The following is a 115,343-nucleotide window of genomic DNA, read 5'->3' as shown; positions in this document are numbered from 1 at the left end:
GACTGTCCGGTGCCCACCACCAGGACCGACCCGTCGGGGAGCCGGTCGGGGTTGCGGTAGCGGGAGGAGTGGATCTGCTCGATCGGGCCGGGCAGCCGCTCGGCCATCCGTGGGACGGCGGGCGTGTGGTGGGGGCCGGTGGCGACGACCACCTGGTCGGCGGTGAACCCGCCCCGGGTGGTGGTGAGTTCGAAGACTCCTCGGGCGGTGCGGTGCAGTCCGGTGACGGAGACACCCTCGACGAGCGGCGGCGCGAAGAGGGCGACATACTCCTCCAGGTAGCGCACGATCTCGTCGCGGACCATGAATCCGTCCGGGTCGGATCCCCGGTAGGGGTGACCGGGCAGTTTGCACTGCCAGTTGGGGGTGACCAGGCAGAACGAGTCCCAGCGGCGCTCGCGCCACTCGTGGCCGACGCGGTGCGCCTCGACGACGACGTGTTCGATACCGCGCTCGCGCAGGCAGTAGCTGACCGACAGTCCCGCCTGGCCCCCACCGACGACGGTCACCGGATAGTGGGCCCCCGCGAGCCGGGGGCTCACCCTGTGCTCCTGAGTTCGGGCATGAAATCCTCCAGCGAGGCATAGAGGAGGCGTAGAGGTGGTGGCACCTCGGCGCTGCTTGTGAGGACCACTTCAGCCAGCATGGGTTGCCGGATCAATTCATCCGGAACAAAGGGGAGTTACCGAACCCTCACTCGTTGCCTGGTAGGCAATCAGCCGTCGGGCAGGGCGAAGACGAGGGCGGTTCACGGGATCAGGACGGGCGGCTCCGGACAGGGACGAGCGCCTCGGCGACGTGCTGGGCGGAGGTACCACGCGGGTAGGGCTCGACGAGCACGACGTCCGCGAGATCCTGCCCCGCGGTGGCACCCCCGGTGGCGCGCGGCACCGGGGCGAGGGTCGCGCCGATGGCGAGCACTACACCGGCCGGCTCCTCACGGACGACCCCGAAGCCGCCGGTCGCCGCGCGCGGCTCGGACGAGTGGCACATGTGGAGGTACACCCGGTCGCCGTGGGCCACGGCGTCCAGGACCGGCGGCCCCACCTCGTCGAGGCCGTGCCCTGGAGATCGGGCGGGGCGGCGACGGACGTACGGCGCGGCGGCCGAACTCGCGCTGATCGGGAGGGTGACGACGCTTCGCCCGACGACCGGCCGTCGGCGACCGCGTGAGCGGCGCCGGGGCCGCCGTGAGCCGGGCCCCCAGCCGGGCCCCCGGTCCCGGGCCCCCGGTCGCGGGCCCGGGAGGAGCCGCCTAGCGTGGAACACGTCCGGGGCGGGGGACGGCACGGCGGACGTGGGGGCCGTCCTGTTCTTCGGAGGTCCCCCCGTGGGTACCGTCTCGTTCCTCCTCGTCGTGGTCGTCCTGACGGCCCTGGCGTTCGACTTCACCAACGGGTTCCACGACACGGCCAACTCGATGGCGACGTCGATCGCCACCGGGGCCCTGAGACCGCGCGTGGCCGTCGCCGTCGCGGGAGCACTGAATCTGGCGGGCGCGTTCCTGTCCACGGAGGTTGCCAAGACCATCTCCGGCGGCATCGTGGACGATGCCAAGGTCTCCCTGGTGATGATCTTCGCCGGGCTGGTCGGCGCTCTCCTGTGGAACCTGCTGACCTGGCTCGCCGGGCTGCCGTCGAGTTCGTCGCACGCGCTGTTCGGCGGGCTGATCGGCGCGGTGTGGGTGGGCGCCGGCGCATCCGCGGTGCAGTTCGGAGCAATCGTCGAGAAGATCCTGATCCCCGCCGTCGTCTCGCCGCTCGTCGCCTGTGTCGTGGCCCTGCTGGCGACCTACTTCGCGTACGTCATCACCCGGCGGACGGCCCCCGACCAGGCGCGGCGGGGATTCCGCCGGGGGCAGGTCGGTTCGGCGTCGCTGGTGGCGCTGGCCCACGGCACCAACGACGCGCAGAAGACCATGGGGGTCATCACCCTGGCCCTCATCTCCACCGGGGCGCTCGCCCACGACTCCGCGCCGCCCTGGTGGGTGGTACTCCTCTCCGGAATGGCGATCGCGCTCGGCACGTACACGGGCGGGTGGCGCATCATCCGCACCATGGGCAAGGGGCTCACCGACATCGAGGCGCCGCAGGGCTTCGCGGCCGAGACCAGCGCGACGGCCGTGATTCTCGCTTCGTCCCACATGGGATTCCCGCTGTCGACCACGCAGGTGTGCACCGGCAGCATCCTGGGCGCGGGCCTGGGCCGCAGGCTGGCCCAGGTGCGGTGGGGCGTGGCCGGGCGCATCGCACTGTCCTGGCTGCTCACGCTGCCGGCGGCGGCGGCCGTCGGCGGCGCGGCGGCCTGGACCGCCGGTCACGGCACCGCGGGCGTGGCCCTGGTGGCCGCCGTCGCGGCCGCGGCGGCAGCCGGGTTCTGGGCCCTGTCGCGCCACCGGCCCGTGACTCCGGACAACGTCAACGAACTGCCCGCCCGGCCGGCCGAATGCGTGGAACAGCCTGCGGCGTGAGAGCCGACCGAACGTCCCATCCTGACCCACCCCGTCCCGTCCGGCAGCGAAAGGAGGCGCGGCGATGGACATCCACTGGGCCGCCCTCGGTGGCGTGGTCGGTGTGAGCCTCGGGATCACGCTGCTCACGGTCGTGTTGTTCTCCCTCGGTGTCGCCGCCCAGCCCCGTGCCGACGGCGCAGGCCACGGCGGAGAACGCTCCCGCGGCGCCTACCGGACGGCCACCGTGGCAGCGGCGCTGTGCTTCGGCGCGTGCCTGGCGGTCGCCGTCTACGGGCTCACCCTGATCATCAGCGGCTGACGTCCGTCGTACCCGAGGCACCATCCGTGCGGACCCGAACCGCACGAGTCACGCGAGTCCTCCGGAACGGTACGCGTCGAGCCGCTCGGAGCGTGTGGGGCGGAGTTCGTCAACGCGTTCCGCCGGCTGCTCGGGGAGACCTGCATGGTGTATTTCCCGAGGCTCACGGCCGACGCGCCTCCGACGAGGTGCGCGACGCGGCGGACGAGGTCCTGCGGCAGGTGGGGGGCGGCACCTTCCGCTACGCCGCCAAAGGCCCGTTCATCCGTGCCGTGGAAGAGGCACGGGAGCCGGCACGCTGGGGTGACGGGGACGCCCGGCGTATTGTGCGCGCCGCGCTGCCCGAGTGACGCCCGATCGGCCCCGAGCACCTCGCGCCGGTCGGCCTGCGCGCCGACCCGCTCCTCGGCCCCTTGATCACCCCGGAGCGGGGCCGGGAACTGCTGGCCACACCCCTCGTGAAGTCAGTGGATCCGGCCGAACCGCCCGGTCGTATCGGTGCCCCCCGACAACGCCGTGCTGAACGCGCCGACGACCTTGTGGGACTCGCGCACTCGTTTCCCCGGCAACCGCACCATGCCGTGGGAGGACGAGGCGCCGGCCACCGTCCCGGTGTCTTCCATCCGTCCGTCACGAAGAACGGCGAGGAGCGGTACGCGTTCCGCACGCGGCCAGGATGGAGGCGGTGGGCAAGGGCGACGGTGAGGGAGTCGCCGGTGCCCCGGATGGTGTCGAGGATGCGGGCGCGGTGGCCGGTGTCGACGACGGCCTTGCGGAGAAGGGGAGTTCGGCCCATGGAGGGGCTATTTCCGGCGTCCGCGCGGGGAGTCCCGGTGACCCGATTCTTGTCCTGCGCGGGCACACTTCCCCGGCACAGGCAACCCACAGGTCCCGATTCGCTTCCTTCGAGGCGCGAGGGGCCCCCGGTATCGGCGGGGCGCCCGCGCTCGAAGTGTGAGGAGGGGATCCTTGAACCGTACCCGGCGAATAGCGGTCACCGCCGTGGCCGTTCTCGCGGCCCTGGCGGGCACACCGGGACTGGCCCAGGCCCAACATCCCGCCAAGGCAGAGCCGTTGACGCAGAAGGCGGACAGCGCGCTGCCACCGGGCTGGCGCGTCACCGGAAAGGGCCTCGCGCGTGAGCTGGTCTGGCGGTCGGACAGGGCCGTACCCGTGGGCGACGCCCGTGTCGAGTTCCGCTCGGCCGGCCGACTGCTCGGCATACCGAAGGCGGCCAAGGACGGCCACACGTTCCGGCTCGCTCTCCGCGGAGCCACCCCGCTCAGGGACCTTCAAGTCCTGGCGGCCGGGCGCCGGTTGGACGCGCCTGCCGACAACACCGGCAAGAAACCGAAGAATTCCCTGAAGGCCGCGCAGCCCCCGGCCCCGCTCCCGGCGAACTCCGTGGACCCGGGCAGGCCGGGCGGGTACCGCACGGTCACCGGCGAGTACCGCCTCGACCCGGTGAAGCTCCCCGGCTTCGCCCAGCCGGTCGAGATGCAGGCCGTCGTCGTCGCACCCACCGGCGCCACCGGCAGGCGACCGCTCGCCCTCTTCCTCCACGGCCGCCACCCCACCTGCTTCAAGCCGGGCGGGTCCGAGGACGACGTGACCCTCGAGTGGCCCTGCTCGGCCGGCACCCGGCCGATCCCGAGCCACAAGGGCTACCTGAAGGACCAGAAGCTGCTGGCCTCCCAGGGCTATGTGACGGTGTCGATCTCGGCGAACGGCATCAACGGCCAGGACGGGGACGTCGAGGACGGCGGTGCGCAGGCGCGCTCCTCACTGGTGCGACAGCACCTCGCCAAGTGGGCCGACTGGGCCGCCCACCCGGGCACCGCCCCGGCGGCCGTGCCCGACGCGGCCGAGGCCGACCTGTCCCGGGTGCTGCTCGTCGGCCACTCGCGCGGCGGCGAGGGAGTCAACCGGGCCGCCATGGACAGCCTCTACCCGCCGCCCGCCGCGCAGGACGGCTACCGGGGCCCGGTGCGCTGGAAGATCCGCGGGACCGTCCTCATCGGACCGACGATCTTCGGCCAGAATCCGGTGGCCGACGTGCCGTCCACGACGATCCTCCCCGGCTGCGACGGTGACGTCTCCGACCTCCAGGGCGAGGTGTACGTCGATGGGACGCGCGGGGTCAGCCGGGGCACCGCCCTGCACAGCGCCGTCTACGTGGTCGGCGCCAACCACAACTTCTTCAACACCGAGTGGACGCCGGGCAAGTCCGAGGCACCCTCCTTCGACGACTTCTGGGACGACCCGGAACAGCGGCCCGACCCGGTGTGCTCCACGAGCGCCCGCACCCGGCTGACCGCCGACCAGCAGCACCAGGCCGGCGCCACCTACATCGCCGCCGCGGCGCGGCTGTTCGTCGCCGGCGACGACCGGGTGCGTCCGCTGCTCGACGGCTCGGGTCGGCGCGCCCCCTCGGCCGACCCGGCCCGCGTGCTGACCCACGCGGTCGGCGCCCGCCGCACGGGCGGCTTCCTGCCCGACGCCCCGGTGAAGGTGACCGGCGGCAGGCTGTGCTCGGCGCTCGACCCCGACCCGGCCGTGGCATGTCTCGACCCCGACGCCGCGGGGAGGTCGCCGCACTTCGCTCGGTGGTGGACGGAGAAGGAGGCCGGCCGCGGCGCGGTCGCGCTGAAGTGGTCGGCGCCGGGCGCGACGACAAAGGTCCGTCCCGCCGCTCCGGTGTCCCTCTCGGGCGCCAAGAGCCTTGCGCTTCGCGTGTTCGTGCCGCCGAACACGACCGGCACCCCACTGGACGTGGCCGTGACCGACTCCTCCGGCCACCGCGCCGAGCTCGGCCAGGTCAAGGTCGACGGGCTGCCCGGCACCGAGCGCACCTCCTCGTACTGGGCGCGCGAGCTGCGCGTCCCGCTGACCGCGGCCATCCGCGCCGGCCTCGACCTGAGGCACGTCAAGTCCCTTGAACTGACCCCGCGTTCGCCGTCCGGACAGGCCTGGCTGATGGATGCCTGGGGCTGGGCCCCCGGTACCCCGGCGGCCAGTGCCGCGTCGCTGCCGCGCGTCGACATCGGTCGACTCACCGTCAAGGAGGGCGACTCGGGCACCCTCACTTACCACATCCCGGTCCAGGTCTCCGGGCACGGCAGCGGCAAGGTCCGCTTCTCCGTCCTCGACCCGGACACCGGACAGGCCGAGGACAAGCTGGTCACGGTACGGCCGGGCAGCGCCCCCATCGACGTGCCCGTGAAGGTGAAGGGCGACACGCGCTTCGGCTACGACGAGCAGTACGACGTCGTCGCGAAGGCCGTGCGCGGCGCCGTCATCGGCTCGTACCGGGGCGGGGTCACCGCGGCGAACGACGACCCCGCGCCCGCGGTCACCCTGACGCCGGTCACGGACCGGGTGACCGAGGGAGGGACGCTGACGTGGCGGATCTCGCTCTCCGAGCCCGCCGAGGTGGACATCCTGCAGCCGATGCGGTTGCTTCCGGTCACCGAGGGCGCCGAGCTGTCCACCAAGGACGTGGACCCGCAATGGCTGACGGACCACGCCGGTGAGCTCCCCGACCCGGAGCGCGCCCTCTCCCTGGCGAACCTGTGGGTGGGGACGGACATCCCGGCCGGGACCACCACCGCCGACTTCACCGTGCCGACGGTGAAGGACCAACTGGCCGAGCCGGCCGAGTCGCTACGCCTCGCGCTGACCGACGACAACGCCGAACCGCTTCCCGACCATCCCGTGCTGACGGGCACGGTGGTGGACGCACCGCAGTAGACCGTCCTGCGTATGGGGGGCATGGACATGGTGGTCCATGCCCCCTACGTGTCGCCAGGGCAAAGGCCGGTCCAGGTCAGGCGGAGCGCATACGAGACTCTCTCCATCATCCACGTGGAGGAGATCGCCCGGGGGCGGGGGTCGCGGTCGGCACGCTCTACCGACACTTCGACAACGCCCGTTCCCAGACGGCCCAGGCACCTCTTCGGCGGCCTGCGCTACGGCGCCGAGGCCGCGGCATGAACAGGCCATGGCTGTTCGGCTACTTGAGCTCGGCGTCGGTGTAGTAGCCGCCCGCGACCAGAACGCTGTCGTAATTGGTCTTGTCGACGCTGATGGGCTGCAGCAGGTAGGCGGGCACGACCTTGGCGCCGTTGTCATAGGTCCTGGTGTCGTTGAGCTGCGGCTTCCTTTTGTTGAGCACGTCGTCGACCATGTTTGCGGCGACATCGGCGAGCAGTCGACTGTCCTTGTAGACGGTCTGCGCCTGCTGACCCGCAAGGATCGACTTGACCGAGGCCAGTTCGGCGTCCTGTCCCGTGATGACCGGGAGGGGCTTGCTGATTGAGCCGTAGTCGTCCGACCTCAGCGCCGCCAGGACGCCGATGGATATGCCGTCGTACGGCGACAGGACCGCGTCCACCGTCTTGGTCTTGTACGACGTGGCGAGGATGCTGTTCATGCGCTTCTGCGCGGTGGCACCGTCCCAGCGCAGGGTGGTGACCTGGTTGAGCGCGGTCTGGCCGGACTGGACGACCAGTTGCTTGCTGTCCAGGAACGGCTGCAAAAGGTGCAACGCGCCACTGAAGAAGTACTTGGTGTTGTTGTCGTCGCTGGAGCCGGCGAACAGCTCGATGTTGAACGGGCCCTTGCCCTGCTCAAGACCGAGCTTGTCGATGATGAAGCGGGCCTGGAGCCGACCGACCTGCTCGTTGTCGAAGGAGGCGTAGTAGGTGACGTTCTTGGTGCCGAGGATGAGCCGGTCGTAGGAGATCACCGGGATGTTCGCGTCGGCGGCCTGCTGGAGCACCTTGTTCAGCGACTTGTTGTCGATGGCCGCGATGATCAGCGCGCTGACGCCCTGCGTGATCAGGTTCTGGATCTGCGAGACCTGGGTCGCCGGTTCGTTCTCGCCGTAGACCAGCTTGGTCTTGTACCCATTGGCCTGCAGGTCCTTGACGACGCTCTTGCCGTCGGTGATCCAGCGCTCGGAAGCCTGGGTCGGCATGGCGATGCCGATCGTGCCGCCCTTGGAGCTGCCCGTGCTGTTCTCGCCGCCGCAGGCGGACATGGTGAGGGCGACGGAGGCAGTTCCGGCGATGGCGGCGAGGGCGGCTCTGCGATTGCGCATGGTGATCGTTCCTTGTTCTTCTCGTCGTTGAGAAAGATGACGGCGTATCAGATATCGGTGAGGAGGAGGCGGTTGAGCGAGCCGAGCGGCCGACGAGCCGGTCGAGCGCGAGTCGGTGCCGTGCCGCGCCCAGAGTGAGGTCCCCGCGTATGGGTGCCGTACGGGTGGATCCCGGGCGCCCTGAACAGCCCGAACGTGAGGTGAAGCGGTGCGCCGCGGCGGATCGGCTCGGCGACCTTGCAGATGCGCACGCGACCGCCGAGGTCGTCGGGGGTCTTTGGTGCGCATCTCCATGGGAGTGAGCCACCAGTATTCCCTGACGAGGTGACCGACGGTCAGGTTCTCCGCAACATTGTGGAGTGGGGATTCAGGAGCCTCGGCGCCTCGCGGATCGCCGATCGACGCGTCGTCGCCCAGGCATCCGGGTCTTGCTGACGGGGGTGACCCCTCTGCCGGTGTGCACCTGAACGCATATCGGGCTGCGCCGCGGGGTTACGTCCACACGTGTTCCAACTCCGGTGATGCACGGGCCAGTTGCCTTTCAACCGTTCGAAATGTCGTCACACGTTCGGAACGTAGGCGTGACCCTAGGAGGGCGGGCGCGGGGTGTCAACGGGGGAGAACCGGTGAGGATTCCGGAAAGGTGTGGGAGATTCGCTCCCTGAACGCTCGGACCTGGCCTACCGCACAGGGCTGCGCCCCTGGTGAGGCGGGCGAGGCCGCCCCTGCCACCGGGTGGCCCGTTCCCCTCCGGGGGCCGCGCCGACGTAGCCTGAATGCTCCGCACCGAACTCCCGCTAGGAGCACCGTGAGCATCGCAGAGCCGCACGCCGGACCGCCCGCCTGGCGGCTGCTCCTCGGGTACGTACGACCGCATCGATGGGCGCTGCTGGCGGGCGCGTTGCTGGCGCTGACGACCGGCGCCACCGGTCTGGTGCTGCCGCTGGTGGCGCGGGGGCTCATCGACGACCTGTCGCACGACCGGCCCATCGGGCGGGCGCTCATCGGTATGGCGGCGCTGGTGGTCACCAACGCCGCGGTGGGGGCGCTGGGTTCGTACGTACTGCGGCGCACCGCCGAGTCGGTGGTGCTCGGCGCGCGGCGCGCCCTGTCCTCGTATCTGCTGCGGCTGCGGATACCGGCCGTGGACCGCAGCGAACCGGGCGACCTGATGGCCCGCATCACCTCCGACACCACGCTGCTGCGCGAGGTCACCACCGATTCGCTGGTGGGCATCGGCACCGGCGGTCTCACCCTGGTGGCGACGGTGGTGATGATGGGCCTGGTCGACGTGGTCCTGCTCGGCGTCACCCTGGGGGTGATCCTGTGCGCGGGCACGGTGCTCGGCGTGATCGTGCCCCGCATCAACCGGGCCAGCAAGCAGGCGCAGGACGCCGTGGGCGTGATGGGCGCCTCGCTGGAGCGGATCCTGGGTGCGCTGCGCACGGTCAAGGCGTCGGGTGCCGAGCACCGGGAGGAGCAGACCATCCACGCGGCGGCCGAGGAGTCCTGGCGGCAGAGCGTACGGGCCGCCAAGTGGTCGGCGGCCGCGGGCAACACGGCCGGTCTCGCGATGCAGATCGCCTTCATCACGGTCCTCGCGGTGGGCGGCGCACGGGTCGCGACCGGCGCGATCGAAGTCGGCACACTGGTCGCCTTCCTCCTCTACGTCTTCTATCTGATGTCGCCGATCCAGCAGGTCGTGGGCGCGATCACCCAGTACCAGACCGGCGCCGCCGCGCTCGCCCGCATCCAGGAGGCGCTGCGGCTGCCCGCCGAACCGGACGCGCTGCCCGCTCCACTGCCGACCCCCGGCGCCGCGCCGGCCGCGCTCGCCTTCGACGACGTCCGCTTCCGGTACGACGACGACCTGCCGTACGTCCACCACGGCGTGACCTTCTCCGTCCCGGCCCGCGGCATGACCGCCTTCGTCGGCCCCTCCGGCGCCGGCAAGACCACCGTGTTCTCACTGATCGAGCGGTTCTACGACCCCGAGGCGGGCGTCATCACGGTCGACGGCCGTCCCCTGGAGCAGTGGGACCTGCCCCAGCTCCGGTCGGCCATCGGATACGTGGAGCAGGACGCCCCGGTCCTGTCCGGCTCCCTGCGCGACAACCTGCTGCTGGGCAACCCGGAGGCCGACGACGCCGATGTCACGCGGGTACTGAAGACGACCCGGCTCGACGGGCTGGTCGCCCGGCTGCCGCGCGGCCTGGACACGCTCGTCGGGCACCGCGGCACCAAGTTGTCCGGCGGCGAACGCCAGCGGGTCGCCATCGCCCGCGCGCTGCTGCGCCACCCCCGCCTGCTGCTCCTGGACGAGGCGACCTCGCAGCTCGACGCGGTGAACGAGGCCGCGCTGCGCGACACGGTCGCCGATGTGGCCCGTACGACCACGGTCCTGGTGGTCGCGCACCGGCTGTCCACCGTGACGATGGCCGACCGTATCGTCGTCATGGACGCGGGCCGCGTACGTGCCGTGGGCACCCACCGGGAACTGGTGGCCGGGGACCCGCTCTACGCGGAGCTGGCCGCGACCCAGTTCCTCGCGACGGCGGGCTGAGGAGAGCCGATCGCCGCGCGTTCTCGGTACGAAGTTTCCTTCACTCTGCCCACGACACCGGCGTCTGCCCCCGGCACGGGGTGCCGGGGGCAGACGCGGGCGGACAGGCCCAGACCCGACCCAAAGGACAGGCCCTAGGCCTGGAGGCCCGGGAGGAGTCCGGTGACGGGTGCGACCAGGTCGGTGACCTGGTGCAACTGGTTGAGGTCGTTCAGGCGGTTGAGTCCGCCCAGCTGCTCGGAAATGCGCGGGAAGTCGGCCTGGTGCTCCGCGGGGATGTCGCTGACGGCGAGCGCGTCGAGCTGGGTGATCGGGTTCAGCTTCCCCGCGTCCGAGGCCTCGGCCGCAGACGCCATCGGCGCGGCAAGCCCCGTGACACCGACGGCGAGACCAACGGCGGCGACCATACGTCGTGTTGAGATCATGCTTGCAGCAACGGTCCCGGACGGCGCCCGGTCACGGCCCTCCCCCGCTCCTCACCCGAGAGGCGCATCGCACCGGCTGGGCTTGCCGTGTGCCATGGGGCGGAGGACGCTCGGTAGAGAGGCCCTTCGCGGTCCCTTCCGTGGCGGACCGCGGCCTTCCAAGGAGGTCGACATGGGCACCATGGCAGGCCCCGCCTTCGACACCGAAGCGCTACGCCGGGGCATAGAAGGACACAGTGCGGCGGATCTCCTGTCGCTCTACGCGGACGACGCGGAAATGACCATCGTCGACCGCAACACCCAGCCAAGTCACCCGATGATCAAACACGGTCGCGGCGAGATCGCCGAGATGCTCAACGACGTCTACAGCCGCGACATGACCCACAAGTTGGAAGAGTGTGTCGTCCAGGGCGACCACGTCGCGTTCACCGAGTCCTGCCAGTACCCGGACGGCGTGCGGGTACTCGCCAGCTCGATGATCTCGCTGCGGGACGGCAAGATCGTCGAACACACACTGCTCCAGGCATGGGACGAGTAGGAAGGAACTGGCCGAAGGTCCAGATCAACTCTCGCCTGACCTGGACCTTCTCGGCGAAGGCCGAGATGGGTCGCTCGCGCTCGCAGCGGCCTCGGCTGCCACGACCAGTTTCCGCAGCAGGTCTGCGAGCGTCCGCTTCTCTGCTGGGGTCAGTACTGCGAGCAGCGCGTTCTCACCCCGGTCCTCCGACACCGCGTGCTGTTCGAAGGCGGCGTATCCGGCGTCGGTGATCCGCACCTCCACGCGACGCCGGTCGGCCGTGTGGTGGCTACGGGCGATCAGCCCGTCCTCTTCCAGCGGACCCAGTCGCGCCGACAGTGCGCCGCGGGTCAGCCCGAGCATGTCGGCGAGCTGCGAGGGGCTCGCCGCGTAGGGCGGGCCAAGTCTGCGCAGCATCAGCAGCACCTTGAACTGCCAGTGCTGCAGCCCGTCCGAGTCGAGCACGTCCCGGCGGGCCTGGGCCGCGTGCCGGGCCAGGATCGCGAGCCGGACGAAGATCTCCTCCTTGACCGGGTCCATCCAGTCGAGTTCCTTCGCCCAGACCGCGACGTGCCGGTCGACCGAGTCCGCCGCAGACACCTGCCCCCGCGCGGCCTCCGCCTTTTCCGCCTTCACATCTCCTGCCTTCACATCTTCCATGCGCCACTCCGTAGATAGTTTTCTTGTGGATAGTTTTTCTGATTACTACTTTTCCTGCCATGACGAACACCGCAAGTACCCTTCGTACGGCCGTACCGCTCGACGAACTCATCGCTGCTGCAAGGGAGTTGAGGATCGGCGGTCGCTGGGAACGCGCTACGCGCCTGCTCGACTCGGCCGAGGCCACCGATCCGCGGTCCCGTGCCCGTCTCGCACTGTCCGCCGCCGAAGTCGCCCTGGAGAGCGACTGGTTCGGCGGGACCTCCCTGGCCGGGCCACGGCTCGCCGCCGCCGAGGAATTCGTCGAGGTCCTCGTCGAGAGCCTCGACGGGAAACTCGCCGATGAGGCGCACTCCGACGTCGGCTGGGATCTGGACTTCCTCCGGCTGCGCCACGGATACCTCGGGCAGGTGCGCGTCGACGGTGCCTTCCGTACCGGGCCCGACGGCAAGGACCCGGACGCGCTCGACGCCCTCCGCACGCACGCCGAGCGGCTGCGCGGTGGGGCCCCGGACGATGTGCGCCGAGGCTGGGCCGAGATGTACCTGGGCCTCGTCGCCGACAATCTCTTCGCCGAGCGGGACCTCGCGCCCGGCCACTACGAAGCCGCGTTGCGCGCCGGTGAAGCGGGGGAGGCAGGTGCAATGGGTGAAGCAGGTGGAGCAGGCGGCTCACACGACTCCGGTGACGATCTGCTCGTCCGTGAAGCGCTGCGGCACCTCGGCGATCACCACCACGATCACGGTGACCACGCACGGGCACGGAAGCGCTGGAGCAGGGCGACCGAGCTCGGCGCCCGGGCCGGGACCGTCCCCGGCACCCTCTCGCAGCAACTGCTCCTGGCGGTGCTGGCACGCGACGCGGGCGACGAGGCCGGGGCCGTCGCGCTGGTCGGCGAGATCGCCCGCTGGGCCGGGGCCATCGGCGCCGTGACCATCGAGACACAGGCCAGGGGGTTCCTGGCCGGGGTCGACCCGACGGCGGCGCCCGCTGCCGCCGAGTCGGGCAGCTGATCGTACGAGCTACCCTGGTCGCGGGCCGTGACTGGCGCTGAGGTGGAGTACCACCGGGGAGCGGCCTGACGAACGGGTCTTTGCCGCGCGCCTGGGCGATTGTGTCAGCGACGCTCAGGAGTAGCTCATGTCCCAGGCCCAGCTCATGGACGGCGCGGGTCTCGCGCGCCGCATCGTCGAGGAGACCGCGAAGCGCGCGGCCGCACTCACCGGGCGCACGGGGATGGCGCCGTGTCTCGCGACGGTGCTGGTCGGCGAGGATCCCGCCTCGGTCACCTACGTCCGGATGAAGCAGAACCGCAGCCGCAAGGCCGGCATCGAGTCCCGGCATGTCGCCCTACCCGCCGACACCACCACGGCCGAGCTGGTCGACACGCTGAAGGCGCTGTCGGACGACCCGACCGTGCACGGCATCCTGCTCCAGCACCCCGTCGGACCGCACATCGACGAGCGGGCGGCGTTCGAGGCCATCGCGCCGGAGAAGGACGTCGACGGGGTGACGCTCAGCTCGTACTCGGCGATGAGCTTCGGGCTGCCGGGCTTCGTGTCCTGCACCCCCGGCGGCATCATGCGGCTCCTCGACGCGTACGACGTCGACCCGGCGGGCCGTCGCGCCGTCGTGGTGGGGCGCAGCGCGATCCTCGGCAAGCCGGTCGGGATGCTGCTGCTCGGCCGCGACGCGACGGTGACGTACTGCCACTCGCGGACGACCGGTCTCTCCTCGCTCGTCCGCGAGGCGGACATCGTGGTGGCCGCCGTGGGCCGGCCCCGGCTGATCCGCGGTGAGGACATCAAGCCGGGAGCCGTCGTGATCGACGCGGGCTACAACCCCGGGAACGTCGGCGACGTCGACTTCGACACCGCCCGCGAGCGGGCCCGGCTGATCACGCCGGTGCCGGGCGGTGTCGGCCCGATGACGATAGCGGTCCTGCTGGAGCAGACCGTGACCGGGGCCGAGCGCCAACTCGCCCTCCGGTAAAGCGTTGCGGGTTCGCTCACAGGGCTCGGGGTCCGCTCAACGCATCCACGCGCTGTACGACATCACGTCCCCGGCCTCGACGCCGTACTCGGGATCGTCCTTGGTGACGGTGTCCTCGATCCCGAGCACGGCGCCGCTCCTCGGGTCGAGGACCAGCATCCGGCGCGCGGAGTGCGCGGTGTCCTCGTACACGTACGCCTGTCCCTGCCTGCCCAGCCGGTCGGTGACCGCTCCGGCCGGGCGCAGGCCCTTCGCGTCGGCGAGGACGCGGACGAGCGCGGCGTCCTCCCGGGCGCCCAGCGTCCAGTTGTTCAGCAACTCTCCGACCGCGTCAAGAAGTTGGGGTGTGTCCATGGTCTCGGTGCGGTCAATCTCCTCGAGGTAGGCGCGCAGCCGCTCGGCGTCGTGCGGCGGCCGGGCCACCGGCGGGGCGTCGCTCCAGCTCGGCGGGTAGGTCTGCCGGCTGAGGACGTGCCCGTCCTCGACCGTGCGGGGGACGGGGTCGGCGTCGGTGAGGACCGGCCTGCCCGGGTGGCGGGGGTCGGTCGCCACGACGAGTTCCGTGTGACTGCCGTCGGCCTTCCAGCGGACCACGCGTTCCGCGGGAAGGGTGATCGGCGGCCGGGCCCCCGGCCCGGAGGTCAGGCCCATGCTCCAGGTCTGTACGTGGGTGCCCTGGACGAGCCGCTGCGAGCCCGCGGACGCGGCCGCTCGGTCGGCGAGCCGGTCCAGGGGTACGGGGGTGGAGCCCGCCTCGACGATCAGCGGGCGGGGTGCGGCCACGGCCGGGGTGGTGGTCGATCCCGACAGCGTGAGCGTCAGGACGACGACACCGACGGCGGCCGCGGTGCCGACGCTCCAGATCCAGCGGCGCAGCGGACGGGATCTCGGGCGGTGCCGTTCGCCGTGCAGCAGTTGGTTGAGGCGGCGCTGCGCGTGCGGGTCGAGGGGGCGGTCGTGGAAGCGGGGGTCGGTGGACGGCACCGGGTTGGCGCGGCGCAGGATGTCGAGTTCGTCAGCCATGGCCGTGCTCCTTCGGGGTGTCGCGGCGGGGCGACGCAGTGCCGCCGGCCACGGTGATGTCCATACGGTCGATCTCGGCTCTGAGCCGGCGGCGGGCGCGGTGCAGGCGCATGGCCGCGGCGCGGGTGCCACAGCCGAGGGCGACGGCGACCTCGTCGACGCCGAGTTCCTCCCAGGCGGTGAGGCGCAGTACCTCCTGGTCGGCCGGGGAGAGCCGGGCCAGCGCCTCGTGCACCCAGTCGCCCGGCGACGCGGAGTCGGGGCTGTCGACGACCTGTCTGCCGTGCGCGCTCTCGTCGTTGCCGATCCGGTCGAGGAGCCTGCGCCGGCGCCCGTAGCCGCGTACGGCGTTGGCCAGGCAGTGGCGTGCCACCCCGTACAGCCAGGGAAGCGGGGACGGCGGGAGGTCGGACCGGCGCCGCCAGGCGACGGTGAAGACCTCCGCCACCACCTCCTCGACATCACTGCTCCGGCCGTCCAGTCGCCTCGCCACATAGCGGCTGACCGCCCAGTAGTGCTCGCGATAGGCAGCGGCGAAGGTCTCGTCGTTGCTCATGATCCGTAGGTGTCCGGCAGGTGCGCGATCGTCACAGGTGCGGGTGTGACGCTCGTCGCTTCGTTCAAGTGTGACGGTGGGGACGGCGGCGGACACAGGCGGGGCATGGAAAGCACCACAGTGACGACGCCGCCCGCAGCCCTTCCCGCGCGTGCGCGGCGTCCTGGACTCGCCGCGGTGAAGTGGCTGACCACCACGGATCACAAGACGATCGGCACGCTGTATCTGGTCACGGCGTTCGGCTTCCTCTGCGTCGGCGGGGTGATGGCGCTGCTGATGCGCGCCGAACTCGCCCGGCCGGGGCTTCAGATCATGTCGAACGAGCAGTTCAACCAGGCGTTCACGATGCACGGCACGATCATGCTGCTGATGTTCGCGACGCCGTTGTTCGCCGGTTTCGCGAACTGGATCATGCCGCTGCAGATCGGCGCGCCCGACGTGGCGTTCCCGCGGCTGAACATGCTGGCGTACTGGTTCTATCTCCTCGGCTCGCTGATCGCCGTGGGCGGGTTCCTGACCCCTCAAGGAGCGGCCGACTTCGGCTGGTTCGCCTACGCGCCGCTGTCGGACGCGGTCCGCTCACCCGGTGTCGGCGCCGACATGTGGATCATGGGTCTGGCGCTCTCCGGCTTCGGCACGATCCTCGGCTCGGTCAACTTCATCACGACCATCATCTGCATGCGCGCTCCCGGCATGACGATGTTCCGCATGCCGATCTTCGTGTGGAACGTGCTGCTCACGGGTGTTCTGGTGCTGCTGGCCTTCCCCGTACTGGCCGCCGCCCTGTTCGCGCTGGAGGCGGACCGCAAGTTCGGTGCCCACGTCTTCGACGCGGCGAACGGCGGTGCCCTCCTCTGGCAGCACCTCTTCTGGTTCTTCGGCCATCCAGAGGTGTACATCATCGCCCTGCCGTTCTTCGGCATCATCTCCGAAGTCATCCCGGTGTTCTCCCGCAAGCCGATGTTCGGCTACATGGGCCTGATCGCCGCGACGATCTCCATCGCCGGTCTGTCCGTGACCGTGTGGGCGCACCACATGTACGTCACCGGTGGCGTACTGCTCCCGTTCTTCTCCTTCATGACGTTCCTCATCGCCGTCCCGACAGGCGTGAAGTTCTTCAACTGGATCGGAACGATGTGGAAGGGGTCGCTGAGTTTCGAGACCCCGATGCTGTGGGCGACCGGCTTTCTGATCACCTTCGTCTTCGGCGGTCTGACCGGTGTGATGCTCGCCTCGCCGCCGATGGACTTTCCGGTCTCGGACTCGTACTTCGTGGTGGCGCACTTCCACTACGTGATCTTCGGTACGGTCGTGTTCGCGATGTTCTCCGGATTCCACTTCTGGTGGCCGAAGTTCACCGGCAAGATGCTCGACGAGCGCCTCGGAAAGATCACCTTCTGGACGCTGTTCGTGGGCTTCCACGGCACGTTCCTGGTGCAGCACTGGCTGGGTGCGAACGGAATGCAGCGCCGTATCCCCGACTATCTGGCGGTGGAGGGCCTGACCACTCTCAACACCATCTCGACGATCTTCTCCTTCCTGCTCGGCAGTTCCCTCCTGCCGTTCTTCTACAACATCTGGAAGACCGCCAAGTACGGCGAGAAGGTCGAGGTCGACGACCCATGGGGCTACGGCCGCTCACTGGAGTGGGCGACCTCCTGTCCCCCGCCGCGCCACAACTTCCTCACCCTGCCGCGCATCCGCAGCGAGTCCCCCGCCTTCGACCTCCACCACCCGGAGATCACGGCCGCGGCCACACGTCCGGAGACGCCCCGGAAGGAACTGCAATGACGACCATGGACGATCGACCGCCGGCCCCGCGCTCACTCATCGACGAACTGGAGGGCCATCTGCTCATCTAGGTCGGCACGCAGAAGCATCCTGGACGATTCGTCCACCAGATTCCGCATCACCGACAAGTAAGACTCGTCGCCGCCCAGTTCGTCCAGAATGCGGTGCGCTTCGCCGCGGAACTCGTCGATGTCGTCCTCGTAGCGGCCAAGAACGGCCGGCGCCAGAAGGGTGTCGATGAGTTCCGCTCGGGCGTCACGGGAATTCCTCGCGTCGGCGTGCAGCCTCAGGATGCGCTCGGTGGAGCGGGACGCGGACGTATCGAGCGCACATGCCAGGAGATACGTCACCGTGCCGTTCAGAAGGTCCTCGTTGCGGCCGGACAGGACGTCTTCCTGGTCGTTGAACATCTGCCACAGGATGCCGAACACATCGCCGAAATCGCGCCAGAGCTCCACTCTCTCCTTCTCGACACCCGCCAATTCGGCGGCCATTGCGGTGACCATGCTGAAGGGGGCGCCCGACTTCCCTCGGTAGGCCGTGACCACCGAGTCACGCGTGGCCGTCGCCGCGCCTCCACGCAGGTCACTCAACTGGCCTTCGGCCGCGACGATCCAGCACTTCACGATCTCGGCCGACAGAGCGCCGCGCACCGATTCCGGGACGGCCTGCGACTGGACGACGAGCAGAGGGAGTGGCGTCCCGCTGACGAGCGCGGCGAGCAGCGCCTCGGCTGCGCCGAGGTCTCCGGCGAGTTGGGCGCTCTGCCCGTCGGCCAGGTCGTCGAGATGGCACGCCGAGATCCACCACAGCTCATGCACGACGGCCAGCGGCACGGCCGGTTCGGGCGCGCCCGTCTCCACGGCATGCACGATCAGCGGCAGCACCGAGAGCGGGTAGGTGAACTCGCGGTTCCGCACGAGTTCCGCGACCGCGGCCCGTACCGCGCCGGCCTGAGGGGAGAGTCTTTCCAGCGTGGCCTCCATCTCCGCGTCGATCTCCACCGAAAACCGACGATGAAGATCCAAGTAGGACATGGAACGCACGAGGAGACCCCTCACCACCGAAATTGAATCGAGTACCGATTCGATCACTCCGGCTGAAGGGCAACCAGAGCGGCTTTCAGCCACGGTGTTTGCGCTGGTCCTTCATCGATTCGGCGATGGTGTGGTCGCGGCCGGGGACCGGGATGTGACGGCGAGGATGTCGCGGACCGCTGCGCGCAGGCTCCCGAAGTGACGGTGCACCCCGTCCACCGCGGCGGGTGCGTTGACCCCCCACACCGTCATCCCGGCACGCAGTCCGGACTGCACGCCGGAGGGTGCGTCCTCGATGACCAGACAGTCCTGCGGCTGGGCACCGAGCCGCTCGGCGGCCAGGAGATAAGGGGCGGGCGAGGGCTTGCCTTCCTCGACGGAGGCGGCGTCCACGATGATCCTCGGGACCGGCAGGCCGGTGCGGGCGAAGCGGCCGCGCACCCGGTGCTCATAGTTCGACGTCACCAGCGCCCAGGCCTCCGGCGACAGAGCGTCCAGCAGCTCGGACGCACCGTCGAAGGCCGCGTACACGCCGGACCGGACGTCCTCGTCCTCGAGTTCATGCAGTGCGGCCAGGCACTCCTGCGGGTCACGGTCCGGAAGGACCTGCGCGAAGGTCTCCATCGGCCTTGTCCGCAAGGCCACTTGGTGGACCTCATCGGGGTCGAGTCCGTATCGCTCCGCCCACACCCCCCAAACCCGGCGCTGGTTGTCCACCGCATCGATCAACGTGCCATCGACGTCGAACAGGACATACTTCTTGGCTCCGGGCCGAGCAGGTTCACCGATCACGCCCTCATCATGCCATCGGACCCCCGAGCAGGCCCCGCCCCGGGCCGACGACCGTGCGGGGGTCCCGCCCCCGCAGTCCGTCCTACCTCCGGAGGACATGGCTGAGCTCATCTCCTGCATTCCGAGTAGCGCGATGTTCGGCGCGCGCACGACGACGCGGCGGGTCCCGGTCGGACAGGATGGGCGGTGCCCAGGGAGCGACCGTGTTCACCTCTCCGCCTCTGGGCCCTCGGGCCGCGCCAGCCCACGGCTTCCCCCGGTCGTGGGCTGCCGGCAGGGGCCTCCTCGCGCGGAGGCGGCCCCACTGCGCCGAACCCGTGGGGACGGGGAGCGGCGCGCGGGTCCCGAACCCGGTGGCGGATCCCCAGGGATCCACCACCGGGTTCGAGGACACCTCGACCGGCGGCCGGGCACGACAAGACACGACACGGCACTCACGGTGAGGTCGCGGCATCGACTTCCCCTACGGGTTCCACCCCACCGGTCGCAGGATCCCCAGCAGCTGACGGACCAGTTCCTCGACCACCTCGTCGAGCGTGGCCGCCACCCATCCTGCGCGCCAGTCGTGCAGGAGGCCGTTGACGCTGCCGATGAAGGCGGTGGCGGCGATCCGGTAGTCGCGGGGCACCGCCTCGCCGCGGTCGGCGGCCGCGGTCGCCTCGGCGCAGATGAAGTCGACCCAGCGTGCCCGGCGGGCGAGCCGCTGCTCCTCCAGGCGCGGACTGACGCCGATGATCTCGACGAAGGTGATGCGGGTGCGGCGCGGGTCCGCCGTCACGTTCGCGGCGTAGGCGCGGAAGATCGCGGTGGCGCGCTCGACGAGCGGCAGGTCCTGGGCGTCGGCGAGGGCGGCCAGAGCAGCCTGCTCGGCCCAGTCGTTGACCTGGAGGTGGAGGGCGGCCAGCACGTCCTCGAGGGTGCGGAACTCCTCGTAGAACTGACGCGTCGACAGTCCCGCCGCCTCGCTCAGCGCCGCGATGGTCGTGGATCTGAACCCCGGGCTGTCACCGAAGAGTTGGAGCGCGGCGGCCAGAAAGCGCGAGCGTCGCTCGGCCTGCCGTTCCGCGGCGGTCCTGCCTCCGTAACGGCCGGTCGGCTGTTTGATCCTGCCCGCCACGCGTTCCCCCCTCGCCGCAGGGACGAACCGTTCGTCCCTCCGATGATTTTGTCGTGCACGAACCCTTGTGGAGAGCGCCGCCCCTTCCTTACTTTCCAGTAAGTCCACTCTGAACTCAGTCGTGTTCAGACTTCTCGGTACCCGCACCCCCCGCCTAGACAAGGGACCCACCATGTCTGCCCTCAGACCCAGACACCTCTGTACGCTCGCCGCCGCCGTCGCCCTCACCTTCACCCTCGGCGGTACGGCGACCGCGGCCTCCGACAGGACCGCCGCGCAGACCGCCGCGGCCGACCTGCGCGAAGTGATGTTCGTGGGCAACAACTGGGACGGCACCGCGAACGTCATCAAGTCCACCGGTGACTTCGCGAAGGTCGGCCGGATCAACGTCGTCCCGGACAAGGACGCGCGGATGGCGGAGATCAACGCCGATCCGATCAAGTGGATCTACTTCCAGGCCATCCGCAACGGTGTCGGCGAGGGCCACGACCAGTTCGTCGACGACATGTACTCCACGCCCGACGGCAGGTCGGTGGTCGTCTCCCGTCCGAGCTTCGCCGATGTCGTCTCGATCGACCTGGCGACCGGGAACATCAACTGGCGTTTCCCCGTGGCCGGTTACCGGTCCGACCACATGGCCGTCTCCCCCGACGGCACCCGCGTCGCGGTCTCCGCGTCGACCGCGAACACCGTGCACGTGCTGGACATCGACACGGGCAAGCAGCTGGGCTCCTTCGCCACCGGCGACAAGCCGCACGAGAACATCTTCACGCGGGACGGCAAGTACATCTGGAACATGGCCATCGGCGATGTGAACACCACACTCGACGACCCTTGGCTGGACTGGACGAAGGGCGACCGGCACATCACCGTCGTCGACGCGACCACCTACAAGCAGGTCAAGGTGATCGACATGCGGCAGCGCCTGGACGCGATCGGTCTCACGAACTACTCCGACGCGGTCCGGCCCGCCGTGTTCAGCCCCGACGAGTCCAAGCTGTACTTCCAGGTGTCGTTCTTCAACGGCTTCCTGGAGTACGACGTGGCCTCCGACCGGATCACCCGGGTGAAGACCCTGCCGATGAACCCCGCGACCAGCACCGACCGCACCACCTGGGTCAACGACTCGCGCCACCACGGTATTTCGATGAACCCGTCCGGCACGAAACTCTGCGTCGCCGGAACGATGGACGACTATGCGACCGTCGTCGACCGGGCCACCCTCCAGGAGGGCCCGCTCGTCACCGCTTCGAAGCCGTACTGGGCGACCGTCAGCGGTGACGGCAAGGACTGCATCGTCTCCGAGAGCGGCGCCGACCAGGTCACCGCCATCGACTTCGCCACAGGGCAGAAGACGGTGTCGGTGCCGGTCGGCGACCACCCCCAGCGTGTTCGCCTCGGCCATGTGGAGGCGAACTGGACCGGCCCTTCGACTAGTTGACCGTCGACGCGGCCCATGAGCTCAGTTCGGAACGGGCCGCGCTCAGCAGATCGGCGGACGGGGCGCTCGCCCCGTTCGTGACCAGCGCGTAGTGCAGGGTCCCCGAGTCCGGTGCGGTGAGCAGCAGTCGGCGACTGCCGGTGCCGCCCGGTTCGGGGGCCACGGCGATCGGGGTGGTCGTGGTGTAGGCGGGCGGGGAGATCGTCGCCCCGAGGTCGGAGACCACCGTCGTGGACGCGGTCGGGAAGGACGCCGGGAGATGGAGTTCGGTGGGAGCGCTGCCGCCGCCCGAGCGCCACAGGAGCAGCCCGTACTGACCCGATCCCACCAGTTGGGAGACGTGCGGGAGGGACGACGGAACCGGGTTCCAGGTCAGGGTGGTGGAGCCGTCCCGGGAGCGGTCCTCGTAGGTGAAGGCGACCGTGCTGCCCGAGGTGGCGCTCGGATAGAGCCGGTCGAGCAGGCGGGCGTCCTGACGCAGGACGGCCGTACCGGAGTCGTCGAGGCGTACGGCCGAGAGGTCCTCGTCGTTCCAGGCGTCGCCGGAGGTGAGGACCTTGCTCGCGTTGCCGTTCATCAGCTCGTGATGGCGGCCGTTGTAGATGTCCCACTGCCACTGGTTGCCGGACAGGACCGGGCCGGAGGACGCCGGTTTGGTCCACCAAGTGGCGCCCGGCAGACGGGAGTCGAGGGCCTGGTACATCGCCTTGTCGACCGTGGGGGCCTTGCCGGAGACCGTTCCCGACAGCGGATGGCCGAACTCGCTGACGATCGCCGTCGTCCCCGCGCTCGATGCGCGGTCGCGGACCGTCCCGAAGTCGGTGGCGTACTGGCCGTCCGCGGCATTGCCCCACATGAGGATGCCCGAGATGGCCTTCTGGTCGTAGAAGTGGGTGTTGAAGACATAGCGCGGGCCGAGGGTGCCCGCGTCGAGTAGGCCGCCCTCCTGCTTCTGGGAGTCGATGTTGGAGTTCCAGAAGAGGTTGGCTTCGACGAAGGCGGGCTTGTCCTGCCAGCCGGCCGCGTCCATCCGGGCCCGGAACTTCACATAGAACGGCCAGAGCAGGTCCCGTTCCCAGGTGCGGCTGGTCTGCCCGGAGTCGTAGGTACCCGCGTACGGCTCGTTGAAGGGGTCGAAGCCGACGAGGCCCGCGAACTGGGCCGTGGTGAGGTGCTGTCTGACGTAGGCCATGGTGGCCTGGGCCGTGGCGAGGAAGGCGTCCTGAACGCCGTACGCGTTGTGCCAGAAGTCGTACTGTGCCTGCTTCACGGCCCCGTTCTGGGTGATGTTCTGACCCCAGAAGATGCAGATCCCGCAGGACTCGCTCGGGTAGTTCCCGGCGTCCACGGCCCACTTGGGGGCTCCGTCGCCGGTGTACCAGCTGCCCGAGTTGAAGAGGTAGCGGGAGTAGAGGTCCTGGTGGAAGTCGGGATACACGCGGATTCCGGCGTCGAGGAAGGCGCGTATCTGGTCGGTGACGGCGGCGAGGTAGGCGGAGTCGACCTGGCCGCGTACGGGTTCGGCGTGGGCCCAGGAGAGCAGGAAGCGCACGGAGTTGCCGCCGCCGAGGGCCCGCAGGGCCGTCGCGGACTTCTTGGCGTCGGCGACCGAGGCGAAGGGCAGACCGCTGTTCTCTTCGAGTTTCGTCTCGCCGGAGACGTTGTAGCCGCGCAGGACGACCTCGCGGCCGAGTCCGTCGAGGAAGCGGCCCTTGTCGACCGTGAGAGTGGCCGCCGCAGGCGCGTCGAACCACAGGGAGTCGGGGAGTCCGTCCGCGGCGGCGGGCTGGGCGCCCACCGCCGAGAGGAAGCCGGTGAGGAGCACGAGGACGCCGAGCAGACGCGCACGTAACTTCGACATGTCCACAACATTCGCGGGTGCGCAAGGGAGCGTCAATACTTCTGACTCCAGAGTAAGTTTCATGTTCTCAGGATCTTCTGGAGATCTTTTGGGGAGACGTGTCGCCGTGTGCGGGCTCAGGCGCCGACCCGCCGCGTCACGTTCAGCAGGTACTCCTTCCGGTCCAACGGGTTGAGGTCGGTGCGCGGGCGGTCGGGGACCGTGCCCCGCAGGACCGGTGCGTAGTGGTCGAAGGCGCATTCCAACTCGCCCTCGCCGCGGGTCAGCCCCGGGAGCTGCCGCTCCAGCCCATGGACCCGGGCGACCGGGATCCGGCCCTCCAGCACGCACGAAGCGCCCCGCAGCTCGGTGGCCCCCGCGACGGCTCCCTGTTTCGCGAGCACCGGCAGCACCGCGCCCAGCGTGTCCGCCGGGGCCTCCAGCGTGAAGCGGTGCATCGGCTCGTACACCTGGGTGCCCGCCGCCCGCAGCGCGTCCATGACCACCAGGGGGGTCAGACCCCGGAAGTCGGCGCCCGTGCTGGACATGCTCTTGTCGAAGCCCTGGTGGGCGTGGCTCTGCCGGGGCCAATAGCCGGAGTGGGTCATGGTGACCGTGCAGTCCGCAACCTGCCAGCCGTGGATTCCCTGCGCGAGCGTCTCCTTCACGGTGTCCTCGACCGCCTTGAAGAACGCGTACGGCATCGCTCCGAGCTCGACCTCCAGCCGGAACTCCACCCCGGAGCCGACCGGGGCCGGATCGACGCGCAGGCCGACGGTCGCGAGAAAGGGGTTGGGGCCCTTCTTGATGAACTCGACCGCCGCACCGCTGCCGAGGGGCCGCTCGATGCACAGGGGTGTCGTCTCGCGGAACAGGACGTCGATGCCGAACTCATCGGCCAGAGTCGCCTGGATGACCTCTTTCTGCACCTCTCCGTAGAGCGAGACGGAGATCTCCTTGCGCGTCTCGTCCTGGCGCAGATCGATCAGTGGGTCCTGCTCGGCCAATTGGGTGAGGGCACCGTGCAGTGCGCCCTTGTCGGCGGGACGGCAGGGTTCGACGACGGTTTCGAGAGTCGGGGGCGAGAAGTGGTGCTCGCCGGCCGACGACTTCCGCGGTACGCCGATGGTGTCGCCGATACGGACGTCCGCGAGGCCCCAGAGCTTGCCGATCCGCCCCGCCGCCACGGACTGCTCGCGCACCGCCGCACCCTGGTCGAAGACACTGATCGCGGTGACCCTGCCCTCCTCACCGTCACCCAGAGGCAGCCGGTCGCGCGTCCGCAGCGTCCCGGAGAACATCCGGGCGTACGCGATCTTCTCCCCGGCGGGCCCGCGTTCGACCTTGAAGACGCTGCCCGAGACCGGGCCGTCGACGTCGGCCTCGGCGCGCGGCAGCAACTCCCTGATCCCCGCGATCAGTTCGTCGACCCCCGCGCCCGTCACGGCCGAGCCGAAGAACACCGGATGCACCAGGGCCTGCCCGGTCTGCCGCACCAGAGCGGCGCGGATCAGGTCGTACGACACCCGGCCCTCGACATACGCGGCGAGCAGCGCGTCGTCGTGCTCGGAGAGCAGGTCGAGCAACGGCGCGCCGAGCCGGGCCTCGTCGAACAGGCCGAAGCGGGCGTCCCGCGTGCCCTGCTCCCGGGCCTCGCCCATGGGGACGATCGCCGGGGTGAGCCGCGCCGCGACGGCGTCGAGCACGCGCTCGCAGCATGCCCCGCCGCGGTCGATCTTGTTGACGAAGACGAGCGTGGGGATGCGCAGCCGCCGAAGCGTCCGCATGAGCACACGGGTCTGGGCCTGCACGCCCTCCACGGCGGAGATCACCAGCACGGCGCCGTCGAGCACGCTCAGCACGCGCTCCACCTCGGCGATGAAGTCCGGGTGTCCCGGGGTGTCGATCAGATTGACGGTCACGTCGTCGACCGCGAAGGAGACCACGGCGGACTTGATCGTGATGCCGCGCTGCCGCTCCAGCGCGAGGGAATCGGTCTGGGTGTTCCCGTCGTCGACGCTGCCGATCTCGTCGATGACTCCGACCGAGTGCAGCAGCCGCTCGGTCAGGCTTGTCTTACCGGCGTCTACGTGCGCCAGGATTCCCAGGTTGAGCATATGCACCGGGTGTCATGTCCTTTGGAGTGGGAGTGATTCCTTCCTGGGTGGACATGAACGGTGTGCGCATCGCTGCTCCCTGATCTTGGTGGACGCCTCCCTCTCAGTGCAGCAGGCGACCTCGCCCGGCAGCAACGGATTAACGCTCAACAAATCCCCGCCGCAGCACTCGCCGCCCTCCCCGCCCGGCCCTAGAGTGACGCACACCACGTAAAATGGTTGATACCCCTCACCTGGCTCTCCGGGAGGGCACATGACCCGCATTTCGGTAAAGGTGGACGGCACCACGTACGAGGACGAGGTCGAACCCCGCCTTCTCCTGGTCCACTATCTGCGCGACCACCTGGGTCTGACCGGCACCCCGATCGGCTGCGACACGTCGAACTGCGGGGCCTGCACGGTCGACCTGGACGGGGAGACCGTCAAGAGCTGCTCGGTCCTCGCCGTCCAGGCGGACGGAAGCGAAGTGACCACCATCCAGGGGCTGGCGCACGACGGTGAGTGGCATGCGCTCCAGAAGGCGTTCCACGAGCGGCACGCGCTCCAGTGCGGCTACTGCACCCCCGGGATGATCATGGCGGCCCGCGATCTGCTGCGCGAGAACCCGGCCCCGGGCCCGCAGGAGGTACGCGAGGCACTGGAGGGCAACCTCTGCCGCTGCACCGGCTACCAGAACATCGTGCGCGCGGTCCTCGCCGCCTCCGGACAGGAGGTGTCGTCGTGACGGACCAGGTCGTCGAACCGGAGGTCGGCCGTTCCCGGCCGCGCAAGGAGGACGCCCGTCTGGTCACCGGGCAGACCAACTGGACCGACAACATCAACGTCAACGGACTGCTCCACCTGGCCATCCTGCGCAGTCCCATGGCACACGCCCGGATCGACCGGATCGACGTCGCACCCGCCCGCGAGCGCCCCGGCGTGGTCGCCGCGTTCACCGGCCAGGACCTCGCCGAGGGCCTGGGCTCGCTCCCCTGCGCCTGGCCGGTCACGGAAGACATCGTGCTGCCCGACCACCCGCCGATCGCGGTCGACGAGGTCCGGTACGCGGGAGACCCGGTGGCCGTCGTCGTGGCCCGCGACCGGTACGCGGCCGCCGACGCCCTGGAGGCCGTCGAGGTCGACTACACACCCCTGCCCCCGGTGCTCGACCTGGAGGCCGCCCTCGCCGAGGACGCCCCGCTGGTCCACTCCGACCAGGGCACCAACCGCTGCTACGTCTGGCCGCTGGCCACCGGCGAGAGCTACGCGACCGTGCGGGAGCGCGCGGACGTCGTCCTGAAGCGCCGCTACCTCCAGCAGCGCCTGATCCCCAACGCGATGGAGCCGCGCGCCGTCGTGGTCACGCCGCTCGCCGCCTCCGGCGAGTACACCGTCTACTCGGCCACGCAGATCCCGCACATCCTGCGGATCATGCTCGCCGTCGTCACCGGCATCCCCGAGCAGAAGCTGCGCGTGATCGCCCCCGACGTCGGCGGCGGCTTCGGCTCCAAGCTCCAGGTCTACGGCGAGGAAGCCCTCGCCCTGACCGTCGCCCGGCGGCTCGGACGGCCCGTGAAGTGGACCGAGTCGCGCTCCGAGGGCTACCTCGCGACCCACCACGGCCGCGGCATGATCCAGGACATCGAGATCGCCGCCACCCGCGAGGGCAGACTGCTCGGCCTCAAGGTCGACCTCCTCGCCGACATGGGCGCCTACCTGATGCTCGTCACCCCGGGCATCCCGATCCTGGGCGCCTTCATGTACCCGGCGATCTACAAGATGGACGCGTACGACTTCACGTGCACCGGCGTCTTCACCACCAGGACGCCGACCGACGCCTACCGCGGCGCGGGACGCCCCGAGGCGACGTACGCCATCGAACGGATCATGGACGAGCTGGCCGTCGAACTCGACCTGGATCCCATCGAGTTGAGGCGACTCAACTGGATCAGGCACGAGGAGTTCCCGTACACGTCCATCGCGGGTCTGACCTACGACAGCGGCAACTACGAGGCCGCCACGGACAAGGCGCTCGCCCTCTTCGGATACGACAAGCTGCGCGCCGAGCAGGCGGACCGCAACCGGCGCGGCGACTCGGTACGCCTGGGCATCGGCGTGTCCACGTACACCGAGATGTGCGGGCTCGCGCCCAGCCGGGTGCTGCGTGACCTGCGGTACGCGGCCGGGGGCTGGGAGGCGGCGAGCATCCGCATGCTGCCCACCGGCAAGGTCGAGGTGGTCACCGGCACCAGCCCGCACGGGCAGGGTCATGTGACCTGCTGGAGCCAGATCGCTGCCGATGTGCTCGGGGTTCCCTTCGAGGACATCGAGGTGGTGCACGGCGACACCAGGGCGGCGCCCCAGGGCATGGACACCTACGGCTCGCGCTCGCTCGTCGTGGGCGGGGCCGCGGTGCACCACGCGGCGCGCAAGGTGGTGGAGAAGGCGCGGAAGGTGGCCGCGCACCTGCTGGAGGCGAGCGAGCACGACCTGGAGTTCACGCACGGCGTGTTCTCCGTGAAGGGCTCGCCCGAGGCGCGCAAGACCATCCAGGAGGTCGCGTTCGAGACGTTCTCCTCGCACGACCTGCCCGACGGCATGGAGCCCACCATCAACGCCGAGCACCTGGTCGACCCGGACAACTTCTCCTACCCGCACGGCACCCACCTGTGCGCGGTCGAGGTCGACACCGAGACCGGACGCACCACCATCCGCTCGTACGTGTGCGTCGACGACGTCGGCAGCGTCATCAACCCGGTGATCGTCGAGGGGCAGGTGCACGGCGGGGTCGCGCAGGGCATCGCCCAGGCGCTGTACGAGGAGGCCGTGTACGACGACGAGGGCAACCTCGTCTCCGGCACGATGGCCGACTACTTCGTGCCCTCGGCGGTCGACCTGCCCGAGTTCGTGACGGACCGGACGGAGACACCGGCGACCTCGAATCCCCTGGGTTCCAAGGGAGTCGGAGAGTCGGGGACCATCGCCTCCACGCCGGCCGTCGTCAACGCGATCGTGGACGCGCTGCGCCCGCTCGGAGTGACCGAGGTGAGGATGCCCTGCACGCCGCAGCGGGTCTGGGAAGCCCTTCGGTCCGCCCGCTCCAGCGAGGAGGCGTCGGCATGATTCCCCCCGCATTCGACTATGTACGGCCCGCGAGCGTCGACGAGGCCGTGCGCACCCTCGCGGACACGGGCGAGGACGCGAAGGTGCTGGCCGGCGGGCAGAGCCTGCTGCCCCTGCTCCGGCTGCGGCTCGCCTTCCCCGAACTGGTCGTCGACGTCGGCCGGATCCAGGAGCTGCGCGGGATCCGCGAGGACGCCGGCACGCTGGTCATCGGCGCGATGACCACGCACCACGACGTCATCCGCGATCCGCTGGTGCGCCGGCACGCCGGGCTCCTGGCGGCGGCCACCGCCACGGTCGCCGATCCCGCCGTACGCCATCGCGGCACCCTCGGTGGTTCGCTCGCACACGCCGATCCGGCCGGTGACCTGCCCGCCGTGGTCCTCGCGCTCGACGCGACCTTGATCGCGGTGGGACCGGACGGGCAGCGCGCGATCCCGGCCCGCGAGTTCTTCGTCGACTATCTGCAGACCGCGCTGCGCCCGGACGAACTGCTGGTGCGGGTGGAGATCCCGTCGACCGAGGGCTGGGGCTTCCACTACGAGAAGTTCCAGCGGGTCGCGCAGGCCTGGGCGGTGGTCGGGGTGGCGGCGCTCGTCCGGCGGGACGACGGACACCTCGCCGAGTCCCGGATCGGACTGACCAACATGGGCTCCACGCCTCTGCGGGCCACGTCCACCGAGGCGGCGCTCACCGGCGCCGACGCCGAACCGGGCGCAGTGGGACGGGCCGCCGAGGCGGCGGCGGAGGGCACGCACCCCTCGTCCGATCCCTCGGGCTCACCCGAGTACCGCGCGCACCTGGCCCGGGTGCTGACGCGACGCGCGGTGCTGGCCGCCCTGGAGTAGCGCCCATGCACGAGGTGAGCGGTCCGGCGGAGGTGCGGGCCCGCCTGGAGAAGACGGGGTATCTCGTCGACGACGGGCTGGCCGTGGCCTGCTTCCTGGCGCTGCGGCTGCACCGGCCGCTGTTCTGCGAGGGTGACGCGGGCGTGGGCAAGACCGCGCTCGCGTCCGCCCTGGCCGAGGCGATGGACGCCCCGCTGATCCGGCTCCAGTGCTACGAGGGCATCGACGCCTCCCAGGCCCTGTACGACTGGGACTTCCCGCGTCAGCTGCTGCACCTGCGGGCGGCCGAGGCGGCGGGCGTGACGGATGCCGACCGGCTCGAAGGGGAGCTGTACGACCGGCGGTTCCTCGTCACGCGTCCGCTGCTGCGGGCGCTGGAGACCCAGCCGTCGGTGCTGCTGGTCGACGAGATCGACCGCGCGGACGACGAGTTCGAGGCGTTCCTGCTGGAGTTGCTGTCCGAGTACACGATCACCATTCCGGAACTGGGCACCCTGCGGGCGCAGCTGCCGCCCGTCGTGGTGCTGACCTCGAACCGGACGCGTGAAGTGCACGACGCGCTGAAGCGGAGGTGTCTCTACCACTGGTTCGACCATCCCGGGTTCGCCCGTGAACTCGCCATCGTACGAAGGCGGTTGCCGCGGGTCACGGAGCGGCTGGCCGAGCAGGTGACCGCACTCGCGCAGGCCCTGCGCGCCGAGGACCTGGTCAAGCCGCCCGGGGTCGCGGAGACCATCGACTGGGCGGAGGCCCTGGACGCGCTGGGGGCGAGCGAGGTGGACGCGGAGCTGGCGGTGGCGACCCTGGGGTCGGTGCTGAAGTACCGGGAGGACGCCGAGCGGGCACGGGGGCTGGATCTGTCGGCGATCCTCGCGGCACGGGAGACGTGAGCAGCGTGAACGGCAAGGACGGCAGCCATGGCGGCGACGGCCGGGACGGCCGAAGCCGCGGGGAGGGCGGAGACGGCGGTGACCAGGTGGGACGACGGCGCGCCGTCGACGCGTCCGCCGTGGTCGTCGGGTTCGCCCGCGCGTTGCGCGCCGCGGGTGTCGACGCCTCGCCCGACCGCGTGCAGGCCTTCCTGGGCGCGCTCGACGTGCTCGATCCCGGTGCGCGCTCGGACGTGTACTGGGCGGGCCGTCTCACCCTGTGCGGGAGCCAGGACGACCTGGAGCGCTACGAGCGGGTCTTCGCGGCGTACTTCGGCGGCCGGCCCGGCGGCGTCCCTGCCCGGTCCGCTCCCCCGCCGCGGACCCGGACGGTCCTGCGCGGCGCCGGTACGGTGCCCCGCCCGGCGGCGCGGGCCGAGGACGCCGTACCCGTGGCCGTGCTGGCCGACTCCACCGACGTACTGCGCCACCGGGACTTCGCCGAGCTGACCGCCGACGAGCGCGACCAACTGCGGCGGCTGCGGGCCGCGTTCACCCTGCGCGGCGAGGCCCGGCGCACCGCGCGGCGGCATCCGGCCCGGCGGGGCGCCGTCGATCCGCGGCGCACGGTACGGGAGTTGCTGCGCGGCGGCGGGGAGCCGGCGCGGCTGCGGCACCGGGCGCGAGCGGACCGGCCGCGCCGGGTGGTGCTGCTCGTGGACGTGAGCGGCTCGATGGGGCCGTACGCGGACGCGCTGCTGCGTTTCGCGCACGCGGCCCTCCACGGCCCCCGCACCGGCGGGGCCGCACGGGGCACCCGCACGGAGGTCTTCACGATCGGTACCCGGCTGACCCGGGTGACCCGTGAATTGGCGCACCGGGATCCCGACACGGCCATGGCCGCGCTCGCGGCGGCGGTTCCGGACTGGCGTGGCGGCACCCGGTTGGGTGAGATGCTGCGCGGCTTCCTGGACCGGTGGGGGCGGCGGGGCATGGCGCGCGGCGCGGTGGTCGTCGTGCTGTCCGACGGGTGGGAGCGTGGCGATCCTGCCCTGCTCGCGGAGCAGATGCGCCGCCTGCACCGGCTCGCGCACCGGGTGATCTGGGCGAATCCGCGTAAGGCCCGACCCGGCTACGCGCCCCTGGCCGGCGGGATGGCCGCGGCGCTGCCGAGCGTGGACGCGTTCGTCGAGGGACACAGTCCGGCCGCGCTGGAGCGGCTGGCGGCGGTGGTGAGAGGAGCGGACTCTTGAGTGGAACACACCCTGTGGTGAGCGGAGCGAGCGATGCGTGAGATCCTCCCGGCGCTGGAGCGGTGGTACGCGGCGGGCTCCCCCTTCGGGCTCGCCACGGTGGTCACGGTCAGCCGCAGCGCGCCCCGGGACCCGGGGGCCGCCATGGCCGTGGGGCCGGGCGACGAGGTCGTGGGCAGTGTGTCCGGCGGCTGTGTCGAGGGGGCGGTCTTCGAGCTGGCCCAGGAGGTGGTGGCGTCCGGCGAGGCCCGCCTGGAGACCTTCGGGTACAGCGACGAGGACGCGTTCGCCGTGGGACTCACCTGCGGCGGCGAGATCACCCTGCTCATCCGCCGGGTGACGCCCGCCGAGGACCCCTCCTTCGCCGCGGTCGCCGACTCGGTGGCCGCAGGCCGGCCCGTGACGGTGGCGACGGTGATCGAGGGACCGGCGCCGCTCGGGGCCACGCTCGCGGTGTGGCAGGACGAGGTGGCGGGTTCGTTGGGCTCCACCGGTCTGGACGTGGCCGTCACCGCCGACGCCCGCGGTGAACTGGCCCAGGGCGCCACGATCCGGCGGCACTACGGGCCGCACGGCGAGCGCCGCGAGGACGCCGTGACCGTCTTCCTCCATTCCTTCGCGCCGCCCCCGCGCATGCTGGTCTTCGGCGCGATCGACTACGCGGCGGCGGTGGCCCGCATCGGGGACTTCCTCGGCTACCGGGTCACGGTGTGCGACGCCCGCCCGGTCTTCGCCACCGCCAAACGGTTCCCGGCGGGTGTGGAGGTCGTCGTGGACTGGCCGCACCGCTATCTGCGGGGTACGACGACCGACGCGCGCACGGTGATCTGCGTCCTGACCCACGACCCGAAGTTCGACGTGCCCCTGCTGGAGGAGGCACTGCGCCGCCCGGCCGCGTACATCGGGGCGATGGGCAGCCGTCGTACCCACGACGACCGCAGGAAGCGGCTCATCGACGCCGGTCTGTCGGAGAGCGAACTGTCCCGGCTGCGCTCGCCGGTCGGGCTCGACCTCGGAGCCCGTACGCCGCAGGAGGTGGCCGTGTCCGTCGCCGCGGAGATCGTCGCGCTGCGGTGGGGCGGCAGCGGGGCGCCGCTGACGGCGACGGGCGGGGCGATCCATCCCGGACCCGTCGACACGCCTGCCGGACCCGTCGCTACGCCTGGAGGAGAGCAGCATGGAACTGCATCATGAGTTCACCGTCCCCGTTCCCGTCGACGACGCCTGGCGGGCGCTCCTCGACGTCGAACGGATCGCCCCGTGCATGCCGGGCGCGACGGTGGACGACTACGACGGCAAGACCGTGACCGGTTCGGTGAAGGTCAAGGTGGGGCCCATCACGGTGACGTACCGGGGCACCGCCGTCTTCGAGGAACAGGACGAGTCCGCGCACCGGATGGTGCTGATCGCGAACGGCAAGGAGACCCGCGGCCAGGGCACGGCACGGGCCACGGTCACGGGCACGCTCGCCGAACGCGACGACGGCACGGCGGTGTCGGTGCGCACCGATCTGACGGTCACGGGGCGTCCGGCACAGTTCGGTCGCGGCGTCATGGCCGAGGTGGGCGACAAGCTGGTCGGGCAATTCGCGGAGTGTCTGGCGCGGCGCCTCGAGGAACCGACCGAACGGACCGAGCCCCCCGAGGCGGTCGAACCATTCCGATCGGCGCAACCAGTCCAACCGGTGCAGTCGGTCCAACCGGTCCAACCGGTCGAGCCGATCGACCTGTTGCGGGCCGCCGGGCCTCCGGTCGCCAAACGCGTGGGGGTCGCGGTGGCCACCGCCGTACTGGCCCTGGTCTTCGTGCGCATACGACGGCACCGGCACGCCTGAGTGCCTCAGCCGGGGTCGACGCGGTGCAGGGTCACCTCGGTCAGCCGTCCCTCGGTGACGGTCGCGGTCATGTACGTGTGGTGCGGCTGGCGGCGGCGGTCGGTCGGGGAGCCCGGGTTGAGCAGGCGCAGGCCCGTCCCGGTGGTGGTGTCCCAGGGAATGTGGCTGTGTCCGAAGACCAGGACGTCGAGGTCGGGGTAGCGCTCGGCGCAGCGCCGTTCGCGGCCCTGGGCGGCACCGGTCTCATGGACGACGCCGAGGCGCAGACCGTCCAGGTCGACGCGGGCGACCTCGGGGAGGCGGGCGCGCAGGGCCGGGCCGTCGTTGTTGCCGTACACCCCGACGAGCCTGCGTGCCCGCTCCTCCAGCAGATCGAGGGTGGCGGTGTCCACCCAGTCGCCCGCGTGGACGACGACGTCGGCGTGCGGGAGTTCGGCCATCAGCTGCGGCGGCAGTGCCTTGGCCCGCTTGGGCAGGTGGGTGTCGGACATCAGGAGCAGACGCACGGCACCCACCCTAGGAGTGCGGTCGTGTCACCGCGAGGAGTGCGGTCGTGTCAGCACGCGCCCTGCCGAGAACATGGACTTCCATGATCGGTTCCGCTTGAACGGCAGCTCGAACAGCTTGGCGAACAGCCACGCTCCCAGCACCGAGGCGGGCAGTGCCAGTGTCAGCGTGAACCAGAACGCGGGCAGACCCGGCGATACGAAATGTGGGGCCATCTTTCGGCAGACGATCATGACGATCGGCAGGTGAACCAGGTAGAGGCTGTAGGAGAAGTCGCCGAGGCCGCGCATGGGACGCGTGGCCAGGAGCCGCATGAGGACGGCGGGCCTTCCGGTGGCAACCGCCGCGATCATCATGGTCATGGCGGGTGCCACGGCGAGATCGATCCAGAAGTAGTGGTCCACCGTCCACGCCGACCCCTTTATGACGACGAGGGCCACAACCGGCAGGGCGGCCAGAGCGGCGAGCCAGTGCCAGGGCAGCCGCCGGATCCTCTCCGGCGCGACGACGATCCCCGCACCCACCAGCCCCGCGACGAACACGGGGGCGAGGTTCGGCGTCAGCCAGTTCACGCCTTCCACCGGGGACGCGTTCGGCGCCAGCAGGCCACGCGCGATCACCAGGAGCGTCACGCTCGCGACCAGGACGACCGCGCCCAGCCGCCGTCGGACGAGAAGGAGGAGCGGAAAGACGAGATAGAGCTCCGCCTCCACGCCGATCGACCAGAAGGCCCCGTTCGGCGTGGGAGCCGTGAAGATGTCCTGGACCACGAAGCCGTACACCAGAATCGATGTGCCGGTCGGCGGTCCGAAATGCGAGGCGGGCACCACGAACCAGGCCACCGCCAGGCTCAACGCGAGTGCCGCCCAGTAGGGAGGCAGGATGCGCCACGCGCGCCGCCGCAGGAACCGGGAGACGCCGCCCAGCTGCCAACCGTTGCGCGCCGGTGAGATGGCCAGGGAGAAACCCGACAGCACCAGGAAGAAGACTACGGCGAGACGCCCGTACATCAGCCAGCCCAGCCAGGCGGGACCCCTGTTCTCGGGAAAGCCCGGCATGGTCAGAAGCCAGCAGTGGAAGAGCAACACGTACAGCGCGGCGAGGCCGCGGAGCCCGTCAAGGCCCAGCACCTGGCCGCGTCCACGCGTTTCGGGCCGCTCCAGTGGTGGAGAGACGGTGAGTGGGGTTCCCATACTCTTTCTCACGTGCCGTTCCGGGCCGGTGTTCACCTACCGTCCGATCATCGGCGTGTACGCCTCGGGGTCGGTGAACTGGAACAGCGGACCGGGCCGGCCGCTCAGGTCAGCGTATCGGCGCGGGGCCCGGCCGGGTCCGCGAGCGTCCGCGCCAGCCGCCGTATCTCCGCCACCTCCAACGCCGGGTTCGCGGCTGCCGGATGAGCCAGTTCCTCGTCGTCGAGGAGTTCCGTCAGCCGGGGCCGGGGGAGGTTCGGGTGGCGGGCTGCCGCGGCCCGTACGGCGGGGTCCGGGTCCCTGGTGAGGCGTTCCACGACGGTCGGCGCGATCTCGGGGTCGCGCATGGCCAGGGCCCTGACCTCGGGGTCCTCGTGGTCGGCGAAGGCGGCCAGTCGGGTGGTCGGGAAGTTCGGCCGGGTGGCGAGGTGGGCGCGGTCGGAACCGGTGTACTCCAGGAAACTGCGCAGCAGCAGCGCCGCGGGGGCGTCGGGATGGTTCTGGGCGAGCGTGACGCGTACACCGAGGTCCTCGTCGTCGGCCAGGCGTGCCACGAGGTCCGGCGGGAGCGAGTGGACCCCGGCCGCCTTCCTGCGCAGCATCGGATGGGCGGAGAGGGCGTCCCGGCGGACGTCCTCGGGGGCGCGTGGCACCCATGCTGCGGGCCAGTGGGAGAAGCCGCGGTCCATGGGCACCTCGTAGTCGATCGCGGCCCGCTCCTCCTCGCTCAGCGCCGGGTGCAGGGACAGCGCGAGCCGCACCTTGGGGTCAGGGTCCACGGCGAGCGTACGGCGTTCGGCGGGTCCGAGGTCCGCGCGGTACGCGATGCCTTCCCGCACCTCCGGGTCCGGATCGGCGGCCAGCAGGACCACCACGTCGGCGGGGAGGCTGGGGTTGCCGGCGATCATCGCCCGCTCGTCGTCACTGGCCGGAGCGGTCAGGACAAGGTCCACGACGGCTCTGGTGAGGGGCCGGTTGCACAGCATGTCGGTGCGTCCGTGACAGGGCTTGGCGGGAAGCTCGCTCTCCAGCCAGGCCGCATCCTCGTTGCGCGTATGCAGCAGCGCCCTGTCCCGGACGCCCTCGTCGGGGTCCGCCAGCAGCGCGGCCCGCGCGTCGGCGGACAGCCACCCCCACGCGCCGACCCCCCAGCGGCGGACCTTCGCGTCCGGGTGTGTGTGCATCGTCCGCAGCAGCTCGATGGAGATCTGCTGGTAGAAGAAACCGGCGAGTTCGTCGTTCCCGTACGTCCTGATCATGTGGACGAGGGCCTCGTCGGGCAGTGGCTCGGGCCGGACCGGGAAAGGCATCCGGGGTCCATCGGCGAGGTGCGCGCGGACGAACCACTCCGGATCGTCGATCAGCCGTACCCGCTGGGCCGGAGCGACGTGGGGATTGCGGGCGAAGAAGCTGCGGGTGTACGTGTCGGGGTGCTCGATCACCGCGTCCACGACGGCGTCGGGCAGGACCCGGTCCCGGCACAGCACCATCCGTACCGCCGCCGGACCCTCGGCGAGCAGCCGTAGCAGGACGTCCTGCGGGGTGGAGGGGTTGAGTGCCAGCCCGGCCAGCCGCCGCGCGGCCAGGTCGGCTTCCTCCCATATCCGCTCAGGCGTCTTCCCCATGCGCAGTGCCCCCCGTGTGTATAGCGGCCCCCGCCCCCAGGAGCACCTGGTGCCCGACCCTATCCCCCTGCGTCCAGCGGGATTTCGCTCCACACCTGCTTGCCGCCGCTGACCGGCACGGTGCCCCAGGTCGTCGACATGGCCTCGACGAGGAGGATGCCACGGCCGCCGGTGGCCTCCCAGCCGATGCTGGTGGGCTTGACGGGCGTACGGGGTGAGGTGTCGGCGACGGAGATCCGCAGGCGGTGGTTGATGAGGGTGATGTCGAGTCTGACCTGCCCGTCGGTGTGTACGAGGGCGTTGGTGACGAGTTCGGAGACGACCAGGAGCGCGCCGTCCATGCTGTCGTCGGGCACGCCCCAGGCGCGCAGAGTGCGTCGGGTGAAGCGGCGGGCGTGCCGGACCGCCTCCGGGACGCGCCACACCGTCCAGCTCTCCCGCAGCGGGCGGGTCGCCAGACCGTCGTAGCGCATCAGGAGGAGGGCCACGTCGTCGCTGCGGTTGGCCCCCGTGAGCAGTCCGTCGGCCACCACTCCGAGGTGGGCGGGGTCGGACGCGGTCAGTTCGCCGGCCAGTCGGTTCAGTCCGTCCTCGATGTCGACCTCGGCGGACTCGACGAGACCGTCCGTGGTCAGGGCGAGGACCGTGCCGCGCTGGAGTCGCAGCGGGATCATCGGGAAGTCGGCCTGGGTGACGACGCCCAGTGGTGGTCCGCCCTCGGACACGGTGACCTCCGTTGTGCCGTCCGGGTGACGCAGCACGGGCGGGTGGTGTCCGGCGCGTACGCACCAGGCGGTGCCCTCCTCCAGGTCCACGTCGACGTAGCAGCAGGTGACGAAGAGGTCGGTCTCCAGGTCCATGAGGAGTCGGTTGGCGTGCTGCACGACGACGTCCGGGGGGTGGCCCTCGATGGCGTACGCGCGCAGAGCCGTGCGCATCTGGCCCATCAGGGTGGCCGCCTGGGCGTTGTGGCCCTGGACGTCGCCGATGACGAGGGCGACGTGGTTGTCGGGCAGCGGGATGACGTCGTACCAGTCGCCGCCGACCTCCAGGCCCGCCGTGGTGGGCAGATAGCGGGCGACGGCTACCGCGCCGGGGATCCGGGGCAGGCGGCGCGGCAGCAGGGAGCGCTGGAGCATGCCGACCAGCTCGTGTTCGGCGTCGAAGGCGCGGGCGCGTGTCAGGGCCTGGCCCGCGAGGCCCGCGGACGCGGTGAGCAGCGCGCGCTCGTCGGCGCCGAACTCGTGCGGGTCGTCCCAGCCGATCAGGCAGGCACCCGCCATCCGGCCGCCTGCGGGCAGCGGCAGGATGGCGAGACCGCCGGGGCCGACGTCGGCGAGCGCCGGTTCCAGGGGTGCTCCGGCGGGCCAGACGGCGGGACGCCCCTCGATGAGGGCCGCCTCCAGCGTGGGCATGGCGCGTACGGGCGCGTCGGGCCACTCCGAGCGCCACTCGGAGCGCCACACCTCGGGCCAGGCTTCGGGCTCGGGAGGGTCCAGGAGGGTGACGACGAGACGGTCGCCCTCCAGCTCGGCGAGGGCGATCCGGTCGGCCCGCAGGGGGCCCCTCAGCGCGGCCACCACGGCCCGGCCGACGTCACGGACGGTGCCCGCGATGGCGAGGGTCGAGGCGAGTCGCTGGACGCGGGCCACGTCGCTGACGCCGGAGCGCAGCTTGGAGGCGTCGGCGACGGTGCCTACGAGGTGCGCCGGGCGCCCCTCTCCGCCGGGCACGAGACGGCCGCGCAGCCGTAGCCACTTCGGCTCTCCGGAGGGCTGGAGGATGCGGAACTCCAGCTCGCGGTCGCCGATGGACATGTGGTCCGCCTCCACCACGGACATCAGCGCGGGCAGGTCCTCGGGGACGGTCATCGACAACAGGCTCTCGACCTTGCCGTCGAACTCGGCCGCGTCGAGGCCGAACAGCTCCAGCAACTCGCCGTCGACCTCGAGGTGTCCGGTGTCCATGGCGAGGTCGAAGGAGCTGGTGGGCCGGGCGGCGGTGGCGCGCGGTGAGCCGGGCACGGGGACCACGGCGGCCTCGGCGATGAGGCCGAGGCACTCCCGGTCCTCCTCGTCGAAGCCGCCCGGGCGCTCGCCGGCCGCCACGAGGCAGCCGCCGTCCGGTAGGGGCAGGACGGCCAGCCAGAAGTCCTGGGACGGCAGCCTGCGGGCGTCGGCGCAGCGGGCGATCTCCGCCGGGCCGAGCCACAGCGGTCGGCCCGAGCGGTACGCGTCCACCGCCGGGGAGCCGCCGGTGAGGACATAGCTGTCGCGCAGGCCGTAGAGCGTCCTGGGGACGCCTGCCGACTCGGACAGGTACAGCTCGTCGCCGCTCTCGGTGGGCGAGTACACCGCGACGACGCTCGCGCCCGCGAAGACGAGTGCCTGTTCGAGCACGCGGCGCTGTCGCTCGCGCGGGTCCAGGTCCGGGGTGGGCGTCTTGAGGGCAAGTTCGGCACGCAGCGCCCTCTTTCCGCGTTCCGCCGCGCCCTCACTGACCACGTCCGCAATTACAGCGCTTCCGGGACGCTCGCGCAGCCCCTGCGACCGTTCCGGGGCTGTCGGGCCTGCGGCGGAGCCCGCATGCGGCACCCTGTGCCGCGCGTGGCGTTCGCCGTGCGGGAAGGGCCGTCACGAGGGAGCCTTGATCCCTGAGTCCCGTCGCGCGGCCCTGCGAGGAGGTGGTCGGCGTGTCCGACTGGCAGGGGTCCGTGCAGGCGCCGGCGGGTCGGCGGACGCCGGTCGGGCTGCCGCTGCTGTCGCTGACGCTGGCCTCGATGATGGAGTCGGTCCACGCCCACTCCGGGGCGGTGTACCTGCTGACGCCGGATGAGGCCGTGCTGGAGATGGCGGTCATGGCGGGCATGCCCAGGTCGTTCGCGGCGCCGTGGGAGCGGGTGGGGCTCAACGCGCCGATCCCGGTCGCCTTGGCGGTGCGCGAGCGGCGGCTGGTCTGGGTCGGTGGCGAGGAGGAGATGGCCCGCCGCTTCCCGCGGATCGCCGTGGTCCTGCCGTATCCCTTCGCGCTGGCCGCCCTCCCGGTGGCGACCGCGGGCACCGTGTACGGCGCCGTCTTCGTGACCTGGCCCGGATCGCATCCGCCGGACCTCTCCGACCGGGAGCGCGACCATCTCACGGCGTCCTGCGCCCGGCTCGCGCTGCGTCTGGAGCGGGCGGCGGTGGAACGGCGTCCGTCCCATCCCGAGCCGGATCTGCTGGCCTCGTCCGCGGCTCCGGCCACCGACGTGCTCGGCACGCTGGAAGCGGCGCGGATGGTGGCGCGGTTGCCGTACGGGCTGTGCGCCCTGGACCTGAACGGCCGGGTCAGTTTCGCCAACGCCGCGACGGCGGACATGCTCGGTGTCCCGGTCAGCGGGCTGCTGGGCACCCAGCTGTGGGCGTCGGTGCCCTGGCTCAACGACCCCGTCTACGAGGACCGTTACCGGGCCGCGCTGATCAGCCAGCATGTGACGTCGTTCGTCGCGCTGCGGCCGCCGGGCGACTGGCTGTCGTTCCGGCTCTATCCGAGTACGACCGGCCTGAGCGTGCGTATCTCCCGGGCCCGGGCGGTGGCCGAGATGGGGCGCGTCGAGTCGCGGCACGGCGAGGACGACACCACCCCGCGCCTGGTGACCATCTCCCAGTTGCTGAGTCTGGCCGGCGCGCTCACCCAGGCGGCGAGCGTCGAGGACGTGGTGCAGCTGGTGGCGGACGAGATCGCGCCGGCCGTCGGCAGCAAGGCCCTGGCCGTCCTCGGCTCGCGATCCGGCCGCCTGCACGTGCTCGGCCACCGTGGGTACGCGGACGCGCACATCGTGGAGCGCTGGCACGGGGTGCCACTGAGCGCGCAGACCCCGGGCACCCAGGCCCTGAAAACCGGGGTGCCGGCGTTCTTCGACTCCCGTCAGCAGCTGGAGCGCCTCTACCCGGGCCGGTGTGCGACGCCCGACGGGATGGCGGCATGGGCGTACCTGCCGCTGATCGCGTCCGGACGGCCGGTGGGCACCTGCGTCCTCGGGTACGCGGAACCGCACACCTTCCCGGCGGACGAGCGTGCCGTGCTGACCAGTCTCTGCGGTCTGATCGCGCAGGCCCTGGAGCGGGCCCTGCTCTACGACGCCAAGCTGCAGCTGGCCCACGGTCTGCAGGCCGCGCTGTTGCCGCACTCGTTGCCCGCGCTGCCCTCGATCGAGGCGGCCGCGCGCTATCTCCCGGCCACTCAGGGGATGGAGATCGGCGGGGACTTCTACGACCTGATGCCCTCGCACGGTCTGGCCGCCGCGGTCATCGGTGACGTGCAGGGGCACAACGTGACGGCGGCGGGCCTGATGGGGCAGATCCGCACGGCCGTACGGGCGTACACGACCGTCGGTCAGCCGCCGGAGGAGGTCATGCGCAGCACCAACCGGCTGCTGATCGACCTGGGGGCCGAGCTGTTCGCGAGCTGTCTCTATCTGCGTCTCGACCCGGCGCGCGAGGTGGCCGTCATGTCACGCGCGGGTCACCCGCCCCCTCTGCTGCTCCGGCCGGACGGGCGGGTCCGGGTGCTCGACCTGGCCGGTGGGCCACTGCTGGGGATCGACGCGGCCGCCACGTATCCGACGACCGAGGTGCCGTTCGTCCCCGGTTCGGTCCTCGCCCTGTACACCGACGGTCTGATCGAGTCGCCCGGCGTGGACATCGAGGACGCCCTGGCCGACCTCGGTCGGAAACTCGCCGAGGGCGATGACCTGTCGCTGAACACGCTGGCCGACCGTCTCGTCGAGCAGACCGGGGCGGTGATGCAGGAGCGACTCGACGACGTGGCGCTGCTGCTGTTGCGGGCACGTCCGCACGACTGAGCGGTACCGGAACCCCGCGGGGTCCGGCCCTCTCGTGAGCGGCGGGGAAAAGCGGTGGGGTCCGGCCCTCCCGCCGGAGGGCCGGACCCTTCCACTGCCGACCGGGCCGTGGTGGCACGGTCGGGTCAGTGGCTCGTGGTCACCGGTGTCACGGGGTGCTGGTCACCAGGCCGGAGCCCGCGTCCATACCGGTGCTGTTCTCGTCGCTGCCGGTCCCGGACTCGTCGCCCGCAGCCGGGTCACTGGCCGCCGGGTCCGTGGCCGCGGGGTCGGTCGCCGCCGGGTCCGTGGCCGCCGGATCGGTGGCCGCGGGGTCGGTCGCGGCCGGGTCGGTGGCTGCCGGGTCGGTGGCCGCCGGGTCGGTCGCCGCGGCACTCGCGTCGCCGGCACCCGCGGCGTCACCCGCGCCGAGCGTCGCGCCGGTCGCCTGGAGGGCGGCGGTCACGGGCTGGAAGAAGGTCTCGCCGCCGACGGTGCAGTCACCGCTGCCGCCGGAGGTCAGGCCGATCGCGCTGCCGTCCTGGGTGAACAGCGAGCCGCCGCTGTCGCCCGCCTCGGCGCAGACGTCGGTCTGTATGAGACCGGTGACGGTGTCGACGCCGTTGGGGTCGGTCTCACTCTGGAAGTTGACCGTGGCGTCGAGACCGGTGACCGAGCCGTCGTGCAGACCGGTGGTGCTGCCCATGCGGAGGACCTGCTGACCGACCGTGGCGTCCGCCGCCTGGGTGATCTGGACGGTCTTCCCGTTGCCGACGTTCACCTCGCTCGCCGTCTGGGTGGCGGGGTCGTCGTACTTCACGAGGGAGAAGTCGCCGGCACCGGGGAAGGTGGCCTGGTCGACGGTCGCGATCGGCTGCCCGTTCTGCGAGTCCGACCACTGCTTGGCCGCGACACCGCAGTGCCCGGCGGTCAGGAAGGCGGGGGCGCCGTCGCTCGCTGTGACGTTGAAGCCGAGGGAACAGCGGACGCCGCCGGCGTCCGTCTGGGCGAAGATCGCGTCACCGCCCGACACGAACGTCTTGAACGTACCGGCGGACTTCTTGACCGTGGCCACGCCGGAACCGAGCGAGTCGACGGTCGACGTCAGCTTGGCCCACTTCGCACCTGTGACGGTGCTGTCGGCGGTGACCTGGACCTGGTTCGTCTTGGGGTCGATCGACCAGGCGGTGCCGGGGATGGTCGCGTCGGACTTCAGCGTCTTGGCAGCCGTCTTGAGCGTGGACAGGCTGTTGTTGACGCTGCGGGGAACAGCGCCGGCCTTCTCGACGGTGTTGACGACATTGCTGTTGTTGCCAACGATATTGACGATGACCTGCTGCTTCGAGGCGTCCCAGTACGCGCCGCCGAAGGCGTCACCGAGCTGGGAGGCGATGAGCGAGGCCAGGCTCGAGGCGTCCGCGGACTTCAGCGTCTTGGGAGTGGCGTCCTTCGCGTCGGTCTGCGAGGCGTTGGCGTGGGGCAGCAGCAGAGCCGCCGCTCCGAGCGCCGCGACGCTTCCGACAGCGATGGCGGCCTTGCGCTTGGGAATCCTTTTGTGACTCAACTCTTTGACCTCCTGGGGACGGGGTCGAGGCCACCGTCCGGCGGCTGACTAGGGGGCGCCTGGATGCCTGTTGATACGCGTGAGCCGCGCGGGCTGTTCAACTGTGTTTAGAAAGGAGCTGAGTTGGCTCGGCCAAACACATGAAATACCAGGCAATCGGGCCATTACACCGAGTGAGCAGCCGATATGACACGCTCCGCTACCGATCGGTGACGGTCCGTCTTCCGGCAGGAACGGAATCCCTACTTCAGGGAATCTGCACATCGAATACGCAGGCGCGTCACGGTGGACAGCGGATCTGCACACTCGCACGCCCCCCTCCGCGCCATTGCGGTGGGACTGTCCCTTTCGGGCGCGGGGCGACAAGCGCGGGGACGGAACAATGCCGTGCAGCATGTGAAGAACTGACTGCCGAGACGTGCGCACACCTGCACGGTTGGGCCCCGACCGCGCTCAAGTTCCCAGGTGAGAGCCCCGGTTGATTGGATGCGCGTGCCACGAGCGTGCTTTGATCCGTTGCACCGCGGAGGTCGCAGCCAGGCATCCGGGAACGGGCGCCGCACAGCGCCCGGAATCGGGTGCCGCACCCCCGCGGTGGCGGCCGTCATCTGTCCCCAGAGGGGGGCCGCTCTCCCCCTTATGAATATCCATACGAAGGGAAGTTCCCTCATGAACTCCACCCCCCAGGTTGCCACCGCCGAGATCTCGGACGCCGACCTCGACAACGTCTCCGGCGGCCTGTCGCTGAACGCCGTTGGCACCGTGGCCGGCCTGGTCGACGGTGTTGCCCCGGTCTCCGGCCTGGTCAACACGGTCGTCGGCACCGTCGAGGGTGTCACCGGCCTCAACACCGCCCCGGTCACGGGCCTGGTCGCCGGTCTCTGATCGCGTTTCAGTGCCGTTGAGTCCCGGAACCACTCCCCGGTTCCGGGACTTCTCGGATGCCGTAAACCTCTCGAACAGGTGAGGGAAGTCCCGTGCAGTTCCGCCAACAGGCCCTCGCCAAGCTGCAGTCGCCCGAAGAGCTCGACCTTCCGGTGCGCTTCGCCCGCCCCCAGGGCTGGCTCGCCCTGTCCGTGACGGTGGTCGTCATGGCGGCGGCGTCCGTCTGGGCCGTGACGGGCACGGTGGCGTCCACCGTGAGCGCGCCCGCCGTCCTCACCCACGGCGAGGGCAGTTACATCCTGCAGAGCCCCGTCGCGGGGCAGGTCACCGAGGTCGTCGCCCAGGAGGGCGAACGGCTGCCCGCGAACGCGCCGGTGCTCAAGGTCCGTACGGCCCAGGGCGGTACGACCGTCGTCCGCACGGTCGCCGCGGGACGCGTCACCGCGCTCGCCGCCACCATCGGCGCGATCATCTCGACCGGCGCGAACGTCGCCGCCGTGGAGAAGGTCGCCCACGCCGACGACCCGCTCTACGCGACGGTGTACGTCCCCGCCGAGAGCGCGGCCACCATCCCCGCGAACGCCGCGGTCGACCTCACCGTGCAGTCGGTGCCGACCCAGCAGTACGGGGTACTGCGCGGCCATGTGAAGGCGGTCGGCCGGAGCGTGCAGACCCCCCAGCAGATCTCCTCCTTCCTCGGTGACAGCCAACTCGGCGAACAGTTCACCAAGAAGGGCAGGCCGGTGGCCGTCCTGGTCCGCCTCGACCGCTCCACCGCGACGAAGAGCGGCCTGAAGTGGTCCTCGGCCGACGGGCCGCCGTTCGCACTCACCTCCATGACCCTGGCCACGGGTTCGATCCGCCTGGCCGATCAGCGCCCCGTCGATTGGCTCCTGCCGTGACCACCGCACCAGACACCCGGAGCAGACGCCGCACCGCCCCGCCCAAGCGCACGGTCCCCAAGGCGAAGGGGAAGACGGTCCGCACCCCCACCGTCCTCCAGATGGAGGCCGTGGAGTGCGGCGCCGCCTCCCTCGCCATGGTGCTCGGCCACTACGGCCGCCACATCCCCCTCGAAGAGCTGCGCATCGCGTGCGGTGTCTCCCGGGACGGCTCGCGCGCCAGCAACCTGCTCAAGGCGGCGCGCAGTTACGGCCTCACGGCCAAGGGCATGCAGATGGACACGGCCGCGCTCGCCGAGGTGAAGGCGCCCGCGATCCTGTTCTGGGAGTTCAACCACTACGTCGTCTACGACGGCATGGGCCGCCGCTTCGGACGGCGCGGCGTGCACATCAACGACCCCGGCAAGGGCCGCCGTTTCGTGCCCATGGAGGACTTCGACACCAGCTTCACGGGTGTGGTGCTGGTCATGGAGCCGGGGCCCGACTTCCACAAGGGCGGCCGCAAGCCGGGCGTCCTGGGTGCCATGCCGGCCCGGCTGCGCGGCACCTCGGGCACGATGCCCGCGGCCGTGCTGGCGAGCCTGCTGCTGGTCGCGGTCGGCGCGGCGGTCCCCGCGTTGAGCCGGACGTACATCGACACGTATCTGATCGGCGGCCGGACCTCGCTGCTGGGCGTGCTGTTCACGTCGATGGGCGCCTGTGTGGCGCTGACCGTCGTGCTGACCTGGCTCCAGCAGGCGAACCTGCTGCACGGCCGGATCATCTCCTCCACCCTCTCCAGCGCCCGCTTCCTGCGCCATCTGCTGCGGCTGCCCGTCACGTTCTTCTCCCAGCGCAGCCCGGCCGACCTGGTGCAGCGGCTCCAGTCGAACGACGCGGTGGCCGAGACCCTGGCCCGCGACCTCGCGGCGGCCGGCGTGGACGCGATCGTGGTCGTCCTGTACGCGGTGCTCCTCTACACCTACGACCCGCAGCTCACGGCCGTGGGCATCGGCGTCGCGCTGCTCAACGTGATCGCGATGCGCGTGGTGATCCGGCTGCGCGCGACCCGTACGGCGAAGCTGCGCGCCGACAACGCGCGCCTCACCAACACCGCGTACACCGGCCTCCAGTTGATCGAAACGATGAAGGCGACCGGCGGGGAGGACGGCTACTTCCGCAAGTGGGCGGGCCAGCACGCGACCACCCTGGAGGAGCAGCAGCGCCTCGGGGTGCCGAGCGCCTGGCTGGGTGTGGTCGCACCGACGCTCGCGACGCTCAACTCCGCGCTGATCCTGTGGATCGGCGGGCTGCGGGCGGTCGAGGGGCACATCTCCGTCGGCCTGCTCGTCGCCTTCCAGGCCCTGGTCACCCGCTTCACCGCGCCCCTCACCCGGCTCAACGGCGTCGCGGGCCGCATCCAGGACTTCGCCGCCGACGTGGCCCGGCTCAAGGACGTCGAGAACTTCCAGACCGACCCGCTCTACGCCCGCTCCGGCAGCGGCGAGTCCACCCGCAGGCTCCAGGGTCATGTCGAGCTGGAGAACATCACGTTCGGCTACAGCCCGCTCGACAAACCCCTGCTCACCGGCTTCTCCCTGACGGTCGGCCCGGGCCAGCAGGTGGCCCTGGTCGGCGGCTCGGGCAGCGGCAAGTCCACGGTCTCCAGGCTCATATCGGGCCTGTACTCCCCGTGGGAGGGCACGATCCGCATCGACGGACAGCGACTGGAGGACATCCCGCGCGGCGCGCTCGCCGCCTCGGTCTCCTTCGTCGACCAGGACGTGTTCCTCTTCGAGGGGACGGTCCGCGACAACGTGGCCCTGTGGGATCCGTCCATTCCCGACGAGGCCGTGGTCGCGGCGTTGGAGGACGCGGCGCTGTACGACGTGGTCACGCGCCGCCCCGGTGGCATCCACAGCCGGGTCGAGCAGGACGGCCGCAACTTCTCCGGTGGCCAGCGCCAACGCCTGGAGATCGCACGGGCGTTGGTGCGCCGGCCGAGCATCCTGGTGCTCGACGAGGTGACCAGCGCGCTGGACGCCGAGACCGAGCAGACGGTCATCGACAACCTGCGCAAGCGCGGCTGTGCCTGTGTGGTGATCGCGCACCGGCTCAGCACCGTGCGCGACAGCGACGAGATCGTCGTGCTGCAGCACGGCACGATCGTGGAACGCGGGCGGCACGACGCCCTGGTCGCGGCCGGCGGTCCGTACGCCGAGCTGGTCAAGGAGCGATGAGATGACCACGGTTCACGAGGGCGCACGCGAGGGAGACCTCGTCCTCGGCGCGCTCGGCGGCATGGGAACGCCGGTCGACTGCTCCGGCCTCGGCCGCCTCGATCTGGAAGGCCCGCAGGTCCTCTGGCTGGTGGCGGCGGGCGCCATGGACCTGTTCGCGGTCGACGCCGTCCAGCAGGGCCACTGGCACCACCTCGGCCGCCTCGAAGCGGGCTCCCTGCTGCTCGGCCCCGTCGCCGGCCCGCAACACACCCTCGTGGGGCGGCCGTTGCGGGACTGCGTGGTGCGCCGGATCGTGCTGCGCGAGCTGTACCAGCAGGTGGACACCCAGACCTGGTCCTACGACGACTACGGCAACCCCCAGTACGTACCGCCGACGTCGAGCCCGCTGGAGTACGCCCTCGCCCTCGGCGTCGGCCGCAGCCTGTCCATTCTCTTCCAGGCGCCGATGGCCACGGAGAACGCCGCCGCGCTGACCGATGACGACGTCTTCTGGATGCAGGTGCCGCCCGGGAGTGTCCAGTACGGCTCCCTGTACGGCGCCGAGGCGGCGGCCGATCTGCTGATGGACTCCGGTGTCTGGCAGGGCATGGTCGACCAGCAGTATCGACTGCTGTCCACGCTCGACCGCTGGATCGAGCAGTTGGAGGCCAGCCACGAGGACCGTACGGCGGCGGGCATCAAGGCGGGCGAGGCCGTCCGCGCCCAGGCCGACCGCACCCTGCTGGCGTCGATCGGCAAGTCGTCCAAGCGCCCGACGGCGGCCGACGCGGACGCCACGTACGCGGCCTGCAAGCTGGTCGCCCGCGCGTCCGGGATCACTCTCGCCGAGTCCGCGCAGAGCGGCACGGAGAGCGACCGGCTCGATCCGGTGGAACGGATCGCGCTCGCCTCGCGCGTCCGCACCCGTGCCGTACGCCTCGACGGGCGCTGGTGGCGCGACAACATCGGCCCGCTGGTGGGCCACCGTGCCGTGTCGGGCTCGCCGGTCGCGCTGTTGTGGCGGCGCGGCGGATACGTGGCCGTACAGCCGTCTTCGGGGCGGGAGACCCCCATCGAGAAGGCCAACGCGCCGGAGTTCGAGGCGCGGGCCGTGATGTTCTACCGTCCGCTGCCCGAGCGGAAGCTGAGCCCGCTGCGGCTGCTGCGTTTCTGCCTCCAGGGCACCGGCGGCGACCTGCGCAACCTCGCGATCAGCGGTCTCGTCACCGTCGCGATCGGCGCGCTGGTGCCGATCGCCACCGGCCAGGTGCTCGGCGAGTACGTGCCCAAGGCCCAGCACGGCCTGATCGTGCAGGTCTGTCTGGCCATCATGGTCACCAGCATCGTGTCGGCCGCGTTCATGCTGCTCCAGAACCTCACGATGCTGCGGATGGAGGGGCGGATCGAGGCGACGCTCCAACCGGCCGTGTGGGACCGGCTGCTGAGGCTGCCGACGAAGTTCTTCACGTCCCGCTCGACCGGTGAGCTGGCCAGCGCCGCCATGGGTATCAGCGCGATCCGCCGCCTCCTCGCGGGCGTCGGACCGACGCTCGCACAGGCGGGCACGGTCGGCGCGATGAACCTGGGGCTGCTCCTTTGGTACAGCGTGCCCATGGCGCTCGCCGCGATCGGCATGCTCGTCGTCATCGCGGCCGCGTTCCTCGGGCTCGGACTGTGGCAGGTGCGCTGGCAACGCCGCCTGGTCGTGCTCAGCAACAAGCTGAACAACCAGGCGTTCCAGACCCTGCGCGGCCTGCCCAAGCTGCGGGTCGCGGCGGCCGAGAACTACGCGTACGCCGCCTGGGCGGGCGAGTTCGCGCGCAGCCGTGAGCTCCAGCAGAAGGTCGGCCGCATCAAGAACCTCACGACGGTGATGGGCGCGGTGTACCTGCCGCTGTGCTCGCTGCTGATGTTCATGCTGCTCGCGGGTCCGGCGCGCGGCTCGCTGTCGGCCGCCGACTTCCTGACCTTCAGCACGTCGATGACGATGCTGCTGACCTCGGTCACCCAGGTGACGGGCGCGTTCGTGTCGGCGGCGGCCGCGCTGCCGATGTTCGAGGAGATCAAGCCGGTGCTCGACGCCACGCCGGAGGTGCGGGTGGCGAGCACCCGCCCCGGGGTGCTGTCCGGTGCCATCGAAGCCCGGCGGCTGTCCTTCCGGTACGCCGACGACGGCCCGCTGGTCCTGGACGACGTGTCGTTCGACATCAAGCCCGGCGAGTTCGTGGCGATCGTCGGCCCCAGCGGCTGCGGAAAGTCCACGCTGCTGCGGCTGCTGATCGGCTTCGACAAGCCGGTCTCGGGCAGTGTGCTCTACGACGGACAGGATCTGGGGGCGCTCGACCAGTCCGCCGTACGCCGTCAGTGCGGTGTGGTGCTCCAGCACGCCCAGCCGTTCACCGGCTCGATCCTGGACTGCATCTGCGGCACCGAGCCGTACACGCCCGAGGAGGCGATGGCGGCGGCCGAGATGGCCGGCCTGGCCGAGGACATCAGGCGGATGCCGATGGGGCTGCACACCATCGTCTCCGGCAGCGGGGCGATCTCCGGCGGCCAGCGGCAGCGCCTGATGATCGCCCAGGCGCTGATCCGCCGGCCGCGCATCCTCTTCTTCGACGAGGCGACCAGCGCGCTCGACAACGAGACCCAGCGCACGGTCATCGAGAGCACCCGGGCGCTCAACGCCACCCGGATCGTGATCGCGCACCGGCTGTCCACGGTGCTGGACGCGGACCGTGTCATCGTGATGGAGGACGGCCGGGTCGCCCAGCAGGGCCCACCCGCGCATCTGCTCGCGGACACGGGCGGGCGGCTGCACGAGCTGGTGCGACGACAGCTGGCCTGAGTCGGCGCCGTCAGTCCATGCCCGGTACCGGGGCGCCGGACGGGACCCCGGCCTCGACGTAACGGGCGTAGATCTCCTTCCAGGGCGCAGTGGCCCCGGCGTGCGGGCCCTCGAGGCGCTCGCCGCGGGCCTTCGCGTCCAAGGCGGCGAGGCACACCTCCCAGCCGGCGCCGTTGCGGGCGGCGGTGTTCTCGGCCGCGAGGACGTGGGTGAGGGTGAAGTGGGTGCGCTTCTCGTCCAGGGCGTCGAGGTCGAAGCGGAGCTCGTCGCCGCCCCAGTCGAAGGAGAGGTGCCGGGGCGGGTCGACGGCGAGGACCCGGCCTGTGGACTCGGGCATGTTCGGGTCGCCGCTGAACCTGATCGTGCCGCCGGGGCGCAGTTCGATCTCGGCCCGGGACGGGAACCACGCGGCCAGTTCGTCCGGGTCGGTCACGAACCGCCAGACGCGGTCGACGGGGTGGTCGTAGGTGCGGCTGAAGCGGACGGCGGGGCGGCCGTCGTCGAGGGTGAGGTAGGTGCCGGTGAGCGCGGTGGGTTCGGCGGACATGTGGCTCAGTCCTTAGGGGTGGGGTCTTCCGGGGGGTCCGACGGCTCCCCCGCCGTCCTGTCCAGGCGGCGGCCGAGGGCGTCCAGGCCCTCGTTCCACAGCGTCCGGTACGGGGTCAGCCAGGCGTCGAGTGCGGCGATCGGGGCCGGGTCGAGGGTGTAGACACGGCGTTGCGCGTCCTGTCGTACGCGCACCAGGCCCGCGTCCCGGAGCACCCGCAGATGCTTCGACGTGCTCGGCTGACTCAGACCGCACGCCTCCACGATCTCTCCGACCGGCCGCGGGCGCTCAAGGAGCAGCGCGACGATCGCACGACGGTGGGGGTCGGCGAGAGCGGTCCAGAGGGTGGCGTCGGACATGGCCTCAATATGCCTCGGCGGTTATATTCCCGTCAAGGCATACGCGTCCAGCGCCGACCGGGCTCCGGCCGCCACTGTGACGGCCACCTCACTCGCCACCCCCAGCGAAACGTTGCCGTTTCGCTGGGGGTGTTCTAGTGTCGAGGTGTACGAAACAGTTTCGTTTATGTTCCCGTAATCCCTGAGCGACTTCCCTGGAGTGGTTCTCCCATGTCCCAGACCCTGACCGAAGGTGCCCGCAAGGGCACCGTGGACGGTTCGTCCACTCCATCGTCGAAGCGATGGTGGATCCTCTCGATCATCGGCATCGCACAGCTGATGGTGGTCCTCGACGCCACCATCGTGAACATCGCCCTCCCCTCCGCCCAGGCCGACCTCGGCTTCTCCGACGGCAATCGGCAGTGGATCGTCACGGCCTACTCGCTGGCCTTCGCCTCCCTGCTGCTGCTCGGCGGACGCATCGCCGACCTCTTCGGACGCAAGCCCGCCTTCCTCATCGGTATCGCCGGATTCGCCGGAGCCTCGGTGCTCGGCGGCGCCTCCACCAGCTTCGGGATGCTGGTCACCGCGCGCGCCCTGCAGGGTGTCTTCGGCGCGCTGCTCGCGCCCGCCGCGCTCTCACTGCTGAACACGACGTTCACCGACGCCAAGGAACGCGCCAAGGCGTTCAGCGTCTACGGGGCGATCGCCGGTGCCGGTGGCGCGGTGGGCCTCCTGCTCGGCGGTGTGCTGACCGACGCGCTCGACTGGCGCTGGACGCTGTTCGTGAACCTCGTCTTCGCGGTCGTCGCCTTCGCCGGTGGCTGGGTGCTGCTGAGCAATCACCGTGACGCCGCCAACTCCAAGCTGGACCTGCCGGGCACGCTGCTGGTCTCCTCCGGCCTCTTCGCCCTCGTCTACGGCTTCTCCAACGCCGAGACGCACGACTGGAGTTCGCCCCAGACCTGGGGCTTCCTGGCCGCCGGTGGTGTCCTGCTGAGCGCGTTCGCCTGGTGGCAGACGCGCGCCGAGCACCCGCTGCTGCCGATGCGCGTGCTGCTCGACCGCAACCGTGCCGCGTCCTTCGTCACCGTTCTGATCACCGGTGCGGGCATGTTCGGCGTCTTCCTCTTCCTCACCTACTACCTGCAGCTGAACCTGGGCTTCAGCCCCACCAAGACAGGTGTGGCGTTCCTGCCGATGATGGCGGCCCTGATGGTCATGGCCCAGGTCTCCACCACCATCCTGGTGCCGCGGATCGGACCGAAGGTCGTCATCCCCGCGGGCTTCGCGATCGCGGTGGGCGGCATGGCCTGGCTGACCGGCATCGGAGTCGCCTCCGACTTCTCGACCGCCGTGCTGCCGCCGCTGCTGCTGATCGGCGCGGGCCTCGGCATCGTGATGCCGCCCGCCATGTCGCTGGCCACCAGCGGGATCGCGGCGGAGGACGCGGGTGTCGCCTCCGCGACGGTCAACACCATGCAGCAGGTGGGCGGTTCGATCGGTACGGCGCTGCTGAACACGCTGGCCGCGAGCGCCGCCACGAGCTACCTCGCCGGCAAGGACGCGACCAGCAAGCTGGTCCAGGCGCAGGCGACGATCGAGAGCTACACCACCGCCTTCTGGTGGTCGGCGGGCTTCTTCGCCGCGGGCGCGGTGATCGCCTTCCTGCTCTACCGCCGCGGAACCCTGGACGCGGACCCGGACGCCGTGCGGGCCGTCCACATGTAGGTCCCGTGTGATCACCCACAGGCCGAGGGGCCGCCGTCTGCAGGGAGACGGCGGCCCCTCTCACGTCCGCGGCGCCGGGGATGCCGGGCGGGTTCGTTCCGCTGTACGGAGGGCCGGTACACGACGAGCGTGCGTCGCGCCTTCTCCAGCCTCAACCCGGGCGGCGCGGGCGCGACTTCACCGTCGTACGCGAGTGTGTCCGTACCACCGAGCTCCGCCAGCTCGACCCACGGAACCACCTCCGCTCCATAGACCCGGGACCGGCCGAGCGTGCCGGCGAGCGCGGAGACGATCACCCGGGTGCGGGCGAGCCGGTGTGCGCCGTCGATCAGGCGCAGGTCGATCAGCCCGTCGTCCAGGCGGGGCCGGTAGCCGGGAGCGAAGCCCTGGGGTTCGTAGCGGCCGTTGCCCGCGAAGAGCAGCCACAGACGGCGGTGGTGTCCGTTGACGCTCAGTTCCACGGGCGTCGCGGTGCGCAGCACCCGGACGAGGGCGACGGCCGCCGCCGGCCACTTGCCCATGCGCCGCTCCAAGTGCTCCCGCATCCGGACGAGTTCGGGGTACAGCCCGATGCTGAAGGTGTTGAGGAATTGCACCTCTCCATCCGTCCCCGACCGCGCCACGCCGAGGTCCACGGCAACCGCCTCGCCCCGCCGGACCGCGACGGCGGTGTCCTCGACATCCTGTACGCCGACGTCCTGGGCGAAGTGGTTGAGGGTGCCGCCGGGGAACACCGCGAGTGCGAGCCCCCGCCCGACCGCCGCGCGGGCCGCCGCGTTGACACTGCCGTCGCCCCCGCACACACCGAGCACACCGCCCGCCGCCCCGGCCCGCTCGACCGCCCGGTCCACCGCCCGCTGAAGCAGCGCGGCGAAGTCGTCGTCCGGGCCGCGCTCGACCAGCTCGGCCCGCGGCAGCAGTTGGCGCAGCCGCTCGACGGGCGGCAACGGGGTGCCGGGCCCGCCCGTCCCGGCCGGTGTGTTGACGAAGACGACGAGTCCTTCGCCGCCGGGCAGCGTGGGCGCGGGCACCGAGGGCCGTTCGCGCGCCGGGAGCGCGGGGCGCGGCGGCCACCAGCGGCAGGTGAGCGCGGCGGCCGCGACGCCGATCGCCATCCCGGCCAGCACGTCTCCGGGGTAGTGCACCCCGACGTACACCCGCGAGAAGGCGACGGCGGCAGCGAAGGGCGCGACCAGGGCACCGTATCCGGCCGACTCCAGGGCGACTCCGGTGGCGAACGCCGCGGCCGAGGCGGAGTGGCCGGAGGGGAAGGAGGTGGTGTGCGGCTGACGCTTCAGGTGCCGGATCGACGGCACGTGCTCCAGCAGCGGACGGGGCCGCCGGGTGCTCCACTTCACGACGGTGTTGACGGTCAGCGAGGCGATCGCGAGCGAGCCCGCGCCCCGCAGGGCCGCCCGGCGGGGTACCCGGCCCCCGACGAGCGCGAGGCCGGCCGCCGTGCCGAGCCACAGCCGTCCGTGATCGGCGGAACGGCTGAGCCGTCGCAGCGCCGGATCCGCGCCGGGCACCCGTGCCGCGGCCACCCGCGTGAACAGCCGTCGGTCCCACTCGCCGAGAACGCTCATGCCCCACGGCTACGGCACCCGGCCCGCCTCGGCATCCCCAGTCAATACACCATCCCCAATATTCACCCGTTCGAGTGAATGGGGGAGTGTCCGTGGCGACCTGAGGATGTTTCCGGCCAGGCCGGGGTAGCTAGCGAGACCACATGACCCTCGCAGATTCCGGGCTTCCCTCGACCAACCCCTACGCCCACAGTTATCCGCGCGGTCCGTTCACCGTGGTCGAGGTGACGGGAGAGATCGACATCGCGACGGCGGAGGCGCTGGCCGTGCATCTGTCGGCGGCGACGGCCCGGGCCGAGCCGGACGTGCTGGTCGATCTGCGCCGGGTGGCCTTCTTCGACTGCTCGGGTTTGCGCGTACTGTGCCGCGCCGACACGAGGGCGCGGGAGCGCGGCGGGCGGCTCCGCGTCGTCTCCGACGGGCCCCGCGTCCACCGCCTCCTGCGCGCCGCGCGCCTGCTCAGCCGCTTTCCGCCGCTGGCCGACCTCCCGGAACCACCGGTATCGACGCACCCGCAGGGCCGCCGGGCAGTTCCTCCTCCGTCCCGTCCGGAAAGCGGATCAGAACCCCGCCCCCGGTCGTGACCCGGGCGCTCGCACCGGCGAGTTCGGGATCGCGGCCGAGGACCACCAGGGTGACGAGGAGATGGACCCCGCCGGGGTGAACGGGCAGCGCGAGATGGGGAGTGGCCGAATGGACCCCATAGGCGTTGGCGTCCCTCGCCCGCGCGACCAGGCCGTCCCCCGACGCGTCCCAGCCGAGCAGCCCGACGACCGCGCTCGTCAGCCCGTCCGGGCGTCGCGCCCGCGCCCATCGCGGCCCCGTGCCCTCCGCCGGCGGCCCGGCGTCGTCGGCCAGCGCCCACCCCCCTTCGCGTACGACCGCGCCGCGCGGCCCCGCCACCCGGTGCACCCGGACCTCCCACGGACCGTGCACCACGCTGGTCGTCTCGATGCGGTGCTCGGCGCCCGCCAGACGTGCCGTGTGCCAGGAGGCGGCGCGGCGCCCGGCCGCGCCCAGCGGATGGATCCGGCCGCGCCGGGACCGCGTGCCGTCCGCCGCGACCAGCGCGAGGTGGTTGTCGATCCCGGCGCCCCCGGTGCCGATCCCGATCCCCTCGGTGTCGGGCGCCGCCGCGCTGGCGTACGCGAACCTCGTGTAGTGCGGGCTGTCCTCGTCCGGTGCGGGCGGGGGCGGCAGGCGGTCGCTGCCGTGGTTCACCAGGCGTACGACGCCGTCGGCGGCTGTCGAGTGCAGGAGCCAGCCCGGGACCGGCAGCGCCACGCACGAGTCGGCCGTGTCCACCGGGCCGGGCTCCTCGGGGGCCGTCCACACGGGGTGGTCGGCGGGGAGCAGCAGGCCGAGGAACGCCTTGCTCGCCCAGTACGGGGAGGCGGGTCCCGAGTAGCGCTGGGTGACCGGGAGAAAGGGGCGGTACCAGCCGAGCGACAGCAGCCCCTGCTCGTCGGGCACACCGCGTTCGGCGAAGTGCCTCAGGGCTCCGGAGGCGAGGCGTCGGGTCACGCCCGGTGCCAGCGGGGTCGCGTCGGCGAGGACGCCCGCCCACAGGGGGGCGGTGGTCGCGAACCGGTAGGTGAGGGAGCGGCCCTGGTGCACGGGGGCGCCGTCCGCGCCGAAGAAGTACTGATGGACGCCGAGGAATTCGCGTAGTCGGGCGCGGTGCTCGGCCACCAGCTCCGGGTCGGCCCGCGATCCGGCGACGCGCGCCCACAGCACCGGGTACAGGTGCAGGGCCCAGGCGTTGTAGTAGTCGAACTTGCGGCCGTCGCCGTCCGTGTACCAGCCCTCCCCCCGATACCAGTCCCCCAGCCGCGCCAGCCCGGCGTCGATCTCGTCCCGGCTGTGCGGGGCGCCGACCGAGGCGAGGAACTCCTCCGTGATGACCTGGAAGAGCCGCCAGTTGGAGTCGTTGACCCGCGCGCCGATGAATCCGCTCAGCCAGTCGACGACACGGCCGCGTACGGAGTCGTCGAGGCGGTCCCAGATCCAGGGGCGCGTCTCGTGCAGGGCGATCGCGACGGACGCGGCCTCGACCATGGGCTGGCCCCGGTCGGTGATGGGCGGCCACCGGTCCGGGCCGTGCGGGTCCGTCCCGGCGGTGAGCCCGGCCGCGTAGCGCTCGATCAGCGCGGGCCCCACCCGGCCGCCGGAGCCCGCGATACGGAAGGCGGCGAGCAGGAAGGAACGTGCGTAGCCCTCCAGGCCGTCGGACCAGGGGCCGGAGTGACTGGCCCGGCCGGGGAGCCGGTACTGGGCCGAGGTGGGTGAGGCGTGCGGGAGCAGACCGTCCAGGAGGCGGTCGGCGGTCGCCTCCCAGTGGGCCCGGGTCCAGCCGGTGACCGGTGAGGTGGTGGGGTCGGGGGGCGGCAGGTGTGTCGGGGCGGTGAGCGGCACATGCGGGACGGTCATACGGGGGTGGATCCTCCGTCTTCGAGGGCCTAGGCCCCCGGCGGGGGCGGCTGGACGCTGTCGCGCACGACGATGTGGGTGCCGAGCAAGTGGTGGGCGCCCGCCGCGTGTTCGGGGTCGCGCAGGGCGATGCGGACGGCGGCGCGGCCGAGTTCCTCGGCGGGGGTGCGGACGGTGGTGAGCGGGGGGTTGAAGTCCTCGGCGAGCGGGATGTCGTTGTAGCCGACCACCGAGATGTCCTGGGGCACGCGCAGCCCGGCGTCGGCGATGGCCCGCAGGGCTCCGGCGGCGACCATGTCGTCCCCGGCGAAGACCGCGGTGAAGCGCGCGGGGCCGGCGTCCGGGGTGGCGGTACCCGGGGTGGCGGTGTCGAGGGTGTCGCCGTCCGGTGTGGCGGTGTCACCGGGGCCCAGGTCCCCGCCCTCCTTGAGCAGTTCCGTCATCGCGCGGTGGCCCGCCGCCCGGCCCAGGCCGCAGTCGACGACGTGGGCGGCCTCGGGGCCCAGGCCGTGTTCGGCGAGTGCGGCCCGGTATCCGGCGACGCGGGCGTCGAGGGCCGTGTTGCCGGGCAGGCCGCCGAGGAAGACGATCCTGCGGTGGCCGGCCGAGAGCAGATGGCCGGTGATCGCGCGTGCCCCGGCCTCGTTGTCGAACTCGACGACGAGCGCCGGGATGTCGGGATCCGGTGCGGGCCTCCCGCACAGGACGAGCCGCGCGCCGGACGAGGCGAGGGCCTGGGCGTAGTGCGCGACGCGCTCGCGGTAGGCGTCGTCCTCGACGACCCCGCCGACCAGGATCACCAGCCCCGCCCCCTCCTCGCGCATCAGCTGGACGAACTCCAGCTCGCGCGCCGGGTCACCGCCCGTGGTGCCGACCAGGCAGAGCCAGCCGCGGGCGGCGGCCTCCGCCTCCACGCCCTCGGCGACCTGGGCGTAGAAGGGGCTGGTGACCTGGCGCAGGACGACGGCGACCATCTTGCGGCCGCCGCCGACCAGGGCGCGGGCGTGCGCGTTGGCGACGTAGTCGAGGTCACGGGCGGCGCGCAGCACCCGGGCCCTGGTGGACGCGGGCACCGGGTGGTTGCCGCTGAGCACGCGCGAGACCGTGGCCATGGACACTCCGGCCCGCTCGGCCACCTCGCGGATCGTGACCCGCCCCTTCGACGTCATGTCGTTCCCCATCCCCATGCCCATCCCCCGCGCCTCTCCTTCGACCGGCTCCGCCGCCTCAGGTGTTGGCGGCGTAGTCCTTCGCGAACTCCTCGGCCATTCTGTCGCCGCCGCGATCGCGCCATTTCCTCGCGGCCGCGTCGAGCTCGGACAGCGGCAGGCGGCCCGCGATGACGCCGGTGACGGTGTCGTCCATCAGCGCCCTGAGCGTGGTGCCCTGGGCGGTGTACGTGCTGGACTGCAACCCGAAGGAGGCGTTGCGGATCGCCACCGGGACCACCTTCACCTGCCAGGCGTGCAGGGCGCGTACGGCCTCGGGCATGCCCGGCACGAACAGCACCTGGGGCCCCTCGGCGAGGTACTTCAGCGGCAGGTTGGTGTTGTTCTCGACGTCGCCGAGCTTGGTGGCCTCGGGCGAGCCGTCCGTGCCGCGGGTGAAGTGGGTGCCCTCGACGCCGTAGTGGACGAGTTCCCACTCCTTGCTGCCGAAGGGCGCTGCGAGGTAGTTCAGGACGCGCAGGAGAAGTTCGACGCGTTCCTTCTTCGCCTTCTTCAGGACGGTGTAGCCGAAGGAGCGGCGGCCGGCGACGATGCCGCCGGGTGTCCCGTCCACGCTGTACGGCAGCGCGGCGGCGGGGGTCAACAGGCCCTTGGAGTCGAGGTACTTGGGGAGGTACCCGCCGAATCCGTCCTGCATGGAGCCGACGGTGCCGTTGAGGAAGAGCGTGCTCAGGTCCGGCTGGGAGAGGGAGGTGGCGTCGGGGTGGTAGGAGCCGTTCTTGCGGAGCTGTGCCTGATAGGCGACCGCCGCCTTGTAGCGTTCGTCGCCGTAGTTCGCGTGGAAGGTGCCGTCCTTGTCCACGGCCCAGCCCTGTGGCGCATTGTGCGCGGCGGAGTGCACCGCGTTGCCGAACAGCGAGCCGGTCGCGGCCCCGAGCGCGTACTTCTTTCCGCTGGTTCCCTTCTTGGCGACGGCGGCGAAGTCCTGGGAGGTCCAGCCCTCCTTCATCCCCGCGTCGGTGAAGAAGGCCTGGTTGAGCCAGAGGGTGGAGCCCGGCAGCGGGCGTTCCAGGGGGATGCCGTAGATCCGGCCGCCGACGCGGCCCATGTCGCGCCAGGCGTGGGTGGGGATGTTGGCGAGGTTGGGATAGTCCGCGATCGCCTCGCCGGACAGGTACGGGGTGAGGTCCTCCGCCCTGCGCTGCACGAACTGGGCCTCGCGGGGCAGCACGAAGCCGGAGAAGACGTTGATGATGTCGGGCAGTTCGCCCGGGTCACCGGCCATCACCGTGGCCATCTTCTTCTGGTAGTCGGTCTGAGAGATGATCGTGTATTCGATCTTCACGCCGAGCGCCTTCTCGACCGCCGCCCAGAACTGGTTCGCGGAGGCCGGCTTGGGCGGCGTACCGAAGGTCACGGACATGACCTTGACGGTGGAGCCGTCGCCCGGTGTGCCCGAGACGGCCGTGACCAGGTCGCCGGGGTAGGCCGTGTATCCCGCCTGGACCCCGGCGTCGGTGGGCGCGAGGTCGGGCTTCGGGCCGGCGAACGCCTTGTACGCGGGCCAAGGGGCCAGCTTTTTGCCCGCGTTGGAGACGTCGCCGTCTCCCGAGCCGGTCGAGCAGGCGGCCAGTGCGCCGGGCGCGGCGAGCGCGGCGCCGCCGACGGCCATCGAGCGCAGCAGGGTGCGCCGGGACAGGGAGGGCATGGGAAACCGACCTTTCCTGGTGGACGGAGTCAGCTCTTGACGGCGCCGGTGAGCACGCCCTTGGTGAAGTACTTCTGGAGGAAGGGATAGACGAGCAGGATCGGTACGGTGGCGATCACCAGGACCGCCATCTGCACGGTCTGCGGCGCGTTGACCGTGCCCTCGCCGACCGTCGTGTCGGTGAGCCCGGAACCGGCCACCACGTAGGTGCGCAGCACCTGTTGGAGCGGCCAGTGGTCGCTCTCCAGATACAGGGAGGCGTAGAACCAGGAGTTCCAGTACGCCACCGCGTAGAACAGTCCGACGACGGCGAGGGCCGCCTTCGACAGGGGCAGTACGACCGACCACAGCACCCGCCAGTCCCCCGCCCCGTCCAGCCGCGCGGCCTCGTACAGCTCCTCCGGGATCGCCTGGAAGAAGCCGCGCAGGACGACGAGGTTGAACACGTTCACGAGCACGGGCAGGATCAGCGAGCTGTACGAGTCGAGCATGCCCAGCTCCTTGACCAGCAGGAAGCCGGGGATCATGCCCGGGGGGAAGAGGAAGGTGAACAGGATCAGGAGCAGAACCGGTCTGCCGCCGAAGACGCCGGGGCGCGACAGCGCGTAGGCGAGGGTGACGGTGCAGACGAGGCTGAGCAGGGTGCCGACGAGGGTGACGCCCGCGCTGATGCCGAGGGCATGGGTGACGATGCCGCCGTCGAGGACGTCGCGGTAGGCCTTGAGGGTGGGGTGCTGGGGCCAGAGCACCCAGCCGCCGTTCGCGACGACCTCCCGCTGGGAGGCGAGCGAGGTGGAGAGGATGACGAGGAACGGCACGCACACCAGCAGGACGACGGCGGCGAGGGCGACGGCCTTGGCGGCCTGGGTCGCGGGCTTCGGCTTCTCCATCCAGCCGGGCCGGGCATGGGTGCTCACCGGTAGACCCCCTGTTCGCCGAGGCGGTGGGCGACCTTGTTGGCCGCGTAGACGAGCAGGGCGCCGACGACACCCTTGAACAGGCCTGCGGCGGCGGCGAATCCGTAGTCGCCGCCGACGATGCCCTGGTAGTAGACGAAGGTGTCGATGATCTCGGCGGCCTGCGGGCCGACGGCATCCCGCTGGAGCAGCATCTGCTCGAAGCCGACCGAGAGGATGTCGCCGAGCCGCATGATGAGCAGCAGCACGATCACCGCGCGGATGGCGGGCAGGGTGACGTGCCAGAAGCGGCGCCAGGGGCCCGCGCCGTCGATGGCCGCGGCCTCGTACTGCTGCTCGTCGACCTGGGAGAGCGCGGCGAGGAAGATGATCGTGCCCCAGCCTGCGTCCTTCCAGATGACCTGGGCGACGACGAGCGGTTTGAAGGCGTCGGGATTGCCGATGATGTCCACGGTGTGCAGGCCGGCGTCGCCGAGATAGCTGTTCACCATGCCCGTGTCGCCCAGGACCTGCTGGAACAGGGCGACGACGATCACCCACGAGATGAAGTGCGGCAGGTAGGCCACCGACTGCACGAAGCGGCGGATGCTGCTGCGGGTGAGGCTGTGCAGCAGCAGGGCGAGGGCGAGCGGGACGGGGAAGTAGAAGACGATCTGCAGGACCGCGATCCAGAGGGTGTTGAGGACCGCGTCCCAGAACTCGCCGTCCTCGAACATGCGCCGGAAGTTGTCGAGGCCCACCCAACGGCTGCCCCAGACGCCGTCGAACGGCACGTAGTCCTTGAACGCGATGACGTTGCCGAGCAGGGCGCCGTAGTGGAACACCAGGAAGTAGGCGAGCCCGGGGAGCATCAGCAGGAACAGCGCCCTGCTGCCACGTTTCTGAAAGCGTTTCAAGCCGCGACGGGCCTCGATCGGAGGGCGGGGAGAAGGGTCCACCGCCTCCGTACCTGCGCGATCCCGCAACACTGCGGCCACGGAGCCTCCTCACCTGGGACTGTCGGGTGAGGGGAAATTAAAACGTTTCCAATGCGGGGTCAACACTTCTGACACAACTACGAGTTGAGGGCCCCGAGCCGGGGCAGACAGATGTCGGGGGCCGGCCGGCGGCCCCACTCCGCCTGACCGACCCCCGATGCGAGATCGCGTCGTACTCCGTGCTTCGGGGCGCGCACTCCCCACCTACTGACCCCGCTCGACGCTCACGAAGGCCGCGCGATCCCGGTCTCTCAGAACGTGAAGAAGCTCGTCCCGTAGGAGTTCTTCACGCACTCGTTGGCGAAGGTCCGTTCGTACGAGACGCGCTTGCCGCGCCAGACGCCCTCGACGGTGACGACCACCGGATCGAACTGCCGCGTACACAGTGCGCCGTCTCTGAGGGTCAGGGCGTCCAAGTCGCCGTTCACCGCCCGGAGTTCGCCGCAGGCGTCGTAGGCGGCGGGGTGGGTGCCGGAGGGGGTCGGGGCGCAGTTCAGCGTGACTGCGCGCTCCGGGGTGACGGTGGCGGCGGTCTCTCCGTGGCCCATGGTGAGCACCAGGGCCGAGGGGGCGTAGAGCCCTGAGGGGGCGAGGGCCGGCGTGGCGTGGGCCTGACTCGTGACCGTCTGGGTCGCGTGGGCCGGGGTGGCGAGGGCGGACCCCCCGAAGGGGCCGCAGACGGCAGCGGCCGTGAGGGTGAGAGTCGCTGCCCAGCGCGCGGTGTTCGGCATTGTGTGCATCCTTCCGCTCGATTGAATGCAGTACCGGCTCGGTTGGGTGCCGGTGCGGCGAGCGCGAGTCTGCCGAGTCCGGACCGGAAACACACATCGACCCCATGCGTTTCGGTAACCTTGAGTATTTAATCAGTGGCGTGAAGTTACGAAATTCGAACGTTCAAGCCCCGGAACTGAGCGGTTGTTGATCGCCAAGGGCACCCTCCTGGCCGGATTCCCCCGGCTCTGCAATAGGCCTGAAACATTCCGGTTCAGCCTCCGGCGGACCCCCTTGCTTCTTCTCTGCAACGGAGTAATCGTCATTACATGATTACTTCAGAGCAGCACGAGAAGCTGCGCGGCTGGTTCGCCGGCCGCCTGCCCGACGATCTCTTCGAGAGCCTGGCGGAGGTGACGGTCGACCGGGAGGAGATCACCGTCGTCGGCCGTATCCCCGAGCCCGGGCTCGCCGAAGGTGCCTCGGACGCCGAGAAGGAGACGGCCGCCCAGGCCCGTATCCAGGAATTCCGCGAGCGCACCCGCGACGACCGGGTCGCGGTGGCACGGGAAGCCGAGCACCGGTTCGGCAAGAAGGTCTCCTGGGGCGTGGAGTGCGGGGGCGAGCGCGCCCTGTTCACCCATATCGCCGCGCCCGTCATGACCCGGCTGCGCCAGCCCGAGCGCCAGGTCCTCGACACCCTCATCGCCGCCGGGGTCGCGCGCAGCCGCAGCGACGCCCTCGCCTGGTGTGTCCGCCTCGTCCAGCGTCACGCCGACGACTGGCTGACGGAACTGCGCGACTCGCTGGAACATGTGCAGCGGGTCCGGGCCCAGGGTCCGGACGCCACGCCGCGGGACGCCACACCTGACGAGGAGTGACCTCCCACGTCACACTGGCAGCAACAGCCGACAAGACGAGGTGGTCGCGGATGAAGTTCGGAGTGTCGACGTTCATCACCGATGAGGGCATCGGCCCCAGGGCCCTGGGTCCCGCTCTGGAAGAGCGCGGGTTCGACACGCTGCTGCTGGCCGAGCACTCGCACATCCCGGTGAACCGGGAGACGCCGTATCCGGGCGGCGGCGAACTGCCCCGCGTCTACTACCGCACGCTCGATCCGTTCGTGGCGCTCGCCGCCGCTGCCTCCGTGACCCGGGACCTGCTCCTGGGCACGGGGATCGCTCTGGTGGTCCAGCGTGATCCGATCACCACCGCGAAGGAGATCGCCTCCCTCGACCTGATCTCCGGCGGCCGTGCCGTGTTCGGTGTCGGCGCCGGCTGGAACCGGGAGGAGATGCGCAACCACGGCACGGATCCTGCCTCCCGCGGCCGGCTGATGGACGAGCGCATTCGCGCCATGATCGAACTGTGGACGAAGGACGAGGCCGAGTTCCACGGCGACTTCGTCGACTTCGCACCGGTCTACGCCTGGCCCAAGCCGGTCCAGCGGCCGCACCCGCCCATCTGGGTCGGGGGCAACAGTGAGCGCACCTTCGCCCGCGTCGCCGAGTACGGGTCGGCGTGGCTGCCCAGCGCCGTACCGCCCAAGGAACTGGGCGCGCGCATCGAACAGATGCGCAAGACGGCCGGTGACCGGCCGGCCGTCGTGGTCTACGCGGGCGAAAGCGACCGGGAGTCACTCGACACCTACGCGGAACTCGGCGTCGACCGCGTGCTGCTGTATCTGCCGACCCAGCCGGAGGACGAGACACTGCGCACGCTCGACGAGCTGGCCGAGGCCGTGTCCGCCCACCGCTGACGCTTCCGGCCGCCGGGAATCGCGAGCCCATCGCGTTCCCGCCACCGGGGAATCGGAGCTCACCGTGCCGGACATGGACGAGGAGGAGGCGCGCCGCCGGTTCGTGGCGGCACGGGTGGCGCGCCTGGCGACGGTGGACGCCGAGGGGCGCCCGCACCTCGTGCCCCTCGTCTTCGCGGCGCGCGGCGGCGAGATCGTCACCGCGGTCGACCACAAACCGAAGAGGTCGCGGCGGCTGCGGCGGCTGCGCAACATCGCCGCCCACCCCGCCGTGTGCCTGCTCGTCGATGCCTACGACGAGGACTGGGAGCAGCTGTGGTGGGTACGGGCGGACGGCGACGCCCGGGTCCTGCCGCCCGGCACACAGGACGAGTACACGGCAGCGATCGACCTGCTGCGCGAGAAGTACGCGCAGTACCGGCAGCGGCCGCCGGACGGCCCGGTGATCGCCGTCACCGTCCACCGCTGGCACGGCTGGCGCGCCACAGCGGAGCCCGGCCCGGAGCGCTGAGCCACGGCGGGCACCTCCCGCGGCGGACCAACGCCGGACTGGACGAATGCTCCACCCCGGGCACGGAAGATGGATGTTTTACCTTCTGGCGCAGGTCTCCGGGCCGGCCTTAGCGTCGGCAGACCTGCCAAGGACGTTCACCCGCCGCCGCACACCCCCGCGGCGACCACGGGGCCGCCCTCCCCTCGCGCCACCACGCGCTCCACCGCCCGCTTCCGGGCACAGGCACTTCGCTGGAGCACCCTTGTCCGAGAACTCCCCCGCCGCGCCGTCGCCGTCTCTCACCGAGGTGGAGACCTACGGCGTCGAGCGCATCCCCGACGCGGACCGCACCGCGTCGCCGCTCGATCTGTTCAGAGTCGCCTTCGGCGGTGCGAACACCTTCTCCACCTGCGTCCTCGGGGCCTTCCCCATCCTCTTCGGCCTCTCCTTCTGGCAGGGGCTCGCGGCCACCCTCCTCGGAGTCGTCGTCGGGGCGCTGATCCTGTGCCCGATGGCGATGTTCGGCCCGGTCAACGGAACCAACAACGCGGTCGCCTCCTCCGCGCACCTCGGGGTGCACGGCCGGGTCGTCGGCTCGTTCCTGTCGCTGCTCACGGCCGTGGCGTTCTTCTCGATCTCGGTGTGGAGCTCCGGCGACGCCCTGGTCGGCGGCGCGCACCGGCTGTTCGGCCTGGAGCGCAGCAACCTGTCGTACGTGGTCGCGTACGCGCTCTTCGGCTGCCTGGTGCTCGCGGTGTGCGTGTACGGGTTCCGGTTCATGCTGTTCGTCAACAAGATCGCGGTGACCTCGGCGACCGTGCTGTTCCTGCTCGGCGCGATCGCCTTCGCCGGTGACTTCGATCCCTCATACGCCGGAGTCTTCACGGCCTCGGCCGACTCCGCGACGCAGGCGCTGTTCTGGCCCTCCTTCATCGGCTCGGCGCTGATCGTGCTGTCGAACCCGGTGTCCTTCGGCGCGTTCCTCGGCGACTGGTCGCGTTACATCCCGGCGAACGCGCCGCGCCGCAAGGTCGTCGGTGCCGCGTTCCTGTCCCAGATCGCCACCCTGCTGCCGTTCGTGTTCGGGCTCGCGACCGCGAGCATCATCGCGACCAAGGCGCCGAAGTACGTCGACCCGGCGGCCCCCGACTTCGTCGGCGGCCTGTTGGCCATCTCGCCGAGCTGGTTCTTCCTGCCGGTGTGTCTGCTCGCCCTGATCGGCGGCATGTCGACCGGCACGACGTCGCTGTACGGCACCGGGCTCGACTTCTCGTCGGTGTTCCCGCGGCTGTCCCGGGTCCAGGCGACGATCCTGGTCGGGGTCCTGTCGATCGCGTTCATCTTCATCGGCCGCTTCGGCTTCGACCTGGTGCAGTCCATCTCGACGTTCGCCACGATGATCATCACCTGCACCACGCCCTGGATGGTCGTGATGATCCTCGGGTTCTACACCCGGCGCGGCTGGTACGACCCGGACGCGCTCCAGGTCTTCAACCGCCGTCAGCGCGGCGGCCGTTACTGGTTCACACACGGCTGGAACTGGCGGGGCATGACGGCCTGGTGGGTGGCCGCGGTGGTCGGTGTGCTGTTCACCAACATCCCCGGCCAGTTCGTCGGACCGCTGGGCGACCTCGCGAACGGCATCGACATCAGCCTGCCGCTGTCGCTGGCCGTCGCCGCCGTGCTGTATCTGGCGATGCTCCGACTGTTCCCCGAGCCGCGGGCGGTGTACGGGCCCGAGGGTCCGCGGCTGGCCCGTACCGTCGACGTGCCGGTGCCGCCGATCACCGGTCCCGGGGCGGAGAGCGAGGGCACGCCCGCGGTTCTCGCCGTCGACGGCAGTTGATGCGCCGACGGAGAACTGGTTGACGAGCTGGCTGATGGAGAACTGGTTCATGGAGAACTGGCTGGTGGAGAACTGATGGAGAGCTGGCTCGACCTGTCCGTGCCCGTGGTCACCGGGATGCCCGTCTATCCCGGTGACCCGGAGGTGGAGGTCTCCAGGGCGTTGCGGGTCGCCGAGCACGGAGTGAACGTCCTTCGGCTGCACATGGGGTCGCAGTCCGGTACACATGTCGACGCGCCGTACCACGTGGACGAGGCGTGGCCCACGTTGGACGATCTGCCGCTGGAGCGGTTCGCGGGGCCGGCGGTCGTCGCCGACGTCCGTGGGTTGCCTGCGCGGGCGCCGATCACTCCCGACCTGCTCGCCCCTGCCCTCGGTCTGCTGCGGCCCGGTTCGGTCCTGCTGCTGGCCACCGGGTGGTCGCGGTACTGGGGAACCGAGGACTACCTCGCTCATCCCTGGCTGACGCCGGAGGCGGCGGAGGCCGTGGTCGCGGCGGGGGTCCTCACCGTCGGGATCGACGCGCTGAGCGTCGATCCGACCGGTCCCGCGGATCTGCCCTCCCACCGTGTGCTGTGCGGAGCGGGGGGTGTGATCGCCGAGAACCTGACCGGGCTCGGAGGCGTCGCGGACGCGCAGGCCGCGGGGTGTTCGGCGGAGGTGTTCCTGTTCCCCATGCGCCTCGCCGGGGCCGACGGGGGCCCGGTCCGGGCGACGGCCCGCGTCACGGCCCGCGCGCGGTAGTCCCTACCTGGGGTGTGTTCGTCGGGTGCCGGGGGGGGTGGGGGCTGGTCGCGCAGTTCCCCGCGCCCCTCGTGCGGGGCTTCGCCCCGGATCCCGCCCGCCCGAATTCGTTCGGCTGCGGGCCGGTGGGGGCCGTTCGCGCAGTTCCCCGCGCCCCTAAAAGCCTCGGCCCGGCCCGCACCACTCAGCCCGTACGGCACCTGAGGACGAGCCCTTCGGGCGAAGCGGGGGTGCAGGGGCGTAGCTCCGTCGGGGTCGGGGTTGAAGGGGCGGAGCCCCTGGGGATGGGACGGGTAGGGGCGGTGGGGGCGAGGAGGCTACGGCCTGATCGTGCGGGCGATGTCCAGGGTGAGGCGTTGCCAGGGGTCGCGGGGATCACGGGACGTCAGGGCGTGGATGCGCCGCAGGCGGTAGCGCAGGGACTGCGCGTGCAGGTGAAGCACCCGCGCGGCGGCGCTCGCCGAGCCGGCGTCGATGTACGCGGTCAGCGCCTCCATGAGATGCCGCTGCCCCGGGTCGGTGAGCGGTCCGAGTACGAGGCGGGCGACCTGGTCCGGCGCGGCGGCGGGATGCCCGCCGAGCAGGGCGAGGACATGGGCGTCGGCGTCCGTGAGGACACGCCCCGGCCGGTGCGCGTGGGCGGGCGCCGTGTCGAGGGCGTCGGCGGCGAGCCGATGCGCCACGGCGACCCGGTCCAGGCTCTCCCCGGTGATCGCACAGCCCCGCCAGGACCGCGCGCCCAGCACCGCCCCCGCCCTGGCGGCAGCCGCACCCGGCAGCAACAGAACGGCACGGGAGCCACGTACCGTCGCGGACGAGGCCACCTCGTCCCCCGGAACGCCCGGAACGCCCGGCACGGCCAACGCCTCGAGCAGCCCCGTCGCCGCGTCGAGCGCCATCTCGGGACGCTCCGCGCCCACCGGCTCGGCCACCAACAGACAGTAGGGGTCGGGAAGTTGGACCCCCAGCCGGGCCGACCGGTCGCTCAGCGCACCCACCGAGGCATGCCGCCCGGCGATCAGGTCGTCGAGCAGCAGCCGCAGCGCCCGGTCACGGTCCGCCGCGAGGTCCTCGTCGGTGGCGGCGTACGCCGTGGTCATCTCCTCGGAGAGGGTGTCGAGCGCGGTCAGCAGCATCCGGCTGAGAGCGAAGGCGTCCGCGGCGGCGAGCCGGGGCGCACGGGCCGCGATCTCGTCGGTGAGGACGGTCGCCGCCACCCGGTAGGCCCGCAACACCGCCTGCACGGGTCGCCCGTCCGCCGCGCGGGCCGCCGCGATGCCTCGCAGGCGCCGCAGGTCCGACGGTTCGAGGGCGCCGTCGGTGACCCACAGGTCGAGAAGCCGCTCCAGGCCCCAGGCCGCGATGGCCCGTACCTCCGGCAGCCGGCTGTCGTCGAGCGCGGCGTACACCGGGACCTGTTCGTGGACCGCCGAGACGATCGCCGCCACGACGCGCGGATCGGCGACCATCTCCTGCCGGACGTGTTCTCTGGCGGCAACGGGCAGACTTGTCACAGGGTGATGATCCCAGCCGCGCGATGTGCGCACCACGGTGGACGGCCCTTGTCACCTTCGCCAGGATCGACGACGTACAGCGCGGTCTCAGGGACGAGAGGCGGGACGTACGGATGGCTAAGCATTGGGCCGACTTCCAGTACGAGATCTATCTGAACGGAATGACGGGCGCCGTACCGCGGCTGCCCACCGATCTGACCCAGCTGGAGGAGCTCACCGAGCAGCGGCTCGGGCCCGGTCCGGTCGGCTACGTGGCGGGCAGCGCGGGCAACGGGAGCACCGCCCGGGCCAACCGGGCCGCCCTCGACCGGCGCCGGATCGTGCCGCGCATGTTGCGTGACGTGCACGAACGCGATCTGTCCGTCGAGGTGTTGGGTCGCGCCCTGCCCGCGCCGCTGGCGCTCGCGCCCGTGGGCGTGCTGTCGATCATGCATCCGGACGCGGAGTCCGCCGCCGCGCGGGCCGCCGCGGCGCAGGGCGTCCCGTACATCCTGTCCTCGGCCTCCAGCACGCCCATGGAACAGGTCGCGGAGGCGATGGGCGGGGCGGAGCGCTGGTTCCAGCTGTACTGGGCGAAGGACCGCGAGGTCACCCGGTCCTTCCTGGACCGGGCGAAGGCGGCCGGGTTCACCGCGCTGTTCGTCACTCTCGACACCCCGCTGCTGGCCTGGCGTCCGCGCGACCTCGACCAGGCGTATCTGCCGTTCCTGCACGGTGTGGGCACGGCGAACTACTTCTCCGACCCGGCGTTCCAGGCGGGTCTGGCCAAGCCGGTGCACGAGGACCCGAACGCGGCCGTGCTGCATTTCGTCGGCATGTTCGCGGACCCGGGCAAGACCTGGCCCGATCTCGCGTTCCTGCGGGAGAACTGGGACGGGCCGATCGTCCTCAAGGGCATCCTGCATCCGGACGACGCCCGACGCGCCGCCGACGCCGGGATGGACGGCGTGGTCGTCTCCAACCACGGCGGCCGGCAGGTGGCGGGGTCGGTGGCGGCGGCCGACGCGCTGCCACGGGTGGTCGAGGCGGTCGGCGAACGGCTGACCGTCCTCTTCGACAGCGGCATCCGCACCGGCGACGACGTCTTCAAGGCGCTCGCGCTCGGCGCGCGAGCCGTTCTCCTCGGACGCCCGTACGCCTATGGGCTGGGCCTGGACGGACAGGCGGGCGTCGAACACGTCGTCCGCTGTCTGCTCGCCGAGTTCGACCTCACCCTCGCCCTGTCCGGGCACGCCCGCCCCACCACCCTCGGCCCCGACGACCTGATCGAGGAATCCGCATGAGCACGACCCACACGACCGACACGCCCGACACGACGGTCACCGCGGTGGCGAAGAACGTTCTGGCCGTGGTCTCGGCCCACGTCGGCGGTCGCACCGCCGGTGCCGCGCTCGCCACCGTCTTCCCCGGCGAGGCCAAGGTCACCGTCGTGGAGACGACCGACGAGGACCCGGCCGCGCTGCGCGAGGCCCATGTCATCATCACGGGTCTCAGCCCGGTGACCGCCGAACACCTCGCCGCCGCACCGGACTTGGAACTGGTCCAGTGCGCGAGCCACGGTTTCGACTACGTCGACCTGGACGCCGCCCGCGCCAAGGGGGTGCCGGTGTGCAACATCGGCTCCAGCGGCGCCGAGAAGCAGAACGTGGCCGAGCAGACCTTCGCCCTCATGCTGGCCCTCGCCAAGCAGCTGGTCCCGGCGCACACCGCGCTCGTCGACGCCGACTGGGCGCTGCCGAGGCTGCAGCGGTCCATCACCGAACTGTCCGGCAAGACCCTCGGCATCGTCGGGCTCGGCCACATCGGCGAGGAGGTCGCCCGGCGCGCGGTCGCGTTCGACATGAGCATCGTGTACGCCGGTCCGCAGTCGGTCGGCGCGGAGGCCGAGGCACGGCTCGGCGGCGCCCGTCATGTCGAACTCGACGAACTGCTGCGCACGTCGGACTACGTCACGTTGCACGCCCCGCTCACCGAGGAGACCCGGCATCTGCTGAACGCCGAGCGGCTCGCGCTCCTCAAGCCGACCGCGTTCGTGGTCAACACCTCGCGGGGCGCCCTGATCGACCAGGACGCCCTCGCGGACGCGCTCGAGGCGGGCACCCTGGCCGGGGCGGGCATCGACGTCTTCGACCCCGAACCGCCCACCGCGGCCCTGCGGTTGCTCAAGTCCCCGAACGTGGTGTTGTCGCCGCATGTCGCGGGCGTCACGCGCGAGACGCTCGTACGGATCGCGCTGGCGGCGGTCCAGAACGCCGCCGACTTCGTGGCGGGCAAGCCGCCCCGGGACGTGGTGTCCTAGCCCCGCCGCCCGGCGCGCCCGTTACAGACCCAACCCCTCCACAAGGGAGGAGAGTTGAGCGGTCAGCGGAAGCACGGGCTGGGCGCTCGTGCGGTCGTCGACCATCACGGAACGGGGCTCGGCGGAGGACTCCGAGGGGGTCGCCGACGGGTCGGTCCGGCCGTCCGTCGGCGGCTCGCTGGGCGACGCGCTCGGCTCATCGGCCGTGCTCGCCGGGGACGGCGACTTGCTGACCGCCCGGGTCGAGGCGCTCGCCGTCCCCGCGATCGACAGCGACCCGGGGTCGGCCGAGGCGGAGTCGGTCCGCCACCGCTGCGCGTCGGAGCCGTCCCGGTCCTTGACCACGATGTCGGCGTTCGGATCGGTGGAACTGGGCGTGACCGCGAGTCCCTCGCGCGAGCGCGACAGCAACTCGCCCCGCACGGTGAGGTCGTAGCGCACGTCGCCGCCCCGCGCGGCGCTCTTCGCGACGCAGTGGTCCAGGGCGACGACACCGTCGTCGGCGTGCGAGTCCAGGCACAGCGCGGGGTCGGCGACGCTGCGCAGCAGGCCGTCGCTCTCGTACGACCACTGCTGGGTCCAGGCGGACGAGCAGACGGCCAGCTCGGCCTCGGCACCGACCTCCGCCTTGCCGCCCCGGATGTCGAGGCAGAGGTCGGCGGCGAGGCTACGCAGCCGGGTCTGCTCGGTGCTGGTCGGCAGTCCGGCCGAGGTCGGGGGCGAGGAGCCGGCGGAGGGATCCGGGGCGTCCGGGCTGGGCGAGACGGTGTGGCTGCTGCCGACCCCCGTGGAGGCGGTCGGGTCGGCGCCACCGTCGCCGTGGGACCACAGGCTGATGGTGAGCACGCTCACGAGCAGCACCGCCGAGGCCGTGCCCGCCCCTGTGAGCAGGACCTTCGAGTGCTTCTGGGCAATCTGGGCCAGCCGCCCGGGCGCGGGAAACTGCCCCAGCAGACGATGCCGGCCGGCACTCCCAGGACGTCCACCGGTCCCGAGACGCCCGCCGGTACCCACGCGCCCGCCGCTACCCACGCCTCCGCCGGCGCCCGCCCGTCCGCCGCCGAACGCCGACCCCTCCTCGGGGCGCACCGCTTGCCGCACACGCCCCGGGCGTGCGTCGAGGTAGCGTCGCGCGCCCCAACCGAGCACCGCTTCGGCGAGCAGAATCCCCAAGCCGCCCTCGAAATAGTTGAGTTGCTCGGCCGCGTGCCGACAGTGGCGGCACTCCCCCAGATGCTGTCGGACATCCGGCAGCAAGGCGCCCCCACGACGAATCGGGACGTCGAGCAGCCGGTTGTAGAAGCCGCATTCCTTGCTCGGCGCGAGTTCCCGGTGGGCGCGCACACATCCCTGGCGGAATTGCTCACGGGCCTGCTCCAGAGCGGCCGACGCGGTGTCGATGTCCAGGCCCGACAGACCGGCCGGTACGGAAATGTCCTCGGCCTCGACCTCGGTGTGCCACAGCAGGCACTGGGCGAGGGGCGGCAAGGCATGGAAAGAGCGCTCGGCGAGCTTCCGATTTTCGGTGGTCATGGACTGCGCCGCCCGCATACCCCGCCCCCCGGCGGGTTTCCTCAAATCCGGCAGAACGCCGGATATCCGGTCCTCACCGGACCACTCGTTGACGGTGTCCCGCACGGTCACGAGGAGCCGGGGCCGCAGGGCCGCTCCGGACTCGCCGCGTATCAGGCAGTCGAGGGCGTAGTGGAAGGAGGTCGCGGCGACCATCGAGACGACGTCCGAGGAAGCGGCTAGGCAGATGGCCGCGTAGTCGTACGTCGGCTGCCAGTGCCGCGCCATCAGCAGGGCGACGGACTGCGTGGCCTCGCCCTCCGTCCGGCCACTCAGCCGCGCGGCGAGGCTTTCGTCGGACTCCCCGGGAGCACCGCCGGGAGGATAGGACGGGCGAGGGGGGTGGGGGGTGGGCACAGAGCGGGTTCCTTCCACGGTGCAAGGTGGTGCACAGAATTTCCTTGGTCGCCGAAAAGGGAGCCCCTGCCTGGTGCACACCTTTTTGACGGAGCGCCGGGAAAATGGCCGCCGGCCCGGAATAATGAACACCGATTTCATACCCGGCCATTGACCCGCGCGGTATGTTCACCCTCGCACAACACGCTCATGACCAACAAGGCACTTGGGCAACATCCGCATATTGAAAGATAGTCAGTAACTGCGCCAACTCGCGTCGCTCGCACCGGCTTTCGAAATTTCCCGCTCCACGTTCATGCGCCTCACCACGGCACCACGTTCATACGCCATGGGACCTCACGCGCCCCGTGTGAACCGCGCGCTCGCTCCGGAGCCCGTCGCACGCTCCCGGCGCGCGGAGCTCCGTAGTCCACTGGAACCCGGCCCTTCTCGGAGGCCCCGCGCAGGACGGCGGCTCTCCCGCGCGAAACCGGCCGCCGGCCCCGATCCTCCCGCCCTCGGCCGGCGGCCTCGGGGGGCGGCCTCGGGGGGCGGCAGGGGGGCCGCGCGGCAGGTATCGGACGCGCGACAGGTATCAGATCTGCCAGGTCAGATCTGCCAGGAGCGCAGCCGGTCGGCCGCGCCGTAGACGTCGGTCTTGCCGGAGATCAGATCCCGGGCGAGGTCAACCAGCGCCCCGTAGGGCGGGTCGATCCCGACACCGCTGACGAACATGTACGCCACCGCCGCCGAACAGGCGAAACGGGCATTGGCGGCCGGTAGCGGCTTCAGCAGGGCCAGGGTGTGCAGCAGAGCGGCGGCGCGCCAGGCCGGGTCGGAGTCGACTCCGAGGCGGGGCGGGTCGACACGATGCCGGGCCACGGCGGCGACCAGGGCCGAGAAGTCGTTGACCGTGGGCTGGTCGGGCAGCACCTCTTCGTGGCGCTGCAACAGCCACGGCACATCGATATGGATGACGGGAGCCATCGCTCAGGCGGCCCGTCCCTCGCCCCTGCCAGGAGGTTCGTCCTCGGGGAAAGCGGCCGCGAACTCGTCGGCGTGCGCAGTGAAGAAGCGGCGGAACACCTCCGCGCCCTCCTTCAGCGCCCGGTGCCGCACGATGTCGGCCGCGGCCGCCTCGCGCACCAGGGCCTTCATCGACGTACCGCGCTCTTTGGCGATCTGCCGGAGGTCCTCGAGTTCACGGTCACTGAACTCCACATTCAAGGCTGGCATGCCGCCACGGTACCGCGAGGGTACTTACTCGTAAATATCACCTGCTCAAGAGGTATGCGCAGCGGTACCGCGAGCCGATTCGGCGAGGCCGCGTACGGGCGCTCGGCGGCGGCCCCGCTCCGGACAGCCGGACGGAGCGGAACCCCGCCTGGGCGCTTCCGCGCTCTCAGGCCCCCCACAGCCCACGCTTGCGGTAGCCAGCCTCCCAGAACAGCTTGTTGAGGACGCGTACGGGCGGCGGGAACGCGCCGAGGAACCGGGCGCGGTCGGCGGGCGGCGCTCCGTCGACGATCCACGGTACGAAGAGCGCGGCCCCGCGCACGCCCTGCGTCTTACGGATGCGGCCGGTGAACGCGCCCCAGTCCGCGGGCGTCAGTACCTCCCGGATGAGCGGCAGAGCACTCTCCTCCTCGTGGGCGAGGTGGTCGTCGAGGGTCGATGCCAACGAGCGGACCAGGGCGGGGAGTTCGGCCGACCGATCCTTCAGGGCCGCGTCGACGGCGGTGAGCCGCGGGTCGAGGAGGGCGTGCTCCGCCTCCATCTCGGCGAGGAGGGCGACGTCCCGGGGACGGCCAGCGACCTTGCGCTCCACGCGCGGCCACAGATCGCTGTCCTCGGCGGCGTGGTGGATGTGCAGCTGATGCCTGAAGTTGTCCCAGCCCGCGCGGACCTGGGGGGTGAAGGCGGTGCCGTCGGCCGCCGCGTCGCCGAGGCGTTCCAGGTCGCGGCGGAAGGCGTCGTGGGCTGCGTACATGACGGTGAGGTCGACAGTGCCGGCTGCGGCTTCGGTGGTCATGAGGTCGCTTCCTCCAGTTCGGGCTCAAAGACGGGCAGGGCGTGCGGGTTGGCCGACGGGCCGCGGTGACGGCGTACGGCGAGGCAGGTGAGCGCGCCGGTCAGCAGGACGGCGGCCGAGACCAGGACGGCGGGACCCATGGCGTGCACGAAGCCGTGGCCGAAGACCTGGGCGCCCAGGGCGCGCATGCGCTCCGCGATGTCGTGCGGTAGGCCCTCCGGCAGCCGTGCCGCCTGGCGCGCGTTCACATCGGTCCCCGCCTGGGAGAAGCCGCCGACGAAGCCGTCGCGGTACGCGGCGGGCAGTTGTCCGGCGCGCTGTCGGGCCTGGTCGGTGAGCGAGGAGGCGAGCCGGGCCTGGAGCACGGCGCCGACGACGGCGCCCGCGAGCACCGAACCGACCTGCCGCAGCGCGTTGTTGACGCCGGACGCCGCTCCGGAGAGCTTCGCCGGTACGTTGCGCATGACCTCCGTCGCCATCGGTGCGAAGGTGCAGCCCGCGCCCAGACCCGCGAGGAAGAGGGGGAAGGCGACCGCCGTCCAGCTCGACCCGACGTCCGCCGCGGCCACGATCCACACCAGGGCCGCCGTCCAGGCGAGCAGCCCGGTCATCAGGATGAACTTGCCGCCGATCTTGTCCGCGAGGACTCCGGCGGGCCCGGCCGTCACGAACGAGCCGAGCGCGAGGGGCAGCAGCACGAGCCCGGACTTGAGCGCGCTGTAGCCCAGTACGGACTGCAGGTAGATCGTCAGCGGCAGGAACATCCCGACGATGCCGAACGACACGGTGACGCCCACGAAGTTGATGAGGGTGAAGTTGCGGTCCTTGAAGAGCGAGAACGGGACGAGTGGCTCGTCGCCCTGCTGGCCGCGCTCATGACCGAGGAAGGCGGCGAAGAGGAGTGCCGCCGCGCCGAACAGCGACCAGATCCAGGCGTTCCAGTCGTAGCGCTGCCCCTCCGTCAGACCGAAGGCCAGGCAGAACAGGGCTCCCGAGGCGAGCAGCACGCCCAGGGTGTCGAAGCGGTGGCGCACGGTGCGCCGTGAACCGGGGATGACCGCCGCGGCGAGGCCCAGCACCACGACCCCGAGCGGCAGGTTCACGAAGAAGATCCACCGCCAGTCGAGGTGGGTGATCAGCGCGCCGCCGATGATCGGGCCGAGGGCTCCGGAGACGCCCGCGACCACGCCCCAGACGCCCATCGCGGCGCCCCGCCGGTCGGCCGGGAACACCTCCGCGATGATCGACAGGGTCTGCGGCATGAGCAGCGCAGCGCCCAGGCCCTGGACGGCGCGGAACGCGATCAGCTGCGCCGGATTCCGCGCAAGGCCGCAAGCGAGGCTGGCGAGGGTGAACAGGGCGACGCCCGCGAGGAACAGGTTGCGTTTGCCGCGCAGGTCGCCAAGGCGCCCGGCGGTGATCATCAGGACGGCCAGGGCGAGGGTGTAGGCGTTGACGACCCACAGGATCTCGTCGAGGGAGGCGTCGAGGTCCCGGCCCATGTCGGGGATCGCGATGTTCACGATCGTCAGATCGAGCAAGGTCATGAAGAAGCCCAGGGAGAGCGTGATGAGGATCGCCCATGGGTTGCCGTGCCACGTGTCGTGCCACTTCTTGAACACGGTGTCTGTCTCCTTGTGTCGAGGCATCGGACTCGCGTTCAAGAGGGCGTGGGCTTCGACCGGTGTGACGTCCGGCAGGCCTCGTGAGACGTACGTCACATTTCGCCCTCCGGACGTCACATTCGGGCCCGCTTCTCCCCTCGCAGTAGCGAGCGCACCAAGGGAGGCAAGGCATGTCCGAAAGCCCCGCGACCGGGACGGCCGACGGCGCGACGCAGGTGTTCGTCGACCACCGCGAGCTGCTCTTCGCGATCGTCTACAACATCCTCGGCAGCGTCGCCGACACCGACGACGTCCTCCAGGAGACCTGGCTGTCCTGGACGGGCCGCGCCCACCGCACTCCGCTGGAGGGCATCACCAACCCGCGCGCCTATCTCGTACGCATCGCCGTGAACCACGCGCTCGCGCGGCGCGCCGCGATCACCCGCCGTCGCGAGACGTATGTGGGCCCCTGGCTGCCGGAGCCGCTACTCGACGAGCCCACCCCCGAGGACTCGGCCGACGACCGGGCCCTGCGCTCAGAGTCGGTGTCGCTGGCGATGCTCGTGGTCCTGGAGTCCCTCACCCCGCTGGAGCGCGCGGTCTTCGTCCTCAACGAGGTGTTCGGCTACGCGCACACCGAGATCGCGGAGGTCATCGACCGCAGCCCCGCGGCGGTACGCCAGCTCGCGCACCGCGCGCGGGAACACGTGCACGCCCGTCGGCCGCGCTACCAAGCCCATCCGCGCGTCCGCCGGCAGGCGACCGAGCGCTTCGTCGAGGCCGCGCTCGGCGGGGACATCGCGGCGCTGATGGAGATCCTGGCACCGGACGTCACGGTGTGGACGGACGGCGGCGGGAAGGCCTCGGGCGGGCTGCGCCCGGTGCACGGCCGGGACAAGGCGGCGCGGCTGTTCGCCGGTTACGCGACCCGGCGCGGCACCGGCTTCGACCTGCGCTACCGGCGCGTCAACGGCGACGACTCCGCCGTGCTCTTCGAGGGCGAGTCGCCGTACGCGGTCATGGTCATGGACCTCACCGCGGACGGCGAGCAGGTGTCGGGCGTCTACATCGTCACCAATCCCGAGAAACTCGCGCATGTGCGGCGCGACGACGAGAACCAGGAGACCGGGGTCGCGGAAGGGGAGCGCGCATGACCGCCACGGACCACCGGCCCGCGAAGGCGTCCTCCGGTGAGCGCGTCGCCGACTGGTTCGACGGCCGGCTCGGTGTGTACGCCCTCGGCAGGCGCTATCTGCGCAAGGTCTTCCCGGACCACTGGTCCTTCCTCCTCGGCGAGATATGCCTCTACAGCTTCGTCGTGCTGATCCTCACCGGGGTGTACCTGACCCTGTTCTTCCACCCCTCCATGAACGAGGTGACGTACCACGGCGGTTACGTCCCCCTGAACGGCATCCGGATGTCGGAGGCGTACGCCTCGACGCTCCACATCAGCTTCGACGTGCGCGGCGGACTGCTGGTCCGGCAGCTGCACCACTGGGCCGCGCTGGTCTTCCTCGCCGCGATGCTGACGCACATGATGCGGCACTTCTTCACGGGCTCGTTCCGCAGGCCCCGCGAGGTGAACTGGGTGTTCGGCTGGACGCTGCTGCTCCTCGGTCTGTTCGAGGGCCTCTTCGGCTACTCGCTGCCGGACGACCTGCTGTCCGGGACGGGGCTCAGGTTCGTGGACGGGGCGATCCTGTCGGTGCCGGTGGTCGGCACGTATCTGTCGTTCTTCCTGTTCGGCGGGGAGTTCCCCGGCCACGACATCGTGGCGCGCTTCTACTCGCTGCACATCCTGCTGATTCCGGGGATCATGGCGGCACTTGTCGTGGCGCATCTGATCCTCGTCGTGTACCACAAGCACACCCAGTTCGCGGGCCCGGGAAAGACCGAACGCAACGTCGTGGGTACCCCGTTCCTGCCGGTCTACCTGGCGAAGGCGGGCGGCTTCTTCTTCCTGGTGTTCGGTGTCCTCGCGCTGATCTCGGCGGTGGCGACCATCAACCCCGTCTGGTCGTACGGCCCTTACCGCGCCGACCAGGTGTCGACGGGCGCCCAGCCGGACTGGTACTTGGGCTTCGCCGAGGGCCTGGTGCGCGTCATGCCGGGCTGGGAGATCAGCGTGGCCGGGCACACGCTCGTGCTCGGTGTGCTGATCCCCATCGTCGTCTTCCCGCTGCTTCTGGTCGCCATCGGCGTGTACCCGTTCATCGAGTCGTGGGTCACGGGAGACCGGCGTGAGCACCATCTCCTCGACCGCCCGCGCAACCGGCCGGTCCGTACGTCGATCGGAGCGGCCTGGATCAGCCTCTATCTGATCCTGCTCGCGGGCGGCGGCAACGACATCGTGGCGACGCGCTTCCATCTGTCGATCAACACCGTCACCTGGGCCGTGCGGATCTCCCTGTTCGTCGTCCCGGCCGTCGTCTTCGTGGTCACCCGGCGCATCTGCCTGGGGTTGCAGCTGCGGGACCGGGAACTGGTGGCGCACGGCCGTGCGACCGGCGTCGTCACACGCCTGCCGCACGGCGAGTACGTCGAGGTGCACCGCCCGCTCGGCCCGGCCGAACTCCACACGCTGACCGAGCACGAGCACCGGGACCGGTCAGACCACCGGGACCTCCAGACGGCTGATCCGCAGCCCACCCTCGACGGCGCCCGGGTGCCCGCTCGCCATGAGGAGCCGCAGCCGTGAGCCGCGCACCCCGTCGAAGGTGATGACGGTCGGCGCGTCGGACGCGGTGGCCCAGTCGACGGCCGTTCCCTTCACCGGCACGTACCGCCTGCCGTCCCACACCGCGACCTCGACCGACGCGGGCAGTGTGTGCGTCGCGTCGACGGTGAAGGAGACCTCGACGCGGTCGACCGCGCGGGGACGGGCCCAGGCGACCGAGACCCAGTCCTCGGGGCGGGCCCCGCTGAAGGCGGGCAGCAGGGCTGTCGCCGACTTGTAGAAGGCGTTGGACCACCCCGTCGCCGCGTCGCCGTCGAGCATGGCGGCGGGCAGGGTGTCCGGGCGGCCGGAGTAACTGGCGTCCGCGAGCGACTCGTTCGGGGCGCCGGGACCCGGGTCCGGCCGGAAGACCGCGGGCGGGGTGGTCGCCTTCGCGCGTGCCGAGGCGGTGCGTACGGTGACGGTGGCGCCCCGCACTCCCTCGGAGCGTGCCGTCACCCTGAGCGAGCCCGGCCGCGTGCCGGATCGTACGATCGCGAGCGCCTTGCCGTGGAAGGCCGTTCGGGTGCTCGCCTGATAGCGCTCGGCGCTCTCCTCCCGGCCGTTGTCGAGCCCGGCGAGCGAGCCGCCCTCGATGTCGAAGGCGATCAGGTGCTCCGCGTCGGGCACGACCACACCACGGGCGTCGACGACCTCGGCCGTCACGAAGAGCAGGGAACGGCCGTCGGCGGCGAGCGACGTGCGGTCCGGCGTGAGGCGTATCGCGTGCGGCGCCCCGGCGGTGCGCAGGACGTCCGTGGCGACCGTACGGCCGCCGCGGCGGGCCACCGCCTTCAACTCACCCGGCGCGTAGGGCACTTTCCAGGTGAGGTGGAGCTTGCCCGCACTGCCGTTCGGGCTGGTGTAACTGCCCGGGTAGGGGCCCGCGGTGAAGGTCTTGTCGTCGCCGGTCGCCTCGGTGGTCTCCAGATAGGTACGGCCGTCGGTGGTCGTCTTGGTGTCGAACCTCCGTGTGCCGAGGGACTTCCCGTTGAGGAAGAGCTCCACGGTGTCGACGTTCGCGTACGCCCAGACCTCGACCGTGTCGCCGGCCTCGTGGTTCCAGGTCATGGGCACCAGATGCACCATGGGCTCGCTCACCCACTGGCTCCTGAACAGGTGGTACATGTCCTTGGGGAAGCCCGCGGTGTCGACGGCGCCGAAGAAGGACGCCTTCACCGGGAACACGTCGTACGGCGTGGGCTCCCCGATGTAGTCGATGCCCGACCACAGGAACTCCCCCGCGAACCATTTACGGTCCCGGTCCTTCTTGTGCCCGTACTCGCCGCTCATCGTCCAGGACGCGAGGTTGTTGTCGTACGAGGAGACCGCGCGCCGGCCCGGGGTGTGGTTCTCGCCGGTGTTGAGGTGCTCCGGCTCCTGATAGGTGGAGCGGGTCGAGGTCTCGGACGACGACTCCGACTCGAAGAGGAAGAGGTGCGGATAGGCGGCGTGCAGGGCGTCCACCGACTGGGCGGTGTTGTAGTTCAGACCGAGCCCGTCCAGCTTGGCGAGCATGAGGTCGGCAGCGGAGCCCTTCGTGGGCACGCGGCGGTATTTGTCCGAGCCGATGACCAGCGGCCTGGTGTCGTCCGCCGCCTTGATCGCGGCGATGATCCGGTCCGCCATGGCGAGGCCCGGGGTGGAGGTGGAGTCGGGGATCTCGTTGCCGATGGACCACAGGACCACGGCGGGCGAGTTGCGGGCCGCGAGGACCATCTCGGTGGCGTCCTTCTCGCACCACTCGTCGAAGAACCGGCCGTAGTCGTACCTCGTCTTGCCGGTCCGCCAGCAGTCGAAGGCCTCCACCATCATCACGATGCCCAGCTCCTCGCAGACCTGGATCATCTGCGGCGAGGGCGGGTTGTGCGAGGTGCGGAAGGCGTTGACGCCCATCGACTTCATGATCGTCATCTGCCGGCGTACGGCGTCGACGCTGATCGCGGCGCCCAGCGCGCCCTGGTCGTGGTGCAGGTCGACGCCCTTGATCTTGGCGTGGACGCCGTTGAGGTGGAAGCCCTCGTCCGGGTCGAAGCGGAAGGTGCGGATGCCGAAGGGAGTGCGGCAGGTGTCGACCCTCGCGCCACCGACCCGCAGTTCGGTCTCCAGGGCGTAGCGGTGGCCCGGAGTCACGAAGTCCCACAACCGGGGCCTGGCGACAGTGAGTTCATGGGTCTCGTCGGCACGGTCGGCGACCGTGACCATGGTGGACGTACGGGTCGCCGTACGGCCGTCGGGGTCGACGATCCGCGAGATCACCTGGACCTCGGCGGCGGCACCGGACTCGTTGACGACAGTCGTCCGCACCCGTACGACCGCCCGCTCCGCCGTGATGTCCGGCGTGGTGACATACGTGCCCCAGCGCGGGACGTGCACCGGTTCGGTGACCACGAGCCGGGCCTCGCGGTAGATGCCGCTGCCCGAGTACCAGCGGCTGCTGGGCAGTTGGTTCTGCACCTTCACCGCGATGACGTTCTCGGTGGTGCCGTCCGTGTGCAGCAGACCGGTGAGGTCGAAGGCGAACCCCGTGTACCCGTAGGGGTGGTGGCCGACCTCCTCGCCGTTGCAGTAGACATGCGAGTCCATGTAGACGCCGTCGAACTCCACGGAGATCCGCCGGCCGGCGAGGGCGGGCGGCAGCGTGAAGGTGGTGCGGTACCAGCCGAGGCCGCCCGGGAAGAAGCCGGTGCCACTGGTGGTGCCGTGTTCCCTGGTGGGGGTCTGTTCGATGCTCCAGTCGTGCGGAACGGAGACTTCCCGCCACGCCGAGTCGTCGTAGCCGGGCTGCGCGGCGCCCTCGTACGCGCCGGTGGGGTCGGTGATCCCACCCGGGTCGACCAGCGCGAAGCGCCAGCCGTCGCGCAGCTCGACCAGGCGGCGGCCCGCGGCGCGCCCCGGCGAGTCCGCCCAGGCGTCGGCGGCGCCCAGGAGCGATCCGGCCGCGGGTGCGGCGGTTCCTGCGATCAATACCGATCTTCGAGTGACCGACATGGCGGCTCTCCCTACTCAAGGGCCCATAAGTCATCACAACTGATCGTGAACAAACAGATTCTGACGGGGTGACACACAGCGCCGTCAAGGGTGCGGCACCCACTTCCGCCCCGCGCATCACATCGGCCGGAATCCGTCGTACCGATGTACCCCTGGGGCCGCCCGTGTGCCGGGTGCGGAACGCGCGTACGCACTAGGCTGGAACCCGAGTGACGCGCCTGTTCACTGTGAGTGTCCGCAATGGAGTGGCGACGATGAGCCCGGTCCACCCGCTCGACGAGGCTGCCACGGCACGGGCGGTCATCGACGGGAACGGCACCCTGCTCCGATGGAGCGAAGGGGCCCGCCGTCTACTGGGTTATGCCCCGGAGGAGGTCGAGGGGCGGCCCGCCGCCGAGCTGCTGGCCACGGACACGCCCGTACCGGCCGAGCCGACGGGTAACCGCTGGAACGGCAGCCTCGATCTGCGCCACCGCGACGGACACACCGTCTCCGTGTGGCTGCTCGCCCATCGCCGGAAGCCACCGGACGGCGGCCCGGCCACCTGGCTGGTGGTCACCCCGCTGGAGGCCCGCGGCCCGCGCTCGCCGGACGACCCGCTGACGACGGCGGTGCTGGCGCAGTCCCCGTGCCCGATGGCGGTCTACGACGACCGACTGCGCCTCTTCGGGGTGAACGACGCGATGGCCGACGTGATCGGCCTCCCCGAGTCCCGCATCCAGGGCCTGAGGTTCTCCGAGATCGGCGGCAAGGAGGAGAGCGAAGCCCTCGAGTCACAGCTGCACGAGGTCCTCGTCACCGGGACCGGTCGTGACGTGGAGACGTTCATGCAGACCGGCGGCGAGTACCACGCGCACGCCTGGCTCGCCCGGATGGCCCCGCTCACCGACGCCGAAGGCCAGGTACGGGGGGTGTGCCTGGCCGCGCACGACTTCACCGAGCAGTACAACGCCCGGGAGCGGCTGCAGCTCGTCAACGAGGCCAGCGTGCGCATCGGCACCACCCTCGACGTCACCCGAACGGCCCAGGAGCTCGCCGACGTCTGCGTACCCGCCCTCGCCGACTTCGTCAGGGTCGACCTGCTGGATCCGCCGGAGCACGGGGGCGAGCCCCACCCGGAGCCACCGACCGCGCCGATCACGCTGCGCCGCGCCGCCCACCAGTCGGTGAACCCCGGCTGCCCGGAGGCGGTCGTCAAGCCCGGCCAGGTCGACATCTACCCCGCGCACTCGCCGCAGGCGGACTCCCTCACGGCCGGCCGGACGATCGTGGCGCCCGACGAGACCGCCACCCTGGCGGAGTGGCTCGCCTGGGACGACGTGCGAGCCGCGCGCGTCGCCGAGCTCGGCCTGCACGCCAGCATGGCGGTGCCGATCAAGGCCCGCGGCCAGACCCTCGGGGTGGCCGTCCTCACCCGGTTCCGGCACACCGGTCCCTTCACCCCCGACGACGTGCTGCTGGCCGAGGAGGTGACGGCGAGGGCCGGCGTCTGTATCGACAACGCCCGGCGCTTCTCGCGCGAGCGCGAGACCGCCCTCGCCCTCCAGCGCAGCCTGCTCCCCCAGTCGCTGCCCCGGACGGCCGCCGTGGAGGCGGCCTCCCGCTATCTGCCCGCCGCGCGGGCCGGGGTGGGCGGCGACTGGTTCGACGTGATCCCGCTGTCGGGGATGCGGGTCGCCATGGTCGTCGGAGACGTCGTCGGCCACGGCATCGCGGCCTCCGCCACCATGGGACGGCTGCGCACCGCCGTCCGTACGCTCGCCGACATCGACCTCGCCCCCGACGAACTGCTCACCCACCTCAACGACCTCGTCGTACGGCTCTCCACGGAGGCCGGAGCCGAGGGCACCACCGGCGAGGTCGGCGCGACCTGCCTGTACGCGGTGTACGACCCGATCTCGCGGCGCTGCGCCCTCGCCCGGGCCGGTCATCCCCCGCCGGTCATGCTCCCGCCCGGGGGCCCGCCCCGGCAGATCGAGCTGCCGGCCGGTCCGCCGCTGGGCCTGGGCGGACTGCCCTTCGAGTCCATCGAGCTCGCCCTTCCCGAGGGCACGGTGCTCGCGCTGTTCACCGACGGCCTGGTCAAGAACCGCGAGCGGGATGCCGAGGCCAACCACGAGCTGCTGTGCCATGCCCTGGCGGAGTCCGCGGACTCCCTGGAAGGTGCCTGCCACGACATTCTGCGGACCCTGCTTCCGGTGGGCGGCGCCCAGGACGACGTGGCACTGCTGCTCGCCCGGACCCACGGGCTCGCGCCCTCCCAGGTGGCGACCTGGGACATTCCCGCCGACCCCGCGCTGGTCGCGCCGATCCGCAAGCAGGTCGTCGACCAGCTCGACGCCTGGGAGCTGAACGCCGCGACCTTCACGGCCGAGCTCGTGGTGAGCGAACTGGTCACCAACGCGATCCGCTACGGCGAGCCGCCCATCCGACTGCGGCTCATCCACGACGCCGAGACCCTGATATTCGAGGTCTCCGACAGCAGCCACACCGCGCCGCATCTGCGCCGGGCCAAGGCCTACGACGAGGGCGGGCGCGGACTGCTGCTGGTCGCCCAGCTCACCCAGCGCTGGGGCAGCCGCCATACGGCCGACGGCAAGACGATCTGGGCGGAGCTGACGCTCCACGGGGAGTTCTGACGACATCGACGCAGGTCCGAAGGGTCGGTGAGCGGGGCGGCGTACGGCGTCTGATGTGATGGTCGGGCACCACGACACGTGTCCCGGAGGACCGAACCCTGAACACCCCGCTCGCCGAATCCCTGTCCGTCGTCCTGCTCGTCGCCGTCCTCGTCTGCGCGGTGGTCCGCCCCTTCGGCTGGCCCGAGGCGGTCGTCGCGGCCCCGGCCGCCCTGCTGGTGATCGCCACCGGCGCGATCTCCTGGGACCACGCGGGCGCGGAGGCGGGTCACCTCGGGCCGGTGATCGGCTTCCTGGCGGCGGTACTGGTACTCGCCAAGTTCTGTGACGACGAGGGGCTCTTCCACGCCTGCGGCGCGTGGATGGCCCGCTGGGCGGCGGGGCGGCCGGGGCGCCTGCTGACCGCGGTCTTCGCGCTCGCCTCGGCGATCACCGCGGTGCTCAGCCTGGACGCCACCATCGTGCTGCTCACCCCGGTCGTGTTCGCCACCGCCGCCCGGATGGGCGCCCGCCCGAAGCCGCACGTGTACGCCTGCACCCATCTGTCGAACACGGCCTCGCTGCTGCTGCCGGTCTCCAACCTCACCAATCTGCTCGCCTTCACCGCGAGCGGTCTCAGCTTCACCCGGTTCGCGGCGCTGATGGTGCTGCCGTGGCTGGTGGCCATCGGGGCCGAGTACGTGGTCTTCCGGCGCTTCTTCGCCGGCGACCTGGCAGCGGCCGTGCCCGAGCCGACGACCGGAGAGCCGCCGGAGCTGCCCCTGTTCGCGCTGGTCACCGTGGGCTGCACCCTGGCGGGGTTCGTCGTCGCCTCCGCACTGGGCGTGGACCCCGCCTGGTCCGCCGCGGCGGGGGCGCTGGTGCTCGCCGTCCGGGCCCTGCTGCGCGGGCGCGCCACCCCGCTCACCGTGCTGAGGGCCGCCGCTCCGGCCTTCCTCGTGTTCGTGCTCGCGCTGGGCATCGTCGTCCGGGCGGTGGTCGACAACGGACTCTCCGACGCCCTCGGGCATCTCCTCCCGGACGGCAGCGGGCTGCCCGCGCTGCTCGGGATCGCGGCGCTCGCCGCCGTACTGGCCAATCTCATCAACAACCTGCCCGCCGTCCTGGTGCTGCTGCCGCTGGCCGCCACGTCCGGCTCCGGCGCGGTGCTGGCCGTGCTCTTGGGGGTCAACATCGGCCCCAACCTCACCTACGCCGGATCCCTGGCGACCCTGTTGTGGCGGCGTATCGTGCAGGAGCACGACCACGGCGTCGATCTGCGGGAGTTCACCCGGCTGGGTCTGATCGCCGTGCCGGCGGCGCTGGTTCCCGCCGTACTGGCACTGTGGCTCTCGCTCCGCGTCATCGGGGGCTGAGCCGTCGCACAAGTGAGGGCCGGAGGCTGATGCTCATGCGGGTCGTCGTCTGGCTCGTCGAGGGGACCTGGCCGGCCTGCGTGGACGCCGTGCGCACGCACGCGCCCCAGGCGACCGAGGTCGTGCTGCTGCACGTCAGCGAACCCGGGGTGCCCGGGATCGCGCACGGCGCCTTCGCCGGGCTGCTCGGCCGGGGGCACACCGAGCGCGATCCCGGGAACCGGCTGGAGTACCTCGGCGCCCGGTCGGCGGCGCGGCTGCTCGACGCGGCGGCCGAGCGTCTCGGCCGCCCCTGCACCCGCCAGGAAAGCACCGGGCGCACGGAGCGTGAGGTGGTCGCCGCCGCCGAGGGCGCCGATCTGCTCGTGGTGGCCCGGGACGGCGACCGGGCCCGGCTCGGGCCGCACAGCCTGGGCCGGGCCGGACGGTTCGTCGTCGACCACGCGCCGTGCCCGGTGCTGCTGATCTGGCCCGAGGCCACGCCCGCCGTCACGACGATCCCGCCGCCGCCCGCGCATTCTCCGGATCCCCCGCATCACCCGCGTCCCCCGCGCTCCTAGCGGTGCCCTTCCGGTAGGCGCCCGGTGGACTCCCGTAGCGCTGCCGGAAGACCCGGCTGAAGTGGAACGGGCTGGTGAATCCGGAGGCCGCGGCCACCCGTTCCACCGGGAGCTCGGTGGCTTCCAGCAGCCGGGCCGCGTGCAGCAGCCGGGCCTCGCGCAGCGCCCGCATCGGGGAGTGGCCGAGTTGCTCGGTGAACAGGTGGGCGAACCGGGACGGTGAGAGCGCGACCGCCCCGGCCAGCGAGCGGACGGTGTGGGGCGCGCCCGGGTCCGCGGCGATCACCGCCTCCGCGCGGCGGACCCGGGCGTCGAGATCGGGACGGCGGCGCTCCGCCCGGGCGGCGGCGAGCAGCACGATCTCCTCCAGGGAGCACAGGGCCAGCTCCCGGGCGGCGGTGCCGTGCGCCACCGCGACCTCGCCCGGAGCGGGCTCCGCGCCCTCGGGTGGCGGGCCGTCTCCCGTCCAGCGGGCGTCGGCGAGCATCCGGCGGAACGCCGCTTCGATACGTTCCCGGGCGGGCGCGGGTCCGACAGCGTACAGGCCGTCGTCGAGGGCGTGGGGCCGCAGCCATCCGGCCCAGGACGAGCGGGCCTGACAGTGCGCCCACCAGAACGCCCAGTGTCCGGCGCCGGGTTCGACGGCGTAGCGCTGCGGCACGCCGGGGCCCAGGACCACCAGGTCTCCGGCGCCGGCCACGGTCCGGGCCGCTCCCTGCCGCAGCCGTCCCCGTCCGCCGGTCGTCCAGGTGAACAGCCAACTGTCGCTGCCCCGAGGCCGGTTGACGCGGTATCCCGGTCCCTGGTCGAAGCGACCGACGGTCACCAGGCCCAGCGGCGGGGACGGGGCGGCAGGCTCGGGCAACTCCTCAGCACGCACGGGCATCCTCCCGAAAGGCTCGTCGACCTAGCGTGGAGGACCTGGGACTCCGGTGGGAAGGGACGGTCGGATGACAGTCACGGACATGGGCGGGCCGCGGTGGTCGGACTTCGAGGAGAACGGGTTCGTGGTGGTGCGCGGACTGTTCACCGGCGCCGAGATCGACGAGCTGTGCGCGGAGTTCGCGGCCCTGCACGCCGCCGAGCCGGTCCCGGGGCACTTCGAACCCCGGGCCACCGGGGCCGCCGGGACCGGCGGTCCGGCGGATCCGCTGGACGCCCACCCCCGGGTCATGCATCCGCACCGCATCAGCGAGCTGTCCCTGCGCCGTCTTCTCGATCCCCGGTTGCGGCGGATCCTGGAGACGCTGCTCGGCGAGGAGGTCCTGGCGGCGCAGAGCATGTTCTACTTCAAGCCGCCCGGCGCCCGGGGGCAGGCGCTGCACCAGGACAACTTCTATCTGCGGGTCGAGCCGGGCACCTGCGTGGCCGCCTGGATCGCCTGCGACGCGATCGACCGGGAGAACGGCGGCCTGGAAGTGGTGCCGGGCACGCACCGCATGGACCTGTTCTGCCCGGAGGAGGCGGACGAGGAGCTGTCCTTCGTACGGGAGTACGTCCCGCCACCGCCCGGTCTGGCCGTCGTGCCCGTCGACATGGCAGCGGGCGACGTGCTGTTCTTCAACGGCAGTCTGGTGCACGGCTCCGGGCCCAACCGCAGCGCCGACCGTTTCCGCCGCTCCTTCATCGGCCATTACGTCGGCCGCTCCGCCCATCACATCGGGCGCCATTACCCCACGCTGACGATGGGCGGCGAGCCCGTCACCCTGGCCGAGAGCGAGGGCGCGGGCCCGTGCGGCACGGAGTTCGGCCCGGCCGCACCGCACTGATGTCATTCCTCCGGCTCGGGCAGCGCGTCGCGGAGTTGGGCGCGGGAGGTGATGCCGAGCTTGGGGAAGATCCGGTAGAGGTGGAAGCCGACCGTACGGGGCGAGAGGAAGATCCGTTCGCCGATCTCCCGGTTGGTCAGTCCCGCGGCGGCGAGGCGGGCGATCTGCAGCTGCTGCGGGGTGAGTTCGGCGAGGCTGTCCGCGGAGCCGGCGGGCGTGCTCACCGGGGTGACGCCCGCGGCGCGCAGTTCGGCGCGGGTGCGGTCCGTCCAGGGGCGGGTGCCGAGCCGTTCGAAGACCTCCAGCGCGGCGGCGAGCAGGGGGCGCGCCTCCACCGCGCGGCGCCTGCGGCGCAGCCACTCGGCGTAGTCGAGGCGGACCTGTGCCCGTTCGAAGGGCCACTGGTCGCCCGCCGGGTCGGCCAGGGCCGCCGTGAAGTGCCGTTCGGCGTCGTCCGGTTCGGCGAGCAGGGCCTCGGCCCGGTGCACGATCGCGGTGAGCCGCGCGGATGTCTCGCCCTCGGCGAGGCGCCGCCTGGCCGTATCGAGGACGAGCCGTGCGTCCTCGGTCCGGCCCGTGCGGACGGCGGCTGCCACGAGGTCGGCCAGGTAGTAGTCGGAGGCGTGGAAGTGCAGGGGCGCGGGCTCCGGCTGCCGGGTGTAGACGGCGCGGAAGCGGTCGTAGGCCGCCGCGTGGTCGCCCTCCGCGAGTGCGGCGGCGCCCAGCGCGTAGTGCGTGCGCACCTGCAGGCTGCGGCAGTTGGGCAGGTCGATGCCGTGCACGGCGCGCTGTACGGCGGCGCGGGCCTCTTCGGTGTCGCCGCGCAGGGCGAGCAGGGTGGCGCGGAGCACGGCCGCTCCCACCACCACGTTCTCCAGTCCGCCTTCGGCGGCCAGGCCGTACGCCTCGTCGAGTGCCGCGCGGGCCTTGGTCCAGGACCCGCTCTCGTAGAGGGCCAGCGCGAGGGCCTGGGCCACGGTGGCGTTGGCTCCGGAGGTCGGGGAGCGGCGCAGATGGTCCATGGCCGCGCCGAGCAGCCGGATCGCCTCGGCCGTCTCGTCCAGGACCCAGGCGGCTCCGCCGGAGACGACCAGGCGGGAGAGCGGGATGTCGACGCCTGATCCGGGCTTCGGCAGGGGCACGGTCCAGGTGGCCGCGAGCAGTTCGAGGGCCTGGGCCCGGTTCCGTACCGGATCGCAGCCGGCCAGGGCCCAGAGCCGGCCCGTCTCGTCGTCCTGGGGCGGCACGCGCTCCACGATCCGCAGGATGTTCTCGCGGTGTTCCGGGGCCCCGGAGTTGTACGCGGGTGTGGTGGCCGTCGCCAGGGCGTCGAGGGTCAGTACGGGGTCCTCGTCGACGGCGGCCTCGGCGACCGGCAGCAGGAAGCCGAGCGAGCCCGCGAACTGGGTGGTCACGGCGAGCGCCCAGCCCGCCAGGAGCGAGGCTTCGGCGAGGAGGGCCGGGTCGTCGGTGAGGGTGGCGACCTGCGCGCTCAGCTCGCCGACCCAGCGCGGGTGACCGGCGTACATCGCCATGGTCGCGGCCCGTACCAGGCGCCCGGCGCGGACGGTGGGGTCGGGGCTGAGCCGGGCCGCGCGTTCGAGGGCCGTCGCGGCGGCCGCGTAGCCGCCGCGGCGCTGTGCCCGGGCCGCGCTGTCGTCGAGTTCCCCGGCGGCCTCCTCGTCGACGCCGGAGGCGGCGGCCGCGTGGTGCCAGGCACGACGGTCGGGATCGCCGACGAGCACGTCGGCGAGCGCCCGGTGGGCTGTGTGGCGTTCGGTGTAGGTCGCGGCCCGGTAGACCGCGGAACGTATCAGCGGATGGCGGAAGCGGACGCGGTCGGCGTCGATGCGGACGAGTCCGGCGCGTTCGGCGGGCAGCCAGTCGTCCGGGGTCGCCCGGTCTCCGACGGCCGAGAGGATGACGGGCAGCTCGGCACTCTCCGCGGCGGCCGCGAAGAGCAGCAACGCACGAGTGGCCGGGGGAAGTTCGGGAAGGTCCGCGGCGAAGATGGCTTCCAGCCGGTCGGTGAGGGGCAGCGCGTCCTCGTGGGCGGCGGCCGGGTCGCGCGCCACGGCCCGGGCGAGTTCGACGAGGGCGAGGGGGACACCCGCCGCCTGTTCGAGGACGCGGGAGCGGGCCCGTCCCGCGGGGGGCCGGGGCTGATGGTCGAGGAGCCGTCCGGCGGCGGCCGGATCGAGCGGCTCGATCGTCAACCGGTCGGTCTGACGGTCGAGTTGTGCGGGTACGGCGGTGTCGCGCGCCGCCAGGAGCAGGGCGACCGGCTCGCCTTCGAGGCGTCGGGCCATGAAGGCCAGGACGTCGAGGGTGCCCAGGTCCAGCCAGTGCGTGTCGTCGATCACCAAAAGGAGCGGGCCGTGCTCCGCGGCGTCGGAGAGCAGGGTGAGCGCGCCGAGCGAGGTCAGCAGGGGGTCGGAGACCGTCCGCGTGCCGTCGTCGAGTCCGAACACGCCGAGCAGCGCGGCCCGCTGGCGTGCGGGCAGCCCCTCGGCCAGGTCGAGGAAGGGTCGCAGCAACTGGTGCAGTCCGGCGAAGGCGAGGCCCGACTCCCCCTCGCTCCCCCGGCAGCGCAGCACCCGTACCCCGGACCGGCGGGCCATGCGGACGGCGGCGTCGAGGAGGGCGCTCTTGCCCGCACCGGGTCCTCCCGTCATCAGCAGGGCCCCCGTCCGCCCCGTCGTGAGAGCGTCCACCAGCCGTGACAGCAGGGCCAGTTCGCGGTCCCGGCCGACGATCCACTCGTCACCGAGCGGCGTCATGAGTCGGACCCGGGGAACGCGTCGGAGGTGAAGGCGAGGAGGGCATGGGCGACCGCGCCGGGGCTCTCCAGAAGCATCTCGTGCGTACCGTCGATCCCGACGACCCGCACGGTGGGCCGCCGCGCGGCCAGTGCGGCGAGATCCCTGGCGAGCCCCTTCCCGTACGCCGTCATCAGTTCGTCGAACCAGGGCAGGCCGGGGACGGGCGGTACGGGTCGCGCGGCCCGTCCGAGCAGCAGTGGCCGCCGCGTCCGCGCGAAGGCGTCGAAGAGGTCGAAGAGGTCGAGTGCGTCGACGGCGGCCAGCATCTCCAGCACGAGCGCGCGTCCCGGGCGTACCTCCAGCCGTCCGTCGGGCGCGGGCCGCACGGTGCGCAGCAGACCGGCCTCCAACAGCTCGTAGGGGATGCCCAGTTGGTCGGAGAGTGCGCGCTGCTCGGCGAGCAGGTCCTTGAGACCGTCCGCCGGAAGCGGTCCGCCGGACACCGTCGCGGTCGCCGCCTGGCGCACCTGGGTGAGGCGCTCCTCGACGTACGCCGGGTCGAGGCCCACGTACTGGTCGGGGCGGCCCCAGCCGTATCCGTCCAGGTTCACCGCGCCGGGCGTGACGTCCGGATGCTCCAGGGCGTACCGCACGGCGATCATCCCGCCGAGCGAGTGCCCGACGGGCAGCGCGCCGGGAACGTCGTACCGCTCGAGCACCCCCTCGATGTCGTCCAGTACCCGGGGAAGACTCCAGGTCCCCGACGGTGAGAGACCGTGTCCGCGCAGGTCCACGGCGAGCACCCGGTGCCGGGCGACGAGGAGGGGGGCCACGGCGGCCCAGTCGGCGAGCGTACGCCTGGCTCCGTGCAGCAGAAGCAGGGGTGGGCCGTCACCACCGTGGTCGTATACGGCCAGTTCGATGCGGTCTGCGGTCATGTCCTGACAATACGGCGTGGGTCAGGGCTCCAGGAGCAGATTGAGCGTCGGCAGGGGGCCGCCCGGGAACTGTTGCAGCCGTCCGCCGGACGCCAGTGGGCCCAGATTGATCACCGCCCACCCCACCCGCTCCGCCAGCCGCGTGACGCGCTCGTTCGCCCCGGGGTGGTTTCCCGAGAGGAAGATCACCCGCCGTCCGACAAAAGTGCGCGGATCGGAGCCGAGCACCGCCGGTGTCAAGGTGTTGAACGCCTTCACCAGGCGTGCTCCGGGGACGAGTTCGGCGACGACCTCGCTGGAGGGGCGGCCGTCGAGATCGGCGACCTTGAAGTCGGGCGGTCCGAGCGGGTTGGTGGTGTCGATGACGATCCGCTCCTGCCAGTCGAGGACGTCCGCGGCGGCCACCGCCTCGCTCAGCCGTCGCCACGGCACGGCGAGGACGACGATCTCCTCCTCGGCCGACTCCGCGACGGTTGCGGGCGTCAGGGCCGGGCCGATCGAGGCGGCGAGGTCCCGCAGTGACTGCGGGCCCCGGCTGTTGCTGATGACGACCTGCTCGCCCGCCGCCACGAACCGATAGGCGAGGGCCTGTCCGATGGCTCCGGCACCGATGATTCCGATGGGCATGAGGTGTCCTCCTCCTTGAGTTCCGCGGCTACGACGAGAGGGTGACAGTCAGCATCACGCCGCAGGTCACAGCAGCGCTTCTGTCATGTGACTGGGCCGGGTCCGCGACCCGCGCGGGTGTCACGGGGGCCGCCTTGACGCGGGCGTCGTCCAGGCGATTTGATCCTGAGGTGCCGAGGCGCCGCGCCGGGCACGCAGAGGTGCGCCCAGCCGGTAGCCGACACCGTTCGAGTCCGGCCACAGTCGCCAGGACCGCGGGAGCGTCCGAGGCGGGGCCGTACCCGCGATCGATGGAGCCGACATTCCCGCCCAACGTGTTTCCCGCGTCACCGGCCTGGGGGCAGCCGCCCTGGTGGCGCTCGCGACGCTGGTGAGCTGTACGACCGGGTCGGACGAGGGGACGCCACCCCAGCAGGGTAAGGCCTCCCCGCCGACCCCGGGGGCCGTACAACTCCCCCCGCTCCACGCGGGTTTCGACTACCAGATCGGCGACGCTTATCCGCCACCGTCCGGCGTCCGCATCGTCAGCCGCGACCGTTCGGACTCGCCCGCGCCCGGCCTGTACAACATCTGTTACGTCAACGCCTTCCAGGCCCAGCCGGACGAGTCGAAGGCGTGGCCGGCCGATCTGCTACTGCGGGACGCGCATGGCAAGGTCGTCATGGACCGTGACTGGAACGAAGCGCTCCTCGACCTCCGCACGCCGGCCAAGCGCAAGCGGGTGGCCGCGCGGGTCGGCCGCTGGATCGACGAATGCGCCGACAAGGGATTCGACGCCGTCGAGCCGGACAACTACGACAGTTACACCCGTTCCGGCCATCTGCTGACGGCGAACGACGCCACCGCGTTCATCACCCTCCTCTCGGCCCACGCGCACGCCCGGGGGCTGGCCATCGGACAGAAGAACACCTCGGAGCTGGCCGGGCTCAGGTCGAGGACCAAGCTCGACTTCGCGGTGGCCGAGGAGTGCGGCCAGTACGACGAGTGCGGCACGTACGCAAAGGCGTTCGACGACCGGGTGGTGGACATCGAGTACACCGACAGCGGTCTGCGCAAGGCCCTCGCGAGCTACGGGGACCGGCTGAGCATCGTGCGCCGTGACGTGCGGGTGTCGACGCCGGGCAGTGCGGAGTACGTCCGTCGGACGCGCTGACGGACGCTGCCCCGGCCCGGTGAACGTCACCGTGCATACTCGCACCGAAGCCGGGTGGATTCCGGATGAGCGGGTGCGCACGGAGCGGACGTATCAAAGGGCATGTCGACATCCATGGCCAGCAGGCAGGGCGACCGCCTGCCCACGAGCACCGCCAGACCGCCGGGCCGGTTCGATCGGCTCCGGCGGCACCGGCGGTGGCTGTTCGCGCTGGCGGTGGTCGCCCTGCTGGCCCAGATGGCGGTCGCGATGGTCACGGCGGCCACGCAGCAGACGCCGACGATCGACGAGCCGGTGTACGTGGGCACGGCGGAGACCTATGTGCGGGAACACAGCCTGCGCTTCAACCCCGAACATCCGCCGCTGGGCAAGCTCATCATCGCGACCGGACTGGTGTTCGCCCATCCGCACCTGGAGGCCCACTTCACGGGTGATCAGACGGCGCTCGGGCGGCGGCTGCTGTACGAGTCGGGCAACGATCCCTGGCGGGTGATGCTGTGGGCGCGGCTGCCGGTGATCGTGCTGACGCTGCTGTTCGGCCTGGTCGTCCTCGCGTTCGCCCGTGAACTCGTCGGCGCCGTGGGCGGGTTGGTGGCGCTCGCGCTGTACGCGTTCTCGCCCGACGTCATCACCAACGGCTCGCTCGCCACACTCGACGTACCCGCCGCCGGTTTCCTGCTGACGTCGGTGTGGCTGGCGTGGCGGGCCCGGCGCCATCGACCGCTGCTCCACCTCGCTCTCGCGGGGGCGGCGCTCGGCGCGGCGCTCGCCACCAAGATGAGCACCCTGCCTGCGGTGCCGGTGCTGCTGCTCCTGGCGTTCCTCTCCTTCTGGCAGGCACGCCGCACGCCGGGCCTGGGCCTGCGCGCGCAACCGCGGCTCGTCGGCCTGGGCATGGCGGTGGCGGCCGGTACGGTGCTGGTGGCGCTCGCCGTCGTCTGGGCGACCTACCTGGTCGTCGACCCGCAGCTGCGCTGGACGGCTCCCGCGAACCTCCCGGCCGTGCACGGTCTGCGCGGGCTCGTCATCGACCGGCTGCCGGTGCCTCGGCCGTACCGCGACGGGATGCGGATCCAGTTCGGCTTCGAGAACGACGTGTGGGCCGGCTTCCTGTTCGGACGGCTGTACCACGGCTCGCTCTGGTACTACCTGCCGGCCGCGCTGCTGGTGAAGACACCGCTCGGCATGATCGCGCTCTGGCTCATGGGCCTGGGCGTGATGGCCGCCGTGCCCCGGCTGCGGCCCGCCGCCCCGTACGTCCTGCTCCCCCCGGCCGTCCTGCTGGCCGTGGCCATGACCGGGTCCCGGGACCTCGGCGTCAGATACGCCCTCTTCGTCCCGGTGTTCCTGGCGGTGGCGGCGGCCGGGGTCGTCGCGCTGCGCCGACGCTGGGCCCACCTCGCCACGGCGGCGCTGGTCGGCTTCGTCGCGATCAGTTCGCTGCGCGCGTTCCCGTACTACCTGCCGTACTCCAACGAGGCGTTCGGCGGCCCCTCGCACACCCGTCTGCGGCTGCACGACTCGAACGTCGACTGGGGGCAGGACCTGGGCCGCCTGGCCGACCGGCTGTCCGAGCGGTATCCGCACGAGCGGGTCTGGCTGGTCTACAAGGGCAGTGGCGTGCCCTCGTACTACGGGATCGAGGCGGCCGATCCGCGCAAGGTGGCGCCGAGCGAGGTGCACGGACTGCTCGCCGTGTCGGACACCGCCGTCGCGAAGGCCGACGGCCGTCTGGCGGCGCTGCTCGACGGCGCCACACCCATCGACGACGTCGGCCACTCGATCACGATCTATCGTCGCGCGTGACCCCCGGGCGTCACGCGCGAGAAGCGAGCAGGTCCAGGGCCGCTCCCCAGGGGAACTCCGCGCGCAGACCGTCCTGCCCCGGCTCCCCCGAGTAGCGGTCGCCGAACCGGACACCCATCCCGCGCAGCCGCTCGACACTCCCCCGGTACGCGGGGTGTGCCGCCAGCGCGTCGCTCACACAGGGCAGTACGGCGATCGGGACGCCGAGGCCGTACGCCTCGTTCAGTGTGCCGAGCGCGAGGGTGTCGGATATGCCGGCCGCCCACTTGTTGACGGTGTTGAAGGTGGCCGGGGCGACGGCCACCGCGTCGGGGGCCGGGAAGGGGCGCGGGTCGCCCGGGGCCCGCCAGGCGGACCTGATCGGGCGACCGGTCTGCGCCTCGACGGCCAGCGCGTCGAAGAAGCCGAGCCCCTGCGGGGTGGCGATGACGCCGACCTCCCAACTCCGTTCCTGTGCCGTGGTGATCAGTTTGCTGACGTCCCGCGCGACACCGGCCGCGCACACGACGACGTACAGGAAGGGCTTTTCGGCGTGTCCGGTCACGTGGGAACAGTAGTGAACATGTGGGATCGCCGGTGGACACGCGGGGTGTCTAGTGGACCGGGAAGGTGTCCCCGCGTTCGGCTTCCGGGCGGGGGCCGAAGACGCGGCGCTCGTGCTCCTCGATGCGCACGTCGTTGATGCTGGCCTCGCGCCGGGTCATCAGCCCGTGCTCGTCGAACTCCCACAGCTCGTTGCCGTACGACCGCCACCACTGCCCGTCGGCGTCGTGCGACTCGTACTGGAAGCGGACGGCGATGCGGTTGCCGTCGAAGGCCCACAGGTCCTTGCGCAGGGCGTACTCGTCTTCGCGCGCCCACTTGGCGGTGAGGAGTTCGACGATCTCGGCGCGGCCGGTGACGAAGGTGTCGCGGTTGCGCCAGACCGAGTCCTCGGAGTAGGCGAGGGCGACCTTGTGGGGATCACGGGTGTTCCAGGCGTCCTCGGCGGCCTGGACCTTCTGGACCGCGGTCTCACGGGTGAAGGGCGGGAGGGGCGGGCGGTCGTTCATGAGCGAGGTGTCCTTTCAGGTTCACGCGGGTCTGCTCGACACAAATGGAGAACGTGCGTTCTCCCTCTCGGCTGCTAACGTAGAGAACGTTGGTTCTCGCGTCAAGGAGCAGCCTCGTATGGACAGCACAACCGCCCGCGAACAGGCCCTCGCCGCCGCCCGGGAACAGGCGTTGGACGCCGCGGAGGAGCTCTTCTACGCCCGCGGCATCCAGACCGTCGGCATGGACGACATCCGCGGCGCCTCGGGGGTCTCCCTCAAGCGGCTCTACCAGCTGTTCCCGGCGAAGGAGCTCCTGGTCGAGGCGTATCTCAAGCGACGCGACGTGCGCTGGCGGCAGCGGCTGGCCGAGCACGTCGACGGGTACGAGGAGCCCGGGCGGCGGATCCTGGCGGTGTTCGAATGGCTGGGGCGATGGTTCGCCGAGCCCGACTTCCGCGGGTGCGCCTGGATCAACTCCTACGGCGAACTCGGCGCGACCTCACCACGCGTGGTCGCCCAGGTCCGCGGCCACAAGGGAGCGTTCAAGGACTACCTGGGCGGCCTCGTGACCACCGCGGGACTTCCCGGCGCCCTCACCGACCAGCTGTTCCTGCTGGCCGAGGGCGCCATGGTCACGGCGGGCATCACCCGCAACACGGAACCGGCCGAGCAGGCGGCCGACGCGGCACGGGCACTCGTCGAGGCCCAGCGGCGATAGGGCCTGTCCGGCGGGGACGGCCGGCGTGGGTCGGTCGTCCCCGTCGAATGGTCTCGGCGCTCGTCGAGTGGTCCTCGGCGGTCGTCGAGTCGTTGCCAGGTCTCGTCGCGTGGGCCTCAGCTCTCGGAGACGGTGATGGCGCCCACCGGGCAGGCCCGCGCGGCCTCCCGGACCAGCGGGTCGCCGCCGCCGTCCTCGCGGCCGGGCAACAGCGCGCTGAAGCCGTCGTCGTCCTGGGTGAAGACGTTCGGCGCGGTCAGCGCGCACTGCCCCGCGCCGATGCAGACGTCCTTGTCGATGGCGATCTCGATACTCATGGCCGCCAGCCTCTTACCAGGTCACGGGGAGTTCCAGCATCCCCTGGATCGTGTCTCCCGCTTTGAAGGGGATCTCGTCCGCCGGCACGGCCAGACGCAGGCCCGGCAACCGGTCGAAGAGCGACAGCAGGGCGATCTCCATCTCGGCGCGAGCGAGGTTCTGGCCGAGGCACTGGTGGATGCCGAAGCCGAACGCGACGTGATGACGGGCCGAACGGTGCCAGTCCAGGGCGTCCGGCTCGGGGAAGGTGCCCGCGTCGCGGTTGATGACGGAGGTCGAGAAGACCACGCCCTCGTCGGCGCGGATCGTCGCCCCTGCCACCTCGATGTCCTCGGTGGCCACCCGCAGCAGCCCGTCGGCGATGGACAGGAAGCGCAGCAGTTCCTCCACGGCGGCGGGCATGAGCGTCGGCTCGGCGCGCAGTTCGGCCAGCTGCTCGGGATGGTGCAGCAGGGTGAACGTACCGAGCGAGATCATGTTCGCGGTCGTCTCGTGCCCGGCGACCAGCAGGATCGTCGCCAGACTGATCAGCTCCTCGCGGTCCACCTTCCCCTCGCGCAGCTGTTCGTGGATGAGCTCGTCGAGGAGCCCGTCCCCCGGGTCCTTCCACTTGCGGTCGATCAGTGCCCCGAAGTAGGCCTCCAGCTGGTCGCGCGCGTCCTGGGTGTCCGCGGCGGACGGGCCGCGCAGCAGCCTGCGGGACTGCTCCTCGAAGAAGTCGTGGTCGGCGTACGGGACGCCGAGCAGCGCGCAGATCACCATCGAGGGCACCGGCAGCGCGAAGGCGCTGACCAGTTCGATGGGCGGACCCTGCCGCTCAACGCCGTCCAGCAGCCGGTCGACGGTTTCCTGGATGCGCGGGCGCAGGGCCGCGGTCCGTTTCAGGGTGAAGCTCGGCACGAGCATGCGGCGCTGGGTGTGGTGGGCGGGATCGTCGAGCCCGAGCAGCGCGACCCGCCGGTTGCGGGACTGGGCGAACCGCTCCGTGGGCATCGGGAACGCGGGGCGGGTGCGGTCGGAGGAGAGCCGGGGATCGATGAGCAGTTCACGGGCGGTGCCGTGCCCGGTGACGACCCACACGTTGCGCCCGTCGAACAGGGAGACGCGCGACAGGGGGTGCGCCTCGCGCAGGGCGTCGTAGGCGATGGGCGGGTGGTAGGGACACGTGCGGTCCTGGGGGAAGGCAACGGGTTCTGTCATGAGTGACCTCGCAAGCGATGGTTCCCTCTTGCCGATCTTCATTAGATGCCCCAGGCACCTATAGGAGCCACGCAAAGTTCGGCCAGATGCCCCGGACGGACCATCTGGCCGATCACCGTCGCCGGTCGGGGCGGCCGCCGGGCTCCCACGGGCCTCGGTCGCCGCCCGGGTGCCGTACGTACGGCGCGTGTGTGGCTCGATCCAACCGCTACCTCCACGGTACACACCCGTCTTCGGTGGCTCGGTGACGTCCTCGCGTAATTCGCTTGCACGGGCGGCTCGAGGGCCCCAGGATCTGCCCATGCCCTCGATCGAAGCCCTCCTGCCGCCGACCTCCGCCGCCGCTCGTCCGGTGCGGGTCCAGCAGCAGCCCGGCCGTCCGCGGAGGCCCTCGCTTCCCCGGTCGTGACCGCCGCGCTCGTCGCGGGGCTTCTCGCGGGCTATGGCATCGCCATCCCCGTCGGAGCGGTCGCGACCTATCTCGTCTCCCTCACCGCGCGTACGTCCCTGCGAACCGGCGGGTGCGCCGCGCTGGGCGTCGCGACCGCCGACGGGCTGTACGCCCTGGTCGCCGCCCTCGGGGGCGCCGCGCTCGCCGCCGCGCTGCGACCGGCGCTCGTGCCGTTGCGCTGGGCCTCCGGTCTGGTGCTGCTCGCCATGGCCGTACGGGGCGCGGTCGGCGCGGTACGCCAGTACCGCGAACAGCGGCTCGCGGCCCGGTCCGTACGGGACCCGGTGCGCCCGGCGCGGGCGTACCTGACCCTGCTCGGGATCACCCTGCTCAACCCCACCACCGTGATCTACTTCGCCGCCCTGGTCCTCGGCAGCCGCACGGCCGAGGCGGTGCGCCCCGTGGAGCAGGGGGTGTTCGTGCTCGCCGCGTTCGTCGCGTCCGCGAGCTGGCAACTCCTCCTCGCCGGCGGCGGCGCGCTGCTCGGCCGGGCGCTGACGGGACGCCAGGGACGGCTGGTCACGGCGCTCGCGTCGAGTGCCGTGATCGTGGTGCTGGCGGTACGGATGCTCGTCGCACCATGAGGAGTCGCCATGAGGAGTGGAGCTCGCGCACCTGCGGGCCGGGTGCGGATGATTCACGTCCGTGCTGGTGTTGAATCATGCCGAGACAGGATCAGCACGAGCGACGATGGGACGGAAGTCATGCCTCTTGAGGGTGAGTACGAACCCAGCCCGACGCAGTGGGTGCGTGACCAGGTGGAGTTGTACGAGGGCTCCGGCGGCACCAAGGGGACCACGCTGCTGGACACGGGACTGCCGGTCATCATTCTCACGACCCGGGGTGCCAAGAGCGGCAAGATCCGCAAGACCCCGCTGATGCGGGTCGAGAACGACGGACGTTACGCGGTGGTCGCCTCGCAGGGCGGCGCCCCCAAGCACCCGGTCTGGTACTTCAACGTGCAGTCCGATCCGCACGTGGAGCTCCAGGACGGGGCCGAGCGCCAGGACATGACGGCGCGTGAGGTCACGGGTGAGGAGAAGGCCCAGTGGTGGGAGCGGGCGGTCGCCGCGTACCCCCCGTACGCCGACTACCAGAAGAAGACGGACCGCGAGATCCCCGTCTTCGTGCTGGAGCCGACGGACTGACCGACCCTCACCGAGGATCCGTCCGACCGGCCCGGACAGGGATTCCGTCCGACCGACCCGGACTGAGATTTCGTGGAAATCGGTGCGCATGATCCGTAGCGCGCCGGGCACCCGTGCCTCAGGCCCCGCCGCGCTCCCCCGTCGCGGCGGGGCTTTCCGCTGCCACGTCCCCGCGCGCCGCGGCCCGTGCCGCACCCGCGTCGGTGACGTCCAGGAAGATCTGGTCGGCCTCCGGGACGATGTGGGCGACGGAGCGTTTGATGCGGACGGCGACCTCCTCGACCTCCTCGCTGTCCAGGCCCGGCACGAGGTCGATCCGGGCGGCGACCAGGGTCGAGTCGAGGCCGAGCTGCATGGTGAGCAGCGCCTCCACGCTGTCGATCTCGGGCTGCGCCTCCAGCAGGGCCCGGATCCGACGGCTCGCCAGCTCGTCGGCGGCCCGCCCGATGAGCTGTTCGCGCGCGTCCCGGCCGAGCCAGTAGGCGACGCACACGAGGAGCGCCCCGATGGCGAGGGAGGCGCAGGCCTCCCACACGACCTGGCCGGTGACCATGTGCAGCACCATGCCGGTGATCGCGAACATGACACCGATCACGGCGGTGCCGTCCTCGGCGACCACCGTACGCAGGGCGGGGTCGCGCATCCCGTCCGCGCCGCCGCCCTGCCGGCGCACCTGGTGCAGCGCCCTGAGCAGGGAAGCTCCCTCGGCGAGCAGGGCGACTCCCAGGACCGCCAGTCCGGCCACATAGCCGTGGAAGGACTCCTCGGCGCCGTTCCTCAGCGCTTCGAAGCCCTGGAAGAAGGAGAAGCAGCCGCCCATCACGAAGATGCCGACGGCCGCGAGCAGCGACCAGAAGAACCGTTCCTTGCCGTAGCCGAAGGGGTGTCGGTGGTCGGCGGGGCGGCGGCTGCGGCGCAGCGCGGCGAGGAGGAACACCTCGTTCATGCTGTCGGCGACGGAGTGAGCCGCCTCGGAGAGGAGCGCGGGTGAGCCCGCGAGGAGGCCGCCCACCGCCTTGGCCACGGCGATCAACAGGTTGGCGCCCAGGGCGACCAGCACGGTGAGGCGTGTCCTGCGGTCCGACTTGTTCGGTTTCCGGTTCACCTCGGCCGGTTTCCCCGGGGTGCCCGCCTCACACTTCGGCGTACACCCACGCCCTCTACCCCGCGCCCGGATTCGCTGACACCGTCGGCCTCGACCAAGAAGGAGGACCAGGTGTCCAAGAAGGTGTCCAAGAAGCCGAGGAAACTCAAACTCCCCCTCGCCTACAAGCCCCTCGGCTTCGCGCTGGGCTGGGCGAGCGGCGCGCTGGCGGGGATCGCCTTCCGGGCGACATGGAAGGCGATCCGGCACGAGGAGGACGCGCCCGATGCCCTGGACAAGGACCGCGGCTGGGGCGAGGTGCTGTTCGCCGCGGCCCTTCAGGGCGCCTTGTTCGCGGTGGCGCGCAGCGCCGCTGACCGTACGGGCGCCAAGGCCGTCGAACGCTCGACGGGTGTCTGGCCGTCCTCGGACAAGGGCGGCCGGGACTGAGGACCGCCCGACCCGCGCTGGAGGGGCCTGGCGCGGGTCGGGCGGTCAGCCCTGTTGCGGTCAGCCCTGTTTGGGTGTGGTCGACGGCAGGAGGCGCAGGGTGAAGGAGTGTCCTGACGGGTCGGCGTAACCGCGTTCCTCGAACGGGCCGGACGGGTCCTTGGTCTCGATCGGGCGCCCGCCGAGGCCGATGATCCGGCGTTCCGCCTCGTCCAGGTCGGCCACCTGGAAGTCCAGGTGCACCTGGAGGGAGTTCTCGGGGCGCGGCCAGCTGGGCGGCGTCGCCATCACGTCGCGGCGGAACGCCATCCGGATGCCGTCGACGCCCCTGATCTCCACACGGTTCGCGGTCGCGTCCGTCTCCTCGGCCTCGATCAGCTCGCTGTAGAAGGCGGCGAGCTTCTCGGGCTCGGCGCAGTCCAGCACCACGACGCCTGCGGTGACCAGTGCCATGTGTCCTCCGTACGGGTTCCGGGCGCGGGCGGTGGCCGCCCGCTGTGTTCCCGGCTACCCCGTAGGACGGATTCAGTCCGCCACGAGCCACTCCCCGTCGCGCATGAGGTCGCGCCCGGTGAGTTCGTCGGCCTCGCGCCAGGCCTGCACGCGTCGCGGGGTGACACGGAAGTAGAGGTACGCCGTGGTGAGTCCGCGCGGGTCGAAGCCGGTCTTCTCGGCGAAGGCGTCGCCGACTCCGTCCGGCAGCGCGGCGGACTCCAGCGCCTCGGCGGTTCCCTCGACGAGCACCACGTCGCGGGTCGGGCCGATGCCCAGGCGCACCTTGCCGGTCGTGCGCAGGTTGCGGCCGGTCGGACTGGCAGCGGGGGTGGCGAGCAGCAGGGTCGTGCCGTCCCAGAGGAAGGACAGCGGGATCAGGTACGGCGTTTCCCCGGTGCCGTCGGCCGTGGACACCCAGCAGTCGACGTCGTTCGCCAGCCGGTGGAGGGTGTCGTGCTTGCGTTGCTTCGGGGAGCGGGCGGGCGGGTTCATGGGCGGGCGGACTCCTGATCTTCTGCTCGGGCGTGGGAAGGATCGGCGTGACCGGCGTGCTCGGTGACCTCTTCGAGACAGGCCGCCGCCGCGGTCAGCAGCATGTCCAGCGCCACCGGATAGGCGCTGCGGCGCATGTCCACCAGCAGATGGCGGGCGGTCGCCGCGATGTGCGGGTGGGTGTCGGCGGGCAGCCGGGCGTACGTCGCCCGCCACACGCCCGCCTCCGCGTCGCGCGCGGCGCGCGGAAGCGCCAGGCTCGCCGCGTCGAGGGCGGCGAAGGCCAGGGACTGGTCGACGAAGGCGTGGTAGATCCGCACCGCGTCCGGGTCCGGGAAACCGGCTCGGCGCAGCACGCCGAGGATGGTTTCGACGGCCTCGATCTCGTGGACCCGGCCGGTGACGCGGTAGGAGCTGAGCACCGCGGCCTGCGGATGCGACAGCGCCCCTGCGTGTATCCGCAGGCCGAGGTCCCGCAGGTCGGCGCGCCAGTCCCCGGCGGGCCGCCAGGTGCGCAGGGTGCGGCCGATGAGTTCGTCGGCGATGGCGAGGAGCAGGTCGTCGGTGTCGCGGAAGTACCGGTACAGGGCGGTCGGGTCGGCTCCGAGGGCGAGGCCGAGGCGGCGGACGGTGAGGGCGTCGGCGCCGTGCTCCTTGAGCAGCCGCAACGCGGTCGCGACGATCAGCTCCTCGGAGAGCACGACTCCGGTCTTGGTGGGGCGCCTGCGCCGCCGGGCAGCGGGCGGGACGACCCGGTCGCTCATGGACGTCATGGACTCTCCCTCCGGTGCGGGCACCTTATGTCAACGTCGTTGACCTGTTAAGGGCTCGGGCAGTTTCATTTCCGGTCATCGGGCCGGAATCAGGCCCCCTGGGTGCGATCGGAGCAGGCCATGACGCAGCAGCCCTACGGTGAGGACCCCCCGTCCCTGCGCAAGTCGCTCGGCGTCGTGGACGGCGTCGCCATCGCCGCCTCCAGCACGGCGGCGACCACCAGCATCGGCATCGGGCTGGGCGTGACGGCCGGCGTGGTCGGGCTGCATCTGCCCGCCATCATGCTGCTGGCCTTCCTGCCGATCCTCGGGATCGCGGGCGCCTACAGCCGGCTGAACCGGGTCGAGCCGAACGCGGGCAACGGCTATGTGTGGGTGGGCCGTTCGCTCACCCCCTGGCTCGGCTTCCTCGTCGGCTGGGTGAACATCGTGGCCACGGTGGCGTTCCTCGCGTACACCACGGCCGTGACCGGCTCGGCGATGCTCCAACTGGCCGGTGAGGCCGGGCTGCACACGGCGGCGGGGATGGTGCTGGACCCGGGTTCCACCGCCCAGACGACCGCGGTGGGCATCGTGGTCCTCGTCGCCGTCACCCTCACCGCGGTCACCGGGGTCAGGACCGCAGCCCGGCTGCAGAGCGGGCTGCTCGTCTTCGAGTACGTCGTGCTGCTGGGCTTCTGCGGCTACGGCATCGTCACCGGTCCGCACCCGTTCCGGCTGAGCTGGTTCGACCCGTTCGCGATTCCCTCGGCGTCGGCGCTGGCGCAGGGTCTGCTGCTGTCGGTTTTCTGCTACTGGGGCTTCGAGGCAGCGTTCACCGTGAACGAGGAGGTGCGCGACCCGCGCGACGCCTCACGGGCCGGGCTCATCACGCTGGTCACCATGCTGGGGCTGTTCCTCCTCGGCTCGGTCGCCTTCCAACGCGTGCTGTCCGAGCAGGAGTTGGCCGGGCACGGCGCGCAGGGGCTGGCGTTCTTCGGTGACCGGCTCGCCTCCCAGCCGCTGGCCGCGTTGCCGCTGGTGGCCCTGATGTTCTCGGCCGTCGCCTCGCTGCAGGCCGGGGTGATCCCGACGGCTCGCGGGATGTTCGCGATGAGCCGGGACCGTACGCTCGGACCGGTGTGGTCCAAGGTCAGCACGCGGTACGGGACTCCGGCGACCGGAACGCTGCTGATCGGCGCGCTGGCGACGGTGGTCGCCGCCCTCGCCCTGGTGATTCCCCGTCTCGCCGACATGATCATGGCGACGGTGAACGCGGTCGGGATCGTCGTCGCGCTGTCCTACGCGCTCACCGCCCTCGCGGCCGCCGCCCGCTTCCGGGGCCTGCTGCGGGAGGACTGGCGGCAGGGGATACGGGCCGTGGTCCTGCCCTCCTTGAGCGCGGCGGCCCTGCTCGCGCTCGGCGGCTATCTCGCCTGGTCCTTCTACAACTCCACCGACCACTTCGAAGTCAGCGCGGACAACGGCTGGTTCCTGCTGCTCGCCCCCGCCCTGATGATCGCCTCCGGTTTCCTGGCCGCCGCGTGGGCGAAGTGGGTCCGCAAGTCCCCCTACTTCCGTACGGGACACGGCACCGACGCCGACGCGCCCCAACTGCTGGCCACGTCCAACTGAATCCAACCAAGGAAAGAAGCACATGCACGCCGATCTCCTCTTCACCGGCGGTCCGGTCCTCACCCCCGAGGACCACGAGGGTCCCGGGGGTCCCAGGGGCCCCGAAGGCCGAGGCGCGACAGCCGTCGCCGTCACCGGCGACCGCATCACCGCCGTCGGGAACTCCGAGCTCCACGACCTGGTCGGCCCGAAGACGGAGGTGGTCGACCTGGCGGGCCGGCTGCTCCTGCCGGGCTTCCAGGACGCCCACGTCCACCCGGTCCCGGCGGGGCTGGAGCTAAGCCAGTGCGACCTCACGGGCGCGAAGACCGCCGCGGAGACGCTCGCCGCCGTACGGGCCTACGCCGACGCGCACCCGGAACGGGAGTGGATCACGGGCGGCGGCTGGTCCATGGAGGCCTTCGAGGGCGGTACGCCTACCAAGGAGCTGCTGGACGCGGTCGTACCGGACCGGCCGGTGTACCTGCCGAACCGGGATCACCACGGCGCCTGGGTCAACAGCCGCGCGCTTGAGCTCGCGGGCGTCACCCGGGACACGCCCGACCCGGCCGACGGGCGCTTCGAGCGGGACGCCTCGGGCGAGCCGAACGGGATGCTCCAGGAAGGGGCCATGCACTACGTCGGCCGGCACGCTCCCCGGGCCACCGCCGCGGACCGACTCGCCGCGCTGCTGCGCGCCCAGCGGGAGCTGCACGCGCTCGGCATCACCGCCTGGCAGGACGCGCTGGTCGGCGCGTTCGTGGGGATGGAGGACCCGTCGGACGCCTATCTGACGGCCGCCCGCGACGGTTCGCTGACCGCACGTGTCGTCGGCGCGCTGTGGTGGGACCGGGAGCGTGGGGCCGAGCAGATACCCGAACTCGTCGAGCGGCGGGCCGCGTCGAGCCACGGCCGGTTCCGCGCCGGCAGCGTCAAGCTGATGCTGGACGGGGTCGCCGAGAACGGCACGGCCGCGCTGCTCGACCCCTATCTGGACCGGTGCGGCTGCGCCACCGCGAATCGGGGGAAGAGCTTCATCGATCCGGCTCGACTTCCGTCGTATGTCACCGAGTTGGACGCGCTCGGCTTCCAGTGTCACTTCCACGCGCTGGGCGACCGGGCCGTACGCGATGCCCTGGACGCCGTGGAGGCCGCGCGCAGGGCCAACGGGCGAAGCGACACGCGTCCGCACCTCGCTCATCTCCAGGTGGTGCACCCCGACGACGTACCCCGCTTCGCGCGTCTCGGTGCCACGGCCAACATCCAGCCCCTGTGGGCGGCGCACGAACCGCAGATGGACGAGCTGACCCTGCCCTTCCTCGGGCCCGAACGGGCCTCCTGGCAGTACCCGTTCGGGGCGCTGCTGCGGTCCGGGGCGAGGCTCGCCGCGGGCAGCGACTGGCCGGTCAGCAGCGCCGACCCGCTTCAGGGCATCCACGTCGCGGTCAACCGGGTGGCCCCGGACGGGACCGGACCGGTGTTCCTGCCGGCCGAGCGCATCGACCTGACGGCCGCTCTCATGGCGTACACGGCGGGATCGGCGTACGCCAACCACCTCGACGACACCGGGAGCGTACGGGCCGGGGCACTGGCTGACCTCGTGGTGCTGGACCGCGACCCGTACGCCGGTCCGCCGGAGGAGATCGCGTCCGCGAAGGTCGCCCTGACCTATGTGGGGGGTGAGCGCGTCCACACGGCGTCGGGAGCCTGACTCCCCTTGCGGCAGTACGGGTGCGGTCCGACCTCCGGGCGGTACGCCGTACGCGCGGGGCTCACCAGGGATCGAACCCGCCGTCGAGGAAGCGGGCCCGGCAGGCCGCACGGGCCACCTTGCCGCTGCTGGTGCGGGGCACGGAGCCCGGCGGGACGAGCAGCAGTGCGGCGAGCCGAAGTCCGTGGCGGGCGGAGACCGCGGCGCGTACGTCGCGTTCCCTCGCGCGGGTCTCTTCCTCGGTGGGGTCGATCTCGCGGCGGTGCTCGGCGACCACGACGAGTTCCTCGCCGGTGTCGTCGGCGCGGGTCACGCCGAAGGCGGCCAGCCGGTCCCGGCGCACGAGGTCCACGGCGCTCTGGACGGTCTCCTCGATGTCCTGGGGGTAGTGGTTGCGTCCGTCCACGATGATCACGTCCTTGAGGCGGCCGGTGACCAGCAGCCGTCCGTCGAGCAGAGCGCCGTAATCGCCCGTGCGCAGCCAACCCCCGGGGGAGAGCAGGGTCCGGTCGGCGCGCTTCCAGTAGCCGCGCCCGATGTTGGGCCCGCGCAACTCGATCTCGCCGACCCGCCCCTGAGGCAGCGCGGCGCCCTCGGCGTCGACGATCCGCACCTCCTGGCCGACGGGCGCGCCGCAGGACACGAGCACGGCCGCCGCGCCCGCCCGGTCCTGTGCGCTCTCGATCCGCCCCTCGGCGAGCGCGCCCGCGTCGCACGCCACCGTCGTGGGCTCCGCCGTGGGCGCGTCCGCCGTCACGAACACGGTGGCCTCGGCGAGTCCGTACGCGGGACAGTGCGCCGCCGGGTCGAGGCCCGCGGGTGCGAAGGCGGCACGGAAGCGGTCGATGGTGCCCGGGCGCACCGGCTCGCTGCCGTTGATCAGGGCGCGTACGCGGTCGAGGCGCAGTTCGTCGGCCACGGCGGGGTCGGTGCGGGCCACGCAGTAGTCGTACGCGAAGTTGGGGGCGGCGCTGATGGCGCCGTCGTACGCGCTCAGCAGGCGCAGCCAGCGCGCGGGGTTCTCCAGGAAGGCCGCCGGGTCCATCAGGACGGAGGGGAAGCCAGCGAGGACGGGTGCGGCCACGCTGAGGACCAGGCCCATGTCGTGGAAGAGGGGCAGCCAGCCGACGGCCGTGGTGGCGCCGGGATCGCCGAGGTCGCCCGCGAAGGCGTCGATGGCCTGGCGGGCGTTGGCGACGACGTTGGCGTGGCTGATCATCACGCCCGCGGGGTCCCGGGTGGAGCCCGAGGTGTACTGGAGATAGGCGATGTCGTCGGGGACCGGCGCGGACTCGACCTCGTCGAAGGCGAAGCGCTGGAGGGGGAGCCGGTCGACGGGGACGACCGGCACGGCGGGCAGCGCGTGGTCCAGGACGAAGGCGTCGACCGCGGTGACGGTGCCCGAGTCGGTGAGCAGGCAGCCGGGTTCGCAGTCGGTGAGGACGGCCGCCAGTCCACCCGCGTGACCGGGGAGCCGGGGGCTGAAGAGCGGTACGGCGATCACGCGCGCGTAGAGGCAGCCGAGGAAGGCCGCCACGTAGTCGAGTCCTTGGGGCATGACCAGGGCGGCCCGGTCGCCGGGCGCGGCGAGGGTCACCAGCCGGTCGGCGACGGCGCGGGCGCGGGCGTCCAGGGCCCGCCAGCCGAGGGTGCGGTGCTGTCCCGGGGACTCCGTGTCGGGGAAGTCGACGTGGGTGAAGGCGCGTTGCTGCGGGCGGTGGCGGGCCCAGTGCCGCAGGTGGTCCGTCAGTGGTGCGTCGGCGGGCGGCCGGGCGGGGGTCATGGGGTGGCTCCAACTCATGGGGGTGGTGGGGCTGTTGCCCGGCGGGGTGGGCGAGCAAGGGGGACGGGCCCAGCGTCCGTCGAGGGGTGCCGGTCGGGTTAGACGACGTGTTGACAGTTCGTCACCCGGCTTCTGTCAGTCGGCTGACAAAGACCGGGCCTCGATTCGGCGCCCGGGGCCGAACGACGGGGGCTCCGGGCCGTCGGCTGTCCGTGTCGTCGGGTCCCCGTTGTCACCCAGTGACAATCCACACACCCGCGTCTGTCCGCCGTTGACGGGGCGCAGCTCCTTACTTGCCGGTATCGTCTCCGAGCCCCCGACCGCGCCCGCAGAAGGGAGCCACACCGATGACCGGATTCCACACCTCGAAGAGCGAGGACGCGGGCCGCGGAGCGGTCGAGGCGACCGACTCCGCGGCGGACGCGACGGACGCGGTGGCCGCCCAGGAGACGGGCGACGAACCCAACGGCCCTTTCAAGGCGATCCCTTCGGGGCTGCACCACCATCTCCGGCCGTTCTTCACCGACATCAGGGAAGAGGTCGTACGGGCGATCAAGACCGAGATCCCGGAGTACGCGCGCCCGACGGACGACACGTACATGCAGGTCGTGCAGCGGGGTGTCGAGCACGCCCTGCAGGGGTTCCTGGAGCGGATGGCGCAGCCGGACACCGACTGGGAGCCGGTGAAGGAGACCTACCGGCGCATCGGGCGGGGCGAGGCGGACGAGGGGCGCAGTCTCGACTCGTTCCAGTCGGCGCTGCGGCTCGGCGCGCGGGTGACGTGGCGTCGGATCAACGCGCTGGTCGACGCCGAACTGCTGCCCCGCAATGTGCTGGCCGCGTTCGGCGAGGCGCTGTTCCTTCATCTGGACGAGATGGCGGCCGCGACGACCTCGGGCTACACGGAGGCGCGGCTGCACCGGGCGGGCGAGTTGCAGCAGCGGCGGGCCCGGCTCCTCGATCTGCTCACCGCCGATCCGCCGGCGTCGGCCGAGGCGATCAGCGAGCTCGCGCACACCGCGGGGTGGCCGGTGCCGAGGGCGCTGGCGGTGGTCGCGATCGACCGCGGGCCGCGGCCCGCGGCGGCGGCCCGGCCCATCGTGCCGCCGGAGTTCCTCGCCCGGTTCGACGTCCAGCCGGCCGTCCTCGTCGTCCCCGATCCGGAGGGGCCGGGGCGGGCGCGGGCGGTCTCCGGGGCGCTGCACGGGTTACGTACGGCGATGGGGCCCACCGTGGCGCTGCACGAGGGCGCCCGGTCGCTGCGCTGGGCGGCCGAGGCGCTGGAGCTGGTGCGGCGGGGCATCCTGCCCGATACGGAGATGGTGCGCTGCCAGGAGCACTTGGCCACGCTCCTGCTCTTCCGGGACGAGGCGTTGGTGGACGCGATGGCCGAACGCCGGCTGAGCCCGCTGGAGCGGATGCGCTCGCCGCAGCGGGAGCGGCTCGCCGAGACGCTGCTGACGTGGCTGCAGAGCGGCCACAACGCGAGTGAGGTGGCGGCGCGGCTCGCCGTGCACCCGCAGACGGTGCGCTATCGGATGCGGCAGCTCGACGAGTTGTTCGGCGAGCGGCTCCACGATCCGACGGCCCAGTTCGAGATGCAGCTAGCACTGCGGGCGCTGACGCTGCGGCGGGCCTCCAGGGCTCGGTGACGGTCACGCCCTGCGGAGTGTGCGGTTGGCGCCCGCGGCGGCCGTCGTCGCGAGCAGCCAGCCGAGGCAGATCAGGACCGCGGCCGCCCACTGGAGGCCGCCGCGTGGGCTGAACGCCTGCTCCTGCCCGAAGTCGACGAGCGGCAGGACCAGGTCGAAGGTGTAGATGGCGGCCTGGAAGCGGGGCGGCTTGCCCGGGTCGACGGCCTGCGGGGGCCAGCGGGTGAACAGCAGGATCCCGCTGAGCATGATCGCGCACAGCCACCACACGGCGCGCATCGGCAGATAGCCGTAGCCGACGGTGATGTCCTGGAGGCCGCTCCACACCCGCCCCGGCCACGGCAGGGTGGTGCGCAGCCGCCGCTGCTTGGCGAGCAGGACCGTACGGGCGTCGCCGTCGTGCCCGTGCTGACGGTAGGCGGCGGCCAACTGCTCATAGGGCTGTGGGGTGAAGCCCTCGGGGTCGCGGGCGAGCAGGGGAAGCCGTTGCGCGGCGGGGAGTTGGGGCAGCAGGCTGTCGTAGACCACGCCCTCCATGCGCAGCGCCGTGGGCCAGCTGTCCGGGGTGCCGCTCAGGACGGTGACGCGGGTGTGGCTGAGGTCGACGGTGCCGCCTACGGGTGCGCGGAAGCGCATGTCGAGTTCGGAGGCGGTGGAGCGGCGGCTGAGGAGGGCGGGCTGTCCGACGGGGGCGTCGATGAGCCCGTCCTTGAAGCAAAATCGGCTGCGTACGGTGACGCTGCTCATGGAGAGCCGGCCCCGCGCGGTGAAACCGTCGCAGAGGTTGAACTCGGCGCCCACGTCTATGCCGTGGGCGCGCAGCGCGGGCCCGTGCTCCGCGGTCAGCGAGGCGTCCTCGAACAGCGCGCCGCCGCCGACCCGGGCGTCGCACAGATCGACCGTGCCCTCGGCGACGAGGCCGCCGCGGCAGTTCAGGTCGCCCCCTATGTGCAGCCGGTTGGCCTTCAGCGCCATCCCGGACGGGTTGCGCAGCTCGGCGCGCTTGAGCACGACACTGCCCCGCACGGAGGTGTCCCGCAGATCGGTGCAGCCGTCGACGCGCAGGCCCGAGCCCGCCTGGATGTCTCCTCCGACGGTGGCGCACAGCAGTTGCAGCGCGCCTTCGCCGCGGCGCTCGCCGTGCCCCGTGAGCCTGCTGTCCTCCAGGTGCAGGGTGCCGCCGATCGAGGCGCCGTAGAGATCGATGGGACCTTCCACCCGGCACCGGGTGAGCTCGCACTGACGGCCGATCGTGACGCCGACCGCGGAGAGCCCGGGCAGCTCGCAGTCGCGCAGTTCCAGCGCCCCCACGGAGGCGCCGTCGAGGCAGGGGACCTGCTCGAAGCGGCAGGAGCGCAGCCGTAGCGTCCCCGCGACGACCGCCTCGGCCAGGTCGAGGCGCCCGGTGATCCGTACGTCCCTGAGCCTGAGCCTCGGCAGGTGGCCCGGTTCGGCGGGCGGCGGCGCGAGCAGCAGACGGCGCACCACCGACGCCCGGACCTCGCCCCCGTCCGCGTACCACTCCCCCCTGCGGAACGCGGCCCACATGCCCCGCTCACTCCCGCTCCAACCACCCGGCGCGAGGCTGCCCGACACTTCAACTCCCCCTCCAGCAACGGAAAACGCGTGATCGCTACCCCAGGGGGCGCGCGGGGCAACCTGAAGCGCCCCGTGACTTCCTGGACGGTCGTCCAGCTATAGTGGACACCTGTCCAGGAAACATCTGTCCAGGGACACCGTGGACAACCGTGTACGAGGGAGCTTGCTGACGATGGAGACGGTCGCGAACGTGCTGGTGGGCCTGGTGGCCGCGCTGCACGCGTACATACTCGTGATGGAGATGTTCCTGTGGGAGAAGAAGCCGGGGCGCGGCCTGCACGGCTTCGACCCGGAGATGGCCCGGGCGACCGCGCCGATGGCCGCCAACCAGGGGCTCTACAACGGATTTCTCGCGGCGGGCCTGGTGTGGGGGCTGATCGCCGCCGATCCGACCGGGTTCCGCGTCCAGGTCTTCTTCCTGGTGTGCGTCGTGGTCGCAGGGGTGTACGGGGCGCTCACCGCCAACCGCCGCATCCTCTTCGCGCAGGCCCTGCCCGGCGCGCTCGCCCTGGCCGCCGTCCTGCTCGCGCGGTGACGCCCGAGGACCCGCGGGCCGCCCGCACCCGCGAGAAGCTGCGCCGGGCGCTCCTCGCGGAGTGCGCCGAGCACCCGCTGGAGGAGGTCGGCGTCGCCACGCTGGTGCGGCGGGCCGGGGTCGGCCGGGCCACCTTCTACGTGCACTACGCCGACCTGGAGGCACTGGCCGTCGACGCCTGCGCCGATGTCGTACGGGAGGCCGTGGAGGCGCTGCACGCGTGGCGCGGGCGGCCCGACCCGGTGTCCGCGCCACCCGCCCTGCTCGCGTTCTTCGCCGACCTCGCCCCGCACGCCGGCCTCTACCGCGCGCTGCTCAGCCCGGGCGGGGGCGGCCCGCTCGGGCACGTCCTCCATCGCGACCTGCGCGCCCGCAGCCTGGCCGAGCGCACCCTCGCGGGCGCCCCGGACGCCCCGCTGGTGGCCTCCGCGGTCGCCGCCACGTTCGCGGGGGTGCTCGCCGACTGGCTGCACGGACTGCTTGAGGGCACCCCGGAGGAAGTCGCCGACCAGGTCTGGCAGTTGCTGGTCGCCCTGCACATGAGCCGCTGAAGTCTCATTTGCAGGCCACCCGCTCCTTCGTGGCGGGCCATGCCTCCACCCCGTGGTTCGTGCGTACGTACGCCGTGGCCTTGTCGTCCGTCAGCCAGAGCGCCCAGTCGTGGAAGCGGTATCCGGTGTCGTGCGCGACCGCGGGCATACGGACGTCCCCCTTGTACGCCGCGGTGAGCAGCTCGCTCCCGAGCACCCCGCGGGGATCACGGGCGTATTGCCTGACGTCCTCGCGCCCGCCCAACGCAAGGAAGTGGACGCTCTCCCAGTCGCAGTGCTCCGGCCCCGTCGAGCTGCTCACCGTCGTGGTGGGCAGGCGACGGCCGTCCCGGTCGGTCCAGATCTCGAACCTGTTGTCCGTAAAACTCGCGGGGAGTTCGGCCGGGTCGCAGGAGGCGTTCGTCTCCGGGCCCCAACCGGGGCGGTTCGGCTGGTCCTTGGCGACGACAACGGCGATCTTGGTCCTGCCGTCGACGTCGTACGAGAACAGGACGCGGCCCGCCGCCCTGCGCTCCACCCGGTAGCCGTGATCGGGCAGTTCGGGCTGGTCCATGTCGAAGTACGCGTTCAGGCCCTCCTCCGGCGTCGAGCCGCCGTCACGCTCGGCCCACCCGTCGCCCCCACCGCCCGAGTAGATCGGGCCGTCGCACTCCAACGCCCGGCCGGCCGCGCCCGAGCTCTCCTCGAATTCTCGGGCGCTGCCGTCCGCGCTCTCCCTGAACGGCAGGTCCAGCCGCCCCGCGTACGGCGTTGCCGGGGGCGTACCGGTGACGACGAGATCCTCGCGCACCCCGTGGTCGTCGCACCCCACCGCCGCCAGTCCCGCCAGCGCCACCGCCGCCATGATCCCTCTGCGCATCCCGCCCCCTGTTCGACGAACGTTCGTTGTCCCTCCTCCGACGCACGAGGGACCGTGATCGTTCGTACGGGGGACGGTGACGGATCGTACGGGGGACGGTGAGGGATCGTACGGGGGACGGTGAGCGCTCGTCGCTCAGCGAGCCGCCTGGAACGTGCGCCGGTAGGCCCCCGGCGAGACGCCGATCGCCGCGTGCAGGTGCTGACGGAGCGAGGCGCCCGTCGCGAAGCCGACCTCGCCGGCGATCTGGTCCACGGAGAGGTCGCTGGACTCCAGCAGATGGCGGGCCCTGACGACGCGCTGCTGGATGAGCCAGCGGCCGGGGCTCATCCCCACCTCGTCGTTGAAGCGGCGGGCGAAGGTGCGCAGGCTCATGCGGGCGTGTCCGGCGAGATCGGCCAGGGTCAGCGGGTCACCCAGTCGGGCGAGGGCCCACCCGCGGGTCGCCGCCGTGCTGGTCGCCGCCATGTCCGGCACGGGCTGCTCGATGTACTGGGCCTGACCGCCGTCGCGCCAGGGCGGCACCACACAGCGCCGGGCCACCTTGTTGGCCAGCTCGCTCCCGTGGTCGCCCCGCAGGATGTGCAGACAGACGTCGACGCCGGAGGCGGCACCGGCGGAGGTGAGGATCGTGCCGTCGTCCACGAAGAGCACGTCCGCGTCCAGGGACACCCGCGGGAACAGGCGCCGGAAATCGTCGGCCAGCTGCCAGTGCGTGGTCGCCCGCCGCCCGTCCAGGAGACCGGCCGCCGCCAGCACGAACGCGCCCGTGCAGATGGAGACGATGCGGGTGCCCGGGCGGATGAGCGCGAGCGCGGCGATGACCTCGGCGGGGAGCTCCGCGGTCACGGCGACCGGGTCCATGGCGGGGATCACCACCGTGTCCGCCGTGCCCAGCGCCTCGGGGCCGTGCTCGACGGTGACCGAGAAGTCGGCGTTGCAGCGCACCGGGCGACCGTCGACGGTGCAGGTCAGCACCTCGTACCGGCCGTCCGCGGCGCCGAAGATCCGGCTGGGGATGCCCAGCTCGAAGGGGTAGACGCCGTCCAGTGCCAGGACGACCACGCGCTCCACA

The 115,343-nt window shown here is 71.4% G+C and carries 96 protein-coding genes, 1 pseudogene and 1 riboswitch (2 of these 98 cut by a window edge); of the genes and pseudogenes, 47 read left to right on the top strand and 50 right to left on the bottom strand.

What is annotated here, in order from left to right; translation table 11 throughout:
* Positions 1 to 542: the start of an MSMEG_0569 family flavin-dependent oxidoreductase gene (locus OG798_RS46970; RefSeq protein WP_328759128.1), read on the bottom strand. 769 nt of this gene lie to the left of the window's left edge; 542 of the gene's 1,311 nt are visible here — the first part of the coding sequence; it begins with the start codon at positions 540 to 542; its stop codon lies off the left edge, out of view.
* Positions 543 to 756: 214 nt separating this feature from the next.
* Entirely contained in the window at positions 757 to 1,047 is a 291-nt protein-coding gene (locus tag OG798_RS46965) for a hypothetical protein (protein ID WP_328759127.1), read from the bottom strand.
* A 283-nt stretch (positions 1,048 to 1,330) separates the two neighbouring features.
* Here OG798_RS46965 and OG798_RS46960 point away from each other — a divergent pair, with 283 nt between their 5' ends.
* Positions 1,331 to 2,470: an inorganic phosphate transporter gene (locus tag OG798_RS46960; RefSeq protein WP_095857537.1), complete on the top strand. Its 1,140-nt coding sequence runs from the start codon at positions 1,331 to 1,333 to the stop codon at positions 2,468 to 2,470.
* Positions 2,471 to 2,534: 64 nt separating this feature from the next.
* Positions 2,535 to 2,771, top strand: coding sequence for a hypothetical protein (locus tag OG798_RS46955; RefSeq protein WP_328759125.1), 237 nt, complete (start codon positions 2,535 to 2,537; stop codon positions 2,769 to 2,771).
* A 464-nt stretch (positions 2,772 to 3,235) separates the two neighbouring features.
* Here OG798_RS46955 and OG798_RS46945 read toward each other — a convergent pair whose 3' ends face one another.
* Positions 3,236 to 3,394, bottom strand: coding sequence for a hypothetical protein (locus OG798_RS46945; protein ID WP_328760236.1), 159 nt, complete (start codon positions 3,392 to 3,394; stop codon positions 3,236 to 3,238).
* A 346-nt stretch (positions 3,395 to 3,740) separates the two neighbouring features.
* On the opposite strand from OG798_RS46945, the gene OG798_RS46940 reads away from it, so the two are divergent.
* Positions 3,741 to 6,521: an alpha/beta hydrolase family protein gene (locus OG798_RS46940; RefSeq protein WP_328759123.1), complete on the top strand. Its 2,781-nt coding sequence runs from the start codon at positions 3,741 to 3,743 to the stop codon at positions 6,519 to 6,521.
* Positions 6,522 to 6,783: 262 nt separating this feature from the next.
* On the opposite strand, the gene chvE is transcribed toward OG798_RS46940, so the two are convergent.
* Complete coding sequence (gene chvE, locus OG798_RS46935) at positions 6,784 to 7,872, bottom strand: multiple monosaccharide ABC transporter substrate-binding protein (RefSeq protein ID WP_095850863.1); 1,089 nt, start codon at positions 7,870 to 7,872, stop codon at positions 6,784 to 6,786.
* An 808-nt stretch (positions 7,873 to 8,680) separates the two neighbouring features.
* Between chvE and OG798_RS46930 the strand changes: the two genes are divergently transcribed.
* Positions 8,681 to 10,435, top strand: a complete 1,755-nt coding sequence (locus tag OG798_RS46930) for an ABC transporter ATP-binding protein (protein WP_328759122.1) — start codon at positions 8,681 to 8,683, stop codon at positions 10,433 to 10,435.
* Positions 10,436 to 10,569: 134 nt separating this feature from the next.
* Here the strand turns inward: OG798_RS46930 and OG798_RS46925 are convergent, their stop codons facing one another.
* On the bottom strand, positions 10,570 to 10,860 hold the full coding sequence (locus OG798_RS46925) for a hypothetical protein (RefSeq protein WP_328759121.1): 291 nt from the start codon (positions 10,858 to 10,860) through the stop codon (positions 10,570 to 10,572).
* 172 nt (positions 10,861 to 11,032) lie between these two features.
* On the opposite strand from OG798_RS46925, the gene OG798_RS46920 reads away from it, so the two are divergent.
* Positions 11,033 to 11,398 carry a nuclear transport factor 2 family protein gene (locus OG798_RS46920; RefSeq protein WP_095850866.1) on the top strand — a complete coding sequence of 122 codons (366 nt, stop codon included), beginning with the start codon at positions 11,033 to 11,035 and terminating at the stop codon, positions 11,396 to 11,398.
* Positions 11,399 to 11,422: 24 nt separating this feature from the next.
* On the opposite strand, the gene OG798_RS46915 is transcribed toward OG798_RS46920, so the two are convergent.
* Positions 11,423 to 12,037 (bottom strand): MarR family winged helix-turn-helix transcriptional regulator, encoded by a 615-nt coding sequence (locus tag OG798_RS46915; protein WP_095850867.1) that lies wholly within the window; start codon positions 12,035 to 12,037, stop codon positions 11,423 to 11,425.
* A gap of 59 nt (positions 12,038 to 12,096) precedes the next feature.
* On the opposite strand from OG798_RS46915, the gene OG798_RS46910 reads away from it, so the two are divergent.
* Both OG798_RS46910 and OG798_RS46905 read left to right on the top strand, forming a co-directional pair.
* Positions 12,097 to 13,050, top strand: coding sequence for a hypothetical protein (locus tag OG798_RS46910; RefSeq protein WP_328759120.1), 954 nt, complete (start codon positions 12,097 to 12,099; stop codon positions 13,048 to 13,050).
* A gap of 17 nt (positions 13,051 to 13,067) precedes the next feature.
* Positions 13,068 to 13,154, top strand: a riboswitch (ZMP/ZTP riboswitch).
* A gap of 23 nt (positions 13,155 to 13,177) precedes the next feature.
* A complete protein-coding gene (locus OG798_RS46905) occupies positions 13,178 to 14,029 on the top strand; it encodes a bifunctional 5,10-methylenetetrahydrofolate dehydrogenase/5,10-methenyltetrahydrofolate cyclohydrolase (protein ID WP_097223681.1) in 852 nt (283 codons plus the stop codon).
* A gap of 36 nt (positions 14,030 to 14,065) precedes the next feature.
* Here the strand turns inward: OG798_RS46905 and OG798_RS46900 are convergent, their stop codons facing one another.
* Together OG798_RS46900 and OG798_RS46895 are read right to left on the bottom strand one after the other, a co-directional pair.
* A complete protein-coding gene (locus tag OG798_RS46900) occupies positions 14,066 to 15,052 on the bottom strand; it encodes a CU044_5270 family protein (RefSeq protein WP_328759119.1) in 987 nt (328 codons plus the stop codon).
* On the bottom strand, positions 15,045 to 15,608 hold the full coding sequence (locus OG798_RS46895; RefSeq protein ID WP_328759118.1) for an RNA polymerase sigma factor: 564 nt from the start codon (positions 15,606 to 15,608) through the stop codon (positions 15,045 to 15,047). Before OG798_RS46895 ends, OG798_RS46900 begins: the two co-directional genes overlap by 8 nt.
* 105 nt (positions 15,609 to 15,713) lie before the next feature.
* Between OG798_RS46895 and ctaD the strand changes: the two genes are divergently transcribed.
* A complete protein-coding gene (gene ctaD / locus OG798_RS46890) occupies positions 15,714 to 17,399 on the top strand; it encodes an aa3-type cytochrome oxidase subunit I (RefSeq protein WP_121413959.1) in 1,686 nt (561 codons plus the stop codon).
* A gap of 32 nt (positions 17,400 to 17,431) precedes the next feature.
* Here the strand turns inward: ctaD and OG798_RS46885 are convergent, their stop codons facing one another.
* From OG798_RS46885 to OG798_RS46875, 3 genes are all read right to left on the bottom strand, one after another.
* Positions 17,432 to 18,529, bottom strand: coding sequence for a polyprenyl synthetase family protein (locus OG798_RS46885; protein WP_328759117.1), 1,098 nt, complete (start codon positions 18,527 to 18,529; stop codon positions 17,432 to 17,434).
* A gap of 18 nt (positions 18,530 to 18,547) precedes the next feature.
* Positions 18,548 to 19,228 (bottom strand): HAD family hydrolase, encoded by a 681-nt coding sequence (locus OG798_RS46880; RefSeq protein WP_095850873.1) that lies wholly within the window; start codon positions 19,226 to 19,228, stop codon positions 18,548 to 18,550.
* A 463-nt stretch (positions 19,229 to 19,691) separates the two neighbouring features.
* Positions 19,692 to 20,345 (bottom strand): TetR/AcrR family transcriptional regulator, encoded by a 654-nt coding sequence (locus tag OG798_RS46875; protein ID WP_095850874.1) that lies wholly within the window; start codon positions 20,343 to 20,345, stop codon positions 19,692 to 19,694.
* A gap of 172 nt (positions 20,346 to 20,517) precedes the next feature.
* Between OG798_RS46875 and OG798_RS46870 the strand changes: the two genes are divergently transcribed.
* Complete coding sequence (locus tag OG798_RS46870) at positions 20,518 to 21,786, top strand: YncE family protein (protein WP_328759115.1); 1,269 nt, start codon at positions 20,518 to 20,520, stop codon at positions 21,784 to 21,786.
* Here OG798_RS46870 and OG798_RS46865 read toward each other — a convergent pair.
* Both OG798_RS46865 and OG798_RS46860 read right to left on the bottom strand, forming a co-directional pair.
* A complete protein-coding gene (locus tag OG798_RS46865; RefSeq protein ID WP_328759114.1) occupies positions 21,779 to 23,647 on the bottom strand; it encodes a cellulase family glycosylhydrolase in 1,869 nt (622 codons plus the stop codon). The two genes, OG798_RS46870 and OG798_RS46865, sit on opposite strands and share 8 nt — an antisense overlap.
* 116 nt (positions 23,648 to 23,763) lie before the next feature.
* Entirely contained in the window at positions 23,764 to 25,749 is a 1,986-nt protein-coding gene (locus OG798_RS46860) for a translation factor GTPase family protein (RefSeq protein WP_328759113.1), read from the bottom strand.
* A 247-nt stretch (positions 25,750 to 25,996) separates the two neighbouring features.
* Here OG798_RS46860 and OG798_RS46855 point away from each other — a divergent pair, with 247 nt between their 5' ends.
* The 7 genes from OG798_RS46855 (at position 25,997) to OG798_RS46825 (ending at position 33,649) form a co-directional block, all read left to right on the top strand.
* Complete coding sequence (locus OG798_RS46855; RefSeq protein ID WP_097223687.1) at positions 25,997 to 26,467, top strand: (2Fe-2S)-binding protein; 471 nt, start codon at positions 25,997 to 25,999, stop codon at positions 26,465 to 26,467.
* Positions 26,464 to 28,845, top strand: coding sequence for a xanthine dehydrogenase family protein molybdopterin-binding subunit (locus OG798_RS46850; RefSeq protein WP_328759112.1), 2,382 nt, complete (start codon positions 26,464 to 26,466; stop codon positions 28,843 to 28,845). The genes OG798_RS46855 and OG798_RS46850 overlap by 4 nt, the downstream gene beginning before the upstream one ends.
* The gene (locus OG798_RS46845) at positions 28,842 to 29,693 is read left to right on the top strand and encodes an FAD binding domain-containing protein (protein ID WP_328759111.1); all 852 of its coding nucleotides are present in this window, start codon (positions 28,842 to 28,844) and stop codon (positions 29,691 to 29,693) included. Before OG798_RS46850 ends, OG798_RS46845 begins: the two co-directional genes overlap by 4 nt.
* 5 nt (positions 29,694 to 29,698) lie before the next feature.
* Positions 29,699 to 30,583 (top strand): AAA family ATPase, encoded by an 885-nt coding sequence (locus tag OG798_RS46840; protein WP_121413965.1) that lies wholly within the window; start codon positions 29,699 to 29,701, stop codon positions 30,581 to 30,583.
* 86 nt (positions 30,584 to 30,669) lie between these two features.
* Positions 30,670 to 31,815, top strand: a complete 1,146-nt coding sequence (locus OG798_RS46835; protein ID WP_328760170.1) for a vWA domain-containing protein — start codon at positions 30,670 to 30,672, stop codon at positions 31,813 to 31,815.
* A 33-nt stretch (positions 31,816 to 31,848) separates the two neighbouring features.
* Positions 31,849 to 33,009, top strand: a complete 1,161-nt coding sequence (locus OG798_RS46830; protein WP_121413966.1) for an XdhC family protein — start codon at positions 31,849 to 31,851, stop codon at positions 33,007 to 33,009.
* The gene (locus OG798_RS46825) at positions 32,993 to 33,649 is read left to right on the top strand and encodes an SRPBCC family protein (protein WP_328759110.1); all 657 of its coding nucleotides are present in this window, start codon (positions 32,993 to 32,995) and stop codon (positions 33,647 to 33,649) included. The genes OG798_RS46830 and OG798_RS46825 overlap by 17 nt, the downstream gene beginning before the upstream one ends.
* Positions 33,650 to 33,654: 5 nt before the next feature.
* Here the strand turns inward: OG798_RS46825 and OG798_RS46820 are convergent, their stop codons facing one another.
* From OG798_RS46820 to OG798_RS46805, 4 genes are all read right to left on the bottom strand, one after another.
* A complete protein-coding gene (locus tag OG798_RS46820; RefSeq protein ID WP_095857540.1) occupies positions 33,655 to 34,155 on the bottom strand; it encodes a metallophosphoesterase family protein in 501 nt (166 codons plus the stop codon).
* A 27-nt stretch (positions 34,156 to 34,182) separates the two neighbouring features.
* Entirely contained in the window at positions 34,183 to 35,349 is a 1,167-nt protein-coding gene (locus tag OG798_RS46815; RefSeq protein ID WP_328759109.1) for an acyltransferase family protein, read from the bottom strand.
* A gap of 104 nt (positions 35,350 to 35,453) precedes the next feature.
* A complete protein-coding gene (locus OG798_RS46810; RefSeq protein ID WP_328759108.1) occupies positions 35,454 to 36,974 on the bottom strand; it encodes a hypothetical protein in 1,521 nt (506 codons plus the stop codon).
* A 59-nt stretch (positions 36,975 to 37,033) separates the two neighbouring features.
* On the bottom strand, positions 37,034 to 39,478 hold the full coding sequence (locus tag OG798_RS46805) for a SpoIIE family protein phosphatase (RefSeq protein WP_121413967.1): 2,445 nt from the start codon (positions 39,476 to 39,478) through the stop codon (positions 37,034 to 37,036).
* Between the two features lie 179 nt (positions 39,479 to 39,657).
* On the opposite strand from OG798_RS46805, the gene OG798_RS46800 reads away from it, so the two are divergent.
* Positions 39,658 to 41,817: a SpoIIE family protein phosphatase gene (locus OG798_RS46800; RefSeq protein ID WP_328759107.1), complete on the top strand. Its 2,160-nt coding sequence runs from the start codon at positions 39,658 to 39,660 to the stop codon at positions 41,815 to 41,817.
* A gap of 148 nt (positions 41,818 to 41,965) precedes the next feature.
* Here OG798_RS46800 and OG798_RS46795 read toward each other — a convergent pair whose 3' ends face one another.
* A complete protein-coding gene (locus OG798_RS46795) occupies positions 41,966 to 43,360 on the bottom strand; it encodes a S1 family peptidase (protein WP_179436335.1) in 1,395 nt (464 codons plus the stop codon).
* A 669-nt stretch (positions 43,361 to 44,029) separates the two neighbouring features.
* Here OG798_RS46795 and OG798_RS46790 point away from each other — a divergent pair.
* The 4 genes from OG798_RS46790 to OG798_RS46775 all read left to right on the top strand — a co-directional run bounded on the left by OG798_RS46790 (position 44,030) and on the right by OG798_RS46775 (position 50,193).
* Positions 44,030 to 44,245 carry a type A2 lantipeptide gene (locus OG798_RS46790; protein WP_095850888.1) on the top strand — a complete coding sequence of 72 codons (216 nt, stop codon included), beginning with the start codon at positions 44,030 to 44,032 and terminating at the stop codon, positions 44,243 to 44,245.
* 92 nt (positions 44,246 to 44,337) lie between these two features.
* The gene (locus tag OG798_RS46785; RefSeq protein ID WP_328759106.1) at positions 44,338 to 45,147 is read left to right on the top strand and encodes an HlyD family efflux transporter periplasmic adaptor subunit; all 810 of its coding nucleotides are present in this window, start codon (positions 44,338 to 44,340) and stop codon (positions 45,145 to 45,147) included.
* Positions 45,144 to 47,366, top strand: coding sequence for an NHLP family bacteriocin export ABC transporter peptidase/permease/ATPase subunit (locus tag OG798_RS46780; protein WP_095850890.1), 2,223 nt, complete (start codon positions 45,144 to 45,146; stop codon positions 47,364 to 47,366). Before OG798_RS46785 ends, OG798_RS46780 begins: the two co-directional genes overlap by 4 nt.
* 1 nt (position 47,367) lies before the next feature.
* On the top strand, positions 47,368 to 50,193 hold the full coding sequence (locus OG798_RS46775) for an NHLP bacteriocin export ABC transporter permease/ATPase subunit (protein WP_121413970.1): 2,826 nt from the start codon (positions 47,368 to 47,370) through the stop codon (positions 50,191 to 50,193).
* A 10-nt stretch (positions 50,194 to 50,203) separates the two neighbouring features.
* On the opposite strand, the gene OG798_RS46770 is transcribed toward OG798_RS46775, so the two are convergent.
* Together OG798_RS46770 and OG798_RS46765 are read right to left on the bottom strand one after the other, a co-directional pair.
* On the bottom strand, positions 50,204 to 50,740 hold the full coding sequence (locus OG798_RS46770) for an SRPBCC family protein (protein WP_097223696.1): 537 nt from the start codon (positions 50,738 to 50,740) through the stop codon (positions 50,204 to 50,206).
* A gap of 5 nt (positions 50,741 to 50,745) precedes the next feature.
* The gene (locus OG798_RS46765; protein ID WP_121413971.1) at positions 50,746 to 51,099 is read right to left on the bottom strand and encodes an ArsR/SmtB family transcription factor; all 354 of its coding nucleotides are present in this window, start codon (positions 51,097 to 51,099) and stop codon (positions 50,746 to 50,748) included.
* A 210-nt stretch (positions 51,100 to 51,309) separates the two neighbouring features.
* Here OG798_RS46765 and OG798_RS46760 point away from each other — a divergent pair, with 210 nt between their 5' ends.
* Complete coding sequence (locus OG798_RS46760) at positions 51,310 to 52,809, top strand: MFS transporter (RefSeq protein WP_095850894.1); 1,500 nt, start codon at positions 51,310 to 51,312, stop codon at positions 52,807 to 52,809.
* Positions 52,810 to 52,820: 11 nt separating this feature from the next.
* Here the strand turns inward: OG798_RS46760 and OG798_RS46755 are convergent, their stop codons facing one another.
* Positions 52,821 to 54,395 (bottom strand): bifunctional phosphatase PAP2/diacylglycerol kinase family protein, encoded by a 1,575-nt coding sequence (locus OG798_RS46755; protein ID WP_328759105.1) that lies wholly within the window; start codon positions 54,393 to 54,395, stop codon positions 52,821 to 52,823.
* A 143-nt stretch (positions 54,396 to 54,538) separates the two neighbouring features.
* Between OG798_RS46755 and OG798_RS46750 the strand changes: the two are divergent.
* Positions 54,539 to 54,841, top strand: a pseudogene (locus OG798_RS46750) (STAS domain-containing protein); the annotation flags it as partial.
* 13 nt (positions 54,842 to 54,854) lie between these two features.
* Here OG798_RS46750 and OG798_RS46745 read toward each other — a convergent pair.
* From OG798_RS46745 to OG798_RS46720, 6 genes are all read right to left on the bottom strand, one after another.
* Entirely contained in the window at positions 54,855 to 56,825 is a 1,971-nt protein-coding gene (locus tag OG798_RS46745) for a DUF2264 domain-containing protein (RefSeq protein WP_257016357.1), read from the bottom strand.
* A gap of 29 nt (positions 56,826 to 56,854) precedes the next feature.
* Positions 56,855 to 57,994 (bottom strand): LacI family DNA-binding transcriptional regulator, encoded by a 1,140-nt coding sequence (locus OG798_RS46740; protein WP_095857542.1) that lies wholly within the window; start codon positions 57,992 to 57,994, stop codon positions 56,855 to 56,857.
* A gap of 58 nt (positions 57,995 to 58,052) precedes the next feature.
* Positions 58,053 to 59,702: an extracellular solute-binding protein gene (locus OG798_RS46735; RefSeq protein WP_121413973.1), complete on the bottom strand. Its 1,650-nt coding sequence runs from the start codon at positions 59,700 to 59,702 to the stop codon at positions 58,053 to 58,055.
* 29 nt (positions 59,703 to 59,731) lie between these two features.
* Positions 59,732 to 60,619 carry a carbohydrate ABC transporter permease gene (locus OG798_RS46730; protein ID WP_121413974.1) on the bottom strand — a complete coding sequence of 296 codons (888 nt, stop codon included), beginning with the start codon at positions 60,617 to 60,619 and terminating at the stop codon, positions 59,732 to 59,734.
* Positions 60,616 to 61,470 carry an ABC transporter permease gene (locus tag OG798_RS46725; protein ID WP_060899241.1) on the bottom strand — a complete coding sequence of 285 codons (855 nt, stop codon included), beginning with the start codon at positions 61,468 to 61,470 and terminating at the stop codon, positions 60,616 to 60,618. The genes OG798_RS46730 and OG798_RS46725 overlap by 4 nt, the downstream gene beginning before the upstream one ends.
* Before the next feature lie 377 nt (positions 61,471 to 61,847).
* Complete coding sequence (locus OG798_RS46720) at positions 61,848 to 62,327, bottom strand: subtilase-type protease inhibitor (RefSeq protein ID WP_067360107.1); 480 nt, start codon at positions 62,325 to 62,327, stop codon at positions 61,848 to 61,850.
* A 309-nt stretch (positions 62,328 to 62,636) separates the two neighbouring features.
* Here OG798_RS46720 and OG798_RS46715 point away from each other — a divergent pair, with 309 nt between their 5' ends.
* From OG798_RS46715 to OG798_RS46695, 5 genes are all read left to right on the top strand, one after another.
* Entirely contained in the window at positions 62,637 to 63,188 is a 552-nt protein-coding gene (locus OG798_RS46715; RefSeq protein ID WP_328759104.1) for a hypothetical protein, read from the top strand.
* A 50-nt stretch (positions 63,189 to 63,238) separates the two neighbouring features.
* On the top strand, positions 63,239 to 64,066 hold the full coding sequence (locus OG798_RS46710; RefSeq protein ID WP_095850901.1) for an LLM class F420-dependent oxidoreductase: 828 nt from the start codon (positions 63,239 to 63,241) through the stop codon (positions 64,064 to 64,066).
* Positions 64,067 to 64,130: 64 nt separating this feature from the next.
* The gene (locus OG798_RS46705; protein ID WP_220788786.1) at positions 64,131 to 64,577 is read left to right on the top strand and encodes a TIGR03668 family PPOX class F420-dependent oxidoreductase; all 447 of its coding nucleotides are present in this window, start codon (positions 64,131 to 64,133) and stop codon (positions 64,575 to 64,577) included.
* A gap of 244 nt (positions 64,578 to 64,821) precedes the next feature.
* Positions 64,822 to 66,405: a purine-cytosine permease family protein gene (locus OG798_RS46700; protein WP_095850903.1), complete on the top strand. Its 1,584-nt coding sequence runs from the start codon at positions 64,822 to 64,824 to the stop codon at positions 66,403 to 66,405.
* 75 nt (positions 66,406 to 66,480) lie between these two features.
* On the top strand, positions 66,481 to 67,149 hold the full coding sequence (locus tag OG798_RS46695) for a cyclase family protein (protein ID WP_121413977.1): 669 nt from the start codon (positions 66,481 to 66,483) through the stop codon (positions 67,147 to 67,149).
* 317 nt (positions 67,150 to 67,466) lie between these two features.
* On the opposite strand, the gene OG798_RS46690 is transcribed toward OG798_RS46695, so the two are convergent.
* Positions 67,467 to 68,663: a PucR family transcriptional regulator gene (locus tag OG798_RS46690; protein ID WP_143669645.1), complete on the bottom strand. Its 1,197-nt coding sequence runs from the start codon at positions 68,661 to 68,663 to the stop codon at positions 67,467 to 67,469.
* Positions 68,664 to 68,776: 113 nt separating this feature from the next.
* Here OG798_RS46690 and OG798_RS46685 point away from each other — a divergent pair, with 113 nt between their 5' ends.
* Both OG798_RS46685 and OG798_RS46680 read left to right on the top strand, forming a co-directional pair.
* Entirely contained in the window at positions 68,777 to 69,946 is a 1,170-nt protein-coding gene (locus tag OG798_RS46685; RefSeq protein ID WP_328759103.1) for a lactate 2-monooxygenase, read from the top strand.
* Positions 69,943 to 70,962 (top strand): 2-hydroxyacid dehydrogenase, encoded by a 1,020-nt coding sequence (locus tag OG798_RS46680; protein WP_095850906.1) that lies wholly within the window; start codon positions 69,943 to 69,945, stop codon positions 70,960 to 70,962. Before OG798_RS46685 ends, OG798_RS46680 begins: the two co-directional genes overlap by 4 nt.
* Before the next feature lie 21 nt (positions 70,963 to 70,983).
* Here OG798_RS46680 and OG798_RS46675 read toward each other — a convergent pair whose 3' ends face one another.
* The 5 genes from OG798_RS46675 to OG798_RS46655 form a co-directional block, all read right to left on the bottom strand.
* Positions 70,984 to 72,891, bottom strand: coding sequence for an RICIN domain-containing protein (locus tag OG798_RS46675; RefSeq protein ID WP_121413978.1), 1,908 nt, complete (start codon positions 72,889 to 72,891; stop codon positions 70,984 to 70,986).
* A gap of 588 nt (positions 72,892 to 73,479) precedes the next feature.
* Entirely contained in the window at positions 73,480 to 73,857 is a 378-nt protein-coding gene (locus OG798_RS46670; RefSeq protein WP_075028158.1) for a toxin Doc, read from the bottom strand.
* A gap of 3 nt (positions 73,858 to 73,860) precedes the next feature.
* Positions 73,861 to 74,106 (bottom strand): hypothetical protein, encoded by a 246-nt coding sequence (locus tag OG798_RS46665; RefSeq protein ID WP_054234230.1) that lies wholly within the window; start codon positions 74,104 to 74,106, stop codon positions 73,861 to 73,863.
* Positions 74,107 to 74,272: 166 nt separating this feature from the next.
* Positions 74,273 to 74,902 (bottom strand): hemerythrin domain-containing protein, encoded by a 630-nt coding sequence (locus tag OG798_RS46660; RefSeq protein ID WP_328759101.1) that lies wholly within the window; start codon positions 74,900 to 74,902, stop codon positions 74,273 to 74,275.
* Positions 74,899 to 76,524, bottom strand: coding sequence for an MFS transporter (locus OG798_RS46655; protein ID WP_095857545.1), 1,626 nt, complete (start codon positions 76,522 to 76,524; stop codon positions 74,899 to 74,901). Before OG798_RS46655 ends, OG798_RS46660 begins: the two co-directional genes overlap by 4 nt.
* Positions 76,525 to 76,697: 173 nt before the next feature.
* Between OG798_RS46655 and sigJ the strand changes: the two genes are divergently transcribed.
* Together sigJ and qcrB are read left to right on the top strand one after the other, a co-directional pair.
* Positions 76,698 to 77,660 carry an RNA polymerase sigma factor SigJ gene (gene sigJ, locus OG798_RS46650; RefSeq protein ID WP_328759100.1) on the top strand — a complete coding sequence of 321 codons (963 nt, stop codon included), beginning with the start codon at positions 76,698 to 76,700 and terminating at the stop codon, positions 77,658 to 77,660.
* Positions 77,657 to 79,204, top strand: a complete 1,548-nt coding sequence (gene qcrB, locus OG798_RS46645) for a cytochrome bc1 complex cytochrome b subunit (protein WP_121413981.1) — start codon at positions 77,657 to 77,659, stop codon at positions 79,202 to 79,204. Before sigJ ends, qcrB begins: the two co-directional genes overlap by 4 nt.
* On the opposite strand, the gene OG798_RS46640 is transcribed toward qcrB, so the two are convergent.
* A complete protein-coding gene (locus OG798_RS46640) occupies positions 79,115 to 82,213 on the bottom strand; it encodes a glycoside hydrolase family 2 TIM barrel-domain containing protein (protein ID WP_328759099.1) in 3,099 nt (1,032 codons plus the stop codon). The genes qcrB and OG798_RS46640 overlap by 90 nt on opposite strands.
* Before the next feature lie 254 nt (positions 82,214 to 82,467).
* Between OG798_RS46640 and OG798_RS46635 the strand changes: the two genes are divergently transcribed.
* From OG798_RS46635 to OG798_RS46625, 3 genes are all read left to right on the top strand, one after another.
* A complete protein-coding gene (locus OG798_RS46635) occupies positions 82,468 to 84,852 on the top strand; it encodes a SpoIIE family protein phosphatase (RefSeq protein ID WP_328759098.1) in 2,385 nt (794 codons plus the stop codon).
* Between the two features lie 98 nt (positions 84,853 to 84,950).
* Complete coding sequence (locus OG798_RS46630; RefSeq protein WP_095850914.1) at positions 84,951 to 86,207, top strand: arsenic transporter; 1,257 nt, start codon at positions 84,951 to 84,953, stop codon at positions 86,205 to 86,207.
* 35 nt (positions 86,208 to 86,242) lie between these two features.
* Positions 86,243 to 86,767 carry a universal stress protein gene (locus OG798_RS46625; protein ID WP_121418165.1) on the top strand — a complete coding sequence of 175 codons (525 nt, stop codon included), beginning with the start codon at positions 86,243 to 86,245 and terminating at the stop codon, positions 86,765 to 86,767.
* On the opposite strand, the gene OG798_RS46620 is transcribed toward OG798_RS46625, so the two are convergent.
* The gene (locus OG798_RS46620; protein WP_328759097.1) at positions 86,697 to 87,653 is read right to left on the bottom strand and encodes a helix-turn-helix domain-containing protein; all 957 of its coding nucleotides are present in this window, start codon (positions 87,651 to 87,653) and stop codon (positions 86,697 to 86,699) included. The genes OG798_RS46625 and OG798_RS46620 overlap by 71 nt on opposite strands.
* 64 nt (positions 87,654 to 87,717) lie before the next feature.
* On the opposite strand from OG798_RS46620, the gene OG798_RS46615 reads away from it, so the two are divergent.
* Positions 87,718 to 88,536: a phytanoyl-CoA dioxygenase family protein gene (locus OG798_RS46615; RefSeq protein WP_328759096.1), complete on the top strand. Its 819-nt coding sequence runs from the start codon at positions 87,718 to 87,720 to the stop codon at positions 88,534 to 88,536.
* Between the two features lie 2 nt (positions 88,537 to 88,538).
* Here OG798_RS46615 and OG798_RS46610 read toward each other — a convergent pair whose 3' ends face one another.
* From OG798_RS46610 to OG798_RS46600, 3 genes are read right to left on the bottom strand one after another with little or no spacing between them, the layout of a single operon-like run.
* Positions 88,539 to 91,316 (bottom strand): helix-turn-helix transcriptional regulator, encoded by a 2,778-nt coding sequence (locus OG798_RS46610; protein WP_328759094.1) that lies wholly within the window; start codon positions 91,314 to 91,316, stop codon positions 88,539 to 88,541.
* A complete protein-coding gene (locus OG798_RS46605; RefSeq protein ID WP_121413986.1) occupies positions 91,313 to 92,236 on the bottom strand; it encodes an alpha/beta fold hydrolase in 924 nt (307 codons plus the stop codon). The genes OG798_RS46610 and OG798_RS46605 overlap by 4 nt, the downstream gene beginning before the upstream one ends.
* 21 nt (positions 92,237 to 92,257) lie before the next feature.
* Entirely contained in the window at positions 92,258 to 92,863 is a 606-nt protein-coding gene (locus OG798_RS46600; protein ID WP_095850918.1) for an NADPH-dependent F420 reductase, read from the bottom strand.
* A gap of 352 nt (positions 92,864 to 93,215) precedes the next feature.
* Between OG798_RS46600 and OG798_RS46595 the strand changes: the two genes are divergently transcribed.
* Together OG798_RS46595 and OG798_RS46590 are read left to right on the top strand one after the other, a co-directional pair.
* Positions 93,216 to 94,016, top strand: coding sequence for an endo alpha-1,4 polygalactosaminidase (locus OG798_RS46595; protein ID WP_328759092.1), 801 nt, complete (start codon positions 93,216 to 93,218; stop codon positions 94,014 to 94,016).
* Positions 94,017 to 94,130: 114 nt separating this feature from the next.
* Positions 94,131 to 95,822, top strand: coding sequence for a phospholipid carrier-dependent glycosyltransferase (locus OG798_RS46590; RefSeq protein ID WP_183127006.1), 1,692 nt, complete (start codon positions 94,131 to 94,133; stop codon positions 95,820 to 95,822).
* A gap of 10 nt (positions 95,823 to 95,832) precedes the next feature.
* Here OG798_RS46590 and OG798_RS46585 read toward each other — a convergent pair whose 3' ends face one another.
* Together OG798_RS46585 and OG798_RS46580 are read right to left on the bottom strand one after the other, a co-directional pair.
* A complete protein-coding gene (locus tag OG798_RS46585; RefSeq protein WP_328759091.1) occupies positions 95,833 to 96,366 on the bottom strand; it encodes a flavoprotein in 534 nt (177 codons plus the stop codon).
* Positions 96,367 to 96,415: 49 nt separating this feature from the next.
* The gene (locus OG798_RS46580) at positions 96,416 to 96,874 is read right to left on the bottom strand and encodes a nuclear transport factor 2 family protein (protein ID WP_121413991.1); all 459 of its coding nucleotides are present in this window, start codon (positions 96,872 to 96,874) and stop codon (positions 96,416 to 96,418) included.
* A gap of 118 nt (positions 96,875 to 96,992) precedes the next feature.
* Between OG798_RS46580 and OG798_RS46575 the strand changes: the two genes are divergently transcribed.
* A complete protein-coding gene (locus OG798_RS46575) occupies positions 96,993 to 97,574 on the top strand; it encodes a TetR/AcrR family transcriptional regulator (RefSeq protein ID WP_095850923.1) in 582 nt (193 codons plus the stop codon).
* A 116-nt stretch (positions 97,575 to 97,690) separates the two neighbouring features.
* Here the strand turns inward: OG798_RS46575 and OG798_RS46570 are convergent, their stop codons facing one another.
* Both OG798_RS46570 and OG798_RS46565 read right to left on the bottom strand, forming a co-directional pair.
* Positions 97,691 to 97,885: a ferredoxin gene (locus OG798_RS46570; RefSeq protein WP_054234301.1), complete on the bottom strand. Its 195-nt coding sequence runs from the start codon at positions 97,883 to 97,885 to the stop codon at positions 97,691 to 97,693.
* Positions 97,886 to 97,904: 19 nt separating this feature from the next.
* Positions 97,905 to 99,092 (bottom strand): cytochrome P450, encoded by a 1,188-nt coding sequence (locus OG798_RS46565; protein ID WP_328759089.1) that lies wholly within the window; start codon positions 99,090 to 99,092, stop codon positions 97,905 to 97,907.
* 405 nt (positions 99,093 to 99,497) lie between these two features.
* Between OG798_RS46565 and OG798_RS46560 the strand changes: the two genes are divergently transcribed.
* Positions 99,498 to 100,127 carry a LysE family transporter gene (locus OG798_RS46560; RefSeq protein ID WP_121413993.1) on the top strand — a complete coding sequence of 210 codons (630 nt, stop codon included), beginning with the start codon at positions 99,498 to 99,500 and terminating at the stop codon, positions 100,125 to 100,127.
* Positions 100,128 to 100,247: 120 nt separating this feature from the next.
* Complete coding sequence (locus tag OG798_RS46555) at positions 100,248 to 100,691, top strand: nitroreductase family deazaflavin-dependent oxidoreductase (protein WP_095850926.1); 444 nt, start codon at positions 100,248 to 100,250, stop codon at positions 100,689 to 100,691.
* 118 nt (positions 100,692 to 100,809) lie between these two features.
* Here OG798_RS46555 and OG798_RS46550 read toward each other — a convergent pair whose 3' ends face one another.
* Positions 100,810 to 101,796: a cation diffusion facilitator family transporter gene (locus OG798_RS46550; protein ID WP_095850927.1), complete on the bottom strand. Its 987-nt coding sequence runs from the start codon at positions 101,794 to 101,796 to the stop codon at positions 100,810 to 100,812.
* Between the two features lie 111 nt (positions 101,797 to 101,907).
* Between OG798_RS46550 and OG798_RS46545 the strand changes: the two genes are divergently transcribed.
* Entirely contained in the window at positions 101,908 to 102,225 is a 318-nt protein-coding gene (locus OG798_RS46545; RefSeq protein ID WP_095857548.1) for a DUF4235 domain-containing protein, read from the top strand.
* Positions 102,226 to 102,285: 60 nt separating this feature from the next.
* Here the strand turns inward: OG798_RS46545 and OG798_RS46540 are convergent, their stop codons facing one another.
* The 3 genes from OG798_RS46540 to OG798_RS46530 all read right to left on the bottom strand — a co-directional run bounded on the left by OG798_RS46540 (position 102,286) and on the right by OG798_RS46530 (position 103,976).
* A complete protein-coding gene (locus OG798_RS46540) occupies positions 102,286 to 102,678 on the bottom strand; it encodes a VOC family protein (RefSeq protein ID WP_095850928.1) in 393 nt (130 codons plus the stop codon).
* Between the two features lie 72 nt (positions 102,679 to 102,750).
* Positions 102,751 to 103,212: a pyridoxamine 5'-phosphate oxidase family protein gene (locus OG798_RS46535; protein WP_121413995.1), complete on the bottom strand. Its 462-nt coding sequence runs from the start codon at positions 103,210 to 103,212 to the stop codon at positions 102,751 to 102,753.
* Positions 103,209 to 103,976: a TetR/AcrR family transcriptional regulator gene (locus OG798_RS46530; RefSeq protein WP_097227305.1), complete on the bottom strand. Its 768-nt coding sequence runs from the start codon at positions 103,974 to 103,976 to the stop codon at positions 103,209 to 103,211. Before OG798_RS46530 ends, OG798_RS46535 begins: the two co-directional genes overlap by 4 nt.
* A 129-nt stretch (positions 103,977 to 104,105) precedes the next feature.
* Between OG798_RS46530 and OG798_RS46525 the strand changes: the two genes are divergently transcribed.
* The gene (locus tag OG798_RS46525; protein WP_328759088.1) at positions 104,106 to 105,599 is read left to right on the top strand and encodes an APC family permease; all 1,494 of its coding nucleotides are present in this window, start codon (positions 104,106 to 104,108) and stop codon (positions 105,597 to 105,599) included.
* Positions 105,600 to 105,621: 22 nt separating this feature from the next.
* Positions 105,622 to 107,289, top strand: a complete 1,668-nt coding sequence (locus tag OG798_RS46520) for an amidohydrolase (protein WP_328759087.1) — start codon at positions 105,622 to 105,624, stop codon at positions 107,287 to 107,289.
* Between the two features lie 61 nt (positions 107,290 to 107,350).
* Here OG798_RS46520 and OG798_RS46515 read toward each other — a convergent pair whose 3' ends face one another.
* Positions 107,351 to 109,072, bottom strand: a complete 1,722-nt coding sequence (locus OG798_RS46515; RefSeq protein WP_328759086.1) for a fatty acyl-AMP ligase — start codon at positions 109,070 to 109,072, stop codon at positions 107,351 to 107,353.
* 347 nt (positions 109,073 to 109,419) lie between these two features.
* Between OG798_RS46515 and OG798_RS46510 the strand changes: the two genes are divergently transcribed.
* Complete coding sequence (locus OG798_RS46510) at positions 109,420 to 110,724, top strand: PucR family transcriptional regulator (RefSeq protein ID WP_095850933.1); 1,305 nt, start codon at positions 109,420 to 109,422, stop codon at positions 110,722 to 110,724.
* Between the two features lie 3 nt (positions 110,725 to 110,727).
* Here OG798_RS46510 and OG798_RS46505 read toward each other — a convergent pair whose 3' ends face one another.
* Positions 110,728 to 112,320: an oxidoreductase gene (locus tag OG798_RS46505; RefSeq protein ID WP_328759085.1), complete on the bottom strand. Its 1,593-nt coding sequence runs from the start codon at positions 112,318 to 112,320 to the stop codon at positions 110,728 to 110,730.
* 175 nt (positions 112,321 to 112,495) lie between these two features.
* On the opposite strand from OG798_RS46505, the gene OG798_RS46500 reads away from it, so the two are divergent.
* Positions 112,496 to 112,858, top strand: coding sequence for a DUF1304 domain-containing protein (locus OG798_RS46500; RefSeq protein WP_054234260.1), 363 nt, complete (start codon positions 112,496 to 112,498; stop codon positions 112,856 to 112,858).
* Complete coding sequence (locus OG798_RS46495) at positions 112,855 to 113,409, top strand: TetR/AcrR family transcriptional regulator (protein WP_095850935.1); 555 nt, start codon at positions 112,855 to 112,857, stop codon at positions 113,407 to 113,409. Before OG798_RS46500 ends, OG798_RS46495 begins: the two co-directional genes overlap by 4 nt.
* 4 nt (positions 113,410 to 113,413) lie before the next feature.
* Here OG798_RS46495 and OG798_RS46490 read toward each other — a convergent pair whose 3' ends face one another.
* Both OG798_RS46490 and OG798_RS46485 read right to left on the bottom strand, forming a co-directional pair.
* A complete protein-coding gene (locus OG798_RS46490) occupies positions 113,414 to 114,268 on the bottom strand; it encodes a hypothetical protein (RefSeq protein WP_120986614.1) in 855 nt (284 codons plus the stop codon).
* 135 nt (positions 114,269 to 114,403) lie between these two features.
* Positions 114,404 to 115,343 carry the 3' portion of a GlxA family transcriptional regulator gene (locus OG798_RS46485; RefSeq protein ID WP_095850937.1) on the bottom strand. It continues 17 nt past the right edge of the window, so the window shows 940 of its 957 coding nt (coding positions 18-957); the start codon falls outside the window, past its right edge; it ends in the stop codon at positions 114,404 to 114,406.

The organism is Streptomyces sp. NBC_00271 (genome assembly GCF_036178845.1).
Taxonomy (GTDB): Bacteria; Actinomycetota; Actinomycetes; order Streptomycetales; family Streptomycetaceae; genus Streptomyces.
The sequence above is the reverse complement of the archived record's forward strand: the minus strand, read 5'-3'. Positions and strand labels throughout refer to the sequence as shown.

Coding starts and splice junctions, on each gene's coding strand:
- OG798_RS46955 (WP_328759125.1), top strand. CDS start 2,535: ATGGACATCCACTGGGCCGCCCTCGGTGGCGTGGTCGGTGTGAGCCTC.
- OG798_RS46945 (WP_328760236.1), bottom strand. CDS start 3,394: ATGGAAGACACCGGGACGGTGGCCGGCGCCTCGTCCTCCCACGGCATG.
- chvE (WP_095850863.1), bottom strand. CDS start 7,872: ATGCGCAATCGCAGAGCCGCCCTCGCCGCCATCGCCGGAACTGCCTCC.
- OG798_RS46925 (WP_328759121.1), bottom strand. CDS start 10,860: ATGATCTCAACACGACGTATGGTCGCCGCCGTTGGTCTCGCCGTCGGT.
- OG798_RS46920 (WP_095850866.1), top strand. CDS start 11,033: ATGGGCACCATGGCAGGCCCCGCCTTCGACACCGAAGCGCTACGCCGG.
- OG798_RS46915 (WP_095850867.1), bottom strand. CDS start 12,037: ATGGAAGATGTGAAGGCAGGAGATGTGAAGGCGGAAAAGGCGGAGGCC.
- OG798_RS46910 (WP_328759120.1), top strand. CDS start 12,097: ATGACGAACACCGCAAGTACCCTTCGTACGGCCGTACCGCTCGACGAA.
- OG798_RS46905 (WP_097223681.1), top strand. CDS start 13,178: ATGTCCCAGGCCCAGCTCATGGACGGCGCGGGTCTCGCGCGCCGCATC.
- OG798_RS46900 (WP_328759119.1), bottom strand. CDS start 15,052: ATGGCTGACGAACTCGACATCCTGCGCCGCGCCAACCCGGTGCCGTCC.
- OG798_RS46895 (WP_328759118.1), bottom strand. CDS start 15,608: ATGAGCAACGACGAGACCTTCGCCGCTGCCTATCGCGAGCACTACTGG.
- ctaD (WP_121413959.1), top strand. CDS start 15,714: ATGGAAAGCACCACAGTGACGACGCCGCCCGCAGCCCTTCCCGCGCGT.
- OG798_RS46870 (WP_328759115.1), top strand. CDS start 20,518: ATGTCTGCCCTCAGACCCAGACACCTCTGTACGCTCGCCGCCGCCGTC.
- OG798_RS46865 (WP_328759114.1), bottom strand. CDS start 23,647: ATGTCGAAGTTACGTGCGCGTCTGCTCGGCGTCCTCGTGCTCCTCACC.
- OG798_RS46855 (WP_097223687.1), top strand. CDS start 25,997: ATGACCCGCATTTCGGTAAAGGTGGACGGCACCACGTACGAGGACGAG.
- OG798_RS46845 (WP_328759111.1), top strand. CDS start 28,842: ATGATTCCCCCCGCATTCGACTATGTACGGCCCGCGAGCGTCGACGAG.
- OG798_RS46840 (WP_121413965.1), top strand. CDS start 29,699: ATGCACGAGGTGAGCGGTCCGGCGGAGGTGCGGGCCCGCCTGGAGAAG.
- OG798_RS46830 (WP_121413966.1), top strand. CDS start 31,849: ATGCGTGAGATCCTCCCGGCGCTGGAGCGGTGGTACGCGGCGGGCTCC.
- OG798_RS46825 (WP_328759110.1), top strand. CDS start 32,993: ATGGAACTGCATCATGAGTTCACCGTCCCCGTTCCCGTCGACGACGCC.
- OG798_RS46815 (WP_328759109.1), bottom strand. CDS start 35,349: ATGGGAACCCCACTCACCGTCTCTCCACCACTGGAGCGGCCCGAAACG.
- OG798_RS46810 (WP_328759108.1), bottom strand. CDS start 36,974: ATGGGGAAGACGCCTGAGCGGATATGGGAGGAAGCCGACCTGGCCGCG.
- OG798_RS46790 (WP_095850888.1), top strand. CDS start 44,030: ATGAACTCCACCCCCCAGGTTGCCACCGCCGAGATCTCGGACGCCGAC.
- OG798_RS46775 (WP_121413970.1), top strand. CDS start 47,368: ATGACCACGGTTCACGAGGGCGCACGCGAGGGAGACCTCGTCCTCGGC.
- OG798_RS46770 (WP_097223696.1), bottom strand. CDS start 50,740: ATGTCCGCCGAACCCACCGCGCTCACCGGCACCTACCTCACCCTCGAC.
- OG798_RS46765 (WP_121413971.1), bottom strand. CDS start 51,099: ATGTCCGACGCCACCCTCTGGACCGCTCTCGCCGACCCCCACCGTCGT.
- OG798_RS46760 (WP_095850894.1), top strand. CDS start 51,310: ATGTCCCAGACCCTGACCGAAGGTGCCCGCAAGGGCACCGTGGACGGT.
- OG798_RS46755 (WP_328759105.1), bottom strand. CDS start 54,395: ATGAGCGTTCTCGGCGAGTGGGACCGACGGCTGTTCACGCGGGTGGCC.
- OG798_RS46745 (WP_257016357.1), bottom strand. CDS start 56,825: ATGACCGTCCCGCATGTGCCGCTCACCGCCCCGACACACCTGCCGCCC.
- OG798_RS46740 (WP_095857542.1), bottom strand. CDS start 57,994: ATGACGTCGAAGGGGCGGGTCACGATCCGCGAGGTGGCCGAGCGGGCC.
- OG798_RS46735 (WP_121413973.1), bottom strand. CDS start 59,702: ATGCCCTCCCTGTCCCGGCGCACCCTGCTGCGCTCGATGGCCGTCGGC.
- OG798_RS46725 (WP_060899241.1), bottom strand. CDS start 61,470: ATGCTCCCCGGGCTCGCCTACTTCCTGGTGTTCCACTACGGCGCCCTG.
- OG798_RS46720 (WP_067360107.1), bottom strand. CDS start 62,327: ATGCCGAACACCGCGCGCTGGGCAGCGACTCTCACCCTCACGGCCGCT.
- OG798_RS46715 (WP_328759104.1), top strand. CDS start 62,637: ATGATTACTTCAGAGCAGCACGAGAAGCTGCGCGGCTGGTTCGCCGGC.
- OG798_RS46710 (WP_095850901.1), top strand. CDS start 63,239: ATGAAGTTCGGAGTGTCGACGTTCATCACCGATGAGGGCATCGGCCCC.
- OG798_RS46695 (WP_121413977.1), top strand. CDS start 66,481: ATGGAGAGCTGGCTCGACCTGTCCGTGCCCGTGGTCACCGGGATGCCC.
- OG798_RS46685 (WP_328759103.1), top strand. CDS start 68,777: ATGGCTAAGCATTGGGCCGACTTCCAGTACGAGATCTATCTGAACGGA.
- OG798_RS46680 (WP_095850906.1), top strand. CDS start 69,943: ATGAGCACGACCCACACGACCGACACGCCCGACACGACGGTCACCGCG.
- OG798_RS46670 (WP_075028158.1), bottom strand. CDS start 73,857: ATGGCTCCCGTCATCCATATCGATGTGCCGTGGCTGTTGCAGCGCCAC.
- OG798_RS46665 (WP_054234230.1), bottom strand. CDS start 74,106: ATGCCAGCCTTGAATGTGGAGTTCAGTGACCGTGAACTCGAGGACCTC.
- OG798_RS46660 (WP_328759101.1), bottom strand. CDS start 74,902: ATGACCACCGAAGCCGCAGCCGGCACTGTCGACCTCACCGTCATGTAC.
- sigJ (WP_328759100.1), top strand. CDS start 76,698: ATGTCCGAAAGCCCCGCGACCGGGACGGCCGACGGCGCGACGCAGGTG.
- qcrB (WP_121413981.1), top strand. CDS start 77,657: ATGACCGCCACGGACCACCGGCCCGCGAAGGCGTCCTCCGGTGAGCGC.
- OG798_RS46640 (WP_328759099.1), bottom strand. CDS start 82,213: ATGTCGGTCACTCGAAGATCGGTATTGATCGCAGGAACCGCCGCACCC.
- OG798_RS46635 (WP_328759098.1), top strand. CDS start 82,468: ATGAGCCCGGTCCACCCGCTCGACGAGGCTGCCACGGCACGGGCGGTC.
- OG798_RS46625 (WP_121418165.1), top strand. CDS start 86,243: ATGCGGGTCGTCGTCTGGCTCGTCGAGGGGACCTGGCCGGCCTGCGTG.
- OG798_RS46620 (WP_328759097.1), bottom strand. CDS start 87,653: ATGCCCGTGCGTGCTGAGGAGTTGCCCGAGCCTGCCGCCCCGTCCCCG.
- OG798_RS46615 (WP_328759096.1), top strand. CDS start 87,718: ATGACAGTCACGGACATGGGCGGGCCGCGGTGGTCGGACTTCGAGGAG.
- OG798_RS46610 (WP_328759094.1), bottom strand. CDS start 91,316: ATGACGCCGCTCGGTGACGAGTGGATCGTCGGCCGGGACCGCGAACTG.
- OG798_RS46605 (WP_121413986.1), bottom strand. CDS start 92,236: ATGACCGCAGACCGCATCGAACTGGCCGTATACGACCACGGTGGTGAC.
- OG798_RS46600 (WP_095850918.1), bottom strand. CDS start 92,863: ATGCCCATCGGAATCATCGGTGCCGGAGCCATCGGACAGGCCCTCGCC.
- OG798_RS46590 (WP_183127006.1), top strand. CDS start 94,131: ATGGCCAGCAGGCAGGGCGACCGCCTGCCCACGAGCACCGCCAGACCG.
- OG798_RS46580 (WP_121413991.1), bottom strand. CDS start 96,874: ATGAACGACCGCCCGCCCCTCCCGCCCTTCACCCGTGAGACCGCGGTC.
- OG798_RS46575 (WP_095850923.1), top strand. CDS start 96,993: ATGGACAGCACAACCGCCCGCGAACAGGCCCTCGCCGCCGCCCGGGAA.
- OG798_RS46565 (WP_328759089.1), bottom strand. CDS start 99,092: ATGACAGAACCCGTTGCCTTCCCCCAGGACCGCACGTGTCCCTACCAC.
- OG798_RS46555 (WP_095850926.1), top strand. CDS start 100,248: ATGCCTCTTGAGGGTGAGTACGAACCCAGCCCGACGCAGTGGGTGCGT.
- OG798_RS46540 (WP_095850928.1), bottom strand. CDS start 102,678: ATGGCACTGGTCACCGCAGGCGTCGTGGTGCTGGACTGCGCCGAGCCC.
- OG798_RS46535 (WP_121413995.1), bottom strand. CDS start 103,212: ATGAACCCGCCCGCCCGCTCCCCGAAGCAACGCAAGCACGACACCCTC.
- OG798_RS46530 (WP_097227305.1), bottom strand. CDS start 103,976: ATGAGCGACCGGGTCGTCCCGCCCGCTGCCCGGCGGCGCAGGCGCCCC.
- OG798_RS46525 (WP_328759088.1), top strand. CDS start 104,106: ATGACGCAGCAGCCCTACGGTGAGGACCCCCCGTCCCTGCGCAAGTCG.
- OG798_RS46520 (WP_328759087.1), top strand. CDS start 105,622: ATGCACGCCGATCTCCTCTTCACCGGCGGTCCGGTCCTCACCCCCGAG.
- OG798_RS46515 (WP_328759086.1), bottom strand. CDS start 109,072: ATGACCCCCGCCCGGCCGCCCGCCGACGCACCACTGACGGACCACCTG.
- OG798_RS46510 (WP_095850933.1), top strand. CDS start 109,420: ATGACCGGATTCCACACCTCGAAGAGCGAGGACGCGGGCCGCGGAGCG.
- OG798_RS46500 (WP_054234260.1), top strand. CDS start 112,496: ATGGAGACGGTCGCGAACGTGCTGGTGGGCCTGGTGGCCGCGCTGCAC.
- OG798_RS46490 (WP_120986614.1), bottom strand. CDS start 114,268: ATGCGCAGAGGGATCATGGCGGCGGTGGCGCTGGCGGGACTGGCGGCG.